The 106,791-nt window shown below is 61.8% G+C and carries 121 protein-coding genes and 2 tRNA genes (2 of these 123 only partly in view); 75 read left to right on the forward strand and 48 right to left on the reverse strand.

Features of this window, described 5'->3' with window-relative positions:
* A protein-coding gene (locus PHAMO_RS00755) for a methyl-accepting chemotaxis protein (protein WP_002725401.1) crosses the window boundary here: on the forward strand, positions 1 to 1,086 show its 3' portion. It extends 585 nt beyond the left edge of the window; 1,086 of the gene's 1,671 nt are visible here — the last part of the coding sequence; the start codon falls outside the window, past its left edge; it ends in the stop codon at positions 1,084 to 1,086.
* Positions 1,087 to 1,095: 9 nt separating this feature from the next.
* Here the strand turns inward: PHAMO_RS00755 and sodC are convergent, their stop codons facing one another.
* Entirely contained in the window at positions 1,096 to 1,626 is a 531-nt protein-coding gene (gene sodC, locus PHAMO_RS00760; RefSeq protein WP_002725403.1) for a superoxide dismutase family protein, read from the reverse strand.
* A 158-nt stretch (positions 1,627 to 1,784) separates the two neighbouring features.
* On the opposite strand from sodC, the gene PHAMO_RS00765 reads away from it, so the two are divergent.
* On the forward strand, positions 1,785 to 2,285 hold the full coding sequence (locus tag PHAMO_RS00765) for a rubrerythrin family protein (protein ID WP_002725405.1): 501 nt from the start codon (positions 1,785 to 1,787) through the stop codon (positions 2,283 to 2,285).
* A gap of 21 nt (positions 2,286 to 2,306) precedes the next feature.
* Here PHAMO_RS00765 and PHAMO_RS18230 read toward each other — a convergent pair whose 3' ends face one another.
* The 3 genes from PHAMO_RS18230 to PHAMO_RS00780 all read right to left on the reverse strand — a co-directional run bounded on the left by PHAMO_RS18230 (position 2,307) and on the right by PHAMO_RS00780 (position 4,806).
* Positions 2,307 to 3,212 carry a glycoside hydrolase family 25 protein gene (locus tag PHAMO_RS18230; RefSeq protein ID WP_002725407.1) on the reverse strand — a complete coding sequence of 302 codons (906 nt, stop codon included), beginning with the start codon at positions 3,210 to 3,212 and terminating at the stop codon, positions 2,307 to 2,309.
* Positions 3,213 to 3,356: 144 nt separating this feature from the next.
* Positions 3,357 to 4,127: a carbonic anhydrase gene (locus PHAMO_RS00775; protein WP_002725409.1), complete on the reverse strand. Its 771-nt coding sequence runs from the start codon at positions 4,125 to 4,127 to the stop codon at positions 3,357 to 3,359.
* A gap of 109 nt (positions 4,128 to 4,236) precedes the next feature.
* Complete coding sequence (locus PHAMO_RS00780) at positions 4,237 to 4,806, reverse strand: DedA family protein (protein ID WP_002725411.1); 570 nt, start codon at positions 4,804 to 4,806, stop codon at positions 4,237 to 4,239.
* Between the two features lie 135 nt (positions 4,807 to 4,941).
* Here PHAMO_RS00780 and PHAMO_RS00785 point away from each other — a divergent pair, with 135 nt between their 5' ends.
* Positions 4,942 to 5,703 carry a hypothetical protein gene (locus PHAMO_RS00785; protein WP_002725414.1) on the forward strand — a complete coding sequence of 254 codons (762 nt, stop codon included), beginning with the start codon at positions 4,942 to 4,944 and terminating at the stop codon, positions 5,701 to 5,703.
* 17 nt (positions 5,704 to 5,720) lie between these two features.
* Here PHAMO_RS00785 and PHAMO_RS00790 read toward each other — a convergent pair whose 3' ends face one another.
* The 3 genes from PHAMO_RS00790 to PHAMO_RS00800 all read right to left on the reverse strand — a co-directional run bounded on the left by PHAMO_RS00790 (position 5,721) and on the right by PHAMO_RS00800 (position 11,105).
* A complete protein-coding gene (locus tag PHAMO_RS00790) occupies positions 5,721 to 5,981 on the reverse strand; it encodes a hypothetical protein (protein WP_002725416.1) in 261 nt (86 codons plus the stop codon).
* A 210-nt stretch (positions 5,982 to 6,191) separates the two neighbouring features.
* The gene (locus tag PHAMO_RS00795; RefSeq protein WP_002725418.1) at positions 6,192 to 9,098 is read right to left on the reverse strand and encodes a coiled-coil domain-containing protein; all 2,907 of its coding nucleotides are present in this window, start codon (positions 9,096 to 9,098) and stop codon (positions 6,192 to 6,194) included.
* A gap of 84 nt (positions 9,099 to 9,182) precedes the next feature.
* Positions 9,183 to 11,105 carry an ATP-dependent helicase gene (locus tag PHAMO_RS00800; RefSeq protein ID WP_002725420.1) on the reverse strand — a complete coding sequence of 641 codons (1,923 nt, stop codon included), beginning with the start codon at positions 11,103 to 11,105 and terminating at the stop codon, positions 9,183 to 9,185.
* A gap of 297 nt (positions 11,106 to 11,402) precedes the next feature.
* Between PHAMO_RS00800 and rpsJ the strand changes: the two genes are divergently transcribed.
* The 29 genes from rpsJ to PHAMO_RS00945 all read left to right on the forward strand — a co-directional run bounded on the left by rpsJ (position 11,403) and on the right by PHAMO_RS00945 (position 27,677).
* A complete protein-coding gene (rpsJ, locus tag PHAMO_RS00805; protein ID WP_002725423.1) occupies positions 11,403 to 11,711 on the forward strand; it encodes a 30S ribosomal protein S10 in 309 nt (102 codons plus the stop codon).
* Between the two features lie 13 nt (positions 11,712 to 11,724).
* Complete coding sequence (gene rplC / locus PHAMO_RS00810) at positions 11,725 to 12,441, forward strand: 50S ribosomal protein L3 (protein WP_002725424.1); 717 nt, start codon at positions 11,725 to 11,727, stop codon at positions 12,439 to 12,441.
* Between the two features lie 12 nt (positions 12,442 to 12,453).
* Entirely contained in the window at positions 12,454 to 13,074 is a 621-nt protein-coding gene (gene rplD, locus PHAMO_RS00815) for a 50S ribosomal protein L4 (protein WP_002725426.1), read from the forward strand.
* Positions 13,071 to 13,379 carry a 50S ribosomal protein L23 gene (locus PHAMO_RS00820; RefSeq protein ID WP_002725429.1) on the forward strand — a complete coding sequence of 103 codons (309 nt, stop codon included), beginning with the start codon at positions 13,071 to 13,073 and terminating at the stop codon, positions 13,377 to 13,379. Before rplD ends, PHAMO_RS00820 begins: the two co-directional genes overlap by 4 nt.
* Before the next feature lie 4 nt (positions 13,380 to 13,383).
* A complete protein-coding gene (gene rplB, locus PHAMO_RS00825; protein ID WP_002725430.1) occupies positions 13,384 to 14,214 on the forward strand; it encodes a 50S ribosomal protein L2 in 831 nt (276 codons plus the stop codon).
* 11 nt (positions 14,215 to 14,225) lie between these two features.
* On the forward strand, positions 14,226 to 14,504 hold the full coding sequence (gene rpsS, locus PHAMO_RS00830; RefSeq protein ID WP_002725433.1) for a 30S ribosomal protein S19: 279 nt from the start codon (positions 14,226 to 14,228) through the stop codon (positions 14,502 to 14,504).
* 2 nt (positions 14,505 to 14,506) lie between these two features.
* On the forward strand, positions 14,507 to 14,893 hold the full coding sequence (rplV, locus tag PHAMO_RS00835) for a 50S ribosomal protein L22 (protein WP_002725434.1): 387 nt from the start codon (positions 14,507 to 14,509) through the stop codon (positions 14,891 to 14,893).
* Positions 14,894 to 14,897: 4 nt separating this feature from the next.
* Positions 14,898 to 15,581 (forward strand): 30S ribosomal protein S3, encoded by a 684-nt coding sequence (gene rpsC / locus PHAMO_RS00840; protein ID WP_002725436.1) that lies wholly within the window; start codon positions 14,898 to 14,900, stop codon positions 15,579 to 15,581.
* Positions 15,582 to 15,599: 18 nt separating this feature from the next.
* Complete coding sequence (gene rplP / locus PHAMO_RS00845) at positions 15,600 to 16,016, forward strand: 50S ribosomal protein L16 (RefSeq protein ID WP_002725437.1); 417 nt, start codon at positions 15,600 to 15,602, stop codon at positions 16,014 to 16,016.
* A gap of 3 nt (positions 16,017 to 16,019) precedes the next feature.
* Complete coding sequence (gene rpmC / locus PHAMO_RS00850; RefSeq protein ID WP_002725439.1) at positions 16,020 to 16,223, forward strand: 50S ribosomal protein L29; 204 nt, start codon at positions 16,020 to 16,022, stop codon at positions 16,221 to 16,223.
* A 16-nt stretch (positions 16,224 to 16,239) separates the two neighbouring features.
* Positions 16,240 to 16,479 (forward strand): 30S ribosomal protein S17, encoded by a 240-nt coding sequence (gene rpsQ / locus PHAMO_RS00855; protein WP_002725441.1) that lies wholly within the window; start codon positions 16,240 to 16,242, stop codon positions 16,477 to 16,479.
* Between the two features lie 33 nt (positions 16,480 to 16,512).
* Positions 16,513 to 16,881, forward strand: coding sequence for a 50S ribosomal protein L14 (gene rplN, locus PHAMO_RS00860; RefSeq protein WP_002725445.1), 369 nt, complete (start codon positions 16,513 to 16,515; stop codon positions 16,879 to 16,881).
* A gap of 1 nt (position 16,882) precedes the next feature.
* Positions 16,883 to 17,203 carry a 50S ribosomal protein L24 gene (gene rplX / locus PHAMO_RS00865; protein WP_002725446.1) on the forward strand — a complete coding sequence of 107 codons (321 nt, stop codon included), beginning with the start codon at positions 16,883 to 16,885 and terminating at the stop codon, positions 17,201 to 17,203.
* Positions 17,204 to 17,219: 16 nt separating this feature from the next.
* The gene (gene rplE / locus PHAMO_RS00870; protein WP_002725448.1) at positions 17,220 to 17,759 is read left to right on the forward strand and encodes a 50S ribosomal protein L5; all 540 of its coding nucleotides are present in this window, start codon (positions 17,220 to 17,222) and stop codon (positions 17,757 to 17,759) included.
* 14 nt (positions 17,760 to 17,773) lie between these two features.
* Positions 17,774 to 18,079 carry a 30S ribosomal protein S14 gene (rpsN, locus tag PHAMO_RS00875; protein ID WP_002725450.1) on the forward strand — a complete coding sequence of 102 codons (306 nt, stop codon included), beginning with the start codon at positions 17,774 to 17,776 and terminating at the stop codon, positions 18,077 to 18,079.
* Between the two features lie 13 nt (positions 18,080 to 18,092).
* Entirely contained in the window at positions 18,093 to 18,491 is a 399-nt protein-coding gene (rpsH, locus tag PHAMO_RS00880) for a 30S ribosomal protein S8 (RefSeq protein ID WP_002725452.1), read from the forward strand.
* A gap of 14 nt (positions 18,492 to 18,505) precedes the next feature.
* Positions 18,506 to 19,039: a 50S ribosomal protein L6 gene (gene rplF / locus PHAMO_RS00885; RefSeq protein ID WP_002725454.1), complete on the forward strand. Its 534-nt coding sequence runs from the start codon at positions 18,506 to 18,508 to the stop codon at positions 19,037 to 19,039.
* An 11-nt stretch (positions 19,040 to 19,050) separates the two neighbouring features.
* Complete coding sequence (gene rplR / locus PHAMO_RS00890) at positions 19,051 to 19,413, forward strand: 50S ribosomal protein L18 (protein ID WP_002725456.1); 363 nt, start codon at positions 19,051 to 19,053, stop codon at positions 19,411 to 19,413.
* Positions 19,414 to 19,425: 12 nt separating this feature from the next.
* Positions 19,426 to 20,052, forward strand: a complete 627-nt coding sequence (gene rpsE, locus PHAMO_RS00895) for a 30S ribosomal protein S5 (protein ID WP_002725458.1) — start codon at positions 19,426 to 19,428, stop codon at positions 20,050 to 20,052.
* A gap of 16 nt (positions 20,053 to 20,068) precedes the next feature.
* On the forward strand, positions 20,069 to 20,251 hold the full coding sequence (gene rpmD, locus PHAMO_RS00900; RefSeq protein WP_002725460.1) for a 50S ribosomal protein L30: 183 nt from the start codon (positions 20,069 to 20,071) through the stop codon (positions 20,249 to 20,251).
* A gap of 58 nt (positions 20,252 to 20,309) precedes the next feature.
* A complete protein-coding gene (gene rplO / locus PHAMO_RS00905; protein ID WP_002725462.1) occupies positions 20,310 to 20,798 on the forward strand; it encodes a 50S ribosomal protein L15 in 489 nt (162 codons plus the stop codon).
* Between the two features lie 195 nt (positions 20,799 to 20,993).
* Positions 20,994 to 22,337 (forward strand): preprotein translocase subunit SecY, encoded by a 1,344-nt coding sequence (gene secY / locus PHAMO_RS00910; RefSeq protein WP_002725463.1) that lies wholly within the window; start codon positions 20,994 to 20,996, stop codon positions 22,335 to 22,337.
* Between the two features lie 18 nt (positions 22,338 to 22,355).
* Positions 22,356 to 23,009, forward strand: coding sequence for an adenylate kinase (locus PHAMO_RS00915; protein WP_002725465.1), 654 nt, complete (start codon positions 22,356 to 22,358; stop codon positions 23,007 to 23,009).
* Between the two features lie 162 nt (positions 23,010 to 23,171).
* On the forward strand, positions 23,172 to 23,549 hold the full coding sequence (gene rpsM / locus PHAMO_RS00920; protein ID WP_002725467.1) for a 30S ribosomal protein S13: 378 nt from the start codon (positions 23,172 to 23,174) through the stop codon (positions 23,547 to 23,549).
* Between the two features lie 12 nt (positions 23,550 to 23,561).
* Positions 23,562 to 23,957, forward strand: a complete 396-nt coding sequence (rpsK, locus tag PHAMO_RS00925) for a 30S ribosomal protein S11 (protein WP_002725469.1) — start codon at positions 23,562 to 23,564, stop codon at positions 23,955 to 23,957.
* A gap of 113 nt (positions 23,958 to 24,070) precedes the next feature.
* A complete protein-coding gene (locus PHAMO_RS00930) occupies positions 24,071 to 25,087 on the forward strand; it encodes a DNA-directed RNA polymerase subunit alpha (RefSeq protein WP_002725471.1) in 1,017 nt (338 codons plus the stop codon).
* 177 nt (positions 25,088 to 25,264) lie between these two features.
* Positions 25,265 to 25,687, forward strand: coding sequence for a 50S ribosomal protein L17 (gene rplQ / locus PHAMO_RS00935; protein ID WP_002725473.1), 423 nt, complete (start codon positions 25,265 to 25,267; stop codon positions 25,685 to 25,687).
* Positions 25,688 to 26,418: 731 nt separating this feature from the next.
* Positions 26,419 to 26,646 carry a hypothetical protein gene (locus tag PHAMO_RS00940; RefSeq protein WP_002725475.1) on the forward strand — a complete coding sequence of 76 codons (228 nt, stop codon included), beginning with the start codon at positions 26,419 to 26,421 and terminating at the stop codon, positions 26,644 to 26,646.
* 536 nt (positions 26,647 to 27,182) lie between these two features.
* Positions 27,183 to 27,677 (forward strand): CarD family transcriptional regulator, encoded by a 495-nt coding sequence (locus PHAMO_RS00945; protein ID WP_002725476.1) that lies wholly within the window; start codon positions 27,183 to 27,185, stop codon positions 27,675 to 27,677.
* Between the two features lie 73 nt (positions 27,678 to 27,750).
* Here PHAMO_RS00945 and cysK read toward each other — a convergent pair whose 3' ends face one another.
* The 3 genes from cysK to PHAMO_RS00960 all read right to left on the reverse strand — a co-directional run bounded on the left by cysK (position 27,751) and on the right by PHAMO_RS00960 (position 30,785).
* Positions 27,751 to 28,719: a cysteine synthase A gene (gene cysK / locus PHAMO_RS00950; RefSeq protein ID WP_002725477.1), complete on the reverse strand. Its 969-nt coding sequence runs from the start codon at positions 28,717 to 28,719 to the stop codon at positions 27,751 to 27,753.
* A 207-nt stretch (positions 28,720 to 28,926) separates the two neighbouring features.
* Positions 28,927 to 30,114, reverse strand: coding sequence for a murein transglycosylase A (gene mltA / locus PHAMO_RS00955; protein ID WP_002725478.1), 1,188 nt, complete (start codon positions 30,112 to 30,114; stop codon positions 28,927 to 28,929).
* Positions 30,115 to 30,128: 14 nt separating this feature from the next.
* Positions 30,129 to 30,785: a Tim44/TimA family putative adaptor protein gene (locus PHAMO_RS00960; RefSeq protein WP_002725479.1), complete on the reverse strand. Its 657-nt coding sequence runs from the start codon at positions 30,783 to 30,785 to the stop codon at positions 30,129 to 30,131.
* Between the two features lie 124 nt (positions 30,786 to 30,909).
* Between PHAMO_RS00960 and PHAMO_RS00965 the strand changes: the two genes are divergently transcribed.
* The 7 genes from PHAMO_RS00965 (at position 30,910) to PHAMO_RS00995 (ending at position 36,295) form a co-directional block, all read left to right on the forward strand.
* Positions 30,910 to 31,398 carry an FxsA family protein gene (locus tag PHAMO_RS00965; protein WP_002725481.1) on the forward strand — a complete coding sequence of 163 codons (489 nt, stop codon included), beginning with the start codon at positions 30,910 to 30,912 and terminating at the stop codon, positions 31,396 to 31,398.
* Between the two features lie 3 nt (positions 31,399 to 31,401).
* On the forward strand, positions 31,402 to 32,223 hold the full coding sequence (locus PHAMO_RS00970; protein ID WP_002725483.1) for a uracil-DNA glycosylase: 822 nt from the start codon (positions 31,402 to 31,404) through the stop codon (positions 32,221 to 32,223).
* A gap of 91 nt (positions 32,224 to 32,314) precedes the next feature.
* Positions 32,315 to 33,004, forward strand: coding sequence for a cell division ATP-binding protein FtsE (gene ftsE / locus PHAMO_RS00975; protein ID WP_002725484.1), 690 nt, complete (start codon positions 32,315 to 32,317; stop codon positions 33,002 to 33,004).
* Positions 33,005 to 33,008: 4 nt separating this feature from the next.
* Complete coding sequence (locus PHAMO_RS00980) at positions 33,009 to 33,899, forward strand: cell division protein FtsX (protein WP_002725486.1); 891 nt, start codon at positions 33,009 to 33,011, stop codon at positions 33,897 to 33,899.
* Positions 33,896 to 34,528: a YdcF family protein gene (locus PHAMO_RS00985; protein ID WP_002725488.1), complete on the forward strand. Its 633-nt coding sequence runs from the start codon at positions 33,896 to 33,898 to the stop codon at positions 34,526 to 34,528. Before PHAMO_RS00980 ends, PHAMO_RS00985 begins: the two co-directional genes overlap by 4 nt.
* On the forward strand, positions 34,525 to 35,256 hold the full coding sequence (locus PHAMO_RS00990; protein ID WP_002725490.1) for a lysophospholipid acyltransferase family protein: 732 nt from the start codon (positions 34,525 to 34,527) through the stop codon (positions 35,254 to 35,256). Before PHAMO_RS00985 ends, PHAMO_RS00990 begins: the two co-directional genes overlap by 4 nt.
* Positions 35,257 to 35,413: 157 nt before the next feature.
* Positions 35,414 to 36,295 carry an S-methyl-5'-thioadenosine phosphorylase gene (locus PHAMO_RS00995; protein ID WP_002725492.1) on the forward strand — a complete coding sequence of 294 codons (882 nt, stop codon included), beginning with the start codon at positions 35,414 to 35,416 and terminating at the stop codon, positions 36,293 to 36,295.
* A 65-nt stretch (positions 36,296 to 36,360) separates the two neighbouring features.
* Here the strand turns inward: PHAMO_RS00995 and cobF are convergent, their stop codons facing one another.
* Positions 36,361 to 37,131 carry a precorrin-6A synthase (deacetylating) gene (cobF, locus tag PHAMO_RS01000; RefSeq protein ID WP_040566029.1) on the reverse strand — a complete coding sequence of 257 codons (771 nt, stop codon included), beginning with the start codon at positions 37,129 to 37,131 and terminating at the stop codon, positions 36,361 to 36,363.
* Positions 37,132 to 37,314: 183 nt separating this feature from the next.
* Here cobF and PHAMO_RS01005 point away from each other — a divergent pair, with 183 nt between their 5' ends.
* The 4 genes from PHAMO_RS01005 (at position 37,315) to PHAMO_RS01020 (ending at position 40,962) form a co-directional block, all read left to right on the forward strand.
* Positions 37,315 to 37,737 (forward strand): hypothetical protein, encoded by a 423-nt coding sequence (locus tag PHAMO_RS01005; protein ID WP_002725497.1) that lies wholly within the window; start codon positions 37,315 to 37,317, stop codon positions 37,735 to 37,737.
* Positions 37,734 to 38,915, forward strand: a complete 1,182-nt coding sequence (locus tag PHAMO_RS01010) for an FTR1 family iron permease (RefSeq protein ID WP_002725499.1) — start codon at positions 37,734 to 37,736, stop codon at positions 38,913 to 38,915. Before PHAMO_RS01005 ends, PHAMO_RS01010 begins: the two co-directional genes overlap by 4 nt.
* On the forward strand, positions 38,912 to 40,360 hold the full coding sequence (locus PHAMO_RS01015; RefSeq protein ID WP_002725501.1) for a 4Fe-4S binding protein: 1,449 nt from the start codon (positions 38,912 to 38,914) through the stop codon (positions 40,358 to 40,360). Before PHAMO_RS01010 ends, PHAMO_RS01015 begins: the two co-directional genes overlap by 4 nt.
* A 77-nt stretch (positions 40,361 to 40,437) precedes the next feature.
* Complete coding sequence (locus tag PHAMO_RS01020) at positions 40,438 to 40,962, forward strand: iron transporter (RefSeq protein ID WP_002725503.1); 525 nt, start codon at positions 40,438 to 40,440, stop codon at positions 40,960 to 40,962.
* A 132-nt stretch (positions 40,963 to 41,094) separates the two neighbouring features.
* Here PHAMO_RS01020 and PHAMO_RS01025 read toward each other — a convergent pair whose 3' ends face one another.
* Positions 41,095 to 42,024, reverse strand: coding sequence for a glycosyltransferase family 9 protein (locus PHAMO_RS01025; RefSeq protein WP_002725506.1), 930 nt, complete (start codon positions 42,022 to 42,024; stop codon positions 41,095 to 41,097).
* Entirely contained in the window at positions 42,021 to 43,217 is a 1,197-nt protein-coding gene (locus PHAMO_RS01030; RefSeq protein ID WP_002725508.1) for a glycosyltransferase family 4 protein, read from the reverse strand. The genes PHAMO_RS01025 and PHAMO_RS01030 overlap by 4 nt, the downstream gene beginning before the upstream one ends.
* 27 nt (positions 43,218 to 43,244) lie before the next feature.
* On the opposite strand from PHAMO_RS01030, the gene PHAMO_RS01035 reads away from it, so the two are divergent.
* Positions 43,245 to 44,027, forward strand: a complete 783-nt coding sequence (locus PHAMO_RS01035; RefSeq protein ID WP_002725510.1) for an alpha/beta hydrolase — start codon at positions 43,245 to 43,247, stop codon at positions 44,025 to 44,027.
* 93 nt (positions 44,028 to 44,120) lie between these two features.
* Positions 44,121 to 44,534: a hypothetical protein gene (locus PHAMO_RS01040; protein WP_002725511.1), complete on the forward strand. Its 414-nt coding sequence runs from the start codon at positions 44,121 to 44,123 to the stop codon at positions 44,532 to 44,534.
* Positions 44,535 to 44,546: 12 nt separating this feature from the next.
* Here PHAMO_RS01040 and PHAMO_RS01045 read toward each other — a convergent pair whose 3' ends face one another.
* Positions 44,547 to 44,744 (reverse strand): hypothetical protein, encoded by a 198-nt coding sequence (locus PHAMO_RS01045; protein ID WP_002725513.1) that lies wholly within the window; start codon positions 44,742 to 44,744, stop codon positions 44,547 to 44,549.
* A 162-nt stretch (positions 44,745 to 44,906) separates the two neighbouring features.
* Between PHAMO_RS01045 and PHAMO_RS01050 the strand changes: the two genes are divergently transcribed.
* Together PHAMO_RS01050 and PHAMO_RS01055 are read left to right on the forward strand one after the other, a co-directional pair.
* A tRNA-Arg gene (locus PHAMO_RS01050) sits at positions 44,907 to 44,983 on the forward strand.
* A 39-nt stretch (positions 44,984 to 45,022) separates the two neighbouring features.
* Positions 45,023 to 46,453, forward strand: coding sequence for a tyrosine-type recombinase/integrase (locus PHAMO_RS01055; RefSeq protein WP_235720762.1), 1,431 nt, complete (start codon positions 45,023 to 45,025; stop codon positions 46,451 to 46,453).
* A gap of 201 nt (positions 46,454 to 46,654) precedes the next feature.
* Here PHAMO_RS01055 and PHAMO_RS01060 read toward each other — a convergent pair whose 3' ends face one another.
* The 4 genes from PHAMO_RS01060 to PHAMO_RS01075 form a co-directional block, all read right to left on the reverse strand.
* A complete protein-coding gene (locus tag PHAMO_RS01060) occupies positions 46,655 to 47,095 on the reverse strand; it encodes a hypothetical protein (protein ID WP_002725516.1) in 441 nt (146 codons plus the stop codon).
* 324 nt (positions 47,096 to 47,419) lie between these two features.
* Positions 47,420 to 47,986: a tyrosine-type recombinase/integrase gene (locus PHAMO_RS01065; RefSeq protein WP_002725517.1), complete on the reverse strand. Its 567-nt coding sequence runs from the start codon at positions 47,984 to 47,986 to the stop codon at positions 47,420 to 47,422.
* Positions 47,987 to 48,115: 129 nt separating this feature from the next.
* Positions 48,116 to 48,436, reverse strand: a complete 321-nt coding sequence (locus tag PHAMO_RS01070; RefSeq protein ID WP_235720763.1) for a hypothetical protein — start codon at positions 48,434 to 48,436, stop codon at positions 48,116 to 48,118.
* A gap of 450 nt (positions 48,437 to 48,886) precedes the next feature.
* The gene (locus PHAMO_RS01075) at positions 48,887 to 49,777 is read right to left on the reverse strand and encodes an HNH endonuclease (RefSeq protein ID WP_040565998.1); all 891 of its coding nucleotides are present in this window, start codon (positions 49,775 to 49,777) and stop codon (positions 48,887 to 48,889) included.
* 388 nt (positions 49,778 to 50,165) lie between these two features.
* Between PHAMO_RS01075 and PHAMO_RS01080 the strand changes: the two genes are divergently transcribed.
* Positions 50,166 to 50,387, forward strand: coding sequence for a hypothetical protein (locus tag PHAMO_RS01080; RefSeq protein WP_155801438.1), 222 nt, complete (start codon positions 50,166 to 50,168; stop codon positions 50,385 to 50,387).
* Between the two features lie 344 nt (positions 50,388 to 50,731).
* Here PHAMO_RS01080 and PHAMO_RS01085 read toward each other — a convergent pair whose 3' ends face one another.
* Positions 50,732 to 50,911 carry a hypothetical protein gene (locus PHAMO_RS01085; protein ID WP_002725524.1) on the reverse strand — a complete coding sequence of 60 codons (180 nt, stop codon included), beginning with the start codon at positions 50,909 to 50,911 and terminating at the stop codon, positions 50,732 to 50,734.
* A 92-nt stretch (positions 50,912 to 51,003) separates the two neighbouring features.
* Between PHAMO_RS01085 and PHAMO_RS01090 the strand changes: the two genes are divergently transcribed.
* Both PHAMO_RS01090 and PHAMO_RS01095 read left to right on the forward strand, forming a co-directional pair.
* Positions 51,004 to 51,285: a DUF6626 family protein gene (locus PHAMO_RS01090; RefSeq protein WP_002725526.1), complete on the forward strand. Its 282-nt coding sequence runs from the start codon at positions 51,004 to 51,006 to the stop codon at positions 51,283 to 51,285.
* Between the two features lie 789 nt (positions 51,286 to 52,074).
* Positions 52,075 to 53,061, forward strand: a complete 987-nt coding sequence (locus PHAMO_RS01095; RefSeq protein WP_002725529.1) for a hypothetical protein — start codon at positions 52,075 to 52,077, stop codon at positions 53,059 to 53,061.
* Between the two features lie 145 nt (positions 53,062 to 53,206).
* On the opposite strand, the gene PHAMO_RS19675 is transcribed toward PHAMO_RS01095, so the two are convergent.
* Positions 53,207 to 53,473, reverse strand: a complete 267-nt coding sequence (locus PHAMO_RS19675; RefSeq protein WP_002725530.1) for a hypothetical protein — start codon at positions 53,471 to 53,473, stop codon at positions 53,207 to 53,209.
* Between the two features lie 151 nt (positions 53,474 to 53,624).
* Positions 53,625 to 53,700: transfer RNA gene (locus PHAMO_RS01105), tRNA-Lys, on the reverse strand.
* A gap of 197 nt (positions 53,701 to 53,897) precedes the next feature.
* Between PHAMO_RS01105 and PHAMO_RS01110 the strand changes: the two genes are divergently transcribed.
* The gene (locus PHAMO_RS01110) at positions 53,898 to 54,569 is read left to right on the forward strand and encodes a glutathione S-transferase family protein (RefSeq protein ID WP_040565999.1); all 672 of its coding nucleotides are present in this window, start codon (positions 53,898 to 53,900) and stop codon (positions 54,567 to 54,569) included.
* 46 nt (positions 54,570 to 54,615) lie between these two features.
* On the opposite strand, the gene PHAMO_RS01115 is transcribed toward PHAMO_RS01110, so the two are convergent.
* Complete coding sequence (locus PHAMO_RS01115; protein WP_002725533.1) at positions 54,616 to 55,572, reverse strand: lysylphosphatidylglycerol synthase transmembrane domain-containing protein; 957 nt, start codon at positions 55,570 to 55,572, stop codon at positions 54,616 to 54,618.
* A 168-nt stretch (positions 55,573 to 55,740) separates the two neighbouring features.
* Here PHAMO_RS01115 and PHAMO_RS01120 point away from each other — a divergent pair, with 168 nt between their 5' ends.
* Complete coding sequence (locus tag PHAMO_RS01120; protein ID WP_002725536.1) at positions 55,741 to 55,935, forward strand: hypothetical protein; 195 nt, start codon at positions 55,741 to 55,743, stop codon at positions 55,933 to 55,935.
* Between the two features lie 94 nt (positions 55,936 to 56,029).
* Here PHAMO_RS01120 and PHAMO_RS18800 read toward each other — a convergent pair whose 3' ends face one another.
* The 8 genes from PHAMO_RS18800 to PHAMO_RS18235 all read right to left on the reverse strand — a co-directional run bounded on the left by PHAMO_RS18800 (position 56,030) and on the right by PHAMO_RS18235 (position 60,936).
* Entirely contained in the window at positions 56,030 to 56,398 is a 369-nt protein-coding gene (locus PHAMO_RS18800; protein WP_081504426.1) for a cysteine-rich small domain-containing protein, read from the reverse strand.
* A 12-nt stretch (positions 56,399 to 56,410) separates the two neighbouring features.
* Positions 56,411 to 56,743 (reverse strand): cysteine-rich small domain-containing protein, encoded by a 333-nt coding sequence (locus PHAMO_RS01125; RefSeq protein ID WP_002725541.1) that lies wholly within the window; start codon positions 56,741 to 56,743, stop codon positions 56,411 to 56,413.
* Positions 56,744 to 56,771: 28 nt separating this feature from the next.
* Entirely contained in the window at positions 56,772 to 57,272 is a 501-nt protein-coding gene (gene tpx, locus PHAMO_RS01130) for a thiol peroxidase (protein WP_002725543.1), read from the reverse strand.
* Positions 57,273 to 57,347: 75 nt separating this feature from the next.
* The gene (locus tag PHAMO_RS01135) at positions 57,348 to 57,686 is read right to left on the reverse strand and encodes a hypothetical protein (RefSeq protein WP_002725545.1); all 339 of its coding nucleotides are present in this window, start codon (positions 57,684 to 57,686) and stop codon (positions 57,348 to 57,350) included.
* Between the two features lie 91 nt (positions 57,687 to 57,777).
* Positions 57,778 to 58,014 carry a DUF1178 family protein gene (locus PHAMO_RS01140; protein ID WP_002725547.1) on the reverse strand — a complete coding sequence of 79 codons (237 nt, stop codon included), beginning with the start codon at positions 58,012 to 58,014 and terminating at the stop codon, positions 57,778 to 57,780.
* Between the two features lie 31 nt (positions 58,015 to 58,045).
* Positions 58,046 to 59,110 carry a 5-oxoprolinase subunit C family protein gene (locus PHAMO_RS01145; RefSeq protein WP_002725549.1) on the reverse strand — a complete coding sequence of 355 codons (1,065 nt, stop codon included), beginning with the start codon at positions 59,108 to 59,110 and terminating at the stop codon, positions 58,046 to 58,048.
* Positions 59,107 to 59,832, reverse strand: coding sequence for a 5-oxoprolinase subunit PxpB (pxpB, locus tag PHAMO_RS01150; RefSeq protein WP_002725551.1), 726 nt, complete (start codon positions 59,830 to 59,832; stop codon positions 59,107 to 59,109). The genes PHAMO_RS01145 and pxpB overlap by 4 nt, the downstream gene beginning before the upstream one ends.
* A gap of 15 nt (positions 59,833 to 59,847) precedes the next feature.
* The gene (locus PHAMO_RS18235; RefSeq protein WP_002725554.1) at positions 59,848 to 60,936 is read right to left on the reverse strand and encodes a response regulator; all 1,089 of its coding nucleotides are present in this window, start codon (positions 60,934 to 60,936) and stop codon (positions 59,848 to 59,850) included.
* 328 nt (positions 60,937 to 61,264) lie between these two features.
* Here PHAMO_RS18235 and PHAMO_RS01160 point away from each other — a divergent pair, with 328 nt between their 5' ends.
* Positions 61,265 to 61,828 (forward strand): DUF2155 domain-containing protein, encoded by a 564-nt coding sequence (locus PHAMO_RS01160; RefSeq protein ID WP_002725555.1) that lies wholly within the window; start codon positions 61,265 to 61,267, stop codon positions 61,826 to 61,828.
* A 177-nt stretch (positions 61,829 to 62,005) separates the two neighbouring features.
* Positions 62,006 to 63,523, forward strand: a complete 1,518-nt coding sequence (locus PHAMO_RS01165; RefSeq protein WP_002725557.1) for an acetyl-CoA hydrolase/transferase family protein — start codon at positions 62,006 to 62,008, stop codon at positions 63,521 to 63,523.
* 90 nt (positions 63,524 to 63,613) lie between these two features.
* Here PHAMO_RS01165 and PHAMO_RS01170 read toward each other — a convergent pair whose 3' ends face one another.
* Positions 63,614 to 64,147, reverse strand: a complete 534-nt coding sequence (locus PHAMO_RS01170; protein WP_002725559.1) for a hypothetical protein — start codon at positions 64,145 to 64,147, stop codon at positions 63,614 to 63,616.
* Positions 64,148 to 64,194: 47 nt separating this feature from the next.
* Between PHAMO_RS01170 and PHAMO_RS01175 the strand changes: the two genes are divergently transcribed.
* Complete coding sequence (locus tag PHAMO_RS01175; protein ID WP_051002337.1) at positions 64,195 to 67,740, forward strand: hybrid sensor histidine kinase/response regulator; 3,546 nt, start codon at positions 64,195 to 64,197, stop codon at positions 67,738 to 67,740.
* A gap of 75 nt (positions 67,741 to 67,815) precedes the next feature.
* Positions 67,816 to 68,628, forward strand: coding sequence for a universal stress protein (locus PHAMO_RS01180; protein WP_002725563.1), 813 nt, complete (start codon positions 67,816 to 67,818; stop codon positions 68,626 to 68,628).
* Between the two features lie 30 nt (positions 68,629 to 68,658).
* Here PHAMO_RS01180 and PHAMO_RS01185 read toward each other — a convergent pair whose 3' ends face one another.
* The 5 genes from PHAMO_RS01185 to PHAMO_RS01200 all read right to left on the reverse strand — a co-directional run bounded on the left by PHAMO_RS01185 (position 68,659) and on the right by PHAMO_RS01200 (position 72,869).
* On the reverse strand, positions 68,659 to 69,075 hold the full coding sequence (locus PHAMO_RS01185) for a hypothetical protein (protein ID WP_002725565.1): 417 nt from the start codon (positions 69,073 to 69,075) through the stop codon (positions 68,659 to 68,661).
* A 71-nt stretch (positions 69,076 to 69,146) separates the two neighbouring features.
* The gene (locus tag PHAMO_RS19200; protein WP_002725567.1) at positions 69,147 to 69,302 is read right to left on the reverse strand and encodes a hypothetical protein; all 156 of its coding nucleotides are present in this window, start codon (positions 69,300 to 69,302) and stop codon (positions 69,147 to 69,149) included.
* A 62-nt stretch (positions 69,303 to 69,364) separates the two neighbouring features.
* Positions 69,365 to 71,872 (reverse strand): sensor domain-containing protein, encoded by a 2,508-nt coding sequence (locus PHAMO_RS01190; RefSeq protein WP_002725569.1) that lies wholly within the window; start codon positions 71,870 to 71,872, stop codon positions 69,365 to 69,367.
* Between the two features lie 8 nt (positions 71,873 to 71,880).
* A complete protein-coding gene (locus PHAMO_RS01195; RefSeq protein WP_002725571.1) occupies positions 71,881 to 72,501 on the reverse strand; it encodes a chemotaxis protein CheC in 621 nt (206 codons plus the stop codon).
* Positions 72,498 to 72,869: a response regulator gene (locus PHAMO_RS01200; RefSeq protein ID WP_002725572.1), complete on the reverse strand. Its 372-nt coding sequence runs from the start codon at positions 72,867 to 72,869 to the stop codon at positions 72,498 to 72,500. Before PHAMO_RS01200 ends, PHAMO_RS01195 begins: the two co-directional genes overlap by 4 nt.
* A gap of 587 nt (positions 72,870 to 73,456) precedes the next feature.
* Here PHAMO_RS01200 and pufB (PHAMO_RS01205) point away from each other — a divergent pair.
* The 4 genes from pufB (PHAMO_RS01205) to pufA (PHAMO_RS01220) all read left to right on the forward strand — a co-directional run bounded on the left by pufB (PHAMO_RS01205) (position 73,457) and on the right by pufA (PHAMO_RS01220) (position 74,968).
* Positions 73,457 to 73,600 (forward strand): light-harvesting antenna LH1, beta subunit, encoded by a 144-nt coding sequence (pufB, locus tag PHAMO_RS01205; RefSeq protein WP_002725576.1) that lies wholly within the window; start codon positions 73,457 to 73,459, stop codon positions 73,598 to 73,600.
* 30 nt (positions 73,601 to 73,630) lie between these two features.
* Positions 73,631 to 73,804 carry a light-harvesting antenna LH1, alpha subunit gene (pufA, locus tag PHAMO_RS01210; protein WP_002725578.1) on the forward strand — a complete coding sequence of 58 codons (174 nt, stop codon included), beginning with the start codon at positions 73,631 to 73,633 and terminating at the stop codon, positions 73,802 to 73,804.
* An 820-nt stretch (positions 73,805 to 74,624) separates the two neighbouring features.
* The gene (gene pufB, locus PHAMO_RS01215; RefSeq protein WP_002725582.1) at positions 74,625 to 74,765 is read left to right on the forward strand and encodes a light-harvesting antenna LH1, beta subunit; all 141 of its coding nucleotides are present in this window, start codon (positions 74,625 to 74,627) and stop codon (positions 74,763 to 74,765) included.
* A 29-nt stretch (positions 74,766 to 74,794) separates the two neighbouring features.
* Positions 74,795 to 74,968, forward strand: a complete 174-nt coding sequence (gene pufA, locus PHAMO_RS01220) for a light-harvesting antenna LH1, alpha subunit (protein ID WP_002725584.1) — start codon at positions 74,795 to 74,797, stop codon at positions 74,966 to 74,968.
* A gap of 309 nt (positions 74,969 to 75,277) precedes the next feature.
* Here the strand turns inward: pufA (PHAMO_RS01220) and PHAMO_RS01225 are convergent, their stop codons facing one another.
* Both PHAMO_RS01225 and PHAMO_RS01230 read right to left on the reverse strand, forming a co-directional pair.
* Positions 75,278 to 77,224 (reverse strand): YgiQ family radical SAM protein, encoded by a 1,947-nt coding sequence (locus tag PHAMO_RS01225; RefSeq protein ID WP_002725586.1) that lies wholly within the window; start codon positions 77,222 to 77,224, stop codon positions 75,278 to 75,280.
* 77 nt (positions 77,225 to 77,301) lie between these two features.
* The gene (locus tag PHAMO_RS01230; protein ID WP_002725589.1) at positions 77,302 to 79,089 is read right to left on the reverse strand and encodes a M3 family oligoendopeptidase; all 1,788 of its coding nucleotides are present in this window, start codon (positions 79,087 to 79,089) and stop codon (positions 77,302 to 77,304) included.
* Positions 79,090 to 79,156: 67 nt separating this feature from the next.
* Between PHAMO_RS01230 and PHAMO_RS01235 the strand changes: the two genes are divergently transcribed.
* The 4 genes from PHAMO_RS01235 (at position 79,157) to pufA (PHAMO_RS01250) (ending at position 82,988) form a co-directional block, all read left to right on the forward strand.
* The gene (locus PHAMO_RS01235; RefSeq protein ID WP_002725592.1) at positions 79,157 to 80,995 is read left to right on the forward strand and encodes an AMP-dependent synthetase/ligase; all 1,839 of its coding nucleotides are present in this window, start codon (positions 79,157 to 79,159) and stop codon (positions 80,993 to 80,995) included.
* 154 nt (positions 80,996 to 81,149) lie between these two features.
* Positions 81,150 to 82,451, forward strand: a complete 1,302-nt coding sequence (locus PHAMO_RS01240; protein WP_002725596.1) for an RsmB/NOP family class I SAM-dependent RNA methyltransferase — start codon at positions 81,150 to 81,152, stop codon at positions 82,449 to 82,451.
* 193 nt (positions 82,452 to 82,644) lie between these two features.
* Entirely contained in the window at positions 82,645 to 82,785 is a 141-nt protein-coding gene (gene pufB, locus PHAMO_RS01245) for a light-harvesting antenna LH1, beta subunit (protein ID WP_039853353.1), read from the forward strand.
* A 29-nt stretch (positions 82,786 to 82,814) separates the two neighbouring features.
* Positions 82,815 to 82,988 carry a light-harvesting antenna LH1, alpha subunit gene (gene pufA, locus PHAMO_RS01250; RefSeq protein WP_002725599.1) on the forward strand — a complete coding sequence of 58 codons (174 nt, stop codon included), beginning with the start codon at positions 82,815 to 82,817 and terminating at the stop codon, positions 82,986 to 82,988.
* A gap of 113 nt (positions 82,989 to 83,101) precedes the next feature.
* Here the strand turns inward: pufA (PHAMO_RS01250) and PHAMO_RS01255 are convergent, their stop codons facing one another.
* Genes PHAMO_RS01255 through PHAMO_RS01265 form a run of 3 tightly spaced genes read right to left on the reverse strand, consistent with a single transcriptional unit; the run spans position 83,102 to position 88,880 of the window.
* Positions 83,102 to 84,520, reverse strand: a complete 1,419-nt coding sequence (locus PHAMO_RS01255; protein ID WP_051002338.1) for an efflux transporter outer membrane subunit — start codon at positions 84,518 to 84,520, stop codon at positions 83,102 to 83,104.
* A 31-nt stretch (positions 84,521 to 84,551) separates the two neighbouring features.
* On the reverse strand, positions 84,552 to 87,692 hold the full coding sequence (locus PHAMO_RS01260) for an efflux RND transporter permease subunit (RefSeq protein ID WP_002725601.1): 3,141 nt from the start codon (positions 87,690 to 87,692) through the stop codon (positions 84,552 to 84,554).
* A 15-nt stretch (positions 87,693 to 87,707) separates the two neighbouring features.
* A complete protein-coding gene (locus tag PHAMO_RS01265; RefSeq protein ID WP_002725602.1) occupies positions 87,708 to 88,880 on the reverse strand; it encodes an efflux RND transporter periplasmic adaptor subunit in 1,173 nt (390 codons plus the stop codon).
* A 142-nt stretch (positions 88,881 to 89,022) separates the two neighbouring features.
* Between PHAMO_RS01265 and PHAMO_RS01270 the strand changes: the two genes are divergently transcribed.
* Positions 89,023 to 89,715: a TetR/AcrR family transcriptional regulator gene (locus tag PHAMO_RS01270; protein ID WP_002725603.1), complete on the forward strand. Its 693-nt coding sequence runs from the start codon at positions 89,023 to 89,025 to the stop codon at positions 89,713 to 89,715.
* Here the strand turns inward: PHAMO_RS01270 and PHAMO_RS01275 are convergent.
* From PHAMO_RS01275 to PHAMO_RS01285, 3 genes are all read right to left on the reverse strand, one after another.
* Positions 89,659 to 91,632 carry a methyl-accepting chemotaxis protein gene (locus tag PHAMO_RS01275; protein ID WP_002725604.1) on the reverse strand — a complete coding sequence of 658 codons (1,974 nt, stop codon included), beginning with the start codon at positions 91,630 to 91,632 and terminating at the stop codon, positions 89,659 to 89,661. The two genes, PHAMO_RS01270 and PHAMO_RS01275, sit on opposite strands and share 57 nt — an antisense overlap.
* A gap of 39 nt (positions 91,633 to 91,671) precedes the next feature.
* Positions 91,672 to 93,348: a methyl-accepting chemotaxis protein gene (locus PHAMO_RS01280; RefSeq protein ID WP_235720764.1), complete on the reverse strand. Its 1,677-nt coding sequence runs from the start codon at positions 93,346 to 93,348 to the stop codon at positions 91,672 to 91,674.
* A 69-nt stretch (positions 93,349 to 93,417) separates the two neighbouring features.
* Complete coding sequence (locus tag PHAMO_RS01285) at positions 93,418 to 94,407, reverse strand: mitochondrial fission ELM1 family protein (protein WP_002725606.1); 990 nt, start codon at positions 94,405 to 94,407, stop codon at positions 93,418 to 93,420.
* 153 nt (positions 94,408 to 94,560) lie between these two features.
* On the opposite strand from PHAMO_RS01285, the gene PHAMO_RS01290 reads away from it, so the two are divergent.
* Together PHAMO_RS01290 and radC are read left to right on the forward strand one after the other, a co-directional pair.
* Complete coding sequence (locus PHAMO_RS01290; RefSeq protein WP_002725607.1) at positions 94,561 to 95,106, forward strand: hypothetical protein; 546 nt, start codon at positions 94,561 to 94,563, stop codon at positions 95,104 to 95,106.
* 136 nt (positions 95,107 to 95,242) lie between these two features.
* A complete protein-coding gene (radC, locus tag PHAMO_RS01295; RefSeq protein WP_002725608.1) occupies positions 95,243 to 95,923 on the forward strand; it encodes a RadC family protein in 681 nt (226 codons plus the stop codon).
* Here the strand turns inward: radC and truA are convergent.
* Genes truA through def form a run of 3 tightly spaced genes read right to left on the reverse strand, consistent with a single transcriptional unit; the run spans position 95,918 to position 98,138 of the window.
* Entirely contained in the window at positions 95,918 to 96,709 is a 792-nt protein-coding gene (gene truA / locus PHAMO_RS01300; RefSeq protein ID WP_002725610.1) for a tRNA pseudouridine(38-40) synthase TruA, read from the reverse strand. The two genes, radC and truA, sit on opposite strands and share 6 nt — an antisense overlap.
* Complete coding sequence (gene fmt, locus PHAMO_RS01305) at positions 96,709 to 97,623, reverse strand: methionyl-tRNA formyltransferase (protein WP_002725612.1); 915 nt, start codon at positions 97,621 to 97,623, stop codon at positions 96,709 to 96,711. The genes truA and fmt overlap by 1 nt, the downstream gene beginning before the upstream one ends.
* On the reverse strand, positions 97,623 to 98,138 hold the full coding sequence (gene def, locus PHAMO_RS01310) for a peptide deformylase (protein ID WP_002725613.1): 516 nt from the start codon (positions 98,136 to 98,138) through the stop codon (positions 97,623 to 97,625). Before def ends, fmt begins: the two co-directional genes overlap by 1 nt.
* A 363-nt stretch (positions 98,139 to 98,501) precedes the next feature.
* Here def and PHAMO_RS01315 point away from each other — a divergent pair, with 363 nt between their 5' ends.
* From PHAMO_RS01315 to PHAMO_RS01325, 3 genes are read left to right on the forward strand one after another with little or no spacing between them, the layout of a single operon-like run.
* Positions 98,502 to 99,272 carry a 16S rRNA (uracil(1498)-N(3))-methyltransferase gene (locus PHAMO_RS01315; protein WP_002725614.1) on the forward strand — a complete coding sequence of 257 codons (771 nt, stop codon included), beginning with the start codon at positions 98,502 to 98,504 and terminating at the stop codon, positions 99,270 to 99,272.
* Between the two features lie 8 nt (positions 99,273 to 99,280).
* Positions 99,281 to 99,901 (forward strand): 7-carboxy-7-deazaguanine synthase, encoded by a 621-nt coding sequence (gene queE / locus PHAMO_RS01320; RefSeq protein WP_002725615.1) that lies wholly within the window; start codon positions 99,281 to 99,283, stop codon positions 99,899 to 99,901.
* Entirely contained in the window at positions 99,901 to 100,428 is a 528-nt protein-coding gene (locus tag PHAMO_RS01325; protein WP_002725616.1) for a 6-carboxytetrahydropterin synthase, read from the forward strand. Before queE ends, PHAMO_RS01325 begins: the two co-directional genes overlap by 1 nt.
* A gap of 85 nt (positions 100,429 to 100,513) precedes the next feature.
* On the opposite strand, the gene hpnI is transcribed toward PHAMO_RS01325, so the two are convergent.
* Positions 100,514 to 101,641 carry a bacteriohopanetetrol glucosamine biosynthesis glycosyltransferase HpnI gene (hpnI, locus tag PHAMO_RS01330; RefSeq protein ID WP_002725617.1) on the reverse strand — a complete coding sequence of 376 codons (1,128 nt, stop codon included), beginning with the start codon at positions 101,639 to 101,641 and terminating at the stop codon, positions 100,514 to 100,516.
* Between the two features lie 143 nt (positions 101,642 to 101,784).
* Here hpnI and hpnA point away from each other — a divergent pair, with 143 nt between their 5' ends.
* The 5 genes in view from hpnA to PHAMO_RS01355 are tightly spaced (at most 59 nt apart) and all read left to right on the forward strand, a layout consistent with a single transcriptional unit that may run on beyond the window.
* Entirely contained in the window at positions 101,785 to 102,780 is a 996-nt protein-coding gene (hpnA, locus tag PHAMO_RS01335) for a hopanoid-associated sugar epimerase (protein ID WP_002725620.1), read from the forward strand.
* Entirely contained in the window at positions 102,777 to 103,937 is a 1,161-nt protein-coding gene (locus tag PHAMO_RS01340) for a glycosyltransferase (RefSeq protein ID WP_002725622.1), read from the forward strand. Before hpnA ends, PHAMO_RS01340 begins: the two co-directional genes overlap by 4 nt.
* Entirely contained in the window at positions 103,934 to 104,785 is an 852-nt protein-coding gene (hpnD, locus tag PHAMO_RS01345; protein ID WP_002725624.1) for a presqualene diphosphate synthase HpnD, read from the forward strand. Before PHAMO_RS01340 ends, hpnD begins: the two co-directional genes overlap by 4 nt.
* A 59-nt stretch (positions 104,786 to 104,844) precedes the next feature.
* Positions 104,845 to 106,788: a squalene--hopene cyclase gene (gene shc, locus PHAMO_RS01350; protein WP_235720765.1), complete on the forward strand. Its 1,944-nt coding sequence runs from the start codon at positions 104,845 to 104,847 to the stop codon at positions 106,786 to 106,788.
* Positions 106,778 to 106,791: the 5' end (the start) of a phosphorylase family protein gene (locus tag PHAMO_RS01355; protein WP_155801444.1), read on the forward strand. The gene runs 706 nt beyond the window's last position; 14 of the gene's 720 nt are visible here — the first part of the coding sequence; it begins with the start codon at positions 106,778 to 106,780; its stop codon lies off the right edge, out of view. The genes shc and PHAMO_RS01355 overlap by 11 nt, the downstream gene beginning before the upstream one ends.

A 106,791-nucleotide genomic window follows, 5' to 3' on the forward strand; every position in this document is an offset into this window, starting at 1 on the left:
TTGCTGATTGCGCTGGGGGCGGTGCTTGTCGCCCGCAGCATTGTCCGCCCCTTGCGTCAGTTGGCCCATGGGATGGAGCGCGTCGTCGCCGGAGATCACACCATCGTCATCGGCCACGAAACCGACCGCAGCGAGATCGGACATTTTGCCCGTGCTCTGGCCTTGTTTCGCGATCGTCTCGTCGAGATGATGCGGCTGCGGGCTGAGAACGAACAGGCTGCTCGTGCCGCTCAGTCCGCCCGTCGTGAAGCCGTTCTAGGCGTCGCCGATGATCTCGAAACGGCGGTCGGTACGGTGATCGACCGGCTATCGACCCAGGCCGGGGAGATGGAGGCCACGGCCGAGGCTTTGGCCGTCACTGCGAAGCAAAGCGCCCGTCGTGCCGCCGATGTGGCTCAGGCCGCTGGCGATGCCTCGGTTTCGGTCGGGGCGGTGGCGGCGTCGGCCGAGCAACTTTCGGCCTCGATCGGCGAGATTGGCCGTCAGGTGACCCGCTCGACCGGCGTGTCGGGGCAAGCGGTGAGCGAGGCCCGCACCAGCAGCGAATTGGTTGCCGGTCTGTCCGGTTCGGTTGACCGGATTGACGCCGTGGTCAGCCTGATCAACGACATCGCGGCCCAGACCAATCTGCTGGCTTTGAACGCGACGATCGAGGCGGCGCGGGCAGGCGAGGCGGGCAAGGGCTTTGCCGTCGTCGCGGGCGAGGTCAAACAGCTTGCGACCCAGACCGCGCGTGCCACCGAGGAGATTTCTGGCCAGATCGCCGCGATCCAGGCCGAGGCCAGGGACGCAGCCATCTCGATTCGCACGATCTTGACGACGATCGATACGGTCAACGATATCGCGACGGCGATTGCCGCCGCCGTCGAGCAGCAGGGGGCCGCCGCCTCCGAAATCGCTCGTGCGGTTCAGGCCGCCTCGCAAAGCACCGAAACGGTAACGGCCAATGTGATTGCCCTGCGCAACGACGCTGACAAGACGGACGAGGCCGCCGCCGCATTGCGGGGCGGGGCCGGTCGTGTCAGCGCCGAGGCAACCGGGTTGCACGGAGCCGTTGGTGAATTGTTGGCTCGCGTTCGCGTTTAATCCTGGCCGCTATTGTGCGGCCGGCACTACGCCGCAGGCCAACCGCGCTCCGCCGCCGCCCAGCGGCAGGGGCTGGTCGGTATAACTGTCGCCGCCAGCATGGATCATCAGGGCATGACCGCGCAGGTCGGATAGTTTCAGATGCGGTGCCAGCAAAGGCGATCCGGCGGTGCCGTCGGCGGCGACGACAAGGGCGGGCAGATCGCCGCGATGGCCCGATTCGAACGGGCCACGGTGGGCTCCGGTTTTGTCGGGGTCGAAGTGTCCCCCTGCCGCCAGGGCTGGGACGCTCTTACCGTCCTGCTCCTTGGGAGCACAGGAAGGGAATTCGTGGACGTGGAAGCCGTGGGGGCCGGGCGGAAGTCCGGTCAATTTGGGGGCTAGCACCAGCCCGTCGGGGCCGTCGCTGACTTGGATCGATCCGACCGAGGTTCCGATCCCGGAGGAATCGACTCGGTTGAGTGGGATAGTCAAGCCGTCCGCCAGGGCGGAACCGGCGATCAGGCAGAGTCCGAAAGCAAGGGCTGCGGATGTATTCATGACGCGTCTCCCCGCGATGCCCGCCGATGCGGGCGGTTTACGACAGGTGTCAACTTCCCTCGCGGTTTTCAATCCGCATTTTCCCCAGGGTTGCTTTCGGGTAGGATACCGCTGTTTCTGCCGAAAGTATTAACCGGCTCATGTCAGGGGAGCACTCGATGACCACGAACGATAATCTAGCCGAAGCGTTTGCCGGGGAAAGTCAGGCTAATCGCAAGTATCTCGCCTATGGCGAAGCAGCGGCTAAGGACGGCTTCCCTCACGTGGCGAAGCTATTCCGGGCGGTTGCGGCGGCCGAGACCGTCCACGCTCTCGCTCATTTCCGCGCGATGGGCGGTGTCAATGCGACCGTCGAGAATTTGACGGCGGCTATCGAGGGCGAGAAGCACGAATTCGAAGAGATGTATCCCGGCTTCGTCGCCACGGCCGAAGCTGAAGGAGCCAAGGCAGCCACTCTGTCGCTGAAGAACGCTATGACGGTCGAGAAGGTCCATCATGGCCTGTTCCTCGACGCGCTGGCGGCGGTTTCGACGGGACACGATCTGGCTGACGCGAAGATTTCGGTTTGCGCTCTGTGCGGTCACACCGTAATCGGTGATGTGCCCGATCACTGTCCGGTGTGCAAAGCTCGCGCCGAGAAGTTCAACGAGATCGTCTGATCGTCGTTGCGGAGAGGGGAGTCAGCTGAGTCTGCCTCCTCGTCTCCAATAGCGCGTCAGTGTCGCGGAATCCGCCGCGAACAGGTTGCGGTCGCACCTGTCGATCCCGGCGACTTGGCGGGTCCGTGGCTTGAACGGCCCGCCGCCGGTGCCGTCTCCGGCATATTGCCACAACCGCCAGCCTCGACCGATCCAGGCGGTTGGTAGTTCCGGCTGGGCGCGGTAATCGGCCAGCCACAGGTCGCAGGCGGCCAGCATCGATCCAGGGCGGATCGCGCCGCCCAGGGTGCGTCCGCGTCCCCCCATCGCCTCGCCGTCGGCCCATGCGGGATGGACGTACAGCACCGGCAATCGTCCGGTGGACATCAGGATGGTGCGGACGAAATCCTCGGCGCGAACGATGTCCATCGAATTCGCCTGATTGCGTTCGTTCAGTTCCAGGTCGAGCGCCAGCAAGGTATCGGTGGAGGGCTGGGCCGCCGCGAGGAATGACCGGGCCTGTTCGGCACCGGGACGTTCGAACGTCCCGAAATGATAGGCTCCCCACAGCAAACCGGCGGCTTCGCAGGCGGCGCGGCGCTGGGCATAGGTCGGATCGACCCAATCGTAGCCCTCGCTGGCCTTGTGGATCACGCCCAGGATGTTGCTGCCGGTCCGCGCCTGGGTGATATCGCCGACCCGGTTGAAATGGCTGATGTCGATAATCGCGTCGAGGCCGATCCGCGATGGATCGTCCACCGTCGTCGGAACTGCCGGTTGCCGCCGTGAGGGCGGTATCAGCTGGACGTAGCCGTCCCCCGGTCTCGGTGCACCGGGCGTTGCGGCGGCGGATACCGGCTGTGGGCGACGGGCCAGCCGCGGCGGCGAGGTGCATCCCGCCATCGTGGCCGCCAAACCCATCATTGCTATCCGGCGAGAAACCGTCATGCCGCGCCGCCCTCCCTTCCCTGGTATCAGCCAGCGGGAAAGTCGGCGCTTCGGCTGCGCCTGGCAAGCCTAAAGCTCATGTCTTCCAGGAAGACCTCGGTCCCGTGACAAAAGAGGGCCGACGGAACCGAGGTCGGAAGAGGGCTATTTCGTCGGCTGCGTTTCGAGGATAAACCGGCGGTTGATTGGCTGCACAGGTCTGGCGTTGTTGGGGAATAACTTGGCAAAAGTATCGATCTGGGCCTGAGAGGCGGTGACCGGCTGCTTGAACACAACCCAATGAACGACTTCCGAGCAAGGCGGCGTCGTCAGCGAGCCTTCGTAGCGGAAATAGGCGCGTTTGGCCGGAAGGAGTGTGGCCGGGTCGAGGCGGATAGCCGGAACGTCCTTGGCCGCACCGGCTTCGGTCGGGGCCGCATCCCAAACCGCCTGGATCAGTGGGTTGGCCTTGCCCGGCACCAACGTCACGCCCAGCACCGCCAGCTTGCCGGATTCCACGCCCTTATGCACCAGATGGACTTCCAGCGGAGCTGGTTTCCCGTTGACTGTATGCTCGCTTGGGGTGTGGAAATGGTATTGAATTAAGTCGTAGCGTTCGCCCTCGAAGGTGATGAAATTGCCGGGGGCTTGATTGACCTGGATCGTATGACCGTTATTGACGAGGGTAAGGGGCTGTGGCCGATAGCTGATTTTGACCGGGGAAAGCCGGGCCGGCAGCGCGCCGTGGAGATCGACCGGCGACTGGTCCTTGCCCGCGCCGCAAGCCTCGAAATTCGGAGAAAGCTGGCCCCATTCGGCTGGGCCGCCATGGCCTTCATAGCTCCAATGCGGGGTCTGATCGTCAGCGATGGCACGGCCAGCGAACAGGCTGGCGGCAACGGCCAGAGCCGTCAGGGAAAGGCGGTTCAGAGACATGAGCCCTCCTGGAGGATAGTGTTCTCCCTGGCGGAAGGTCGTGCCTCCGCAAGGTTTGAGCTCTGAACCTTAGACTAAAAGGCATAATCTATCTATCTTTACGTGATTTTCAGTCCTTGGGTTGACGTTTGTGGAGATAGTGCCGCACCAGCCGATGCAGACCATAGAGCGCCAAGGCGATAGCAATGGCTCCCAAGATGCGGTGTTCCCAATATTGCAACCGGCCTATTATCGCCTCGACCGCATTGCCGCCGACATAGCCGAGTCCGGCACCCACCGCTGCCCATACCGCTGCCGCGATCAGGTTCAGGCCGGCGAAGCGAAGCGCTGGAATCGACGACAGGCCAATCGCAAACGGGCTAACAGAGCGCAGGCCGTAGAGAAAGCGGAACGACAATACGAACCACACGCCCCAACGGTCGAGTCTCTGGGACACCCGCTCGATTGCGGGAGCTTTGCCGGGATGGGCGTCTAGCCAACGACGACCGAAGCGTCGTCCGATCCAGAACCAGAGCTGGTCTCCGCAGAACGATCCGGCAAAGGCGCAGGCCATGACCAGATCGAGTCGCAATATTCCCTGATGCGCGGCAAAACCGCCCAAGACCAACACCGTCTCGCCTTCGAAGAAGGTTCCGAGCAGGATAGCGAGATAGCCCCATTGGCCGATCAGTTCTTCCATAAATCTCTCACCGTAAGTGCCTTGCGTTTGGGGACGCTATAGGTTGTGGCGCGTCCGTCGAGGAAAAAGAAGGTGCCCCGAGGAGCCTCCCGAGCAATGATACGGCTGCCTTCTATACCTCGCCGGGATACCATCATGAGGCCTCACGTCAAAATCGCTACCCCCTGTTACGGAGGGCTGGTCACTCAGCTTTATATGTTGTCAGTGGTCCGCCTCCTGCGCGAGGGGCCGGATCTCGGCTTTGACGTCAGCCTGTCGCTGTTGGGGGGCGATGCGCTGGTGTCGCGGGCGCGGGCAACCCTGGTGGCGGCGTTCATGGATGCTCCCGAGGCGACCCATCTGTTGTTCGTCGATGCCGACATTTCGTTCGAGCCGGATCAGGTCCGGCGGCTGCTGGACGCCGACAAGGATTTTTGTGGAGCGTTCTATCCGGTCAAGACGGTCGATTGGTCTCAACTGCCCCGGCGTTGCGTCGAAGGGGGCGAGCCGTTGCAGACGGCGGGACTGTCCTATGTCGGTACGTTATGCCAGGGCGAGGCGTTGCGGCAGGATGGCCGTTTCGCCACGGCGCTTTATGCGGGTGGCGGCTTTCAGATGGTGCGGCGGGGGGCGGTCGAGCGGATGTTCGCGGCCTATCCCGCGACCCGGTTCCGTTCGACCCACACTTATCCGGCTCCGGCGGTCGCCAGTCCGAATCTGTATGCTCTGTTCGAAAGCCTGATCGATCCGGTCAATGGCGCGTATATCAGCGAGGATTATGCTTTCTGCCGCCGTTGGCGCGACCTGGGCGGCGAGATCTGGCTCGATCTCGACAGCCGTTTGACCCATACCGGGCCGCAAAGCTTTGCGGGCGATTTTGCGGTTCGCGCCGCCGGAGGTTTACCGCTGGAGGCTTAGATGTCGGGCGATCCCGCTTAAACCGAACGCAGATGGGCGAGAAGGGCGCGAATCTGGTCAAGCCGTTCGACAATGGCGGCAATGCCCAGCGTTTCCTCGACTTGGGCGCGCTCGGCTATCAGGCGCAGGCGTTCGTCGCCATCGGCCTTGTGCCAAAGATGGTTCATCTGCTCCTCGTATGTGGCGAAGGCGTGCAGAGCTTCGTCGAGACGGCAATCGAGCGCATCCTTCTCGGCAAGCAGGGCGTCAACCGACGCCAGGATGTCGGGAGTGCTCATCGCGTGCTGCCGGTCACGGCGGAACAGAAGCGGTCAGTGACGGCGGACACTTTTCGCAGCGGTTCAGCGTGCATGCGTCTCCCTTTCGTCGGTTCGCCCGACCCGAATCGGGCCAGAGAAACGTACCGCTCGGAGCAAGAGACTTCCAACAAAAAGATGGCAGCCGCGTGGCATCTTCAATGTAAATGGAATGTAAACGTAGCTTTTCGGTTATTCCAAACGACCGAGGGCGCGGGCGAGGACCAGATACAATTTGCCAACTTCGGACGAGGTGAACGTCCCGGTCAGTACATCCATATGATCGGAGTTGCGCGCCTGATTGAGCAGAGCCTCGAATTCGGCCAGATAGCGGGTGGCGTATTCACGGAATTCGCCATCCTCCTCGAAACGCGAACGGATCGAGGCGATCTGATGGCGGTCGAGGTTCTTTAAGATCTTGCGGATGAAGATGCTTTGGTCGCCCGCATGGAAGTCACGCCATGACTTCTCATCGATATTGGCGTTGAAGATGCGGGCGATATCGACCGAGAGCGATTGCAGCTTCTCGACGATGAAGGCGGCGCTTTGCAGGAAGTTCTCGACCGAGGCCAGAGCGCGCTTTTCCTCAAGCTGTTGGGTTCGGATCTCGGCCAGCTTCGAGGCGCTGACCAATTGCTCGATCTGGCGTGAGAAGTCGGTGGAGAAGCTTTCCGCCTGCTGGGCCAGCCGGTCGCCGGTGATGCCGAGATCGTTCGATTTGGTTCGCACCATTTCGAAGGCCGCTTCCAGCTTGGCGCCGGTGCGGTCGGTGGTCTCCTGAAGTTCCTGGGCGTGGCGGCGTAGCCCGTCGCCGGAGGCACGAACCTGTCCGGTGATCCGCTCGGCGGCGGCGGTCAGTTCGCGAATGCCCGCACGCAGCATATCCCCGGCCGTGGTGACCTGGACCGCCGTCTTGTTCGAACCTTCCTCGAAATCACGGCTGATGGCGCGGAGCGCATCCCCGGCGGTTTGAGACTGGGAGAACACTTGCTGGGCCGCTTCGCTCAGTTCGACGGCGTTCTGTTGGACCGCGGCCCCGAAGGCGCGCAAGACCTCGGTTGAATCGTCGGCGACACGGGTCAGAGCCTGCCCCTGCACCCGCACGGCTTCGGCGACGCCGCTAACCGAGGCTTCGGCCTGATCGGCGGTCGCGACCACCTGCTCGGTCTGACGACGCAGGACGTCGCCCGCCACGCGCAGGCGCTGCCCCAGCGTTTCGCTGGTTTGCGACAGTTGTTCGGCGCGCTTTTCCAGTGTTTCCGCGACGGAAACGGTGTCGGCATTGGCGCGGCTGGCCGCGACTCCGACATCGCTGGAACGCTGGCGCAGATTCTCACCCACCGCTTCCAGTTCGACGCTGACGCGACTCGATATCCCCACCAGATCGTTGGTGTTCTGACGCAACGTGTCGGTGATGGTCTTGATCCGCCCCATGACCTGATCCGAGGTGGCAACCAGATGGCGAGCCTGCTGGTTAAGCGACGCTTCGGACAGCTTTGACTGGGTTGAGACCACGTTGGCGGCGTCGGCCAGTTCATCGGCCTGCTTGCGCAGCGATTGACGGATCGCTTCGGCCTGGGCGCTCGCACGCTCGGCTCCCTTGCCCAGATCTTCGATATGAAGGCGCAGGGTCTCGGAAATCTCGCGACCGCGTGCGGTCATCTGGTCCGAGGCGGCGACCAGGGCGCGGCTTTGGCCCTGGAACGACTCGCCCAGGTCGCGGATGCGGGTTATGCCGCGATCGACAGCGGCATCGACCTCGCTGCGGCGCTGGGCGAACACCTCGCCGATTCCGGCGATCTGGGTCGCGGCACTGTCGGCGACGCCTCGCACCGCTTCGGAATGGCGGGCCAGCACGTCCTCGATCTCGCGGAAGCGGGCCATCGCCTGATCCGAGGCCGAGACCAGTTCACGCGACTGAACGCCCAGCCCTTCCTCGACGATTCTGACCCGCGACAAAACCCGCTCGGTGATCTGGTCGAGTCCGGTAGCCTGTTGCTGCAACGAGGCGGAGATTCGTCCGGTCTGTTCCGCCAGTCGCTCCGCCGCCTGATCGAGATCGGTGTTCTGACGAGTGAACAGACCGCGCAGAGCGTCGATCCGCTCGGCCAGCGCGGTGGCGACTCCTTCGGTACGGTTGGCGGCGTTTTCTACCGTGTCGGCCAATTGCGTGGTCTGGCGCTCGAACATGCCGACCACCTGTTCGGCCCGGATTACGGCCGATTGCGATACCTGATCCAGCGCTTCGGCCTGCTGGCGGACCTGGCTTCCCGCTTCCTCGGCGCGGGTGACGGCGCGGGCCGATACCGTCTCGATCCCCTCGATCTGGTCGTGCAGCAGGTCGGCGAACTCGCGGACCTTCAGCGCCGCACCCTCGGTCGCGCCGGATAGATCGCGGGTCTGCGACCGCAACACCCCTTCGATCTCGCGGGCGCGCTGTGTCGCCGCTTCGGTGGCGTCGGACAAGCGGGCAACCTCGGCCTTCAACGCTTCGACGGCGTTGCGGGCTTCGCCTTCGACCCGTCCCGACAGGTTGCGCAGGGCGTCGATTTGGACGGTCAGGGTATCGCGGACCGCTTCGCCGCTCCGGGCGGCCTCAGCCGAAGCGTCGGTCAGCAGCCGCGCCTGAAGCTTCAGGGTGTCGGCGATTGTTCCGGTCCTGCGTTCGATCCCTTCGGATGGTGACGTCAACCGTTCGAACTGGTCGCGCAAGTCCAGGGTAAGGTCGTGCAATTCGCGGCCGCGATCGAGATAGGTTACCACCAGCCACAGGAAGGCGAGGGGGACAAAGGCGGCTCCGACGATGCCGCCGATTTCCTGCGGTTGCATGTCGAGCAGATTGGCAAACCCGATCGAATTGGCGGTGTAATAGGCGCAGACACCCAGCCAGGCGACCGAGATCGTCGTTGCCACCTGAGTCAGGGACAGAATACCCAAGCGCTGGGGTGAGGGGAGCAAGCCGACGGGGGGAGAGTCCGGTGCGGTAATTCTAGCCAGCCCCAGCGGAGGCGGAGACAGCGCAGGGACAGCGGCCACGTCCCGGTCGGCCGAAAGGTCGCGTGATTTAATATCGTCGCTGCCGATCGTGGTCTCGCCCATCGCTTGAAGCCCTGACTGTGATATCCCCGCCACCCGGCCCGCCCGGACGCTCGAACCCGAGAATGCATTGTTTAACTAGGAAAATCAAACGCGCCCGGTACGCGTGCCGCGTGGTTTTCCGCCGCCGGATTGACGAAGTTTCGGCGAAGGCTTGGCCTTGCCCCCGCCGGTTCCGCTCCTTTTGGTGGCGGTCTGGTGGAACGTTCCCTGGACCCGTCGCCTCGTCTCGTCATCGTTCCAGCGGATCTGTTCCGGGTCCAGACCAGAAAGCAATTCTCGCAGGAAAGGGGAGGGTAACGCTCGCTTCCGCCGTTCGGCGACGAAGCTGAGTACCAGCCAACGCCGCGCCCGTGTGACGGCGACATACATCAGCCGTCGTTCCTCCTCGATATCGGGAGCGGATTCGTGGGGAATCAGTTCGTCCTCGCAGCCCGCGACCACGACCGCCGCCCATTCCAGCCCCTTGGCGCCGTGAATAGTTGACAGCACGACGGCATCGCCGCCCGCTTCGGCCGCGCGCAGAGACCGCCGTTGTTCCTCGATCGAGGCGACGAACGGCTCGACTCCGCCAGTCTCGGCGGCAAGGTCCGCGGCGGCGTAGCACAGGTCGCGCCACTGTACTCCCTCCTCGCCCGGCGGCCGCGCGGTCGAGGATACCAGCCGCCCGACCTGACGGCACAAAGCGGGCCAGGGTGCGGTGTCGTCGATCTTGTCCGGGGCTTGCTCTAACAGCCGTTCGACCCGCTTGCCATGCCCCAGCAAGGCCCGTGCCTCAAGATCGCCGGGATTCGATATCAGCCGGATCAGCGCGGCGGTGAGACGCACCGGCGCCAGTTGCCAGAACTCGCCCGCACCACGGACCACGACTGGAACGCCCGCCTCGGCGAGGGCGATCTGTAGCCGCGAGCCGACGTGACCGGCGCGATACAGCACCGCCATCTCGTGCCAGGGAACGCCCTTGCCCGCCAGACCGCGCACGACGCGCAGGACATAGGCGGCTTCGTCCTCATCGTCTTCCAGTCCGGTGACGGTCACCGGCAGGCGCGAAGGATTTTGGGCAGCCAGACTTTTGGCGTGACGGTGGCGGTTGCTCCCGATCAGCGCCGAGGCAGCATCGACGATGGTGGCGGTCGAACGGTAATTGCGCGAAAGTCGGAAGAGGGCAGGGTCCGGCCATTTCGTCTCGAAGCCCAGGATGAAGGCCGGGTCGGCCGAACGCCAGGCGTAGAGGCACTGATCGTCGTCGCCGACCGCCCATAAATGCGCGCCTTGATCGCGCAGGAGGCGCAGCATCTTCTCCTGTGCCGGATTGATATCCTGGAACTCATCGATCAGCAGGTGATCGAAAAAACCGGCGATCCGGGAACGATAGTCGGGATCGGTCTCCATCCCTCGCACCAGCGCGACGATCAGGTCGCCGAAATCGAATCCGCCTTCGGCTGAAAGAACCTCCTGATAGCGGATATAAAGAGTGGCGGCTTCAATCAAATCGGGATCGCCTTTGGCCTTCGCTTCGGCCAGCGCCGCCGCCGGGTCCATCAGCCGGTCCTTGAACGCGCCGAACAGATCCTGCGGCCGCTTCGTTTCGTCGCTATGATAAAGGCGGTGGCGGGCGATCAGGCGACCGCAAGCCTGATCGTCGAAAATCCGTACCGGCGGACAGCCGGGCGGGGGAAAGCGGGTCAGCAGCCGCGAGGCCAGACTGTGCAGGGTACCGATCGGCAACCGTCTCAGGATCTCGCGGGGGATGTCGCCGCCATCGGCAATCCGGCGATGCAGTTCGGTGGCGGCGCGCACGGTGAAAGTCGAAACGAAAATCCGTGATGGAGGAGTTCCGTTTTCAACCAGATGACGATAGCGCCCGACCAGGGTGGTGGTTTTTCCGGTGCCGGGACCGGCAAGGACAAGAACGGATGCCGCCAGGGCTTCGGCAGCCAGACGTTGGTCGGGGTCGAGGGGAAGGGCGCGAGCCGACCCGGCCGCAGGCGCGGGGGAGGGGGAAGACATGCGCGGCACACTAGCCCGAAGGGGCCGTTGACGCCAAGATATGTTGCCATTCTTCCCAATCCATCGCATATCTCGATTTGCTCGAAAAACATCGCGTTCTCGTCGGTTTGGGTGCCACGCGACGCTTGCCTTAGGCGGACAAGCCCTGTATAAGGCTGGCCTTCGGCTTCGGCCTTTTCCGTAAGAGTCGCCCCCTGAGGTGGGAGCAGCTTACTGCGGGAGGCTCTTTGAACTGAACCTGCTTCACCGATCGGCGCCCCGATGGGGCGCCGATCTGATTTGACGGATGACTTGATCATGGAAAGCCAAAACATCCGCATCCGCCTCAAGGCGTTCGACCATCGCGTTCTCGATCAGAGCACCCGCGAAATCGTCAACACCGCCAAGAGAACCGGAGCGCAGGTGCGCGGACCGATCCCGCTCCCCAGCCGGATCGAGAAGTTCACCGTCAACCGTAGCCCGCATATCGACAAGAAATCGCGCGAACAGTTCGAAATTCGCACGCACAAGCGCCTGCTGGACATCGTCGATCCGACGCCGCAGACCGTTGATGCGTTGATGAAGCTCGACCTGGCCGCCGGTGTCGACGTCGAGATCAAGCTCTAAGGAACCAACAACGATGCGATCCGGTCTCATCGCCCAGAAGGTCGGCATGACGAGGATCTTCGCCGAGGACGGCACTCATCTGCCCGTCACCGTGCTGAAGGTCGACACCTGCCAGGTGGTCTCGACCCGCTCTGAGGAAACGGACGGCTATATTGCCGTTCAGCTCGGCGCCGGCACGGCCAAGGTGAAGAATGTGAGCAAGCCTGCTCGCGCCAACTTCGCCAAGGCCAAAGTCGAACCGAAGAAGAAGCTCGCCGAGTTCCGCGTTTCCGCGGAAAACCTCCTTGAGGTCGGCACCGAACTCTCGGCGGCGCATTTCATCGCCGGTCAGTTCGTTGACGTCACCGGCACCACGATCGGCAAAGGCTTTGCCGGCGTGATGAAGCGCTGGAACTTCCGCGGCCTGGAAGCAACCCACGGCGTTTCGGTCTCGCACCGTTCGCACGGTTCGACCGGTCAGCGCCAGGATCCGGGCAAGGTGTTCAAGGGCAAGAAGATGGCGGGCCATCTCGGCGACGTCCAGGTGACCACCCAGAACCTCAAGGTTGTCTCGACCGATACCGAGCGCGGCCTGATCCTGGTCAAGGGTTCGGTCCCCGGTCACGAGGGGTCGTGGGTGCTGATCCGCGACGCGGTGAAGCGCAAGCTTCCCGACGGCGTGCCGTTCCCGGCCGGCGTCAAAAGCGCCGCCGATGCCCCGTCCGCCCCGGTTGAAGCCGGCGAGAGTTGAGGAAGAACGGCGATGAAGACGAACGTAATCAGCCTCGAAAATCAGACGGTCGGTGAGATCGAACTGGCGGAAACCGTGTTCGGTCTGCCTGTCCGTACCGACATTCTGGCCCGCATGGTCAACTGGCAGTTGGCCAAGCGCCGCTCGGGCAATCACAAGACCAAGGGGATCAAAGAGATCTCCGGCACCACCAAGAAGCCGTTCGCTCAGAAGGGCGGCGGGCGTGCCCGTCAGGGTTCTCTGCGCAGCCCGCAGTTCCGCGGCGGCGCCACCATCTTCGGCCCGGTTGTGCGCTCCCACGCCCATGACCTGCCCAAGAAGGTGCGTAAGCTGGCGCTGAAGACCGCCCTGTCGGCCAAGGCCGGCGACGGCAAGCTGTTCGTGCTCGACGCCGCCAACGTCGCCACCCCCAAGACCCGCGAGCTGGCCGCCCGGCTGAATGCTCTGGGCTGGTCTTCGGTGCTGGTGATCGACGGGGCTGCCGTGGACGACAACTTCGCCCTGGCCAGCCGCAACATCCCCTATGTGGATGTGCTGCCGCAGGCGGGCGCCAACGTCTATGACATCCTCCGCCACGACACCCTGGTCCTGACCAAGGACGCGGTGGAAGCCCTGGAGGCCCGCCTGAAATGAGCAAGCCCGTCATCAGCAAGGAGCGGATGTTCGATCTGGTCCGTGCGCCTGTGATCACCGAAAAGGCGACCATGGGTTCCGAATTCCGCCAGGTGACCTTCAAGGTGCCTCTGGACGCGACCAAGCCCGAGATTCGGGCGGCGGTTGAAGGCATCTTCGGTGTCAAGGTCTCGGCCGTGAACACCCTGATCGCCAAGGGCAAGGTCAAGCGGTTCCGCGGCCGCGTCGGCGTGCGTAGCGACGTCAAAAAGGCGATCGTCACGCTGGCCGAGGGCCACTCCATCGACGTGACCACGGGAGTCTGACGCCATGGCACTGAAGACGTTCAAGCCGACGACTCCGGGCCGCCGCCAACTGGTCCTGGTCGATCGTTCCGATTTGTGGAAGGGCAAGCCCGAAAAGAGCCTGACCGAAGGTCTGCGTTCGAAGGGCGGCCGTAACAACACCGGTCGTATCACCGTCCGCTGGCGTGGCGGCGGGCACAAGCGCCGTTACCGCATCATCGACTTCAAGCGGACCAAGTTCGACGTGGCCGCGACGGTCGAGCGGCTCGAATACGATCCGAACCGCACCGCTTTCATTGCCTTGCTCTCCTATGCCGATGGCCAGAAGAGCTATATCATCGCCCCGCAGCGTCTCGCGGTCGGTGATCAGGTTGTGGCGGGCGAGAAGGTCGATATTAAGCCCGGCAACGCGATGCCGTTGAAGAATATCCCGGTCGGCACCATCGTTCACAATGTCGAGCTTAAGGCCGGCAAGGGTGGACAGTTGGCCCGCTCCGCCGGTACGTATGTTCAGCTCGTCGGCAAGGATCAGGGCTACGCCCAGCTCCGTTTGTCGTCCGGTGAGCTGCGCATGGTCCGGGGCGAATGCATCGCCACCATCGGCGCGGTGTCGAACCCCGACCAGCAGAACGTGTCGCTCGGCAAGGCTGGCCGCAACGTGTGGTTGGGACGTCGTCCCAGCGTTCGCGGTGTTGCCATGAACCCGATCGACCACCCGCACGGCGGCGGCGAAGGCCGCACCTCGGGCGGCCGCCACCCGGTTACTCCGTGGGGCAAGCCGACCAAGGGCAAGAAGACTCGCAGCAACAAGAAGACGGATCGGCTGATTATGCGCCGCCGTCATCAGAACCAGTAGGAGCGACGAGAATGGCTCGTTCCGTTTGGAAAGGCCCCTTCCTCGACGGCTATCTGCTGGGAAAGGCCGATAAGGCCCGCGCCAGCGGTCGCAACGAGGTGATCAAGATCTGGTCGCGTCGGTCGACCATCCTGCCGCAGTTCGTTGGATTGACTTTCGGCGTCTATAATGGCCAGAAGTTCATCCCGGTGCTGGTGACGGAGAACATGATCGGGCATAAGTTCGGTGAGTTCTCGCCGACCCGCACGTTCTACGGCCACGCCGTCGACAAGAAGGCGAAGAGGAAGTAGCCATGGGCAAGAAACCCGCAGATAGGGTTCTGGCGGAGACCGAGGCCAAGGCCTTCGCCGCCACGATCCGCACCAGCCCGCGCAAGCTGAACCTGGTGGCCGAGAGCATCCGCGGCCTGAAGGCCGATGTGGCGCTCAACGCCCTCTCCTTCTCGAAGCGGCGTGTCGCAGTGGAGGTCCGCAAGGTCCTCCAGTCTGCGATCGCCAATGCCGAGAACAATCACCAGCTCGACGTTGATCGGCTCTTCGTTGCCGAGGCCCACGTCGGCAAGGCGATGGTCATGAAGCGTTGGAAGGCGCGTGCCCGCGGCCGCGTCGGCCGGGTGGAGAAGCCGTTCAGCAATCTGACCGTCATTGTGCGCGAACGCGCCGAAGCGGCGGGGGAGTAACCAGATGGGTCAGAAAGTCAATCCGATCGGCCTGCGCGTCGGCATCAACCGCACCTGGGATTCCCGTTGGTTTGCGGACGAGACCTACGCCCGGCTGTTGCACGAGGATCTGAAGCTGCGCGCCTATCTCCGTGAGAAGCTGGCTCAGGCCGGCGTGTCGCGGGTGGTGATCGAGCGTCCGGCGAAGAAGGCCCGCATTACCATTCACACCGCCCGTCCGGGTGTGGTGATCGGTAAGAAGGGTGCCGATATCGAGGTGTTGCGCAAAGAACTGTCGCGGATGACCGGCAGCGAAGTGCATCTCAACATCGTCGAGATCCGCAAGCCCGAGCTGGACGCCCAGCTGGTGGCCGAAAGCATCGCTCAGCAGCTCGAGCGCCGCGTCGCTTTCCGTCGTGCCATGAAGCGCGCGGTTCAGTCGGCGATGCGTCTGGGCGCCCAGGGCATCCGGATCAACTGCTCCGGTCGTCTGGGCGGAGCGGAAATCGCCCGCATGGAATGGTACCGCGAGGGCCGGGTGCCGTTGCACACCCTGCGCGCCGAGGTCGATTACGGTGTTGCCACCGCGAAGACCACCTACGGCACCTGCGGCGTCAAGGTCTGGGTGTTCAAGGGTGAGATTCTCGCCCATGACCCGATGGCCCAGGACAAGCGGGCCGCGGGCGAAAACGCCCCGGCTTCGCGCTGATCTGAAGAGGGTTAGACGATGCTTTCGCCCAAGCGTACTAAATACCGCAAGGCTCACAAGGGCCGGATTAAGGGCCTGACCAAGGGTGGTTCGGCGCTGAATTTCGGTGCCTACGGCCTGAAGGCCCTGGAGCCCGAGCGGATCACCGCCCGTCAGATCGAAGCGGCCCGCCGCGCGCTGACCCGTCACATGAAGCGTCAGGGCCGGGTGTGGATCCGGATTTTCCCGGACCTGCCGGTCTCCAGCAAGCCCGCCGAAGTCCGCATGGGCTCGGGTAAGGGTGCGCCGGAATTCTGGGTGGCTCGCGTTGCTCCCGGTCGTATCCTGTTCGAAGTGGACGGGGTGCCCGAGGAAATCGCGCGTCACGGCTTTACCCTTGCGGCGGCCAAGCTGCCGATCAAGACTAAGTTCGTCAGCCGCATCGGAGGGATCTAAGCCATGGCCGACAAGGTTGCCGATCTGCGTCAGAAGACGTCCGATCAGCTCAAGGAGCTGGTCGTCGATCTGAAGAAGACGCAGTTCAATCTTCGCTTCCAGCGGGCTTCCGGCCAGTTGGAGAACACTGCCCAGGTGCGTGCCGTGCGTCGCGAGATCGCGACCATCAAGACGCTGCTTGGCGAACGCGCCCGTAGCGCGTCGTAAGAGGAGACCCATCGAAATGCCGAAGCGCATTCTTCAAGGGGTCGTGGTCAGCGACAAGATGGAAAAGACCGTGGTCGTCAGCGTCGAACGGCGCGTGATGCACCCGATCTACAAGAAGTTCATCCGACGCTCGAAGAAGTACCACGCCCACGACGAGAACAACGTCTTCAAGACCGGTGACAGCATCCGCATTCGCGAGTGCCGCCCGATTTCCAAGACCAAGTGCTGGGAAGTGATTGTCGAGCCGCAGGCTTGACGGTTGCGAATCAGGGAATAAGGAACCCGTGACATGATCCAGATGCAAACCAACCTGGACGTCGCCGATAATTCGGGAGCCCGCCGGGTGCAGTGCATCAAGGTGTTGGGCGGTTCGCACCGCACCATCGCCACGGTGGGCGACGTCATCGTCGTTTCCATCAAGGAGGCGATCCCGCGGGGTCGCGTGAAGAAGGGCGACGTGCACCGCGCCGTCATCGTGCGTACCGCTAAGGAAATCCGGCGGGCCGACGGTTCGGCGATCCGGTTCGACACCAATGCCGCCGTGCTGATCAACAAGCAGGGCGAGCCGATCGGGACCCGTATTTTCGGGCCGGTCACCCGTGAGCTTCGCGGCAAGAAGTTCATGAAGATCATCTCGCTGGCTCCGGAGGTGCTCTAAAATGGCCTCGCTCAATGTGAAGAAGGGTGACCAGGTCATCGTCCTCACCGGCAAGGACAAGGGCAAGAAAGGCGAAGTCATCGCCGCCCTGCCGAAGGATAACCGCGTCATCGTCTCCGGTATCAACCTGGTGAAGCGCCATCAGCGCCAGACTCCGTCCAATCCGGGCGGCATCGTCGAGAAGGAGGCCGCCATTCACGTCTCCAACGTCGCGCATGTCGATCCGAAGGACGGCAAGCCGACCCGCGTCGGTCACAAGGTCCTCGAGGACGGCCGTAAGGTGCGCATCGCGCGCCGGTCCGGCGAAGTCATCGACCGGTAAGGGAAGGACGAGACAGATGGCACGTTTGCGCAATCACTACGATACGGTCGTCCGCCCGGCCCTGCAGAAGGAGTTCTCTTACAAGAACCCGATGCAGGTGCCGAAGCTTGAGAAGATCGTCATCAACATGGGCGTCGGTGAGGCTGCCCAGGACGCCAAGAAGATCGAATCGGCCATCGCCGAATTGACCTTGATCGCCGGTCAGAAGCCGGTTGTGACCAAGGCCAAGACCTCTATCGCCCAGTTCAAGCTGCGCGAAGGTCAGGTGGTCGGTTGCAAGGTCACCTTGCGTGCTGAGCGGATGTACGAATTCCTCGACCGGTTGATCAACATCGCCCTGCCTCGCGTCCGCGATTTCCGCGGCGTCCCGGCCAAGAGCTTCGACGGGCGTGGCAATTATGCCCTCGGGTTGAAGGAACAGCTTGTCTTCCCGGAAATCAACTATGACCGGGTCGATACCATCCGGGGCATGGACATCATCTTCGTCACCACGGCCGATACCAATGAGGAGGCCAAGGCTCTCCTCAAAGGCTTCGACATGCCGTTCGTGGCCTGAGGGAGGTTTGGGTAATGTCTAAGGTCAGCTCTGTCGAGCGCAACAAGAAGCGCGAGCGGATGGCGAAGCAGTTCGCTAATCGCCGCGCGCGTCTGAAGGCGATCGCCACCGATCGCGAGACCAGCCCCGAGGAGCGCTTTGAGGCCTCCCTGAAGCTGGCGCAACTGCCCCGCAACTCGTCGAAGACTCGCGTGCGTCTGCGCTGCGAAGTCACCGGCCGTTCGCGCGGCAATTATCGCAAATTCAAACTGTGCCGGAACAAGCTGCGCGAGCTCGCCTCGCAGGGCCAGATTCCCGGCATGGTCAAGTCCAGCTGGTAAGGGAGGACTCGCCATGTCCATGTCCGATCCTCTCGGCGATATGCTCACCCGCATCCGTAACGGACAGCGTGCGCATAAGACCGCCGTCACTGCTCCTGCCTCCGCGTTGCGCTCCAACGTGCTCGAGGTCCTGGTTCGCGAGGGTTATATCCGCGGCTACAGCCGCGTCGACGTCCGCAAGGGTGTGTCCGAGCTTTCGATCGAACTGAAGTATCACGAGGGTCAGCCGGTGATCCGGGAGATCTCGCGCGTGTCCAAGCCGGGCCGTCGCGTGTATTCCAAGATCGCCGACCTTCGCCGCGTCGCCAACGGGCTGGGGATTTCGATCCTCTCGACCCCGAGCGGCGTGATGTCCGACGCTGAGGCTCGCGCCCAGAACGTCGGCGGCGAAGTCCTCTGCGAAGTGTTCTAACGGAGGCTCTCACAATGTCGCGAGTCGGCAAATATCCGGTCTCGGTGCCGTCGGGGGTCTCCGTCAAGATCACCGGCCCCAACCTGACCGTTTCGGGGAAGCTGGGTGAATCCCAGCTGGCCCTGCGGGACAATGTCGAGGTCACCCTCGACGGCAACCTCGTTTGGGTGAAGCCCAAGGACGAGTCCAAGCATGCGCGTATGATGTGGGGCACCACCCGTGCCCTCATCAACAACATGGTCAAGGGCGTCTCCGAAGGCTTTACCGTCAACCTCGAGATCAACGGCGTTGGTTACCGCGCCGCGGTCGAAGGGTCCGTGCTGAAGCTCCAACTCGGCTATTCGCATGACATCAATTATCCGATCCCGGCTGATGTCACCATGAAGTGCGAGAAGCCGACCGCCATCACGATCTCCGGCCGCGATAGCCAGCGCGTCGGTCAGATCGCGGCGGAAATCCGCGCGTTCCGTGGTCCCGAGCCCTATAAGGGCAAGGGTATCAAATATCAAACCGAGACCATCCTGCGTAAGGAAGGTAAGAAGAAGTAAGGGGCACCGCCATGATGACGCCGAAGGATCTTTTCGAGCGCCGCAAGCGGCGCGCCCGGCAGAGCCTCAAAGCGAAGAGCCACGGCCGCTTGCGGTTGTCGGTCTTCCGCTCTGGTCAGAACATTTACGCTCAGGTCATCGACGACCAGCAGGGTGTCACCCTTGCTGCCGCGTCGAGCCTGGACAAGACGTTGAAGGACTCGCTGAAGACCGGTGCCGACAAGCAGGCTGCTGCTGCCGTCGGCAAGTTGATCGCCGAGCGGGCTGTCGCGGCCGGCATCACCGAGGTGGTGTTCGACCGTGGCGGTTACATCTACCACGGTCGGGTCAAAGCCCTGGCCGACGCGGCTCGCGAAGGCGGCCTGTCTTTCTGAGGATGATGAGCAATGGCACGTACTCCCAATACTGACCGGCCCGAGCGAGGCCGCGGCGGCGAGCGCGGCGAGCGGGCTCCCCGCGGCCGTGGTGGCGAGCAGTCCCCGCGTGAGCGTGAGGAATCTGAATTCGTCGACAAGCTGGTTCATATCAACCGCGTTGCCAAGGTGGTCAAGGGTGGCCGTCGCTTCGCCTTCGCCGCTCTGGTGGTGGTTGGCGACGCCAAGGGCCGCGTCGGCTACGGATCGGGCAAGGCCCGTGAAGTGCCGGAAGCGATCCGTAAGGCCACCGAGCAGGCCAAGCGCAACATGATCAAGATCGCGCTGCGTGAGGGCCGTACCCTCCATCACGATTCATTCGGGCATTTCGGTGCCGGTCGTGTCGTGCTGCGTGCGGCTCCGGCCGGTACCGGCATCATCGCCGGTGGCCCGATGCGCGCCGTGTTCGAGACCATGGGCGTGCAGGACGTGGTGGCCAAGTGCCTGGGCACCTCGAACCCGCACAACATGATCAAGGCGACGTTCGCCGCTCTGACCGCGATGGCTTCGCCGCGTTCGGTCGCCGCCAAGCGCGGCAAGAAGGTCGGTGATATCATCGGCCGCCGCGACGGCACCGCCGCCGCCGTCACCGCTGCTTGAACGGGAGAGACGAACCATGGCCGCCAAGACCGTGAAAGTCACCCAGATCCACAGCCCGATCGGCCGTCCGGCCGATCAGCGGGCCACTCTGGTGGGCCTGGGCCTCAACAAGATGAACCGGACCAATGAACTGGAGGATACGCCCTCTGTTCGCGGCATGATCGCCAAGGTCCGCCATCTGGTGCGGGTGGAAGAATAGGATCTCCGGCGCCGGGCAGCCTTGTGCTGTCCGGCGATCCGGTCACGAGGAAAAGACAATGAAGCTGAACCAACTTCGCGACAATCCGGGCGCTCGCTACAAGGCGAAGCGCGTGGGCCGCGGTATCGGCTCGGGTAAAGGCAAGACCTCCGGCTCTGGTGTCAAAGGTCAGAGCTCCCGCACCGGCGTGGCCATCAATGGCTTCGAAGGCGGTCAGATGCCGATCTACCGGCGTCTGCCCAAGCGCGGGTTCAAGACCCCGTTCCGCCTCGAATTCGCCGAGGTCAATCTCGGCCGTCTTCAGGCGGCGATCGATGCCGGCCGTATCGACGCCACCAAGACGATCGACGCCGCCGCTCTTCAGGCTGCCGGCCTGATCGGTAAGATCCTGGACGGTGTTCGTGTGCTGGCCCGTGGCGAGCTGACCTCTAAGGTGACCCTCTCCGTCGTGGGGGCTTCGGCCGCCGCTCTCGCTGCCGTCGAAAAGGTCGGTGGCGTGGTGGAGATCTCGGCTCCGAAGGCTTCCGCAGCCGCCGTCGAGGCGTGATCCCGTTGGGCGGTTCCACCGCCCGATGGTAAGTCACCGCTTTTCGAACGCGCGTCTCGCGACACGCCCTCCGCACCCGCCTCCGTCCGCATGTCGCGGCGGGGGCGGACGGAATTTAAGGGGTGGTGGCCGGGACGTGGATGTCGTAAACGATTGCGACGATCGACTCCGTATCACTGGAACCGGGAGTAAGGCATGGCCTCCGCTGCCGAGCAGCTCGCCTCGAACTTGAACTTTGGCGTGTTCGCCAAGGCGACCGACCTCAAGAAAAGGATCTGGTTCACCCTGGCTGCCCTGGTGGTGTACCGCCTGGGAACCTGGATTCCTCTGCCTGGCGTCGATCCGCACGTATTAGGCGAGCTGTTCAAACAGAACGGCGGCGGCATCCTCGGCATGTTCGACATGCTGGCCGGTGGCGCTCTGCACCGCATGACCATTTTCGCGCTGAATATCATGCCGTACATCACGGCATCGATCATCATTCAGCTGATGACGTCGGTCATTCCCAGCCTGGAAGCCACCAAGAAAGAAGGCGAATCCGGGCGTAAGAAAATCAACCAGTACACCCGCTACCTGACGCTGGCGATCGCGACTGTCCAGGCCTATGGCATGGCTCTTGGTCTGGAAAGCATGAGCGGACCGGCCGGTTCGGCGGTGTACATGGATAGCCATCTGGTGTTCCGCTTCTCAGCGGTCTGCACCCTGGTCGGCGGAACCCTGTTCCTGATGTGGCTGGGCGAGCAGATCACCGCACGCGGTATCGGCCAGGGCACTTCGCTGATCATCATGGCCGGTATTGTTGCCGAATTGCCGGCGGCGATCGGCAGCACCCTGGAACTGGGGCGCACTGGCGCTCTGCCGGTTCTGGTCATCATCGGCATCCTGCTGATGTCGATCCTGGTGATTGCCTTCATCGTGTTCCTTGAGCGCGCCCAGCGTCGGATCATCGTTCAGTATCCGAAGCGTCAGGTCGGTAACAAGGTGTTCGGTGGCGATTCCTCTCATCTGCCTCTGAAGGTCAACACCTCGGGCGTTATTCCGCCGATCTTCGCCAGTTCTGTTCTGTTGATGCCTGCCACTGTCGCCCAGTTGAGCGCGCAGGGTGGACCGGAATGGCTGACGAGTGTCGCGGCCCTGATGGGGCATGGACAGCCGCTTTATGTCGGCATGTATGTCGCCCTGATCATGTTCTTCGCCTTCTTCTATACCTCGGTCGTGTTTAACCCGACTGAAACGGCGGACAACTTGAAGAAGTATGGCGGCTTCATCCCCGGCATCCGTCCCGGCAAGAACACCGCCGATTATCTCGATTACGTTCTGACCCGACTGACTGTGGTAGGAGCGATCTATCTGGCGGCGCTGTCGGTGTTGCCGGAGGTTCTGATCTCGAAATTCTCTCTGCCATTCTATTTCGGCGGCACCAGTCTGCTGATCGTGGTCTCGGTCACGATGGATACCGTGTCGCAGATTCAGTCTCATCTTCTGGCCCACCAGTATGAGGGGCTCATCAAGAAGTCCCGGCTGCGCGGTCGTCGCTAAGAAAAAAGGGGAGGCATGATGTATCTCGTTCTGCTCGGACCGCCAGGCGGCGGCAAGGGAACCCAGGCCAAGCGTCTTCAGGAGACCCATGGACTGGTCCAGCTCTCGACCGGCGACATGCTGCGCGCCGCCGTCGCCTCCGGCTCTGACGTTGGTCGCCGGGCCAAGGCGGTGATGGATGCCGGACAGCTGGTTTCAGACGAGATCGTCATTGCCATCATTGACGAGCGTCTGGATCAGCCCGATGTCGCCAAAGGGGCGATCTTCGACGGTTTTCCCCGCACCGTCGCCCAGGCCGAGGCGCTGGACGCGATGCTGGCTCGCAAGGGTAAAAAACTCGATCTGGCGATCGAAGTCCGCGTTCCCGACGAATTCATCGTCGAGCGGATCACCGGTCGCTATACTTGCGCCAAGTGTGGCGCGGGCTACCACGACACGTTCCAGAAGCCCAAGGTTGACGGTATCTGCGATTCTTGCGGCGGCACCGAATTCGTTCGTCGCCCCGATGATCGCGTCGAAACGGTGACCAAGCGTCTGGAAACCTACCACGCCCAGACCGCCCCGCTGCTTCCTTACTATGAGGGCAAGGGCACGTTGAAGGTGGTCGACGGTACTCGGGAGATCGTTGAGGTCACTCGGGCTCTGGAAGACATTCTGGGCGGGATCGGCTGACGCCGGTTCGTTCAGACGCGAGACGGTTGACTCTTGGCCGAATCGCCCTATAATCCCGCACCTTCGGTTTCCCCGGCCCGGGAGAAGCCTTGGGCTGCGTTTGTCGCTAACAGCTCCGGGTGTTCCCTGGCGCGGATTTATCTGGTGAAGGAGTAACCAGCTTTGGCTCGTATCGCTGGCGTCAATATTCCGACGAACAAGCGCGTCATGATCGCGTTGACCTACATTCACGGCATCGGCCGCACCAAGGCCAGGGAAATCACCCTTTCGCTGGGCATCCCCGAAGATCGGCGCGTCAATCAGCTCACCGACGACGAAGTGCTGAAGATCCGCGAACTGATCGATCACGACTTCCAGGTCGAAGGCGACCTGCGTCGTGCCGTGGCGATGAACATCAAACGTTTGATGGATCTTGGCTGCTACCGCGGCCTGCGCCATCGTCGTGGCCTTCCGGTCCACGGCCAGCGCACCCACACGAATGCCCGTACCCGCAAGGGTCCGGCGAAGCCGATTGCCGGCAAGAAGAAAGTGACGAAGTAAGGAATACCTCAGATGGCCAAGCCTGCTGCTGCCGCGCGTCCCCGCCGTCGCGAGCGCAAAAACATCACTTCGGGCGTTGCGCATGTCAACGCGACGTTCAACAACACGATGATCACGATCACCGACGCCCAGGGCAACACCATTTCGTGGTCGTCGGCCGGGATGCAGGGCTTCAAGGGCTCGCGCAAGTCGACTCCGTATGCCGCTCAGGTGGCCGCAGAAGATGCCGGCCGCAAGGCGTCCGAACATGGTATGCGGACCCTGGAAGTCGAGGTGAAGGGACCGGGTGCCGGTCGTGAATCCGCGCTGCGCGCGTTGCAGGCTGTTGGCTTCCAGATCACGTCGATCCGCGACGTCACGCCGATCCCGCACAACGGGTGCCGGCCGCGTAAGCGTCGCCGCGTCTGATCGGGTCTCCATCGGGACTTGGGCCGCCGCTCCTCTCTCCCCACTTGGGAGAGGAGTCGGCGGTTCGTCCGTTCCGGTTTCCCTTCCCCTGATCCCAGCATGAGGTCACGCCCGTGATTCAGAAAAACTGGCAGGAATTGATTAAGCCCGGCAAGCTCAATGTCGAGCCCGGCGCCGACCCGCAGCGGGTTGCCGTCGTTGTTGCCGAGCCGCTGGAGCGTGGCTTCGGCATGACGCTGGGCAACAGCCTGCGCCGGATATTGCTGTCCTCGTTGCAGGGGGCGGCGGTGACCGCCATCCAGATCGACGGCGTGCTGCACGAGTTCTCGTCCATCCCTGGTGTGCGGGAAGATGTCACCGACATCATCCTCAACATCAAGACGATGGGCCTGCGCATGCATGGCGAAGGCCCGAAGCGGATGCACCTCCGCGCCGTCGGCCCCGGCGAAGTGAAAGCCGGCATGATCGAAGTCGGTCACGACATCGAGATCATGGACCAGGATTTGGTGTTGTGCACCCTCGACGAGGGCGCTGTTCTTAACGTCGAATTCACCGTCGAGACCGGCAAGGGGTATGTGCCCGCGTCGCAGAACCGTCCCGAAGATTCGCCGATCGGCCTCATTCCGATCGATGCGATTTTCTCGCCGATTCGTCGCGTTGCCTACAAGGTCGAGAACACCCGCGTCGGACAGGTTACCGATTACGACAAGTTGTCGATGACGATCGAGACCAACGGCGCCGTCACCCCCGAGGATTCGGTGGCTCTTGCTGCCCGCATCCTCCAGGACCAATTGCAGCTGTTCATCAACTTCGAGGAACCGACCCAGGTCGTCGAAGAAGAGAAGCGCGATGAGCTTCCCTTCAACAAGAACCTGCTGCGGAAGGTCGATGAGCTTGAGTTGTCGGTTCGTTCGGCGAACTGCCTGAAGAACGACAACATCATTTACATCGGCGATCTGGTCCAGAAGACCGAGGCCGAGATGCTCCGTACTCCCAATTTCGGGCGCAAGTCGCTGAACGAAATTAAGGAAGTGCTGGCGCAAATGGGTCTGCATCTGGGTATGGAAATTCCGAACTGGCCGCCCGAGAACATCGAGGAACTGGCCAAGAAGTTGGAAGAGCCGTACTGATTGATTGATCGGCGCGAGTGAACCTGTCTTCGGGATAGGTCTGCTCGCGCCGTTTGTTGTGCCAATAGGGTCATCCCGACCCGCCCGTGCCGTACTCCTCGCCTTCTGGCGATGTGGCGGCAACGGTTCGACGATCGGTCTCGCCCGGCGAGGCCTAGGCGACGAGGAGAGTTTTTCATGCGTCATGGTATGTCCGGCCGTAAGCTGAACCGCGACAGTTCCGCCCGTAAGGCCCTGTTCGTCAGCCTGTCGAACGCCCTGCTGAAGCACGAGCAGATCAAGACCACCCTGCCCAAGGCCAAGGATCTCCGTCCCGTGGTCGAGCGTCTGATCACCCTGGGCAAGCGCGGCGATCTGCATGCACGCCGTCAGGCTTATGCCTTCCTGCGTGACGACAAGGTTGTGGCCAAGCTGTTCGCCGAGATCGGCCCGCGCTACAAGGCCCGCAACGGCGGCTACACCCGTGTTCTGAAGGCTGGCTTCCGCTACGGCGATTGCGCTCCGATGGCGATCATTGAGCTGGTTGATCGTAACCCGGCCGCCAAGGGTGCCGATTCCGGCCCGACTGCGGAGCGTGCCGAGGACGAGTCCGAAGACTAAGCACGATTGCTAACGCAGCCTCAGCTGCGTTGAGTTTTGCGCCACGGGGAGAAGCCAGTCAGCTTCTCCCCGTTTGCACGCTCCTCCTGGATTAAGCCGTTTCTGCCCCGTGGTGTTCCGCACCGGCGGGCGGAGTCGCATGGCTGTAACGATCCTTGACAAGGGGTGGAACCGGCGCGATACTCCTGACTGTAACAAGGAAGAAAGGACATCAGCGTCACGAAGTTAAGTGGTTGTTATCGGATCGAAGACTTCGCCAATATCGTGGGTTACCACGGGTGAGGAGGAGAAAATCGTAAAGGAAATGACTCCACAGGGTCATGTTTGAGGTGTCGAATAGTACGGCACCGGCCTTTGATACATCACATATACTAACCGTGTCGGCTGTTATGCCGAATTCCCAGAGCCACAAGGCTCTTTAAAATCAATCAGCCCCGCGCCGAGCTTTGTCTCCCGCGGGGCTTCGATTTTTGGTGGATGCTCGGGTGTCTTCGGCCGAAAGCAGGATCGATCCTGCGCCGCTGATCGGTTTTCCTGCCCGAAAATCTATCCGCCCTCTTTGAAGGCTGGAGGCAAGTCCTGCAATCTGTCGAAGGGGGAGGCGATTCCGGGCTAGGGCATGGGTCGGGCTTTACTTCACTGGGTGGCATGCCTCATATAGGCTTTGACTGGCCGGGGCCGGGCATCCCTAGCTCCTTCATCCGTGTCTGTCCAAATTGGTGAGATCAGGAATGTTCAAACGTAAGACGTTCGACGCACAGGTCGGCGACATGTTCGTCAAGTCCCAGGACAACAAGAAGATCGTATGGGTGGTTGAGAAAATTTTCGAGCATGTTGATGGTATTTTACATGCTCGTCTGTATAACAAGACCCATCCCAAGACGATGATTACCGTCTCCGCCTTGACCTTGGCCGATCCAGATTTCTTCTGCCGGGCACCGAACGGGATAGAAGACTAATCTGTTGAGGCGTGTGGTGCATCGGGCTTGGGGCGTCGTTTGGCCACACTCCTTCCCGGAGAAGGAGTGCGGAGCCGTGAAGCTGTTGCCGTTTCCGCATTCTGCCGATTTGTAACGACATCGCGTCGCTACAATGCTGATCCGAGTCTAGCGCAGCAAATAATACATCTTTGGGGTGTAAGGGGGTCGAGTTACTTCGCCTCTCCCTCCTCTCGTCCATGTCATAAGTCATGGGCGATTGGTCCTTAGTATGGAAGCCTTCGACCATGGCCGCATTTTACCGACATCCATATGTCGGTGCGGTATTTTTTTGTTCTTAACGGAAGTATCCCATGGTATAAAGGCAAGTCAGCCGAATTGTATCGGCAGATAGGTTGCCGAAAGGCCTTCCGAGCGGGAGTTCGCTCACCTAAATAAGCCGCGATATCGAGTCCAGCTCGCGTTTAATAGCGCGAGCGTATGGTATCGCGTTCCGGATGGAGCGCGAGGACGATGTCTTCGGCACCACTGGTCCTCATTCTAGGGAATCCGAAGAGATGACGGTCGTTTCTTTTGCCCAGGGCGATTATGTGGTTTATCCCACCCATGGTGTCGGTCAAGTTGTCGCCATCGAGACGCAAGAAATCGGTGGGATGAAACTACAGCTTTTTGTCATCACCTTTGATCGCGACCGCATGACCCTCCGCGTTCCGGTGACGAAAGCGCATAAGTCCGGTCTGCGCAAGTTGTCTCCCTGTTCCGTGATGGAGACGGCCCTGACGACACTGAAGGGCCGCGCCAAGGTTAAGCGGACGATGTGGAGCCGTCGCGCCCAGGAATACGAAGCCAAGATCAATTCCGGTGACCCGGTTTCGATTGCTGAAGTCGTGCGCGATCTGCACCGCAACGCCAATCAGCCCGATCAGTCTTATAGCGAGCGTCAAATTTACGAGGCCGCGCTTGAGCGTCTGGCGTCTGAGTTGGCGGCAGTCGAGCGGATCGATACGACCGCTGCCACCGCCCGTCTGGAAAGCCTGCTCGAAGCCGCCTGATCCGGTTGTTCGATCTCCCTGGGAAGAGCGTGGACGGGGTTCGTCCGCGCTCTTCCCGTTTTAGGGATGTGGATCAGGCCTGGTCGAACAGGGCGGTTGACAGATAGCGCTCGGCGAAGGACGGGATGATCGCAACGATCTGCTTGCCTTCGTTTTCAGGGCGGGCACCCAGTTCCAACGCGGCGGCCAGAGCGGCACCGGACGAAATGCCGACCGGAATCCCCTCGATCTTTGCGGCCTTGCGCGCCGTTGACAGAGCCGTTTCGTTGCCGATCTGAAGAATTTCATCCAGCACCGAGCGGTCGAGGATATCGGGGACGAAGCCCGGTCCGATCCCCTGAATCTTATGCGGTCCGGGGGCGCCGCCCGACAAAACAGGGCTATCCTCGGGTTCGACCGCGACGATCTGCACGCCCGGCTTGCGAGCCTTCAATACCCGTCCCACGCCAGTGATGGTGCCGCCAGTGCCGACGCCGGAAACCAGGATATCGATCTGGCCGTTGGTGTCGGCCCAGATTTCTTCGGCAGTGGTGCGGGAGTGGATCGCAGGATTGGCGGCGTTCTTGAACTGCTGCGGGATGATTGCCCCAGGAGTTGCCGCAGCCAGTTCCTCGGCCTGACGCACCGCGCCGGTCATGCCTTTCGACGCCGGGGTCAGCACGATTTCCGCGCCCAGCAATTGCAGCATCTTGCGTCGTTCCAGCGACATGCTTTCCGGCATGGTCAGGATCAGTTTGTAGCCCTTGGCGGCGGCGACGAAGGCGAGGGCAATGCCGGTATTTCCCGAGGTCGGTTCGATGATGGTGCCGCCGGGCTGCAATGCCCCCGAGGCTTCCGCTGCTTCGACCAGGGCAACGCCGATACGATCCTTGACCGAAGCCAGGGGGTTGAAGAATTCGAGTTTGCCGATGATGTCGGCTTTGACCCCGGCTTCGGCGGCTAGGCGCTTGAAGCGCACCAGCGGGGTAGCCCCGATCGTATCGATGATGCTGTCATAGATTTTGCCGCGGAAGGTTGCCGGGCTACCCTGCTCTGCGCTCATCTCGAAACTCCAGGAGAATAGTGTAAAAACGATTATATATACACTATCTCATTTCGATGGGCGGGAAAAGCGCTGCAAACACAATTTCACAGGCCGCAGGGCAGGCCGTTTCGCGATGAACTTCGATAACGCAAAACCAGCTGGCCCCGTGATGTTTTGGCATCAACGCGCCGAGCGACGGTTAGAAAACCACGAAGCCGATAGTGGCTAACGAGCCAGGGCCAGACGCGGCGTGCGGACTTGGGGGAGGAACAATACCAGACGTCCGGGGCTTTTCATCCGGCCCGCTTGGGCGAAGGCGGCGGCACCGCTGCCCCAGAACAAGTCGCCACGCACCGGCCCCTTGATCGCGGCCCCGGTATCCTGGGCCATCATCAGGCGGCGCAGAGGCTTGCCGTCGGGCGTGGTGGTATCGACCCACACCGGAGCGCCGAGCGGGATATGGCGCGGATCGATCGCCATCGAGCGCTCCGGTGTCAGCGCCACCCCCTCGGTTCCCAGTGGGCCATCGCCGGTATTGATGGCATAGAAGATATAGCGCGGGTTGCGGGCGAGCAGGTCGTTGGCTTGATCGGGGTGATCCTTCAGCCAGGCGCGAATCCCCGGCATTGACGAGTCGCCGGACAGCACACCCTCGTCGCGCATCACCTTGCCGATGCCGACAAATTTATGGCCATTGGTGCCGGCAACGCCGAGACGCAGGACGGAACCGTCCTCAAGGCGGACTCGGCCCGACCCCTGAATTTGCATTATCGCGAAATCGACCAAATCGTCGGTCCAGACCAGCACCGGCGCCCGTCCGTCCAGTCCGCCGTTTTCGATTTCCTTGCGGGAAGGGTAGGGCAGCAACCGACCGGCCTCGACCCGGCCGACGATCTGCTCGCCTTTCATCTCGGGGCGGAATCGGCCCAGATCGACACTGACGAGATCGCTGGGCTTACCCAGAACCGGGATGGAGAAGCGGCCTTTGCGCTGCTTTGATCCGGCGATCTCGGGTTCGAAATAGCCGGTGAACAGACCTTCGGTATTTCCGTCGGCGCTGACCTGCCAGGGTTGAAACAAGGTTTCGAACATTGCCCGTGCCGCGTCATCGTCGCCGGGAGCGATCCGGCGGGCGGCGGCGCAAGGGGCGTACCAGTCGGCAGCGGTTCCGGCAATGCCATCATGGCCGATCGAGCGGTCGGTCGGCAGACGCAGAATCCGGTCGCAGGTCCGCAGCAGCGCGGGCAGCACATCGGCGGCGCTGTCTTCGGACCAGCCGGGAAGTTCGTCATAGCCGATCGGCTGCAATCCCATCCGCGCCCCGGTGGACGGGGCTGCGGGTGGTTCCTGCGGTGCGAAGGGAGCGCAGGCCGAGACCAGGAGAAGCAGGACCAGCCCGCACAGCGCACGCATGATGGCCGACCTACCTATTCTTCCGGGGTGCGGGTGGCAACCAGCAGCCAGTTGGGATCGGCGGCGCGAGGATCGCGACGGAACGTCCATTCATCGGTGACGTTGACGATTCGGTCGGGGTTGCCCTCGATCACCTGTCCTTCGGCATTGCGCAGCAGGTTGACCTGTTCGCTGACGAAGCGAACGGTGATTTCGAGGAAAACACCACGGACGGCGGCGTCGATCGGTTCGACGGTGCGGATCGAGACCAGTTCAGTGGTCAGGCTCTCTCCCCGCGCGCTGTGAGCGTCGATCACGGACACGAAATTGGCGAACACCTCGGGCGAGAGGAGTTGGCGCAGGGTCTCGCGGTCACCGGCGGCAAAGGCGGTGACGACCATCGAGAACGCGGCGCGGGCACCGGCCAGGAAGGTATCGAGATCGAAAGACCGATCGATCGTCCGAATCTGTTCCAGCCCACGCGAGGTCGGTGTGCCGGGGGCCGGTTCCGATACGGACCGGCGAGCCGAGGCCAGATCGACGACGTTGTTGGCGGGTTCACCCGCTCCCCAACGTTCGGGTGGGTGTTCTGCTCCGGTACGGCGACCCAGTACGCTGCGCAGGCGCAGGACGAGGAAGGCGGCGACCATCGCGAAAAAAATGATATCGAGGTAATGGAATCCGTCGTTCATTGAGCGAGTCCGGGATAGGCTGGGGGTGATCCGCTGTTTCCGGCCCTTACGGGACGGGGGGATGCGGCGAAGTGCAACACCGGCTTAGTCCAAGACATAAGCCGTGAAGGGGGAAAGAGCAAGCATGGGTTGGATGCTGTTCGCGGGCGTAATCGCCCTGCCGGTCGCCGAGATCATGGTGTGGGTCAAAATGTCGGCGGTGATCGGCGCCGGCGCGACGATCCTGCTGTCTGTGCTGGCCGTGCTGATTGGCCTCTCGATTTTACGGCGGCAGGGATTGGCTGTGCTGTTCGATGCCCGCTCGCGGCTTGAGCAGGGGGAAATGCCGGTCGAGGCGGCGTTCGATGGACTCTGTCTGTCGGCGGCGGGCTTTCTGTTGGTTCTGCCCGGTTTCCTGACGGATATCCTGGCGGTGGCACTGCTACTTGCCCCGGTTCGGGCCGCGCTGTGGATCTGGATCGAGCGGAACTCATCGGTCGTCGTGTCCCAGACAGGGACGGGTCCGGGCCGTGGTGCCGGTCCCCGTAGCGGGCCGGTGATCATCGAGGGTGATTTCCACGAGGTCGATCCGAAGGCGCCGCCGGTGGACCGTCGCGTCGATCCGCAGGGGTAAGGGATGAGCCTTCTTGGCGAGGAAGCCGGCCCATCGGGTCGGCTTCATCCTTTCGATCTTTTGCGTTGGTATCTCGATGTCGGGGTCGATGAATGCATCGGGGAACTGGCGATCGACCGCTATAGCGTGCCGCCGCCGGTTCCGCGCCCGGTTGCCGCCGCCGTTCCGGCATCTCCGTCTTCGTCTTCGCCTCGTCGTGCCGTGGTGGGGCGGGAGGCGGATGGAGCCGGTGCGTCAGGCACCGCGACGCAGATTGCCGCCGCCTGCACCAGCCTGACCGAGTTGCATCGGGCGCTGGAGGCGTTCGAGGGGCTGCCGCTGAAACAGGCGGCGACCTCGACGGTGTTCGCCGATGGCTCGGCCCAGCCGCGCCTGATGTGCATCGGCGAAGCGCCGGGTCACGAAGAGGACCGCCAGGGCGTGCCCTTCATTGGCGCCAGTGGAAAACTGCTTGACCGGATGCTGAAATCGATCGGGTTGGACCGTTCCGAGGTCTATATCACCAACGTCGTTCCCTGGCGTCCTCCTGCCAACCGCAAGCCGACTCAGGATGAAGTGGCGGTGTGCCTGCCCTTTGTCATCCGTCATATCGAACTCGTCGATCCGCCATTGCTTTTGCTGTTGGGCGGGGCTGCCGCCTCGGCGCTGCTGGCGCGATCCGAGGGGATCAACCGGCTGCGGGGGCAGTGGTTCGAGGTCGGATCGCCCGGATTGCAACGTCCGGTGCCGACCCTGGCCACGTTTCATCCGGCGTACCTGCTGCGCACGCCCGAGGCCAAGCGCGAGGCGTGGCGTGATTTACTGCTTTTGAGCAAGAAGTTATAAGTCCTGACGCCAAGAGCGGGGCGGCGTGCGACACTCTGGACCATCGCCTGCTTACCGTGTCATCCTTTGGCCCGAACGGGAGAAAGACGCCGTGCGGCATCGCCCTCGTGGGGAGAATATCATTAGCTTCGACAGCGTGGGGCTGCGCTACGGCTTGGGGCCGGAAGTTTTGCGCGACGTTACTTTCGCCCTGCCGTCGGGTTCGTTCCATTTCCTGACCGGCCCCTCGGGCGCGGGTAAATCGTCATTGCTGCGCCTGATGTATCTGGGGCTGCGCCCGACGCGGGGGCGGGTCGTGCTGTTCGATCGCGACATCGCCACCACCCGGCGGTATGAATTGCCCGCCCTGCGGCGGCGTATCGGGGTGGTGTTCCAGGAATTCCGCCTGCTCGATCACCTGACGGCGCTTGATAATGTTGCGCTGCCGCTGCGTGTCCGCGGCGTGCGCGAGGCCGAGATTCGGAAGCATGTGCCGGAATTGCTGTCCTGGGTCGGCTTGGCCGACCAACTGGGGGCCAAGCCCTCGACCCTGTCGGGTGGGCAGAAGCAACGGGTGGCGATCGCACGGGCGGTGATCGGGCGGCCCGATCTGCTGTTGGCCGACGAACCGACCGGCAATGTCGATGACCGTATCGCGATGCGGCTGATGCATCTTTTCGAGGAGTTGAATAAGCTGGGAACCACTATCGTTGTCGCAACTCATAACGAATCGCTGGTTTCGCGCTTCTCTCATAACCCGCGCCTGCATCTGGAGCATGGCCAGGTGACCAGGGTGAATTGAGCCGATGTTCGGTCGTCATTCCGACCTTCCGCTGGCGGGCGATGCCACCAGCCGCTTTCTGCCCTGGCTGGTCGCGCTGATGGTGTTCCTGGCCACGATGGCGGTGACCGGGGCTTTCGCTGTCGAAGAAGTGATGAGCCGCTGGGATCATGATGTCTCGGGTACGGTGACAGTTCAGGTGCTGCCCGCCGGTGGCGAACGGGCCGAGGCCGCCACCGACGATCGGGTCCGTCAGGCGGTCGATCTGATGCGTATGGTGCCGGGGGTGCTGTCGGTCAAGGCGCTGGACAAGGCTCATACCCTTGCTTTGCTCGAACCGTGGCTGGGCGGAACCGAGGTTGTGCGCGACCTGCCGCTGCCGCGTCTGATCGACGTTAGTGTCGATCCCGATGCCCGCATCGACCTCGCCGAGATCTCCGAACGCCTGTCTACGGCCGTCCCCGGTGCCTCGCTCGACGATCACCGCGTCTGGCTGTCGCGTCTGGTCAATCTGTCGCGGACGATGGAATGGCTGGCGGTCGTGGTGGTCTGTCTGATTGGTCTGGTCACCTCGGCGACGGTGGTTTACGCCACCCGAACGGGAATGGCGGTTCATCACGATATTATCGAAGTCCTGCACCTGATCGGAGCTCATGACGATTACATCGCCCGCCAGTTTGCCGACCGCGCCTTCGTTCTTGGCCTCGGTGGTGGAATGTTCGGTCTGGCGATGGCGGTTCCGGCGTTGTCGGCGCTGGGTTGGGCGGCGCGGCGGCTGGAAGGTGGCTTTCTGCCCAGCATTGGCCTTCCCATTTTCGGTTATGCCGTGATCGCCCTGCTGCCGTTCCTGGCGGCGGGATTGGCGATGCTGACCGCTCGATTGACCGTCCATGGCACCTTGGCGCGGATGCCATGACGGCGGGGCGGATCATTCTGCGCGTCATTGGCGGGTCCGTCGCTCTGGCGGTGGCGGCGGTGGCGGCTTGGCTTGGCGGGTTGCTGTGGTTCGCGACAGCTCTGCCCGACAGCGTTGAAGATCCCAACACCGTTACCGATGCCATCGTGGTTCTGACTGGTGGAGCCGAGCGGGTGTCTGGCGGCCTGGCGCTGCTGGAAGCGGGCAAGGCGCGGATGTTGTTCGTGTCGGGGGTTCATCGCGGCGTCGATCTGGCTGATCTGCTGCGCCTGTCTCATCCCCTGGCGCCGCCGCCGTCTTGCGGAGGCCGCTGCATCGCTCTGGGCCACGCTGCCGACGATACCGTCGGCAATGCCGTCGAGACCGCCGCCTGGATGAAAGCGGGTGGGTTCAGTTCGTTGCGGCTGGTAACGGCGGCGTACCATATGCCGCGCTCGTTGCTGGAATTCCACCGTGCGATGCCGGGCCTGTCGATCGTTCCGCATCCGGTGTTCCCCGAAGCGTTCAAGCAGGATCAGTGGTGGCGCTGGCCCGGCACGATCCATCTGCTGACGATTGAATACAGCAAATATCTGGTGGCGATGGTCCGCCCCTTGTTCCCCTCCCTGATTCCGGAGAAGAAACTGTGATCGTTGTTCGGTCCGCCTTGTTTTTCGTCTATTTGTGCAGTTGGACGGTGATTCTATCGACCCTCTACATCCCGTTGCTGGTAATGCCACGGCATTGGACGGTGGTCGCGGCGCGGTTCTGGCTGTCGGGCGTAGAGGTGGGGCTGCGAGTTCTGGTAGGGCTTACCTGGGAATTGCGCGGAGCCGAGAACATTCCGGATGGCGCCATCATCGTCGCGTCGAAGCACCAATCGACCTTTGAAACTTTCGCATTTCGTCGTGTCTTTCCCGATCCCGCCTTCATTTTGAAGAAGGAATTGCTGTGGATACCTTTCTTCGGCTGGTATCTGTTCAAGTCCGGTGTCATCGCGATTGACCGTTCTGCTGGCACGCGGGCATTGAAAGAGATGGTAAAGGGAGCCTTCATTGCCTCGGCCAAGAAGCGCCAGATCGTGATCTTTCCCGAAGGCACCCGCGCGGCGCCGGGGGCGAAGCTGCCCTATCATTCCGGGGTGGCGATGCTATACGGGTCTCAAAATCTTCCGGTGGTGCCTGTCGCCTTGAATTCAGGGGTTTATTGGCCCCGTGGCGGCTTTCTAAAGCGGCCGGGAAAGATCGTCATCGAGGTTCTCCCCGTTATCCCGCCGGGGCTTGACCGCAAGACCTTCATGACTGTTCTGGAAAGTCGGATCGAGGAGGCAAGTGACCGCCTCGTTGTCGAGGCGCGGCACGCATTGGGGGAGAGTTAGGTCCTTAGCGGCATTCGACCCACAGGCACGGATAGTCTGTGGAACATGGTGCTGGCGGCTGTGGATGAATGCCGCCGGGGTATGTTGCATCCGAGGCGGTTTTGTCCTAACACCGCCTCGGGATTTCCTCGTATTCGGATACGGAAAGGGTGGTTACATGGCAGACGGTACTTCGACACCGGTACTCGGCATTATCGGCGGTAGCGGTGTTTACGATATTGACGGACTGACCAACAAGGAATGGCGCACGGTCGAAAGCCCGTTCGGCGCGCCCTCCGATCAGTTGCTGTTCGGCGATCTCGACGGGCAGAAGCTGGTGTTCCTGCCCCGTCACGGCCGTGGTCATCGCATCCCCCCCTCCGAACTGAACTTCCGCGCCAATATCGACGCGATGAAGCGGGCCGGTGTCACCGAAATCCTGTCGGTCTCGGCGGTGGGGTCGCTGAAAGAAGATCTGCCGCCCGGCACTTTCGTGATCGTCGATCAGTTCATCGATCGTACCTTCGCTCGTAACAAGAGCTTCTTCGGTACCGGTCTGGTCGCGCATGTCAGCATGGCGCATCCGACCTGCGAACGTCTCTCCGATCTTGTCGAGCAGGCGGCGGCGGAAGCCGGAATCGTCGCAGTGCGCGGCGGCACCTATCTGGTGATGGAAGGCCCACAATTCTCGACCAAGGCCGAAAGCGAATTGTATCGGCAGTGGGGCTGTGACGTCATCGGCATGACCAACATGCCCGAGGCCAAACTCGCTCGCGAAGCCGAGATCTGTTACGCCAGCGTCGCCATGGTCACCGATTACGATTGCTGGCATCCCGATCACGATGCTGTCACCGTCGATGCCATCGTCAAGGTGCTGCTTGAGAACGCCGACCGCGCCCGCCTGCTGGTCAAGACGGTGGCTCCGAAGGTCACGGGTCGGTCGGTTCCGTGCGCTAAGGGCTGCCATACCGCGCTCGACAACGCGATCATCACCCATGGCGAAGGCCGCGACGCATCCCTGGTCGCCTGCCTCGATGCGGTTGCCGGTCGGGTCCTGTAAGTTCGAGTGTTACTCCCCCTCTTTCCCTCGTCGTGATGGGAAAGAGGGGGGGNTTCGGCTCAGGTCTACTCGGGTCTGCGGCGGCGCACCAGATATGCGTCCATGATCCAGCCCTTGCGGGTGCGCTGCTCGGCGATGGCGGCGTCGATGCGGTCGGCGACGTCATCAAGACGCCCGGCGATCAGCACTTCGTCGGGGCCGCCGACATCGCCGCCCCAATAAATATCGACATCTCCCGATCCTTCCAGCCGTCGGAACGCGGAGCGCGAATCCAGCATCACCACCGCGTTGTTCAGCGTGGCCGGGTCTGACTCTTCGACCTGACGGCCGGTGGTGATTGTGATGCTCTCGCCGATTCGATTGAGCGGGATTTTGTGTCGCGCGGTCAGCATCTGAACGCTGGTAATACCGGGAATGACCTCGAAGGCGATATCGGTTCGCCCGCCGTCGATCAAATCGTGCAGGCTTTGCATCGTCCCGTCATACAGCGACGGATCGCCCCAGACTAAGAATCCTGCGATCTCACCATCCGCCATCTTGCCGTCGATCAGGGTTTCGATTTCCTCGGTCCGGCGGTGCCGCCAGACCTCGACCGCATCGGTGTAATCAGGTGAGGTGCGATCGCGCGTCGGGCTGCGCCCCGAGGCAATGCGATAGGGCAGGGTGCCGCGATGCTGATCGATGACCTCGCGGCGAAAGCGAATCAGCGAGTCTTTGCCATCTCCGTCTTTTTCCAGAAAGAAAAAGACGTCAACCCGTCGGATCGCCTTGATTGCCGCCAGAGTCAGGGCGTCGGGATCGCCCGGCCCAATGCCGATAAGAAGTATGGTTTTCATGGTCACGCCATTCTGCATGGCCGCTTGGGCGTTGTCAAAGCGGGGGAGGGGCAGCTCAAACCGCAGGACGGGAATGCGAATGAAAATCACAATATGTTGTCGGCCTGTTTATATGATGATTATAATGACTTTCATCTAGGGGGCCGTGTCGTCGGGTTCCCCGTCACGCAGGGGAATGTATCGATGAGCGCCGTGTCACGCTCCCTGAGGGGCTTGTTGCTCGTAGCGGGCTTGGTGGCCGCCGAACCGTCGCTGTCGCAGGCCGCCGACGGTCATTGGGCCGGAGTGGCGGAACAGGTCATCGCCGAGGTCGATCGCGCCGAGGCGGCGATGAAGGCGGGTAACTTCGACGCGGCCGAGGAAGCTGCTATCGCCAGCTATTTCGATTTCTTCGAGGGGCTGAACATGGAGATCGCCGAACGTCAGGCTTTGGGAGCCAGACGAGTCAGCGATGTGGAGGCTCTGTTCCATGATTTGCAGTCCCAGGCAGCCAAGCGCGCCGATCTGCACGGCGTCGCGGCGTCGCTCCGTAAGGCCCTGCGTGCCGATGCCAAGCAGTTGGATGCCGACAAAGTCGGTCCCGACGGACATCTGAAAGGAAAATGATGCGCCGCCTGTTTCTCGCCCTTGCGGTGATCGTCACGTTCGGCCTGTCCTGGTCGGCCCCCTCTCTTGCCGCGCAGCTGGACGTTGCCGCCGCGATTGCCGCGGTTCAGGCCAAGGGCGATTCCCTTGTCGCCGAATACGATCCGGCACAGAAAATGCCCACCATGCGGGGCTTTTCGTCCCTGTATTTCGAGCAGTTCGATGGCGATCTGGAAAATACGATTGGGGCCGCCGACAGCGCCCTGAAATCCCAGCTTGAAGCTGGATTCGCCCAGGTGATCGGACAGATTCGCAAGGGCGGAACCTCCGCCGAGGTGCAGGCGAGCTGGCAGTCTCTACGCGACGGTCTGGACAAGGTTCCCGAACGTATCGGCGGGGGCGGTGCCTTGGCGACGTTCATTCAATCCTTCCTGATCCTGGTCCGCGAAGGCTTCGAGGCGATGCTGGTGGTCACCGCGCTGCTCGCCTATCTGCGCCGCTCGGGCGCGGCCGAGAAGACGGTGGTGGTGTATCAAGGCGTCGGGTTGGCGGTGCTGGCCAGTCTGGGAATGGCCTGGGGCATGTCAACGCTGTTCTCGATGTCGGGAGCCGGGCGGGAAGCGATGGAGGGTGGCACCATGCTGCTGGCCTCCGCCGTTCTGTTTTATTGCTCGTACTGGCTGTTCGCCAAACGCGAAGCGGCTCGCTGGCAGAGTTACGTGCAGGGTCAGGTCGATCAGGCTCTGTCGGGCGGGCGGCTGTACGCGCTGGGCTTTGCCGCCTTCCTGGCCGTATTTCGCGAAGGGGCCGAGACAGTGTTGTTCTATCAGGCGTTGGCCGCTGGCGCGCCCGGCCAGATGCCTGCTTTGCTTGGCGGTCTGGCGCTGGCTGTCGTCGCCTTGGCCGCACTCTATGTCGCGATGCGGGTGTTGTCGATCCGGCTTCCATTGCGGCTGTTCTTCAGTGTCACCGCCGCGTTGCTCTATTACATGGCGATTTCGTTCGCCGGGAACGGCGTGGTCGAGATGCAGAACGGTCATGTCCTGTCGGTGACTCCGCTGGCGGGGTGGCCGAGTCTGAGCTGGCTGGGGTTCTATCCCACCGTCGAAGGCGTGCTGGCCCAGGCGATCCTGGTCGTTCCCCTGGTGCCCTGGCTGGTTTGGCGTGGCCTTGTTGCCCGTAAGGTCAACCCGGCATGACCATGACGACGAAGGCCGATGCTGGCTGTTCTCAGTCCTGCTCCTGCCCCCAGCCCGAGATCTCGGGTTGGGGGCGGCGGGCGGGATCGCGGATCGAGTCGGTCCTGGTCCCGTTGACCCGCTGGTTGCCTGTGCTGCACGGTTTGATGTTCGTCGCCTTTCTGGTGCTGATCGTCGGCCCGCTGTTCGCGCCGCCAGTCCCGCCCCAGACCAGCCTGTGGCGCGATCTGCCGTCTTTGTCGAACTATTTGCTGTGGGGATTGTGGTTCCCGCTGGTGTTCCTGTCGGTGATCGCTACGGGCCGGTCGTGGTGCGGTTTGTTCTGCCCGATGGGGGCGGCGGCAGAGTGGGGGAATCGTTTCGGCCCACAATGGGCGATCCCCGGCTGGCTGCGCTGGCAGGGAACTCCGGTGGTCAGCTTTCTGATCATCACCATCCTGGGCCAGACCGTCGGTGTGCGCGATCATCCCGAGGCGGTCGCCGAGATCTTTGGCGGGACGATGGTTGCCGCGATCCTGTGCGGCTTTCTGTTCGGTCGCCGCAAGCGCGCCTGGTGTCGTCATGCCTGCCCGATCGGCCTACTGCTTGGGGTGTTTTCGCGGCTGGGTGCGGTTCAGTTCTCTCCTCGTACCCTGCTGCCGGGCGGCGAGGGGTATTCCGAGAAAGGCGTCTGTCCGACGATGATCGATCTGGCGCGTAAGACTGAGTCGCGCCATTGCATCGAATGTTTCCGCTGCGTCACCCCAACCGCGCGCGGTGGCGTTCATCTTGAATTGCGTCGTCCTGGCCTCGAAATCGAGGCGATCCGACAGCATCATGCCAATCCGTGGGAGGTCTGGTTCCTGTTCATCGGTACCGGCGTCGCGCTCGGTGGCTTCCTGTGGCTGGTCCTGCCTCAATTCCAGGATTGGCGCCAGTCCCTGGGGGAACGTGCGGTCGATTTCGGCTGGTCGGGTTTGCTGGATAGCGGGCCGTGGTGGCTGATGAGTGTCCATCCTGGCCGTAACGAAGTGTTCCTGTGGCTCGATTTCGTGATGATCGTCGGCTTCATGGTGGGCTGTGCCGTGCTGACCGTCGCCGTGCTGGGCGGGCTGACCGCGCTGTCCGCACTCGTGGCGGCCCGTTGTGGCGGTGATGGTGGATTCCGGCGCGGCTTCGTCGAGTTGGGCTACCAATACGCTCCGGTGGCGATGGTCTCGCTGGTGGTTGGGCTGGGAGGAAAGCTGTTCGATTCTCTGACGGCGACCCCGATCGGTCCCGGAGGTGTTCAGGCCATCAAGGGCGCGTTGTTCGCTGCCGGTCTGGTGTGGAGCATTCGTTTGGGTGAACGCATCCTGGCCGCACAGGGGTTAGTCCCGGCGGGGCGTTCATTGGCTCTGCTGCCCGGTATCGTGGGCAGTCTGGCCGTGGGGGTGGGGTGGTGGCCAGCGATCTTCGGCCTGTGACTCAGGCTGAGCAAGGGGCGAATCACCCCTTTTGTTGAGATTAAGTCAGACTATCAATAACCGTGGAGTTGTCCGAAATGAACAAGCTGATTGCCAGCGGCGTCGCTTTGCTGCTGATGGGGGGAGTTGCCCTTGCCGCCGAGCGTCCGATTGGCCGCGCTATCGAACGCGACGGGATGCGGGTTGCGGCGGTCTATCTCCAGGGCGTGACGATGGAGCCGATGGATCATCATTCCGAAGGCGATATCCATCTTGAAGCCGACATCCATGCCATCAAGGGCAACAAGAACGGCTTTGCCGCCGGGGAATGGATTCCGAATCTGGGCATTTCGTATGTCGTGACCAAGCCCGATAACCCCGCTTATTCCGCCAAGGGTGATCTGATGGCGATGGTCGCCAATGACGGGCCGCATTACGGCGCGAACGTCAAGCTGGACGGCCCCGGCAAATATCACGTCGCCTTCCACATCACGCCGCCGAACGAGCATGGCCTCTATCGCCATACCGACAAGGAAACCGGCGTCAGCCCGTGGTGGACTGCGTTCGACCAGGAATGGGATTTCACCTTTGTCGGCAGCGTCGGCAAAAAGGGCGGATACTAAGGCTTCGAGTCGGTCGGGGGGGCGTCCGTCTCCCCGACCATGCTCTTCCTTATTATAGATCCCGATGATCAGATTTTATCGGAATCTGGCGGGGCCGTTGAGACACCCGCCCGGCGCATGAGGGGCGAGGTATTATACCGATAAGAGTCGGATCAGCGCCGCCGTTGTCTCGGCTTCGCCAAGATCGGCCAGATTCGGTCGGCGCAGGATCGTCACCCGGCCGCGCGGGGCGCACAGATCGGGATTCGAATCCGCCGAGAACAGCACCACCGATGGGCATCCGGCGGCAGCGATAAGGTGCATCGGCCCGGTATCGTTGCCAATCGCGGCGACGGCGGAGCGGCCTAGCCCCAGGATGTCGAGGAAGCCGGTTCGTCCAGACAGATCGACAGCTTTGGGGCAGGTGGCTCGGATTGTCGCAATTGCTTCCGCTTCGGCTTCGGTGCCGAGCAGAACCGGGATCAGTCCGCGTTTGGTCAGCCGTGCCGCGACCGCGCCGAATCGTTCGGCGGGCCAACGCTTGGCCGGGCGGTGGGCGGCTCCACCGGGGCAGATCAGCACGTATGGATCGCCAAGGCCGAAATCGGTAGTGGTTCCGGCGGCGACCCATGACAGATCCGGCGGCGGCACATCGGGAATCCCGGCCATTGCCAACTGCTCGCGCTGACGCTCGATTGTGTGCATCCGGTCGCGGTTGGGGTTGGCGTGCGGGTGCGAGCAGCCACGGGCGATGCCCGACCATTCGACGGTTCCGCCGATCAGGCGGAAATAGCTGGACGAGCGATCCGAGGTTTGAAGATCGTAAACCCGGTCGAAACCACCGCCCCGCAATCGCCGCCGCAGGGTCAGCAGGCGGCGGATCTGCCAGAACCGGGGCTTGTCGTCGATCCAGACTTCGTCGAACCACGGGCAGGCGCGGGCCAGTCCGACGAATGGGCGGGTGGTCAGCAGAGTGATCGACGCGGTGGGAAAACGGGCGCGGATCGCCGCGAACGGGCCCAGCGCCTGAACGAAGTCGCCCAGCGCTCCCAGCTTGATGACCAGGATGCGCCGGGGCGTCACGGCAGGCGTAGGGGAACTGGCTGGCTCAACACCTCGTCATAGACCGCCAAGGTGCGGGCGCACATGGTTTCCTTGGTGAATTTGGCACGAACATGGTCCATGGCGCGGCGGGCCATGCTGTCGCGCCCATCGGAATTCAGCGCCAGGAACCGGTCGAGTGCCTTGGCTAGGGCTTCGGCATCGCCGGGTGGGGTCAGCCACCCGGTTTGACCGGGCAGCACGGTTTCGGCGCTGGCACCGTGGTCGGTGGCGATCACCGCCCGGCCCATCGCCTGCCCCTCGACGGCGACCCGGCCGAACGCCTCGGGATCGGTCGAGGCCGACACCACCACGTCTGTCAGCATATAGGCCGCCGGCATGTCATTGCATTCCCCGGCAAGGTGAACAATGTCGCCCAGGCGGCGACGGTGGACCAAATCGACGAGATAATCGCGATAATCGGTGCGGCCCTGGTCCGAACCGACCAGCAGGCAGCGTAGATCGCGGCGATCGAGCAGGGCCATTGCTTCGATCAGCACCGCTTGACCTTTCCAGCGGGTCAGGCGTCCCGGTAGCATGATGACCTGATACCCGTCGGGCAGCCGCCATTTTTGCGCCAGTTGGATGATCCGCTCGGGGCTGACCCGCGCCGGGTCGAACCGGCTGAGATCGATGCCGCGCGGCACTACTCGAATACGCTCGGGATCGACCCCGTAGATGCGCCAGGCATGTTCGGCGATGAATTCGGAAATCGCGATCACCCGCTCGCCGCGAGTCATCACCGAATTGTATCGGTTCTTCAGCCCAAACCAGCCCAGATTATAGGTGCCGTGGAAGGTGGTGACGAAATGACGATTGGTTCGTCCCGCAGCCATCCAGGCGCTCCAGGCCGGTGCGCGCGAGCGAGCGTGGACGATATCAACACCGCGTTGCTCGATCAACTCAGACAACCGATCGGCGTTGCGTCGGATCGTCAACGGGTTCTTGCTGGCGAGCGGGAGGGTGATATGCTCTGCACCGACGCGGGACAGCTCGCGCGCCATTGGCCCGCCTTCCGAGGCGACGATGGCTGTCCACCCCGCTTCGGCAAGGGCGGCGGCAACATCAATGGTGCCACGTTCGACGCCGCCGGTGACCAGAGCGGGCAGCACCTGCAACACCACGGGCGGACGGGAGCCCGACAGGGGCGCGACAAAGGGGACTGCTTGGTCCATGGACATCCGGAAACGAGAGCAAAAGCCATGACGGCGATCAAGGACGGCGAGGTTGGTCTCACCGAGCGCGGGATATTATCACGCCCCGACGGCGCGACAATCTCCTACAGCAGGTTAGAAGGAAAAAACCCTGGCGTGGTCTTTCTCCACGGCTATCGCTCTGACATGAGCGGCGGGAAAGCTTTGGCGCTTGAGGATCTTTGCCGCGCTCGCGGACAGGCTTTCTTGCGCTTCGATGCGTTTGGTCATGGCGGTTCATCGGGAGATCTCCTTGACGGCACGATTGGTCGCTGGGCTGCCGATGCGGTGGCGGTGATCGAGGCGCTGGCGCCGGGGCCGCAGATTCTGGTCGGCTCCAGCCTAGGCGGATGGATCGCGACTCTGGCCGCGTTGGAGTTGCGCGCCCGTGTGGTCGGGCTGGTCGGGATCGCCGCCGCACTCGATTTTACCGAGGATTTGGTGTGGGCCGATCTCGATGTCGAGCAGCGGCGGACCTTGCTTGAAACCGGCGAGATCGCGCTTGGTGATGATAATAATGGAGCCGAGCCGCATTGGCGCTTCCGTCGCTCGTTGATCGATGACGGGCGTAATCACCTTTTGCTGCGTGACTTTATTAATCTGTATTGTCCGGTCAGGCTGATCCACGGTCAGCGCGATAGCGACGTGCCGTGGCGGACATCGTTGCATTTTGCCGAGATGCTGGCTTCGGATGCGGTTGAAGTCTGCCTGGTCAAGGACGGAGATCATCGTTTGTCGCGGCCTGAAGATTTGGAGCGGCTGTCTCGCACGGTCGAAGATCTGATCGTTTAATCTTGCTCTCAACCCAGTTAAAATCAGCTCGGGATCTATCACCTGTTTCGATGGGGTGTGGTTTTGTCTGTCGTTTCGTTGGATCGGGTGAGGATGCTCGGCATCCCGTTTTCTCTTGCGGCCATCGCTCTGGTTCTGTCGGCATGCTCGGTCGTCAGCCCTGAACACAGCCCGGATTCGCTAAGGGCCAATGCCGAGGTGATCAAAACGATCCACCTCGGCATGTCGCCTGCCGCGGCGTGTCCCCGATTGGCACGGATGATGTCGTGGTGCGCCACTGGCCCCAATTACCACTACCGATGCGCAATCGTTGACGATAACAGTCGTGCTGTTCTGACAGGCACGCTCGAAGCGGTGTTCCATGCCGAGATATTCCTCGTCACCGACTTTGTTCGTGACGAGGGCGGAACCACCGCGACGATTTACCAGCATAAGGGGATGATGATTCCGAACTTCCCTGAATTGGTCGAAACGCGTCTTAACGACCGGGAATGTCGTCCGGAATAAGCGCACGCACCTTTAGCGCGAGGCGGCCAACTCGAATTCGAGATCGGCAATGCGCTTGGCCAGGGCGGACTTGACCGAAGCGGCGGCCCAGGGCTTGAAAGATGCCTGCTCTTCTTTCAGACGCTGCAACAGGCGCAGCTTTTCGTCTTTCGACCGTTTGATCGGCTGTCGGTCTGAATGTTGACCTTCATGAGTGCGCCAACCGCTCATACTCTATACCTTTCGTTGGTATTGTTGGGCCGCGGACTATGCCCGGCCCCGTCTTGCTGCGCAAGCGTCAAACCATGACGGTGCATGTGGCGTTTTGTCCGATCGGGGCTTCCGTCCCCCCTTGCGATAATGCTATAACCCCCGCGCTCTAAAAGCGCTCGCGTCCCGGTAGCTCAGCAGGATAGAGCAACGGTTTCCTAAACCGTAGGTCAGGGGTTCGAATCCCTTCCGGGACGCCAAATTCTCCTTATATTTCAGTCAGTTAGCGTCAAGGTGAATTGCGAAATAGCAATTCACACTCATTTAACATATGCTATGCGGGAAATTTGCACAATTTTATACGCGCTTTAGTAGTGGATTGTGAAATGGCCCGTGCGAAAAAGACCGACTATGTCTACGCCGATGACAAGACCATCGCGCTCTATCAGCGCCCCGGCAGCAGCTTCTGGCAGGCGCGCATTCAGCATGTGAACGGCAAGTGCCAAGCTATCAGCACCCGGCAGACCGATTTGGACAAGGCGCTGGCCTGGGCGCGAGAGCATAAGATAATGGTCAAGGTGCTGACCGCGCGCGGTCAGGATCCCACGGCAGCAACGTTCAAGCGCGTGGCCGAGCGGTGGCTGAGTTCAATCGCCGAAGGCGATAATCCGCGAACAATCCACGACTACACGACCATCGTTCAGCGCTACCACATCCCCTATTTGGGCAAGTTCAAGATCACGGAGATTACCCAGCAGGTCTTGCGGGACTATGAGCAATGGCGCAAATCCTACTGGACAACGGGGCCGGGGTCTCAAGAAGCTCGCGAAACCATCGAGCGCAAGGACGGCAAGATCTATGTCCGGGCCAAGAAGATGGGGAGCCGGTCAAAAGCCTACAGCGAAGACACCGTTCTGCGGCAGATTTTCGCCTATGCGGTCGAACACGATCATCTGCCAGCTTCCCGCAGGCCGGTGATCGGAACCCCTCGCTCGAAATCCCGCAAGGTTGTCCTGGAAAACCGTTATCCCGCCTTTACCCAAGATCAGGTCGAAAAAATCCTGGCCTACTGTGCCGAAAGCACGCGCGCCAAGGTCAGGGAGGCAGAGACGGGGCTGTCATCCCAGCTTGATCTGGTCGATCAGGACCGCTTGGTCTTCAACGTCTTCGTTTATCTGATCCTCGGGACAGGCATGCGCCCTGGACGCGAACATTCCAAGCTGAAGTGGAAGCATTTACGCCATGAAACGGTCGATGGCGTGGACCACCTGATCGTGACCGTTCCACCCGGAACGAAAACAGGAAAGCGGGATGTGCGGTGCGATAATTTCGCCATGACAAAGCTTGTGGCGTTCCGAATGCACAGCACATTTCGGGGCGATGACGATTACATCCTGGCCGATCAGGAAACCGGGCAGGCGGTCAAATCGTTCAAGCGGCAGTTTTCAACCATGTGCCGGGTTCTCGGCTTTAAAGCCGACCAAGTCGGCAAGCCATTCGTTCCCTACAGCCTGCGCCACACCTACGCCACGCTGAAGCTCAATGCCGGGGTGGATATTCGGCTGATCGCCAACAACATGGGCAACTCGCCGGAAGTCGTTCATGCCCATTATGGCCACGATACCGCAGTCAGCCGTGCCAACGAGTTGTCCACCAAGCTCGATTGGATGGGCGTGGAAAATCCGCTGGAAAAACCTCGGAAACGCCCTCGACAGAAGGGTGAAGACTGATCTGCCTGTCGCCAATCGCGTTGTGGCGCATTCTGGCTGCGAGTTCGGCCCTGTCATGCGCCTATGTAGCGCGGCTGCCATCACGTGTATCCGGGGCGTTCTGGGGTGATGGGTTTGTCGGGTTTCCCGACAGGGCCAGCCGTGTGACACGATTGGCCAGTCACAGAAACAGCCCCGCAAGATCGCCGGGGCTGCTTCAGATCAGGGCTTGAGCTTCTTGCCGTAGCGGCCTTTGGCCGCTGCAAGCTGTTTGTCCAGTTCGCCCGCCAGCACCGCGTCACGGATCAGCGTCAAGGTGGGAACGAGATTGTCGGTCGCGCCGACCTGAACGGTGGACAATTTGGGCTTCAATTCCAGCCGCTTGTTGCCGTAGCGGATTTCCACCAAATACCCGCCCTTCTCGTCGCGCCAATACCAGGGGCGGAAACGCACCGGCATGTCCTTGAGGACTTTCGTGCCGGTTTCCGCATCCTCGACCCAGCTTTGCCGCCGCCGCTGGAACAATTCACCCTTCAGCATCGCTTCGGCCGCTTCGATCTGCCGGTTCAGCGCATCGACCATCTTGGCCCGCATGGCCGCTCCCGGCGTATTGGCTTGATACCGTGTCGCTTCAACGAGCTTCAGCTTCTCCAGGTTTCCCATTTCCGTCTCCATGACAACCATATAGAGAATTGTAGTGCCGCTGGAGATCGATCGCTACCTGTGGATGAACTGTCGCCGAACATACTTGAAGTATGTTGGCCCCCGGTCCGATCACTTACTTGCAAGTAAGCGCAGGGGCGAAAGCGCGGAGGCAGGTGGACGCTTTGGCGCTCTCCATGGCCGGGAACATACATCATGTATGTTCGGGACAGTCTGACGAGCGGCCTACAGCCCCTCGGGCCGGGCCTGCAAACGCCTGATTAGGCGATGAAAATTCGATTTCACATACATCATGTATGTGAGAAGGGCCTTGAGCGATGCGGCCTACAGCCCCTCGACCGCCGCCCGCATCATATGGTCGTTGACCTCGATATAGCGCTGGGTGGTGCTGAGGTTGCGATGACCGGCCAGTGTCATGATGACCTTCGGTGACACGCCCGAGTGGGCCAACCGGGTGATAAACCAGCGCCGCCCCGAATGGCTACTCGCTCCGTCAATTCCCGCGTCCGTGTAGATACGGCCGAAAAGCTGGCACAGGGTGTTGGGGGAGAATGCCGTGTCCTTCTGCGTCATCAAGAACGGCCTCCCGCGATCGCCATTCGTGTAACACGATTGGTAACGCTCGAATTCCCGGCGCAGCTTGCCGTTCACGAACACCGTCCGCGCCTCGGCCGTCTTGGTGGTTTCCGCCCGCAGGATGATTTGGTCCCGAATGCGCCCTTCCCCATCCAGCACATCGCCGATGGTCAGGGCCGCGATCTCACCGACGCGCATTCCGGCATAGAAGCTGAGCATCACGGCCATGCGGTTGCGGGCTGCGTGGCGCTGGGAGGCGACCAGGGCGAGAACCCGCTTCAGTTCCGCTTCGCTGAGCACCTTGGCCTGTTTCATCTCGAAACCTCATATAATAAGTCCCCGTGTGGAAATTATTATATTGTCGGTCGATGTGTGGCCGCATCCGAAGAAATTGGCCTTACGGAATAAGCGGTTAGCGCAGAATATAAAGAAAGTTGGATTTTCTTACATTCCGGCCCGGGCTGTTTCCCGCGCCTGCGCCAGCAGTTCGCCTTGCCGTTTACACGCAGTGTCATTCGCCTTGGCGACCTGTTCGCGTTTCTTCTGAAGTGTGGCCGCCTGTTTCATCCGCTTGGCCTGATCGGCCTTCGTGTCCGCTTGCCGCTTCAGGCTGTCGCTGTATGGTGTGGCCGTCGCCTCTTCGGCCATGAATTCTCGAAAACGCATCTCCTCGCTCCTGCTGGTCCGTGTCAGCAGGTATTTATCAACACCCTTGAGGTGGTATAGCTTTCCTATAGATGTGGCTATGACATCTTTGCGCTTCATCCCGGCCGTTTCGTGCGCGGCACTCACTCCCGACAGCGGACCTTGTCTTGATGTTCAGCACGGTGGGCTATGCCCCCCAAGACTCAATCTAGCGGAGACTAGGTAGAGGTTGCAGAACACGCTTCCTTCTGGAAATTAGGCTAAAAACTGTAGTCTTCTTCCGGCGGCGGGCCACCGGCAATCAAATGCCACGTCGAATCAAGGCGCTTATATAACTGTGCCTTCCCCCACCCGATAACGGCGCTGTGCTTTAGGGCGCAGGAGACGCAGAGGTTACCCCATCTTGGGTTCACAGAGGCTTCTGAAGGCCCATCGATCATATAGGTTTCGGAGGCCATTGGCCGGGAACAGACATCGCAGTTCTCGATAGGCCCGCACCAGACTGGTCCGGCCTTGCTTATGGGGGCAGCGGGGTCATAGGTTGCAAAGTGCGCTTGGGCAACAGCATGGTCAATTGGCATCAAAAATACCTTCCGGCTGCGCGAGAAACAGGGGTGAAACATAGACCTTGCGCGCCCCGAAATTGATCCTACTGATTCGCACAACGCCACACAGTTTCGCCCATCCCGATCTAAGCGTCGAATCCGCCGTTGACGTTGTGATCCATCGGGGTTGAATCTCGCAGATAAGAGTCCATTCAGTGAATCTCCGGTAAATAATGCATTTATCTGAAGCCCAAGCGGCCGGAAGATCATTATCGTTGTCGATCTCTACTGTTCGGAAATTCACTGGCTCAATGAAACAATATTGTCCAGCATCGAGGTGGGAAATATCATCATTCCCGCCAATCTGATGAGCGTACATGTCCTCGTCATTGAGTACATGACAATATTTAGCCATCACACGCCCTGCGTTGAATCCGAGGTCACGAAAACGTTGTGCGGCTCCGAAATCAAATTCGAACTGTGGTATAGGAATAGAATTTGCTACGGCATACATATCTAATCTTGGCACGTTGAGGTAAAGAATGTGGTGGAACCTGGGCTTCTGAACTCGGTTTTGGCCAAGGCAGCAATCTACCCAGGCATAATGCTCTCTGCGCATTGTCGTGAGTACATTGGGCGCAAATTTTATCGGCTGCTGATCGACTTCGGCGTGGCAATTCTTGCATAGCAAGATGATGTTTTCGCGATCATTGCGATCCGCCGGAGCACCGGGGGCGCTGCCGCGCGGCCCCTCATTAGAATAAGCCCAAATATGCGCGTCGTCTCCGATGCGCGCTTTCTCGGCAAATTCATTCTCACGGAAGACTTGTGTCTTGCATTTGTTGCAGCAGCCACCGGATTGCCCGATGATAAAGCGTCGATCGGGTTCCGAAAGCGCCGCACGTACCAAGCCCATTCAATATCCCTTTTTGCGCTACAGCTTGTGAAAGGATGGACGTTCCCGCTAGGAGGCTACCACAGCAGCAACGCCATTCACAACCAGAGGCAATCCAATTGCCACGACTTCACAGCGAACCGTTCCGTTTCGCCCTCCAACCCGTTGTCGGTTTTCCCGACAGAAATGGCGGTCCCCGCGATGACCATTCGTGTAACACGATCCGATCTGACCGGATGAGGCGCACCCACCACCTCCTGTGTTCGGTCCTTCCTGTATCCCACGGCCATATCCGTTCATTGTCCGGTATGTTGAAAACCTATCCAAGAAACTCCTCAAGAGCCCTTCGAGCCGTGTTGTTGGTGATTTCTATTTGGCCTAACCGATCTCTGTGATCTCTGGCGATCTCTTGATCGATTTCGCCGATCTCTTGATCGATTTCGCCGATCTCTCTGATTGGCTATTTAGGATGATTTACAATGTGGCGTTGCCAAGAAGCCACATTTCTCCCCCCACTGCCAAACTACCGGAGAACACCTATGATGTCCTGGCCGGTGAACTTCCCTGGGAAGCGCCTGACAGTGGGGGAGAGAAGACGTTACCCGTCGCCGTGTTAATTCGCTTCAGTTAAGGCGGCATCCGAATTCCTTACCTGTAGAAGCGTCCCTCCTGAGCTTTACGCTCAATGCGGTTATGCGATTGCAAGCGACTACGGCGACGCTTAACACTTGCGTCTGCGCCAAGTCCTATATCGAAGGCTTAATCCGTCGTGCATTCCGCACTCTCGCGCACAGACCGTAGTCTTAGTCAGACAGCGTGCTATTCTGCTGACTAATCCTTTCTGCGCTGGTTTAAAGTTTTCCCCTTGCATCTCGAAGTTGCCCTACTGTCGTTTCGAGCACTCTATCTTTTACGCGCCGCCTACTTCGTTGTGTGGATGCTATATGGGCCGTCACCGGCCATTGCTATTTATGCTCAGTTTTCGTCGGTCTGGAAATTTTTCTGAAAAATTTCTGCCTCCATGAGCGCCCGTCCCGGCTGCGCCCTGTTGGCCGTCGGTTTTCCCGACAGGATGATGCGGGTGAGGTAATCGGCCAAGCCGCCCCATTCAATCCGCTGCCCCTGGAAGCCGATCTCTACGGTTTTCGTCGTCATCGCAATTCTCCTTTCTGATCCGCGCTGTTCCGCAAGTGTATTTATGCCGAATGGCATAAATAGCTGCACAGGACACCAAGAAGGAGAACGAGATGGACATATACGAAGCTTACGGGGAATTGAAGGCCAACAGCTTGACGCGCGACCAATACGATTTCAGCCGGACATGGCTTGGCCGTGACCGCAGCTATCTTTCTAGCCTGAAGGCGCGCAAGCGCCCGGCCAGCCCGGAGACGATGATCCATTTGGCAACGGCATTGACCCGCGCCATGGTCGCGGCACGGGCCGAACGACAGATGGCGCAAGCGGAGGTGCTGGACAGGATCGGTGGAAGGGTTTGGGCGGGAATTTTCATGGCGGAAGAGGGCGTATAGCCCGCCGCCATTTTGTCCGTTGCGCGGGGGTGGCTGGCCCGCATAATCACGCGCTGGGCAAGCCTGGAAACCTCATCTTTTCCGCGCCTCCATTTCACAATCATTTCACAATAGGCCAATAAGCTTATAATGCGCTGATATTAAATACGAAAAAATAGCGCTACACTTTCCTAAACCGTAGGTCAGGGGTTCGAATCCCTTCCGGGACGCCATTTTCTTCTTATATTCCAAGTAATTAGCGGCCATATGAATTGCGAAATGGCAATTCATATGCTGTGTGTTGTGCATTTGCACAGCTTCTACCCGTTTTGGGTGTTGACCGTGAAGTGGCCTGTGCGAGAAAGACCGACCATCTCTACGCCGACGATAAGGCCATCGCGCTTTATCAGCGCCCCGGCAGCACCGGGAATATGCTGCCGAAACGGGCGGTTGTCTTCGAACAAAAGAAGAACTAACTTAGCCACGCCAACGCCACAGGTGCGCCCGCATTCTTCCTGAACCATAGCCGCGACTGTGTGGCTGCTGGTTCATACCGCCATCGTTTCGATGGCAGTACGGCGATGCTGACATGGTTCGATGGGAAGGGCGAAAAGCTTCAAAATATCCATCACATTAGTGATTGGGCGTTCATTGTTGTGAATGACTTATTTTAAGCAAATATACTTATATTTATTGGTTACATTCAAGCTCATCGTTAGGAAAATTGCCGTAGTTTGACGGCATTTGGGTATTTCGCCCACAGCCCGCTCCAATCGGAGCGGGCTTTTTTTGTTTTCAACGGAGACCAAAATGACGGAACGACGCGCGCATAATCCTTTGCCCACGGTCAAGCTGTCCCGATCCCAGTATGAAGCTGAGATGTGGAACCACTTGAAAGCCCGAGAAGGGATGGCGAATCGTATCTATACGGATGACAAAGGCATCCCGACCATGGGCGTTGGTGTCGCCCTGGCTGTTCAAGGGAAAGACGGAAAATTTGTTTTACGGAAGCCGGAGGCGATCGGTGCCGAGATCACGGGAGACAAGAATGCTCCGTATCGATTCAAACCGGAAGAATGGCAACTCCTTCAAAGTCTTACCGAAAAACTCAATGATTCGTCCTTAAGTGAAAGGCAGAAAGCCAAGGAAGCCAGAAAGTTGATCCCAGCATTTTCCTCAGGCAAGGACGCCCCCGAGAACAACAAATTCGGCTTCACCCTGTCGGAAGAGCGGATGAAGGCGCAAGCCTTCGACAAGCTGCCCGAATATCGCGAAGCCGCGCTGAAAACCGTCAAGCAGGAAGCCCTGAAGCGGGGCTGGAATGAACAGGATGCCAGCGCCTATGTGGAACAGTTGCGCAATTCCCGTCAGGAAGGTGCCTTGACCTCCATGCGCTACAATGGTGTCGCCGCGCCGAAGGCGTCGGGCGCTATGGTCGATGGCGATCGTGCCACCATGCGCAAGGAAATTCTGTATGGTTCCAACCCGCCCAGCAATGGTAACAGCCAAGTGGGTATCGCCAACCGGCGGCGCGACGAAGCCGACATGGCGACCGGCAACCCGGCGAGGTGGATGCCGGAAGAGCAGGTCAAATGGCGCAGGTACGAAGCAACCCCGCAGGCGCAGGAATACCGGCGGCAATTTCCCGATGCTTTCAAGGATCGTCCTGGCACTCCGGTGCCGTCTGTCCCTGCCTTGGGGCAGAGAAGCGATACTATTGTCGAGCGGATGAAAACCACGACGCCGACCGCACTGGAAAGGCCGAAGGTGGATTCCTCGGCATTCCCGGCTGCTTAGGAAGCGCCGAAACCAGGAGAACCGGGATGGTGGGACAAAGCCATGTCGTCCGCTAATGAGGTGGGGCTCGGTGCCATGGCCAGCGGGAGGCAGCCGGATCGAACCGCGCCGTTCGGATCGGGATTGCGTCAGGCTTAGGTTGATTTCATTCCGTTCCAGATCCCTCTCTGTTCGAGGGTCGTCTCCTCTCCTTTCTCGCCACTGCCCGCTTTGTAAGTGGGAACAGCGTGAGAATCCGAGTGTGAAGGCCCATCCTTGATGTTTCGGGCTTGGCTTTGGTGACGTTCGCTCGCTGGCGGATCGTCTTGACCTGGGCCACTCCCTCGGCGATATCGAGGCTTTCTTTCAACTGCGCGACCGGCATCAGGTCGGTCGAGCCGAACGGATGATCCGATACCCGGAGCGCGCCCATTTAAGGGTGGTCAATTATGCCCGGATGCGCCCTGCATCATCCGGTAATCCCCCCTTCTGAGGCTCCGCACATTTTCGGCACATATAAGGAAGTACGGTACAGTCCAGAAAGGAAAAAACCCCAAGAATCTATAGAGATTCTTGGGGTTTTTTGGTGGGCGCGCACGGACTCGAACCGTGGACCCGCTGATTAAGAGTCAGCTGCTCTACCAACTGAGCTACGCGCCCGAAGTGCCGTTCAATGTGAGCGGCGATCACCGGAGGCCCGGTTTATAGGGAACTCCGCGATCCGGCGCAAGCGAAAAAACACAGGGGTGGGGAGTTTTTTTGTTCCTGTTCAGGTGTGCGCATGGTGGAGGTGTCGTGCGGCGACAATGCGTCTCCCCCTCTGGTGGGACGTGGAAAAAAGCGTTAAAGAAGACGGCATGAGAACCCTGTATCATCACCCACTGTGCCCGTTCTCGCGTCTGGTTCGCGTTGTTCTCGGCGAGAAGAAGTTGGAGTTCGAGGCGCAGATCGAAAAATTCTGGGAAGCGCGTCCAGAATTCGTTGCTCTCAACCCCTCCAGCGAGGTTCCTGTCCTGGTTGAGGGCAACGGCACGGTTCTGGCCGATGCCGTGGCTATCGCCGAATATCTGAATGAGATTCATCGGGATCCGCCGCTGTTGCCAGCCGATCCCGTGCCACGCGCGGAGGCCCGTCGGCTCGTCGGTTGGTTCGGTCACAAGTTCTATAACGAGGTCACCGACAATCTGGTCGGGCAGAAAGTGTTTCGCCGTCTTGGCTCTCGTCAGTCCGAGCCGGATTCAAGCCGAATCCGTTTGGCCTTCTCGCTGATTCACGCTCATCTCGATTATATTGGCTGGTTGGCTGAACGCCGTGCCTGGTTGGCTGGGGCTGCGTTCTCGCTTGCCGACATCTCCGCCGCCGTCCAGCTCTCCTGTCTGGATTTTATCGGTGACGTGCCGTGGGAGGATCATCCCGCAGCCAAGGACTGGTACGCTCGTGTCAAATCGCGTCCCAGCTTCCGCCCGCTACTGGCCGACCATCTCCCCGGCATGCCTGCCCCGCGCCATTATGCGGACCTCGATTTCTAAAGATGGCTCTTCCGTTTGAGTGGAGCCATCTCTAGGTGGGGCATGCCTAATTTCCAGCAGCCAGTTCGTCTTGTTTCTGTTTGCGGATATCGGATAGCAGCCAGACCACCCCACCGGGCAGGGCGGTGACGGTCGAGACCAGTCCGAACAGCACAGACAGCACCAGGGCGGAGTGGGGTTCAACGCCGACATAGCCGAACGCGACGACCATCGCGGTTTCGCGCAACCCCCATCCAGCGATCGAGATGGGCAGGGTCATGATCAGGATCACCGGCGGCACCAGCACCAGACAGTCGATCAGCGAGACGTCGAGGCCCAGGCCGAGCGCCAGCGCATAAACCTGAAACGATAGATTGGCGTGGCCCAACATCGCGACTATGAGCGTTGCGCCGCCCCAGGCCGGGTGAAAGAACAGTCGGCGGGTATCGCCAGCCAGATGGATCAAACCGCGCACAATTCGCCAGTGGTGTAGCGATGAAGGCAGCCGATCCAACACCGAAAGCACGAGAATCCCGATCAACCCCAGTACCGAAAGTACCGGGAAGACCCAGCTTCCGGGGATGTTGGGTGTCCGCGACAGCAGCAGCGGCTGAGTTGCGGCGACCAGTAGAACCAGTGCCAGAACGGTGGCGGCGCGTTCCAGCATCACCGAATTGATGCTGGCGGCCAGAGACATGCCCGACCGCCGCGCCGTCCACATCCGTACGGCATCGCCACCGACGGCACCGGGCAGGATGATCGCGAAGAACACCCCGATATAATAGACGATGAAGGTCTGAGTGGTGGTGAATGTGGCTTTCAGCGCCCGCAGCACCAGCCACCAGCGGACGGCACCCAGCCAGACCTGAAGCAATCCAAGCGCCAAGGCGAGGAACAGCATCGCCGGGTCAAGGGTCCGAGCCTGTGTCCAGGCTGATGCCAGGTCGATCTTGCTAAAGACAAACCAGATCAATCCGACGGAAAAAGACCCCTTTAACAACCAGGGCAACCACCGCTTTACCATTGACATCATCACCGCATCAGACGCGAAAAGACGGCTTCTATATCACGAAATCATGTTGCGTAGATACCGCACCACAGTCCTGGTCACGGGGGTGAAACAGCAGTGGAAACGCTGCTCTGACGGCGATATCCTCCGGTCGTTACCTTATGAGGGGGATTGGTCTCGCCGATGGACGATAGTACCGCGAAAATGGTTGCCGAGGCTTATGATGAAACCTATTCGGAATCTCTGGCGCAGGGTCGTTCTACCGAAGTGGCGCATCGTGAGGGGGTGACCGCCGCGGCAATGTTCCTCGCTTCGATGACGGGGCTGGAGGATGCTGCCGCTATTGCCGAGGTCGAGGGATTGGGGCTTCGGCAATAATAAGGCGGAAGCGTCCATCCTCACGTCCGTCCCCCTTCTCTCTGGGAGAAGGGGGTGTTTTTTTGTCCTGGCCGTTCTTCAGGGCGGACGATCGTCAGTCCTTCGCGTTTTCGGACTCGCGTGGCCAGGGACGGGTCTGTTCGCCGCCGTCCCACAGCACCGGCTGGGCCAGCCATTTCTGAATGAAGGCCCAGGATTGAGTGTGCCCATCGTGGGGGAGGGTGCAGGCAGAGCAATCCTTTCGCCGCACCCCGTTCTTGCTGGTGAACGCCTTGTACGGTCCCGGACAGTCAAACGCACTGAGCGGGCAATAGCAGAAGAGACAGTTGAAGGCCCGCTTCACCCCCTGATGGCAGGGATAGAACGGGCAGTCGCTGTTGGTGAAGCCCTTGAAGGCTTCGTTACGTCCGTCCCCCTTCTCTCTGGGAGAAGGGGGTGTTTTTTTGTCCTGGCCGTTCTTCAGGGCGGACGATCGTCAGTCCTTCGCGTTTTCGGACTCGCGTGGCCAGGGACGGGTCTGTTCGCCGCCGTCCCACAGCACCGGCTGGGCCAGCCATTTCTGAATGAAGGCCCAGGATTGAGTGTGCCCATCGTGGGGGAGGGTGCAGGCAGAGCAATCCTTTCGCCGCACCCCGTTCTTGCTGGTGAACGCCTTGTACGGTCCCGGACAGTCAAACGCACTGAGCGGGCAATAGCAGAAGAGACAGTTGAAGGCCCGCTTCACCCCCTGATGGCAGGGATAGAACGGGCAGTCGCTGTTGGTGAAGCCCTTGAAGGCTTCGTTGGCGGTGCTGTCCTTTGGTTCCACGGGCACTTCTCCGCTGTCTTGTTTTGCTCTAGCCGCGTACCGCAGCCAGGGCTGCGGCATAGTCGGGTTCGTCGGCGATTTCGGCGACCAACTGGGTGTGGACGATCTGGCCGTCCTTAATCACCACCACAGCGCGGGCCAGCAACCCGGCCAGCGGGCCATCGACGATCCGCAAGCCGTAACGGTCGCCAAAGCCCTTGTCGCGCAGATCGGACAACGGCTTGACGCGCTCCAGCCCTTCGGCCCCGCAGAACCGGGCTTGGGCGAAGGGCAGGTCGGCCGAGATGCACAGCACCGCGACGGTTCCCAGTGTGTTCAGCTCCGCATTGAACCGCCGCACCGAGGCGGCGCACGTGGGCGTATCGACGCTAGGGAAGATGTTCAGCACGACCGTCTGGCCAGCAAAGGCGTTCAGGCCGACATCGGCAAGGTCGGTTCCAGTCAGGAGGAAATCCGGGGCGGGGGTTCCGGTCGCAGGCAGGTCGCCGACGGTGTGGATGGGGTTGCCCTGAAGGGTGATGGTCGCCATGAGGGTGTTTTCTCCGTAATGGATTCGGGAACCTCGACTGTGCCCGATCCCCTGCTTCGGAGCAACGAGGGAAGGTTACGCGATCCTGCGCCGCAATATCGACCACACGATCCAGGCCGTCACCGCCGGGGCGCACATCAGCATCAGCCGGTTGATCGCAACGGCGAACCCCCAGCGTTCGCCGGAGAGGAGAAAGGCTTGTTTGCACTCGAAGCGTTGCTGGAAGGTGCCTTCACAGACCCGCATCCGCTGCTGCATCGCCTTCGACGTATGGTTATCGACGATTTCGGGCGGCACAGTGCCGAAGAACAGCCAGCCCGACGCCACCAGCCAGATCACGCAGCCGATTGTTACCGCCCGATCGCCGGTACGGCGCAGTCGTTGCCTTTCGACATGGGGACTGGACTGAAACATTGTTATCGGGCCGATAGGGATAGGAGGGCGGAGGCTCAGTCTGACAGATAGCGGTTAAGAGGGGATGAAATCACCCCGGTCGCAATATCCGTCAGTGCTGGTTGGCGAAAGCGCAGCCACCGCAGCCTTGGGGCGGGCACATCGGCGCGGGATCGGCGGCTTTGGCCCGGCCGAGATTGGGGGCCATGATCGCCTTGGCGATGTCGGTGCCACCGCATTCGGGGCAGGCCAGCGATCCGGCGGCGGCGCGACTGTCATATTCGGCACCGTTGGAAAACCATTCCTCGAATTCATGACCGTGGGCGCAGCGCAGGCGGTAGAGAATCATCGTGGTCTATTCCTTGCTTGAAGCCGACTGGTTATATAGCTCCCGCCTCGGGCCGCGCAACCGGCTCATCGTCGCCGGTTACCACGCCTGAAATCAGCTCGGCCCTATAGAGCGCGGACAGGTCGATCCGACCGACTTCCGCGACCGGGGCAAGCGCATTAAGGCCGGTCAGTAGAGCGCGTTCCTGGTCGCGCCGGGCCGCTTCGGCCTGTTCGACCGTCACGGCCTGGAAGAAAAGACGGTCTCCCGGCGCGGCGCGACCAAGGCGGGGCAGATCGGCCGAGATCGCGGTGGCGATCTTGGCATAGCCGCCAGTGGTCTGATGATCGGCCAACAGCAGGATCGGCCCGCCGTCGCCGGAAACCTGAAGGCATCCGGCGACGATCCCGTCCGAAACGATATCAGCCCCGGCGCGATGGACCAGTTTCGGGCCTTCCAGCCGCATGCCCATTCGATCCGAGCGCATGCCGACCCGATAACAAGACGACAGCAGAGTGGCGAGTGAGGCTTCGGTGAACGCTTCGGCCTGCGGTCCAGGAATGACCCGGATCGGCCCGTCGCCGTAGGGCAGGGGGCGAGTCAGGGTGAGATCCGGTCCCGATCCGGCTTCGGCTCGGCGCAGCGGCAGCAGCCCAGGGCCGAGTGCCCGCCCTCCCAGCGGTCCCAGACCGGCGCCGAGATGGGTTGACAGGCTACCCAGCACCGGATCGATGGCGAATCCGCCTTCGACCGCCAGATAGGCGACCGCGCTGCCGATGATCGGGCCGATCTCAAGGAGGTCGCCCCGTCCAAGCCGCCACGAGCGGTCGGGCGACAGAGTGCGCTGCTCCCCTCTGGCTGTCGTCAGGGTCAATCGCGCCGGACCCGCGATTGCGATACGAACCGAGTCCGTCTCGATTCGGAGCAATGGCCCGGATAGGGTCAGTTCCAGACACCCTTCGTTCTGAGGGTTGCCGACCAGGGCGTTGGCAAGGCGCAATCCGATCCGGTCCATTGCTCCGGACACCGGAAGGCCCATCGCCCGCCACCCGGTTCGTCCCAGATCCTGGAGACTGGTGCGCGGTCCTGGCCGCAGCACGTCGAGGCTTGGACTCATGCCGTCTGGTCTGGTTCTGGAGAGGGGCGGACGGCCGCCAATGCGGCGAAGCAATCCGGCTCGACCGGCTCGAACCGAACCCTGTCTCCGGCCGAAAGCAGCACCGGCGGCGTGGCGGAGGGATCGAACAACGGCAGGGGGCAGCGTCCGAGCAGATGCCAGCCGCCGGGGCTGTCGCTCGGATACACTGCCGCCAGGGTGTCGGCGATCGCGACCGATCCGGCGGGAACACGAGTCCGGGGATCGCTGCGGCGCGGCAGGCGAAGGGCGGGGTCGAGCCCGGTCAGATAGGCGAAACCGGGCAGGAACCCCAGCATGCGGACGGTGTAATCGGGGGCGCAGTGACGGGCAATCACCGCATCGCAGGATAAGCCGGTTGCCGTCGCGACGGCCGTAAGGTCGGGGGCGAACTCCCCCCGATAGCAAACCGGCAATCGCCATCGTCGTGACGGGGGGGAAGAGGATCGGGCGATTTGGGCGTCGAGCGCCAGTAATGCGGCTTCCAGGACTGCGCGGCTGGTGACCAACGGATCGTAGACGATTTGGAGCGACCGGAAAGTCGGGACCGTCTCGACCAATCCGGTCAGTTCGCCCTGGTCGCGGGCACAAAGGACGGCGGCGTTCAAGGCGGTGACCCGGACGCCGACCTCCAGGCTCAGGTCGTCGCCATACTCGATATTAAAGGCGGTATCGCCCAGGCTGGTGATGCGGGGCGGGTGCACGTCTGTGTGCCCTTCCTATGTGTGCACCGCGTCCAGCAGCATGGTGCGGAACAGGCGGACGAGATGCTGGTCGAGATGATGGATCATCTGCTCGGTCATCAGGGTTAGGGCCTTTTCAGCCTCCATCGCGGGTTTGTAGACCCGGCGGTCAGTCAAGGCGCTGAACACGTCGGCGATTGAGGCCATTCTGGCGAGTTCGTTCAGTTCGCCTTTATGTAACCCGTGCGGATAGCCGGTGCCATCCAGCTTTTCGTGATGCTGGGCGGCAACGATCCGCACTGGCTTTGGGATGGCGTTGCCCGCGTCCAGATAGCGGAGGGTTTCGGTAACGTGTCCCTTCATCACTTCGAACTCGGGATCGGTCAGACGGCCCGGTTTGTTGAGGACTTCGTGGGGAATCGCCACCTTGCCGACATCATGCAGCAATCCGCCGCTGGCGAGCATCATCAAATCCTCGCGCGGCAGTCCCAGCGTGTGGCCGAACAGCGACAGCAGGGTCGCGACCCTCAGGCTGTGGGCATAGGAGTAATTGTCATGCTCCTTTACCCCGTCGAGAATATCCCGAACATCGTTGGTGCCAATTGCATCGACCAGGGGGGCGCAGGCATCTTTGACCGAAATGAACGGTACCGGCTCGCCTGCGGCAATCGACTCAGAAATGTCGTTGAAGATCTTGACCGTGCCCCTCAGCGCCAGACGGGACGGTTCCTCCAGATCATTCCATTGCGCTTCTACCTCTTGGTTGATCAGCGACGATATCGTTTGGATCAGATGGTTTCGGCCATAGGGTTTCGACAGGCAAGCTTTGGCGCCGCATTGCTCCAGCGTCTGGGCGATCTCTTCTTTATCGTGACGTGTGACGATCACCACGGCGACGTTGGCCAGAACCGGCTCCAGCCGCATCTGGTTGACGAGGGCAAAACCGCCATGGGGCGGAATCTCGTCGTCGATCAGGACGACCCGCGGCGGAGCGACACGGAGACCGTGCCATCCCCGTTCGGCATCGGGATATTGGTTGACCCGGTACATCGACATCAACACGTCGGCCACTTTCGCGCGGTTGGCGGCGTTGCCGTCGATAACGGAAATGAGCGGAACGTGCATTGGTGCAGACATGGGCCGAATTATGGGGTTAGACCAGACTAAAGTTATAGGCCGGTGCTGGGTGCGGAGCCTGAAGATAGACCTAACGTAGGCTCCGAAATAAGAATAAACTTACTCATATTGTAACTAATTAAGCCTTGTCTAATCGAAACGTCGGGGGGTCTCCGCGTAGGGGGAATTGCTCGATTCGGCGATCCTCCCCGGTTGCGTTGGCTCCGGTTTGTGGGGTTAAGAGTGGATCAGACTTCCCGTCGCCTGTTGTGCCGGTTACCTTGCGCCGTCCGTTCCTTCCTGGCAGGGGACGGGATAAGAAGGGGGAGATCGTCGTATGCCTACGACTATGGCTTTTTACCTGCGAGCGCTTGAACGGGCTTTTATCGATTTGCGCTTGCCGGTTTTGTGTGCAGTCGCGTTTTTTGCCGCGCCGTTGCCCGGTTTGACTCAATCCCTGGAGCCGGGAGCGTTCCCGGAACCGGCGGCGCAGGCTCCTGTCGTGCTGCGGCCGCCGCTCCAGCCGCCCGCGCCGGTCGCTCCCCCTGCTCCGGCGTTACCGCCTCCCCCGATTCATCTTGGTGCCGATCTGCCGTTCCAGATCGCGGTGCTTCAGGGGCTGGACAAGGTTAGCGCTCGGGTTATGACGATTGAGGCCCCGGTTGGCGAGCCGGTTCGTTTCGGGTCGCTTGAGATCATTGCCCGTGCCTGTAAGAAGCGTCCGCCCGAGGATCAGCCCGAAAGTGCGGCTTTTCTCGACATCTGGGAATTGCGGCCGGGCGAGCCGACGGCGGAGTTGTTCCGCGGCTGGATGTTCGCGTCCAGCCCGGCGCTGTCGGCGATGGAACATCCGGTTTACGATATCTGGGTGCTGGATTGCCGTGGGGCTCCGGGGCGCTGATTTTTATGGCGCAGCGCAACATAGTTTCTTCTCAGCCTGGGCGGCGAAATAAAATATCGATTTCTGGTGCGGACGCAAGCCCCTCGTGCGAATGTGCAACCTGCCTATTCGACATTGGTGGTAGCGGTGACGGGGGGGTAAAGATCCGTAATGGACATCTGTGTGGAGCCGCCGTGCATGTATAGAGATCGTATCCAGCTCAAGTCGCTGTGGGGCAAGGTGGTTGGTGCGGAAGAAGCCGCCATGCACATTCAGGACGGCATGACCGTCGGGATGAGTGGCTTTACCCGTTCCGGCGACGCCAAGGTTGTGCCCATGGCTCTGGCCGAACGAGCCACCGAGCAGCCGCTGAAGATCAGCCTGATGACGGGCGCCAGCCTGGGCAGCGACATTGATAAGACCCTGGCCGAGGCCCGTGTGCTGTCGCGTCGGCTTCCCTTCCAGGCCGATCCGGTGCTGCGCAAGGCGATCAACGCCGGCGAAGTGATGTTCGTCGATCAGCATCTGTCCGAAACCGTCGAAATGCTGCGGTCGCGCCAGTTGCCGAAGATCGACGTGGCTGTGATCGAGGCCGTGGCGATCACCGAGGATGGCGGGATCATTCCCACCAGCTCGATCGGCAATTCCGCCACCTTCGCAATTCTGGCGGAAAAGATCATCGTCGAGATCAACATCCATCAGAGCATGGATCTGGTCGGTCTCCACGACGTCTATATCCCGACCCGGCGTCCCCACCGCGAGCCGATCCCGCTGATGACTCCCAGCGACCGCATCGGCCTGCCCTATATTCCGGTCGATCCCTCGCGCATTGCCGCGATTGTGATTACCGAAAAGATGGACTCGTTCGCGACGATCACGCCGCCGGACGAGGAAACCAACGCCATCGCCGGGCATCTGGTTGAGTTCTTCCGCAACGAAGTGCGCAAGGGCCGTCTCTCGACCTCGCTCCAGCCGCTTCAGGCCGGTATCGGCTCGATCGCCAATGCCGTGTTGCATGGATTCATCGACAGCCCGTTCCACGATCTGACGATGTATTCCGAGGTGTTGCAGGATTCGACCTTCGAACTGCTCGACGCGGGCAAGATGACCTTTGCCTCGGGGTCGGCCCTGTCGCTGTCGGGCGACTGTGCGCGCAAATTCTTCGGTGACGTGAAGCGCTATAAGGACCGGCTGGTGCTGCGTCCGCAGGAAGTGTCGAACCATCCCGAGGTGATCCGTCGTCTCGGCCTGATCGGCATCAACACCGCGCTTGAGGCCGACATCTACGGCAACGTCAATTCGACCCACGTCAATGGCACCCACATGATGAACGGCATCGGCGGTTCGGGCGATTTCGCTCGTAACTGTTATTTGTCGGTGTTCGTCACCAAGTCGGTCGCGAAGGGCGGCAAACTGTCCTCGATCGTGCCGATGGTTACCCATGTCGATCATTGCGAACACGATGTCGATCTGATCGTGACCGAGCAGGGGCTGGCCGATCTGCGCGGGCTGGCTCCGCGTGAGCGCGCTTCGCTGATCATTGAGAACTGCATGCATCCGACCTATCGCGACCTTGCCCGCGATTATTACAAGCGGGCGGTCGGACGCGGTGGTCACACTCCGCATCTGATCGAGGAAGCCTTCTCCTGGCACCTCAACGCCCAGCGGACTGGCAGCATGCTGGTCACTCCGCCGAAGGCGGCGGCGGCCGAGTAAATTCGGTAGGCAATGCGGACGAAAAAAAGGGGCGCTCCCGCAAGGGGGCGCCCCTGTTTTTTACCCATATTCAGTGCTCGGATCGTCCTGTCAGCCCAGCGCGTTGTCGAGCAAATAGCGGGCGATGTCCGCCGGTTTGACCTTGATCTCGTTGATCTCGCGTCCGTTCTCCAAAGCGAAGCGAATGCGCATCGAATTTTCGACCGAACCGGGATTGACTTTGACGATCCCGGCCTCGCCCTTCAAACGGGGGTAATAGGCGGGATCGACCATCTTTTCCTTGCGCGCCATCCGTTCCAAAATCGCCGTTTCGGATACGGCTTCGGCGGGGCGGGCGGTTACCACCACCCAGTCGGAGGCCCCGGCCAGTCCTTGGTCCAGATGATCGGCGGGCGTGCCATCGGCGAGATAGCCCAGTTTATACAGATGCTTTCCGAGCCCGACATCTCCGCCCCAGGCTTGCAGACTTTTGCTTTTGGCGACGTAGGCTGTCCCCATTCCTCCCCCCTTGCGATCGGAGCGAACCCGATCCGGTTCGCCGGAAGCGAACTGGTAGCACGCGGTGGGGGGCTTCGGCAAAGCCTTGACGCCGCCGGGCTTTGCCCACGGTCCCGCCTCGGGCATGATGGGACGGGAAGAAAAGCGGAGGACGGGATCGGGTGCCGGGCGCGATGACGCAGAACGGGCCGGAAGGGACTCCGCCGCGACCGGGGCGGGCGGCCGGAGGCTGGCGATTCGGTATCCGCGCCAAGCTGTTGGTGGCGATTGGCATCGTCGGGGCGATGATCCTGTTCGGGGCCAGTCTGACCTGGTTCAGCTATACCGAGATCGAGCGGCTGTTGGCGGCGATGACCCGCACCAACCTGCCCAGCGTTTCGAACGCTCTGAAGCTGTCCGAGGCGACGGCGCGGCTGGCGGCGGCAGCGCCAGCGCTGGACGGGTCGATGTCGCAGTTCCAGCGTCAGAGTAATTTCGTCGCGCTACAACAGCAGACCGAGGCATTGCTCGGTCTGCTTGACGGTTTAGCTGGGGCGGCGACCGATCAGGGCCGGGTCGAGGAATTGCGCTCGATGATCGCCTCTTTTGCCGACAATGTGGTCGATCGCAATATCCTGGTCGATCGGCGGCTGCAATTGTCCGAGCGCGCCCGCGCCCGCGCCGAGGCGATTTCTCAACTGGATATCGAGGTTCGCGGTTCGGTCGAATGGCTGAATAACGACCAGTTGCTGGCGGCGGTGGTGCTGGCCTCGACCATCCTGCGCGAGACGGTGACCGCGCCCGACCTCGAAAAAGTCGGCGATTTGCGCCAATCCTATGACGAGCAGGTGCGCCGTCTGGCGTTGCTGTCCGACGAGATCGGTGTGGGGCCGGGGGCGGATCGAGCGCGGGCCTTGACCCGCCGGGTGCTGGCGCTGGGGACCGGGGCGGAAAACGTGTTCGAACTGCGCACGCTCCAGATGCTGACGATCGCCCGCCTGTCCGCCGCCAACGATGAAGGTCGCGATCTGGTGGCGCGGACGTCTTCGGCGGTGGGGCGGCTGGTCTCGGCCGCCGAGACCGATGCCGCCGACAACGAACGCCGCGCCGAGGCGGCGGTGCTGAACGGCCGTTACACTTTGCTGGCGGTGGCGATGCTGACCGTGATCGGTCCGTTGCTGTTCGTCTGGCTATATCTCGGGCGCAATCTGGTGGCACGGCTCACCGGGTTGGCCGAGTCGATGCATCGGATCGTGCAGGGCGACTTTCACACTCCGATCCTTGGCGGCGGTAAGGATGAAATCGCCGACATGGCCGCCGAGTTGGTGGTGTTCCGCGATGCGATGGCAAAGGTCAGCGATTCAACTCAGGCGCTGATGGAAAGCGAGAACCGGCTGCGCCGCATTCTCGACACCTCTCCGTTGGCGCTGGCGATTTCAACGGTTGCCGACCACCGGGTGATCCTGGTCAATCCGCGCTGGACCGAACTGTATCGGGTGCCCGATCTCCAGGCCATCGGTCTGGATGCCTCTAATGTCTATGCCGATCCGGGCAATCTGTGTCGTCTGGTCGAACTGGTTGGCCGCTACGGTTTCGTCACGGGTTTCGAATGCCGGATGCGGCCTCGTGACGGCCATGATTTTTGGGCGATGCTGTCGGCGGCCGAGATCGAGATGGATGGCGAGAAAGCTGTCATCGTCTCGTCGATCGATATCTCGCGCCACAAGGAAGAAGAAGCCGCCCTGGCCGAGGCCAAGCGGATGGCCGAGGAAGCAAATCAGGCCAAGTCGCTGTTTCTTGCGACCATGAGCCATGAAATCAGAACCCCGATGAACGGGGTCTTGACGATGGCCCGTCTGCTGGAAGATATGCCGCTGCCGCCCGAGCAGCATGAGATGTCGCGGGTGATCCGCGATTCCGCGACGTCGCTTCTGACCATCATCAACGACATCCTCGATTTCTCGAAGATCGAGGCCGGGCGTTTGCCGCTGGAGGTGATGGAGGTCTCGCCGGTCGATCAAATCGAGGGGGTGGCCGAATTGCTGGCTCCGCGTGCGCGGGAAAAGGGGATCAGCCTGATCACCCATGTCGATCCCGACCTTCCGGCCCGCGTGCTGGGCGATCAGGTGCGGTTGCGCCAGATTGTCACCAATCTGGCCGGGAATGCGATCAAGTTCACCGATAGCGGCTATGTCCGTCTTTCGGTCGAGACCTCCGACCTGCACGCCCGGCCGCTGGCTTTAACGCTGTCGGTCACCGATACCGGGATCGGTCTGGATGACGAGCAGAAGGCGCGATTGTTCGAGCCTTTCATGCAGGCCGACGCCACCATTTCCCGCCGCTATGGCGGAACTGGTCTGGGGCTGTCGATCTGTCGCCGTCTGGTCGAACTGATGGGGGGCGAGATTGCGGTCGAGACGCTTCAGGGGCGCGGCTCGACCTTCCGCGTTACCGTGCCGCTCGACGTAGCCGACCCGGCCCCCGAACCCGGTCCCGATTTGGCCGGAATCGCCGTTCTGGTGTTGGCCGAGGGGCCGGTGGCCGCCGATGGCTTGCGCCGTTATCTCGGCCATCTCGGCGCTCAGGTTGCGGTCGTGGTCACGACCGAGGGGGCGCTGGCGGCGGTGCGGGCGGCGGCACTGGCGGGGTGGAGCTACGATGTCATGCTGCTCGATGGCGGTCAGGATTACCGCCAGCGTCTGGGGTTGGCCGGAGCGCTGATGCAGATTGCCGCCGCCGAGGGGGGCACGCGAGTGGTGATGATGGAGGAGTCCGGCGGTCTGTCCGCCGCTCAGGCCCAAGCCGCCGGTCTGTTCGCGCTGTTGCCCAAGCCGGTACGTCGTCGCGCCTTGTGGCGAACGGTTGCCGCCGCTGCCGGACGCGGCTGTCTCGACGAGGAAGCCGCGGGCGGTGACAGCCTCGCCGAGGCGGAAGCCCTTTTTGAAGCTCCTTCCGTCGCCGAAGCTGCCGCTGCCGGGGCGCTGATCCTGATCGCCGAGGATAATCCGACCAATACGGTGGTGATCCGCCATCTGATGGAGCGGCTGGGTTATGCCTGCGAAATCGTCGCCAACGGAGCCGAGGCGTGGGAGCGGATGCGTATCCGCGATTTCGGCTTGCTGCTGACCGATTGCCACATGCCCGAGATGGACGGGTACGAGCTGACCCACCGGGTGCGCGAGGCCGAAATCGAGACTGGACGGCGAATGCCTATCGTTGCCCTCACCGCCGACGCCTTGTCAGGAACCGCGCGGCGTTGCCAGGATACCGGGATGGATGGATTCCTGGCCAAGCCGATCGATCTTGCCCAACTCGACACGACCCTGCGTCACCTTCTGCCCGCTGCCCAGCCGCTGCGCCGCCGTCGGTCTTCCGTCGTGCCTGTTGTCACGCCGCCATCCGAGGCCGAGCCGCCGGTGCTCGACCTTGAACCGATGCGCAGTTTGTTCGGATCGATTGGAGACGAGGCTCGCGAGATGTTGACGCTGTTCATCGACACGACCCGCCCGCAGGTTGACGCGATGGCGGATGCCCTGGCCGATGGCGATGCGGTGACGGCACGCGAAGCCGCTCACTCCGCCAAGGGCGCGGCGTATAGCGCCGGGGCGATCCGTTTCGCTCGGCACTGTACCGTGATCGAGGCGGCCTGTGCCGAGGCGGATCTCGCCGTCGCTGTCGCGGCCTTACCTCTTGCGCAGGCTGCTTTTGCCGAAACCGAGGGCACGGTGTCGGCGTTGTGATCGCTCCTGATTGACGGCAGCGAGGATGGCTTTCACTGTGAAATGACGAGAGAGGGAAAGAGGGGGGGGAGGGCAATGAAGGATATCCTGGTTCATCTCGACGACAGTGACCGCTGCCGCGTGCGTCTGGCCCTGGCGATCGGGTTGGCGCGGCGGTTCGGTGCCCGGCTGACCGGGTTGTTCGCCCGAGTCGACAGCTTTACTCCCGGCGTGGTGGCGCATCAGGCCAGCGACTTTCTGATCGCCGCCCGCGATGTCGTCCGCGCCGCATTCGAGGCGGCGGTCGCCGCTGCCGGAATCGATGGCCGATGGTGGCAACTCGCCCATGGCGAACCCGGCCATGTGCTGGGAGAGACAACATTCTGTGCTCGTTTTGCCGATCTGGTGGTGATGGGGCAGGCCGAGCCGAAATCGTCCCTGGTTCCCGACGATCTGGTCGAGCATGTCATCTTGAATTCCGGTCGGCCGGTGCTGGTGGTGCCGCACAGCGGAACTTTCGCCACCCTGGGCGAGCGTGTCGCGGTCGCCTGGAACGCCAGCCGCGAAGCGGCCCGTGCCTTGGCCGATTCCCTGCCGTTGTTGGCCGGGGCGATGTCGGTGACGGTTCTGTCGTTACGCGGTGGGCACGAGGATGTGCGGACCCTGCCCGAGGTGCCGCATGTCGATATTGTCGATCATCTTGCCATCTGGGGAATCAAGGCGAACTCGGAGCATCTGTCCGGCGAGCAGATCGGTAAGATGGATATGCTGCTGTCGCGGCTTTGCGATTTGGGGGCCGATCTGGTGGTGATGGGAGCCCAAAGCCCCGGCGCTCTGTCGCTGAAGCGCGGCAGTGGGACGCATTACGTCTTATCCCATATGACGGTGCCGGTCCTGATGGCGCATTAACGGGATTTACGCCGGGGCACAGGCTCCTCGTCAGCGCTCCTGGCGCTGGCGGATTTCGGTCTCGCATAGGAATAGCCAAGCAAGCCGCCGCATCCGGGTTGATTGCTGCGCGGCTTCGCGTCGTTCCTTTTCAGCGGGGTCGTCGGTTTCGTCGCGTGACAGGCGGTTCATCCGGCTTTCGATACCGCCGGTTTGTCGGGCGGATTCTTCTTCCAGCCGGGTCCGGCGGGCGGGTTGAGCCATCAGGTCGCTGCGTTCGGCGGCGATTGCGTCAAGCTGGCCACGCCAGAATGGACCGGGATACAGGGTTGCGGATAGTTGGGGCGGGCCTTGCTGCGGCTCACAGTGGTCGTTCAGGGCAACCTGGGACGGGGGCCATGTCGCCCACACCATCGCTGCCAGTCCCAGCACCAGCAACACAGCTATTTGGACGCGCGACCAGTTCATCGATTCCCCCTGCCGTTTCCGTGAGGATACGGCCAAGGATACGGCGTGACAATGCGGAGGAAGGCAGACGGTCAGGTGGCGGGGGACAACTCTTTGTCGTCATCGTTCTTTTCGGCGGCGCGCTCAATGCGGAGAGCGTACCGCCATGCGCTGAACAGGATGAATGCCCCGACCAGAGCCATGGAAACGATGGCAGCGACGGTGATGTCCTGGACCGACAGGGTCATGACGTCCTCATTAAATCCCAGTCCAGGATGATTACACGTTTTTTGCAGGTGCGAAAGGGCGGTCAGGTCAGCCAGTCGCGACGTTGACGGACCAGTGCGGCGAAATCGTCGGCGGGGATGGCGCGGCTGAAATAGAAGCCCTGCGCTTCATCGACGCCTCGGGCCAGTAGGAAGTCAAGCTGGCTGCGGTTTTCGACCCCCTCGACATTGACGCGGGTGCCGAGTGAGTGGCCGAGATCGACGATTGCCTTGACCACCGCCGCATTATCGGGGTGCTGGCCGATATCGATGACGAACGAGCGGTCGATTTTCAGCTTATCGACAGGGAAGCGCTTCAGATAATTGAGCGAGGAATAGCCGGTGCCGAAATCATCAATAGAAACCAGAACACCCATCCTTCGCAAGGATTGCAGAACTTCGATAGTGTTTTCGACGTTCTGCATCGCGATGCCCTCGGTGATTTCGAGCTGGAGATATTCGGGGGCGAATCCGGTTTGGTCCAGAATATCGGCAATCATCGCCAGCAAGGTCGGGCTGTGCTTGAACTGGACCGGAGACAGGTTGACTGCGATCTGCATCGGTCCCAGCCCCTGGCGCAGCCAGGTGCGGCCCTGAAGACAGGCGCGATGGAGAATCCAGCGGCCGAGCGGAGTGATGAGGTCGGTGCGCTCGATGATCGGGATGAAGTGGGCGGGCGGCACCCAGCCCAGGGTGGGATGACGCCAGCGCAGCAATGCTTCACAGCCGACGATCTCGCCGGTCTTGAGGTCGAGCAGCGGCTGGTAATGCAGTTCAAGCTGGTCAGTGCCAAGCGCCAGACGCATGTCGCGCTCAATCGCCTTGCGGGCCTGGACCTCGGCATCCATCGCGGCGACATAGAAATGATAGGCGTTGCGGCCTTGGGCCTTCGAATGAAACATCGCCAGATCGGCGTTCTTCAGCAACTGGTCAGCTGATTCGGCGTCATCGGGGTAAAGAGTGATGCCGATTGAGGTGCTGGTCAGAACCTCGTGATCTTCCAGCCCGAACGGTTCGGACAGGCTGGCGATGATGGTGTCGGCGACATGGCTGGCACCTTCGGCATCGGCCAGATTAGTCAAAATCACCGCGAACTCATCGCCGCCCAGTCGGGCAACGGTGTCTGTCTCGCGCAGACAGCGGGTCAGCCGCCGTGCCACTGCCGTCAATAATTGATCGCCGATATGGTGCCCCAGCGTATCGTTGACGTCCTTGAACTTGTCGAGGTCGAGGAACAGTAGCGCCAGCCGGGTCTTGGTGCGGCGTCCATGAGCCAGAGCCTGACGCAGCCGCTCCTGGAACAGGGCGCGGTTGGGCAGTTCGGTCAGCGAATCGTGATGGGCGAGGTGCTGGATGCGGGCGGCGCTCAACTTGCGTTCGGTGATGTCGCGCCCGACCACCACCAGCCCACGGCGGCCACCATCGGCGGTGAACAGCGGTACTTTCGTCATGTCGAACACGCGCGGCCCGCTGGACGAGGGCATCGAGAGTTCGAATGTCAGAGTACGGCCCTCGCGCCATGCCGTCTCGTCGGTCTCGCGGGTCGCCAGCAGGAAGTCGTGATGTTCCGGTGTCAGCCGCGACAGCTCACGGGCGCTGCGACCGACGTAATCCCGGCCGCGCAGTCCGACCATTTCGAGGCAGACCCGATTGGCGATCAGCCAGCGCCCGCTACCGTCTTTTAAGCAGACCAGATCGGGCAGGGCGTTGATGAGGGTGATCAGCCATTCCTTCTGCTGACGCAACTCCTCCTCGTTGGCTTTGCGGGCGGTGATGTCATGGCCGATCGCTATGAACAGATCCTGGCCGCCCAGTTGCATCGACGACAGCGACAATTCCAGGAACAGCCGCGCCCCGCCTTTCAGGACGCCGGTGACTTCGGTGCGGTGGTCGAGATAGGGAGCGGTAACAATCGTTCCGGTGGGACCAGCCAGTTCGGGGATCAGGGCGGCGATGTCGTGTCCAACGATCTCGGATGGCGAATAGCCGAAAATCCGCTCCGCAGCCGGGTTATAGGTGCCGATGCTGCCATCCTCGCCAAAGGTGATGATGGCGTCGGCGGTGTTGTTGACGATGGCGCGGTTGTGTAATTCCGACAGGCGGTAATTGTCGGCCAGAGCTTCCATCGTCCGCGCTTGGCGGCGCAACACCGTTTCGCGCGCGGCCATCGGGGTGATGTCGAACACCTGGATCAGACAACAGCGGCGGCCTTCGTCGTCGAGCGGGCGGATCACCACGATCTGGTGCATTGGCTCGGGGCGGTCGGGGTCGCCGGCGCGGCGTATCAGCGGGAACAGCGTCTTGTTCAGCGACGAAGACAGCAGCGCCGACAGACCTTCGTCCAGGGCCTGATCGATCGCCGGCCCGATCCGGGTCGTGGCGACGATTGGGAACAGATCGTCAAGCCTTGACCCGATCGCGTCTTCGGCCTGAACGCCCGACGCCCGCACCATCCAGGCGTTCCACAGGAGAATGCTGCGGTCGGAGGCGAGCAAAACCAGACCGATTTCGCCAGCATCGGACAGGGTTTGTAACAAAGGACTTACGGCCATCGGCTGATTTATCCCGCCATGACCCGTGCAACATAGGCGGAAACCGTTGCTGCGAAGCTGTGAGCCGAGACGATATCCATCACGAAGGCAAGATAGCCCCGCACGCCCTTTGCCGCGACCGAGAAATCAACCTGAAGGAACATCACCAGCTCGGATTCGACGTTCTTGCTGTCGAGGATGCTGGCGCCACGCCCGCAGACATAGGTCGGGAGAGAGCTTTCGATCGTCAGGCCCAACTGGTTGGCCAGACTGCCCAGGCAGGCGTTGAGGATGATGTTGCCGACCTCGATCAGCGCCTCCTGCTCCAGTTCGGTCAACTGGTCGAGCGGAACGGTGTCGGCCAGCATCGAGCGGACCAGATCAAGGCTTTTCCGTTCGGGGAAAATCAGCAGGATGTCGCCGGAGAAGCTGCTGTGGAATTCCTGGCGAACCGCCACCGACAACCCGCCGCCGGTGGCTTCGTCCAGCCGGATGGCACTCTGGTCGGGAGAGAGGAATTCAACGAAAGGCACTGACAGCGTTACTTCGTCCTCGACCAGCCGCGACAACGACGCGGCAGCTTGCCCCACGGCGATGTTCAGAATCTCCGTGACGGCATCGTGCTCGATCTCGCCAATGATGGACGTCATGATGGATCCTCTCGGCTGTCGAGGAAGTGGGCGAGGGCATCCTCACGTAATGGCTTTATCAAAAATCCCACTCCAATGCGATCAGCCTGTTCGCGGATGGGGTCTTGAATGTTGGCGGTTAACAGGCTGATGGCGGCCTGGGGGTAGTCTCTGCGCAGATATGTGGCTGCGGCCATGCCGCCGATGCCCGGCATATTAACATCCATCAAAACGAAATCGGGGGCGGCGGCGGCGGCGGCGGCGAGAGCCTCCTCGCCGCTGGCTGCTTCGACGATCCGCCAGTTTGGGCGCAAACGCATGATCGCCGCTCCGGTCATCATCCGCGCGACCCGGCTGTCGTCGACCAGCAGAATCGTCATGTCGGTCATACTATGATCTCTCCTCGCGGCCCCCAAGCTGCGCAATCTCCGCAGTGAGGACATCGTGATTCTATGATTGAGCCAGAGGCTCGCCGCAAGCGTAAAGTCCTTCTAAGTTGGGTGCCCGCGCCGACAGCTGGTCTTCCCGCCATTCTGGGGTAGGGTATAAAATCAAATTGACACCACCAGACGTCGATGCAACAGTACGTTCCGTTATCGAGGGGCGGTCAAGGGGAATGCCCAGGCGAACGGCAGATCGGCGATGCGTTAAGGTTAATTCCGTGTATCCCGATCTATTATCGTGTCTGCGGCACATGTTTCTTTTGACACACGCCCCGTGTCGTTGCGGATTTCAGCCGTAATGTGCTCTAAGGTCGGGCACATGAAACGGCGAAGCAGTGATGCGCGCCAACAATGGGACGTGGAGCGGCCTTAGCCGGTTCCGCCCCGGAGTGGGAGGCAGCGCTCCAGCGAAGGGTTAAATGTTGGCAGGCATAGTTTAGTCTGTTCAACTGAAGAGTTTGTCGTGGCGTGGTTTGCCATGACAGGCCCAGCCGCGCGGGACGTGCGCGGCAACCACTTTGGAGTGTAGACTCATGGCTGAGAAGAGAAGCTTGTCGGGCCTGACCGAAGAGGAAGCGGTCGAGTTCCATGACCAGTTCAAGACCACCTTCAGCGCGTTCCTGATCATCGCCGCCGTCGCGCACGTGCTGGTGTGGGTCTGGAAGCCCTGGTTCTGATTTAGACCAATTCATTAGGGGGATTTTCCTATGAGCAATCCGAAAGACGACTACAAGATTTGGCTGGTCCTCAATCCGTCGACCTGGCTGCCCGTGATTTGGGTTGTCGCCGTTGTCGTGGCGATCTCCGTTCACGCCGCCGTTCTGGCCGTTCCGGGCTTCAACTGGATCGCCCTGGGTGCCGCTAAGAGCGCCGTGAAGTAATTCACTCTTAACAGAGTGCTTTACTGAACGGTTGCGGACGGATCCTGAGCGTTTCGCTCGGTTCCGTCCGCAGCTATTTTAAGGGTGCGCTTGCACCATCGTCTGCCCCTGCCTTGGCGGATATCCACGATCTAGAGAATACGGGGCGCATTCAAGCTTTAAAGCTGAAGCAAGGCGCTCCAGCCGCCATTTAAGGCGGCGCCCAAGCGGGGCCAGTGCCCGGCCCCTCGGCGAGGCGCTTCATAAATGCCTAGAGCGTGATGCGGATCTAAGATCTGCCAGTCTCTGGTCTTTCAGGCACAATTTTCCTGTCTCTCTCCGTAGAATCCCGCTGTCGCGCGTCCGCGCGCTGGATGGTACCCGGCATTCGGTGCTGTCTCAGGCATGCCGTTGTCGATCGCTTGCGTTTGTCGTCCTTATATGATTCGCGAGCGCCTCGCCGGGCGTTGCTCTCTGGCCACAGGACCAATGCTCGCAAGAGTTAAGGCGGCTACTTTGATCCCGTAGGCGCTCCGAGTGCCTTGCGCAGTGATCTCTGGCACCATTACGGCGTGTTAAAATTCTCAGAGCATTGCTCCGCTCAGGTAGAATCAGCGCGATACGTTTGCGACGTAAGGGGATGCTTTCTGGAAGTTTTTACCCTTAATATAAGGTGTCCTTCCCGCGCCTTCGGTTTTCCTCCGCGAGGGAAGATCAAAGTTTTGCGTCAGGGCAAAATCGAATTGACAGAGAGGGGCGTCGGTGCAAGATTACAGTCCGTTAATGAGGCCTTGCAGCGACGAGTTCCGCCGCTGCCCCCCATTATCTTGGAGTTCAAAACATGGCTGAAAGAAGCTTGTCGGGTTTGACCGAAGAAGAAGCGGTTGAGGTCAATGACCAGTTCAAGACCACCTTCTCTGCGTTCCTGATCCTCGCCGCCGTCGCGCACGTGCTGGTGTGGGTTTGGAAGCCCTGGTTCTGATTTTCGACTTTTCTTAGGGGGATAATCCTATGAGCAATCCGAAAGACGACTACAAGATTTGGCTGGTCATCAATCCGTCGACCTGGCTGCCCGTGATTTGGGTTGTCGCCGTTGTCGTGGCGATCTCCGTTCACGCCGCCGTTCTGGCCGTTCCGGGCTTCAACTGGATCGCCCTGGGCGCTGCCAAGAGCGCCGTGAAGTAATTCACTCTTAACAGAGTGTTTTATTGAACGGGTTGCGGACGGGACTTGAGCGTAGCGCTCGGTCCCGTCCGTAGCTTTTTCAGGGGTCGCTTCGGCGGCTTCCTCCCTTCGTCAGTATGACGAAGCGCGGGTTATGCCCGTCCTCTGCGCTTGGCGCAGAAACCACCATCATACTTCGAAACAAGGTTGTCCGGTCTCTCCCGGCTGCTTTCGTGTGCAATGATGATTGCGGATGCGCCCACCCGGCGAGGGGCAATACAATCGGCCAGTTCACTGGCCGATTGTATTAAGGCGCGAAAGACACGAACCCTATCGCGAATCCGGTTTTTTTCCTCGCCCAGCCATTTTGCCTTTCGCCAGCGGCGGCGGGCGGCGTGGCGGTATGGCGGCGTGGCACGGTCTGGTTCCGCCTCTGGGCACCAGATGATGAGGGCCGGAACCGATCAGATCGGCTCGGCCCATCCGCATCAACGCCTCGCGCAGGATGGGGGCGTTTTCGGGATCGTGCCAACGCAGGAACGCTTTGTGCAGGCGGCGCTGGCGCAGTCCTTTGGCTGTGAAGACCGTTCCCTCGTCGCGCTGTACCGGGCGGAGCGGGTTGTGGCCGCTGTGATACATCGAGGTCGCCAGGGTCATCGGCGAGGGCAGGAAGGTTTGGACCTGATCGAGGCGGTAATCGTTGCGCTTTAGCCACAAGGCAAGGTTCAGCATGTCTTCGTCGGTGGTACCGGGGTGGGCGGCGATGAAATAGGGGATCAGTCGCAGCCGTTTTCCCGACCGCCGTGCCGAGGCTTCGAACATGGCACGGAAGCGTTCGAACACATCCAGCCCCGGCTTCATCATCAGTGACAGCGGCCCCGGTTCGGTGTGCTCGGGGGCGATTTTCAGGGTGCCGCCGACATGATGGCGGACCAGTTCATCAACATAGGCCGGGCTGTGCAGGGCGATGTCGTAGCGGACGCCCGAGGCGACCGAGACGGTATGGATTCCCGGCACGGCGCGGGCGGCGCGATAGAGCGCCACCAGCGGCGCGTGGTCGGTGACCAGCGAAGGGCAGGGGGCCGGGAACAGGCACGATAGCCGCCGACACTTAGCCTGAGCGCGAGGCTTGCCGCATCCCAGCCGCCACATGTTGGCGGTTGGGCCGCCGAGGTCGGAAATCGCGCCGGTGAATCCGGCGGTGCAGTCACGGATGGTGGCGATTTCGCGCAGTACCGATTCGGCCGACCTGTTCTGGACGATTCGGCCTTCGTGGGTCGTGATCGAACAGAAGGTACAACCGCCGAAGCAGCCCCGCACGATCGCGACCGAGAAACGGATCATCTCCCAGGCGGGAATGCGGCCCTGGCCGTGGCCGGGATGGGGAGCGCGGGCATAAGGAAGCTCGTGCACGGCGTCGAGATCTGGGGTGGCTAACGGCAGGGGCGGCGGGGCCAGCCACACATCTTTATCGCCGTGGCGCTGCACCAATGCGCGGGCGTTGAACGGGTTGGTTTCGGCATGCAGCACTCGGGTTGCATGGGCGTACAGCACTGGATCGTCGCGAAGTTGTTCGAACGAGGGCAACCGCACCACCGTTCGGTCGGAATCGGCGGCGGAAGGGGCCGGGGGATGAATCCCGTCCAGTCCGCTTTCATCGATCACGGTCCACCCATCGGGAACTGTGTCGCGCACGGTGGCCGTGCCGCGGATATCGCCCATCGCACGGAGAGACTCGCCTTGTGCGGCGCGGTGGGCGATATCGATTACCGCGCGTTCGCCATTACCAAACACCAGCAGATCGGCCTTGGCATCAAGCAGGATCGAGCGGCGCAGCTTCTCGGACCAGATGTCGAAATGAGCGACACGGCGCAGGGACGCTTCGATCCCGCCCAGTACGATGGGGACGTCACGAAATGCCTCACGGCAGCGCTGGGCATAGACGATCACGGCGCGGTCGGGCCGTTTGCCGCCTTCGCCGCCGGGGGTATAGGCGTCATCGGAGCGGATGCGACGGTCGGCAGTATAGCGGTTGACCATCGAATCCATGTTGCCCCCGGTGACGCCGAAGAACAGTCGGGGCCGTCCCAGCGCCGCGAAGGCGTTGGGTCCGCTCCAATCCGGTTGGGCGATGATTCCCACCCGGAAGCCTTCGGCTTCGAGAACCCGGCCGATCACCGCCATCCCAAAGCTGGGGTGATCGACATAGGCATCGCCGGTGACCAACACGACGTCGCAACGCTCCCACCCCAACCGATCCATCTCGGCGCGGGTCATTGGTAGATGGGGAGCCGGTTGGCGCGGCCTCGGCCGCGAGAACAGGGTGGGGGGAAGCGAAAGAGTCTCCACGCGCCTTACATCCGCTCCAGTTCGTCGATGAAGCCGATCACGACGTCCAGCCCTTGACGCCAGAAATCGGGATTAGCGGCGTCCAGCCCGAACGGGGCCAGCAGGTCGCCGTGGCGCAATGTGCCTCCCGCCCGCAGCATGTCGAGATAGCGGTCGGGGAAGCTGGGAACGGTTCCGCCGGCATGGGCGGAATAGAGCGAGTTCACCAGGCAATCGCCGAAAGCATAGGCGTAGACATAGAAGGGAGAGTGGATGAAGTGAGGAATGTAGGTCCAGTAATTCTTGTATTCCTCATCGAAGCGGAATGTCGGTCCCAGGCTGTCGGTCTGGACCTGCATCCACAATTCGCCGATCCGTTCCGGCGACAGCTCGCCCTGGCGACGTTCTTCGTGTACCAGCGATTCGAAATCGTAAAACGCGATCTGGCGCACGACAGTATTGAGCATGTCCTCGACCTTGCCGGCCAGCATGATCCGCCGCCGCCGGGGATCGATCTCGCGTTCCAGCAAGGCGCGAAAGGTCAGCATCTCGCCGAAGACCGAGGCCGTCTCGGCCAGGGTCAGCGGTGTGTCGGACATCAATCCGCCCTGACTACCGGCCAGGATCTGATGTACCCCGTGCCCCAATTCATGCGCCAGGGTCATCACGTCGCGGGTACGGCCCATGAAATTGACGAGAAGGTAGGGATGAACCGACGGCACGGTGGGATGGGCGAACGCGCCGGGCGATTTGCCGGGGCGTGTGGGGGCGTCGATCCAGTTATTGTCGAAGAAGCGGCGTCCCAAGGCTTCCATCTCGGGCGAGAACGCGCCATAGGCTCCCAACACGATGTCGCGGGCCTCGTCCCAGCTATAAAGCCGGTCGTCATCGTCGGGCAGGGGCGCGTTGCGGTCCCAGTAATCGAGCATCTCGACCCCGAACCATTTCGCTTTCAGCGCATAATAGCGGTGAGCTAATTCGCCGTAACAATCCTTGACCGCGGCGGCCAGGGCATCAACGACATGATCCTCGACCTGATTGGACAGGTTACGAAAGGATTGCGGGCGGGGATAATGCCGCCAGCGGTCGTCGATCTCCTTTTCCTTGGTCAGCGTGTTGGTGATCAGCGCGAACAGCGGCGCGTTCTCACCCAGCACCCGACCCAGCGACTTCGCCGCTTCCTTGCGCTTGGCTCCGTCAGTGTCGGATAGCAGGTTCAGCGCTTCGGCCGACGTCAGGTCGCGGCCGCCGATCGGAAAGCGCAGCCGCGCCATCGTCTCGTCGAACAGGCGGTGCCAGGCGGCGGTGCCGACGACATGCAGGTCGTGCAGCATCTTTTCCAGTTCGTCGGACAATTGATGTTCGCGAAAGACCCGGATGTCGCGCAGCCAGGGCGCATAGCGTTGCGCCTCGGGCGCGGCCAGCAGCCGCTCTAGAGTCGCATCGTCAAGCCGGTTGATCTCCAGCGTGAAAAACAGAGTGTGGCTGGAAATCTCGGTGACTCGTTCCTGCATGCCTTGATAAAAGCGACCGCGTTCTGGGTCGGAAACATCCGCCGCATACAAGAGTTGCGCATAGGACATAATCCGTCCCAAAATGTCACCGATTCGTTCATATTCGATCAGCGCGGCACCAAAAACGGCACCGTTCAATTCGTGTAGCGTACTGGAATAGTGTTTTTCGAATGTCTTTGCGGCTTCAAAAGCAGTGGCGATGTCGTCCTTTAGGCGTGACGATTCAGGACTCGGATACAGATCGGAGAGATCCCATTCGGGAAGTTGGTTGTTCGCAACTGCGGAAGCCTTATGAGTCATGCGCTGTCTCCTTGTGCCGGTCGCAAATATAGGTATCACTGTAGCAGGGGAACAGGGAGATCGTCGCATGGAGGATATTCGCGCCTGCAAAAGCTTGCCGGGATTGTTTTTCGGCTGGGCGGCACGGCTGGGGGAAAAGCCGTTTCTGGTGGCGCGGCGTGACGGGGAATGGCGAACGCAATCTTGGCGCGCCGTTGCAGACGAAGTGCTTGCTCTGTCCGCTGGACTGGAACGGTTGGGGGTTACCGCAGGCGACCGGGTGGCGCTGATCGGCGAGAACCGGCCCGAATGGGCCATCGCAGATTTGGCGATCATGGCGACCGGGGCGATTACCGTTCCGGCTTATACGACCAATACTGTCGCCGATCATCGTCATATCCTGGATAATTCAGGGGCAAAGCTGGCGATCGTTTCGACTCCGGCTTTGGCTCATCGGGTTCTGGCCGCGGCTGCCGAAGCCAGCGCCCGTCCGGGAGTGATCGTGATCGATCCTCCTTTCGCGGAACCGCCCGAGGGAATCGTCCGCCATAGTTGGGATGAGGTGATGGCCCTGGGCCGCGCCAGCGGAGCCGAGGCGCATGTGCGCGCCCGTGTTGCCGGTCTGCGCCGCGACCATACCGCCTGTATCATTCACACGTCGGGAACCGGCGGTGTGCCCAAAGGGGTCATGCTGTCGCACGGCGCGATCCTGCATAACTGTTATGGTGCCGCCGTTCTGGTCGATGACCTGAATGGTGGCGTCCATTGCGACGAGGTGTTCCTGTCGTTTCTGCCGTTGTCGCATGCGTATGAGCATACGGCCGGGCTGTTCCTGCCGATCTCGATCGGCGCGACCATCTACTACGCTGACAGTATCGAGCACCTGTCCGCCAACATGCTGGAGGTCCGCCCGACCATCATGACGGCGGTGCCGCGTCTGTATGACAGCATCCGTATCCGTATCCTGAAGGGGTTGGGCAAGGTCGGTCGGTTGCGCCAGACTCTGTTCCATGCCGCTCTTTCCCTCGGTGAGCGCCGGATTGCCCAGGGGGGGCGGCTGGGGCCGCTCGACAGTCTTGCGGATCGGGTGCTGGACCGGGTGGTGCGCGATAAAATCCGCGACCGTTTCGGTGGACGGTTGAAGGCGTTCGTTTCCGGGGGGGCACCGCTGCCGCCCGAAGTCGGCCGCTTTTTCCTGTCGCTTGGCGTTACCATTCTGCAAGGCTATGGGCAGACCGAGGCGGCTCCGGTGATCAGCGTCAATCGTCCTGGCCGGGTCCGGGTCGAATCGGTCGGCCCGGTGATCGAAGGGGTTGAGATCCGCATCGCCGCAGATGGCGAGATCCTGGTGCGCGGCGAAATGGTGATGCAGGGCTATTGGCAGGACCCGGCCTCGACCGCCGCCGCGATCGATCCCGATGGGTGGTTGCATACCGGCGATATCGGGGTAATCGATCCCGATGGCAATTTGCGCATTACCGATCGCAAGAAGGATATCATCGTCAATTCCGGCGGTGACAATGTTTCGCCGCAGCGGATCGAGTGTCTGCTGACTCTTCAGCCCGGCATCGCCCAGGCGATGGTGCATGGCGACCGTCGGCCGCATCTGGTGGCGCTGATCGTGCCCGACCCTGATCGGGTTCAGGCTTTGGGGGCTCCCGCGCGGGAGCGGGTGGTGATCGAGCATCCTCGCCTTAAGGCCGAGATCGCCCATGCTGTCGAGCAGGTCAACGCCCATTTGGCTCCGGTCGAGCGGATCCGTCGCTTCACCGTGCTGGCCGAGCCGTTCTCGGTCGAGAACGGGTTGTTGACGCCGACGATGAAAATCCGCCGCCATCTGATCCGCGAAAGTCACGCCGCGATTCTGGATGGGATGTACGAAGACCGCTCCGTGCGGGCATCGCGGCCGAAGGTTGAAGCGATGTAGACGGGGTGGTGCTTGCCAGTGTTGCATTTGCCGTGCCGGCTGCACTATGAGTCGGCTCCCGACCGTGCCGTGCGGGGGCGTCTGACTGTTCCGTCGGGCCGTGTCGGCTTGCGCGCCCCAGGGTCGCGTTCACTCCTTTTTCAGGTGCTTTACCATGACTCCCGCCGCCAGGCTTCAGGCTGCCATCGACGTTCTGTCCGCGATTGAGAAATCGGCCAAGCCCGCCGATTCCGTTGCCGCCTCTTATTATCGCGACCGCCGTTATATCGGTGCCAAGGATCGCCGTGCCGTTGCCGAAGTGGTGTGGCGGGTGCTGCGCCGTCGCGCCCGGCTCGATTGGTGGCTTCAGACCTTCGGGCATACGGAGATCGACGCCCGCAGCCGGGTTCTGGCCGACATGGCGCTTGAAGGCATCCAGCCCGACCCTGATTTGTTTCGCGGTCCGCATTCGGCTTGGGCGCCCGAGCCGGAAGAACGGCGCTTCATGGAGCGGATGTTGGAACTGAAATCACCGTTCCACCGCGACATGCCGCCGCATGTGCGTTCGGAATACCCGGAATGGATCGAGCCGCGTCTGACCGCTCTGTTCGGTGAGACGCTGGGCGAGGAAATGGGGGCGATGCGCGACGAAGCGCCGCTCGATCTGCGTGTCAACGCTTTGAAGGCAACGCGCGAGCAGGCGATCGCCGCCCTGGCCGCCGAGAAGATCCGGGCCGAACCGACGGCGCTCTCGCCGTTGGGGCTGCGGCTGGCGTCGAGACTGCCGCTGGTTCAGATCCAGGCATGGCGCGACGGGCTGATCGAGGTCCAGGATGAAGGGTCGCAACTGGTTGCACTGATCGTCGGGGCCAAGCCGGGGATGGCGGTAGTCGATTACTGCGCCGGAGCCGGGGGGAAGACGCTGGCGCTGGCCGCGGCGATGGCTAATAAGGGACGCCTCGTTGCTTGCGACGTCGCTAGTTGGCGGGTTGACCGCGCCGGTGATCGGTTGCGCCGCGCCGGAGTCCACAATGTCACCCGGCGGGTGATCGAGGGCGAGTCCGACAAATGGATCAAACGCTCGGCCGGAAGCTTCGATCGGGTTCTGGTCGATGCACCGTGCACCGGGACCGGAACTTGGCGGCGTAATCCCGATGCGAAGTGGCAGTTGGGCGAGTCCGACCTGCTCGAATTGATCGTTCGTCAACGCGACATCCTGACCAGCGCGGCGCGGCTGGTCCGTCCCGGCGGGCGGTTGATTCACGCCACCTGCTCGTTGATGACCGAGGAGAACGAGGCTCAGGTCGAGGCGTTCCTTGCCGCCCATCCCGATTATCGTCAGGTTCCGGTCGAAGAGGTGTGGGCCGAGACGATTGGAACTTCCTGTCCGGTGCCGGGGCCGCATTTGCGCCTGACTCCGTTGCGTCACCATACCGATGGCTTTTTCGCATCGGTGCTGGAGCGGGCGGCGGGTTAACCGCCGCTTCCCGCGCGGTGTGGGGGGAATGCGCTACGACGTAGGCACCATTTTTGCGGGATAAAGAGGAAAAGGTGTCGAGTCGAAAAATCGATTTGACTCCGGCAACCGTCAATGCAACATTACATTCCGTTAATGAGGCCCGGCAGCGGCGGACCCCGCTCGTTGCCCCCACCGTGATGGAGTTACATACATGGCTGAGAGAAGCTTGTCGGGTTTGACCGAACAGGAAGCCGCTGAATTCCACGGCCAGTTCCAGACCACTTTCCTGACCTTCCTCGTGTTCGCCGTTGCGGCGCACGTTCTGGTTTGGGCCTGGAAGCCCTGGTTCTGATCTAGCCTTTTCTTAGGGGGTTTTTTTCTATGAGCAATCCGAAAGACGACTACAAGATTTGGCTGGTCATCAACCCGTCGACCTGGCTGCCCGTGATTTGGGTTGTCGCCGTGGTCGTGGCGATCTCGGTGCACGCCGCCGTTCTGGCTGCTCCGGGCTTCAACTGGATCGCCCTGGGCGCTGCCAAGACCGCCACGAAGTAATCCTCACTTACGAGTGAGTTTACTCTGGTGATGCGGGCGGAACCTGAGCTTAGTGCTCGGTTCCGCCCGTTGTCTTTTGTGGGGTCTGCTTCGACCCCACCCCGTTGCCAGCGTTATGACACGCCTCCGCCGAGAACCTTGTACAAGGTGACGAGGTTCGACAGGCGCGAGACCTGGACCGAGATCAGGTCCTGTTCAGCGCCGTAAAGCGAGCGCTGGGAATCCAACACGGAAAGATAATTGTCGATGCCACGTTCATAGCGGGCACGCGACAGGCGATAGCTGTCGCGGGTGGCGGCAACCAGATCGGATTGCGATTTCATCTGCTCGGACAGGGTGCTCTTTGCCGTCAGAGCGTTCGAGACCTCGCTGAATGCGGTCTGGATCGACTTCTCGTACTGGGCGATGGCGATGTCGCGGCTGGCCTTGGCGCTGTCGAGGTTGGCGAAGTTCTTTCCGGCGTCGAAGATCGGCATGGTGATCTGGGGCGCGAACGCCCAGGCACCTGTTCCAGCGGCGAACAGGGTGTCCAGTGTCGTGCTGGTGGTGCCGAACGATCCCGTCAGCGACAGGGTGGGGAAGAACGCGGCGCGGGCCGCGCCGATATTGGCGTTGGCGGCTTTCAGGGCGTGCTCGGCCTGAGCAATGTCGGGACGGCGGAGCAGAACCTCGGAGGGCAGGCCGGTCGGCAGATCCTCGACAAAATGAATTCCGCCGAGATCTCCCGCCGTCGCCAGTTTCGTTTCGTCGATTGGAGCCCCGACCAACAGCGTGAGGGCGTTCTTGTCCTGCTCGACCTGACGCTGATAACGCGAGCGGTTGACGCGGGCGGTTTCAACCGCCGTCCGGGCCTGGGCAACGTCAAGCTGTGAGGAGACACCCTGTTGGAAGCTGCGTTCAATGAGTTCCAACGAGGCCTGACGGCTCCCCAGGGTCTCGTTGGTAAGATTGAGCAGGGCGCGGTCGCCGAACAGGGTCAGGGCCGCATTGGCGACTTCGGCGATCAGGGCGATGCGGGTCGAGGTTCGCGCCTCTTCGGTCGCCAGATATTTTTCGAGCGACTGTTCTTCCAGGCTGGATAGCCGTCCGAACAGATCCAGCTCAAACGACGTGATTCCCAGATTAGCGTTGAAACGGCGAGTGGTGCTCGCCGTCTTTGGGACTGACGAACTGATCGAACGCGGATTGCGCTGAATGGTTTCCGACGCTCCCGCATCGAGATGCGGGAACAGATCAGACTCGGAGACGCGGTAGGTTGCCCGTGCCACCTCGATGTTCAGCGCCGCGACCCGAAGGTCGCGGTTGTTTTCCAGTGCTTGCTCGATCAGGTGCTGAAGCGATGCGTCGGTGAAGAACTCTTTCCATGCCATGTCGCCCAGCAACGGCTTATCCGTTTTGGCCTGGGGGGCCGGGTCAGCTCCGGCTGGCCAGAGGGCGGGGACCGGCAAATCGGGCCGCAGGTAATCGGGAACCAGCGAGCAGCCCGAAAGCAGGGTAGCGGCGGCAAGAGCCGCGAGAAGCGGTCTGGTCATGACGGTGTTCCGACTAGGGAGAGAAAGAGACTCAGACATCGGTCGATCCTTCCGTGCCAGCGGGCGTCTCCCGCTTTTTGCCGAAGCGGCCGATGACGATGACGAAGAACAGCGGCACGAAATAGACCGCCAGGAAGGTTGCACTCAACATGCCGCCCATCACGCCGATGCCGATTGCGTTCTGAGCCCCCGACCCGGCGCCGTTGGCGATCGCCAGCGGTAGAACGCCAAGAATAAAGGCCAGAGAGGTCATCAGAATCGGGCGCAGCCGCTGTTGGGACGCCATGATCGCGGCGTCGGTCAGCGACATTCCCTTCTCATAGAGATCCTTCGCGAACTCGACAATCAAGATGGCGTTCTTAGCGGCAAGACCGATGGTGGTGAGCAGGCCGACCTGGAAATAAACATCGTCGGGACGTCCGGCCAGGGTCACCGCGCCAACCGCGCCCAACACGCCGAGCGGAACCACCAGCATCACAGCGAACGGGATCGACCAGCTTTCGTATAGCGCGGCGAGGCAGAGGAACACCACCAGCACCGAGATGCTGTACAACGCGGGAGCCTGCGACCCGGCCAGCCGTTCTTCGTAGGACAGGCCGGTCCATTGATAGCCGATACCGGGCGGAAGCTTGGTGGCCAGATCTTCCATGATCGCCATCGCCTCGCCCGAGCTGTGGCCCGGAGCAGGGGCACCCATGATTTCACGCGAGGGAACGCCATTATAGCGTTCGAGCTGTGGTGAACCGTAGGTCCATTGCGCCGAGGCGAAGGTCGAGAATGGCACCATATCGCCGGTGGCGTTGCGGACCTCCCAACGATTGACGTCTCCGGGCTGCATCCGGAACGGGGCATCGGCCTGGATATAGACCTTTTTGACCCGGCCTTTTTCGATGAAGTCGTTGACGTAGGCCGATCCCCAGGCCGCCGATAGGGTGGTATTGATCGTCGAGAGCGACAGGCCGAGCGCCGATGCCTTTTCCCGATCGACCGAAATCCGGTATTGGGGCGTGTCATCCAGCCCGTTGGGCCGGACTCCCACCAAGGCCGGGTTCTGCGAAGCCATGCCCAGCATCTGGTTGCGGGCCTGCATCAGCGCTTCGTGGCCGACTCCGGCCAGATCCTGCAACTGGAAGTCAAAACCGTTGGCGTTGCCCAGTTCGATCACCGCAGGCGGCGCGAAGGCAAACACCATTGCGTCCTTGATCTTGGACAGATTGACCATGGCGCGACCGGCGATGGCCTTTACCTTCTGGTTGGGAGCCTTGCGTTCGTCCCAATCCTTCAGCCGGATGAAGGCCATACCCGCATTTTGTCCGCGACCGGCGAAGTTGAAGCCAGCCAGGGTGAAGATGCTTTGGACCGTGTCTTTTTCTTGTTCACGGAAATAGGACTCGACCTTCGACATCGTTTCGGCGGTGCGTTCGCGTGTGGCCCCGGCCGGAGTCTGAACCTGGACGAACATCAGTCCCTGGTCTTCCTCGGGGAGGAAGGCGGAGGGAAGTGTGATGAACATCGCGGCCAGACCGGCCAGCAGCAGGGCGTAGACCAACAAAGACGGTATGGTCCGGCGGAGAACACCACGGACGCCGGTGATGTACATCGACCGGCTGCGGTCGAAATTGCGGTTGAACCAGCCGAAGAAGCCGCGGGAAGACAAGCCGTGGCCGCGCTCGACCGGCTTTAGGATCGTGGCGCACAAGGCCGGAGTCAGGATCAGGGCTACCAGCACCGACAGTCCCATTGCCGACACCAGGGTCAGCGAGAACTGGCGATAGATTGCACCAGTCGAGCCGGTAAAGAACGCCATCGGCACCAGAACCGCCGAAAGAACCAGGGCGATGCCGATCAATGCCCCGGTGATCTGATCCATCGATTTTCGTGTGGCTTCCTTGGGGGATAACCCCTCCTCGCTCATCACGCGCTCGACATTTTCGACGACGACGATGGCATCATCGACCAACAGGCCGATCGCCAACACCATCGCGAACATCGTCAGCGTGTTGATCGTGAATCCGCTGGCGGCGAGGATACCGAAAGTACCGAGCAACACCACCGGAACCGCGATGGTCGGGATCAGGGTCGCCCGGAAGTTCTGCAAGAACAGGAACATCACCAGGAAGACCAGGATGATCGCCTCGATCAGGGTCTTGACCACTTCCTCGATCGAGATGCGGACGAACGGCGTGGTGTCGTAAGGGTAGGTGACCTCCAGCCCTTCGGGCAGAACCTTCTTCAACTCCTCGAACTTTTTGCGCACTGCATCGACGGTTTCAAGCGCGTTGGCGCCGGTCGCCAGCTTGATCCCCATCGCGGCAGCGGGGTGGCCATTATACTTGGCCTGGATTTCATAATTTTCCGAGCCGACCTCAATCCGGGCCACGTCCTTCAGCCGGACCTGCGAGCCGTCCTTATTGACCCGCAACAGGATCGCGCCGAACTGGTCGGGGGTCTCCAGTCGGCTTTGGGCCATGATGGTGGCGTTGATCTGCTGTCCCGGTACCGCCGGATTGCCGCCAAGCTGGCCGACCGAGACTTCGGCGTTTTCGGCCTTGATCGCATTGACGACATCGGTGGTGGATAGGGCATAGCTGACCAGCTTGTCCGGGTTCAGCCAGATTCGCATCGCGTGCTGGGCACCGAACACGGTCACTTCGCCGACGCCGTTGACCCGGCTGATCGGGTCCTGAACCCGCGAGGTCAGCATGTCGGTCAGATCGACCTGGGGATAGCGGTCGTCCTTGGAATAGAACCCCGCGACCAGCAGGAAGTTCTTGGCGGCCTTCGCGACCTTGACGCCCTGGCTTTGGACTTCCTGCGGCAACAGCGGCATCGCCAGTTGCAGTTTGTTCTGCACCTGGACCTGGGCGATGTCGGGGTTGGCTTCGGGGTCGAAGGTCAGAGTGATCGAGACATTGCCCGCGGAATCGCTGGTCGATGACATGTAGCGAAGATGATCGAGGCCATTCATCTTCTGCTCGATCACCTGGGTGACGGTGTTTTCGACCGTCTGGGCCGCCGCCCCCGGATAATAGGCGGAGATCTGCACCGCCGGCGGGGCGATCCGCGGATATTGTTCAATCGGCAGCGACAGGATCGATAATCCGCCCGCCAACATGATGATGATGGCGATCACCCAGGCAAAGACGGGGCGATCGATGAAGAAGCGAGGCATGGGGGGACTCTCCGATCAGCGGGCAGCGGCGGGGGGAGCCGCAGGGGGCGCTTTGGCGGGAGCGACGCGGACTTCAGCACCGGGACGGATCTTCTGCAACCCTTCGGTCACGACCTGATCGCCAGAGGCCAGCCCCTGTTCGACGATCCAACTGTCGCCGACCGCCTGACCGACCGTGACTGGACGCGGCGCGACCTTGTTGTCGGCACCGACGACCCAGACCGAGGCGCTACCATCGGCGCTGCGTACCAGCGATTTCTGCGGGACCAGAATGCTCTGCTCCTTCACGCCCTGTTCGATGCGGGCGCGGACGAACAGGCCTGGATAAAGTTCGTGGCGCGGATTGGGGAACACAGCGCGGACTTGGACCGCGCCGGTGCTCTGATCGACGGTGACGTCGGAGAATTCGAGCCGACCGGGCAGGTCGTAGGGTTGAGATGTGCCGTCCAGGGTCAGGGTCACGGGTGCGGTTGCCGTTGCGGCATTGCCACCGGCTGCAATCGTCCGGCGCAAACGCAGCAACTCGGAACTCGACTGGCTGACATCGACGAAGATCGGGTCCAACTGGGTGATGGTGGACAGACTGGTGGTCTGGTTGGCGGTGACTAATGCACCTTCGGTGACGCTGGACTTGCCGATGCGGCCACTGATCGGAGCGAAGACCTTGGTGTAGCCCAGGCTGATCCGCGCCGTCTGTACCGCTGCTTCCGCGACCAGGATCTGGGCCTTGGCTTGGTCGAGACTGGCGATGGCGTCGTCGTAATCCTGACGCGACACCGCATTGATCCGCACCAAATCCTCATAGCGGGATGCCTTGGCTTCAACCGACTTCAAGGAGGCGCGGGCTTTGACGAGATCGGCTTGAGCGCTGTTGACGGCCGCTTGATAGGTCGCCGGATCGATTTGATAGAGCTGCTGCCCCGCTTTGACTTCGCTGCCTTCCTGGAACAGTCGCTTCAAGATGATGCCGTTGACCTGGGGTCGGACCTCGGCAACGCGGAAGGCTGTGGTCCGGCCGGGCAATTCAGTGGTCAGCGCCACCCGACCGGGCTCGACCGTGATGGCGGAAACCTCAACGGGACCGGAGGGGCGAGGGGCGTTCGACTGCTTTTTGTCGTCGCAACCGGCTGTCATCAACACGGCAAAAGCGAGAACAGCCAGGGATGGAAATCTGGGGGGGAAGGGCATTGTCGGAATCCTTGACTTCGGCGACGCCAATCGGAGAAGGAATGGACGCCGCTGATTATGCAGTGTACCGTACCGTACAGTTTAGTCTCGATCAAGGCGCTTTCGTCGGGATATACCTAGGGACAGGAGAGACAGGCCAACCATGACACAGGCAAAGCCGCAGGGACGGGGGTTAGCCCGCCGTCAAGCCATGCTGGATGCCGCCAGGGAGCTGTTTCTCGAAAAAGGATTTGAGTGCACTAGCCTGACCGATATCTTAAAGCGTTCCAAGGGATCTCGCAGCACCCTTTACGAGCAGTTTGGCAGCAAGGCGGGCTTGCTCCGCGCCATGGTCGAGGAGGTCACCTCGACCGTCTGGCAGTTGCTGGGCGACGATAGCGGCCCGTGCACCTTCTGCGAAGCCGGGCTGATCGAACTGGGGCGGCGCTTTGTCTATTCCGCGTTGGCCCCGGAGACCATCGCGGTCTATCGAATTATCGTCGCCGAGGGGCATCGGGTACCGGAGATCGCCGAGTTTTTCTTCAATACCGGCCCCCGCACGCTTGAACATCGTTTGGCCGAACGGTTCCGCGCCGCCCTGTCCGTGCGCGAAAATGTTGGCTCGCCCGAAGAGATCGCCCAAATTTATCTAGGGGCCGTTCTGGGCGATCTGCATGTCCGCCAAGTTCTAGGGTTGGTGCCGCATTGGAGCGACGAGCAAATCGATTCTCACGTTCGCATCGCGGTGGGGATTTTTCTCGATGGGGTCGGCCGTCCTCCCAGTCGCGTTGAAACGATCTCAGATCGCCCGGATTCCCCCAAGGAAATTATCGACCTCGGATCGCAGCTTGGCTGAAACCTGTCCCAGTTCCAGGGCAACCGAATGCATCCGGTTGGCAAGATCGCCGGTTTGTCCCGCCGCGCGCGACACCTCGATGATGCCCCGGCTGACTTCGGCGTTGCCTTCGGCGGCTTCTTGGACGTTGCGGGCGATTTCCTGAGTCGCGGCGGTCTGCTCTTCGACTGCCGAGGCGATCGAGGTGACGACGCCATCGACCTGCCCGACCACATCGCGAACGCGCATGATCGAATCGGCGGCTTCGTGGGTATTGTTCTGGACCCCGGCGATCTGGCTTTGGATCTCGGCGGTGGCGCGCGCGGTCTGGGTTGACAGGGCCTTGACCTCGCCCGCGACGACGGCGAAGCCTTTGCCCGCTTCGCCGGCGCGGGCCGCCTCGATTGTCGCGTTCAAGGCCAACAGGTTGGTCTGTCCGGCAATGTCCTCGATCATTTGGACGATCTCGCCGATACGGTCAGCGGCCTGTTGCAGATCGTCAACCCGGCGGGTTGCTTCGGCAGTGTGTTCAACCGCCATTTGCGAGATGCGGGTGGTGTCCTGGACCCGGCGGCTGATCTCCGAGGTTGACGCGCCCAATTCCTCGGTTGCCGAGGCAACCGTCTGGACATTGGCGGCGGATTCCTCGGCGGCGTGGGCGACCGAAGCGCTCTGATCGCCGGTCAGGCTGGCGGCGGCATTCAGTTCGGTCGAAGCGCTGGCGACCTGATCGACCACGGTGGAGACCCCGATCATCACCTGGGTAACCGCTTGGTCAAACCGACTGGTCAATTGGTCGCGGCGCTGGGCACGGTCGAGTTCGCGCTGGCGCGTCTGTTCGGCATCGCGCTGGAGCTTCTCGGTTTCGGTTAACTCGCGGCGAAAGACTTCGAGGGAGCGGGCCATGTCGCCGATTTCATCGCGACGGGTTTGATGGGCGATGGAAAGATCGCGGGCTCCCTCTGCCATCTTGCGCATCGCGTCTGTGATGGCGAGCAGCGGCACGGTGATCGAGCGGCCGACCGAGCGCGTGACCATCAGGAAGACCACAGCCAGCGCAAGACTGAAGACCCAGGTGAATGTTGTGGCCCTGTCGGTGGTGACGGCGACGCTTTGCAGCGCTTCGTCGCGTTCCTTGCCGGCGCGCTCTCCCAATTGGTCAAAGCGGTCGCCGAAGCTGGCGTAACTCTCGCTGAGTGCCTTGCGAGCCGCCTCGGCTTCCTGATCGAGCGCACCGTAAGCGGTTATAGTGGTGAGGTAATTCTCGGCATCCTGCCGCAGGGTGGCGCGTTGACTCTCGTTTAGGCCGCTGCGGTCGAGCGTGGCGAGGAAGGCGCGTTGCGACGTCGCGACCTTCTCAAGATATTCTCCGCGATGGCGCAGCAGGAAGTCCTTCTCGCTTCGGCGCATCATCAGCAGATGGACCATCAGAGTCGGTTCGGAGCTGGTGGCGGCAAGGCTTTTCTCGATAGCGTGAGCGGCGCTGCGGAGATCCTTCTCCAGTCCCTTCTCCTCGCTCAGTCCCTGTTTGATCAGATTGTTGGATACCGTTTGCAAGGCGATGCGATAGCGTTCGAGTCCGGTGCTGATCGCCTCAAGATCGGAGCGGAAGATCTCTGCATGGGGTTCGGTCGCCATTCGTTTGGTTAGATCCACCGCCTGGTTCGCCGTTGACAGGGCGATTTCGGCGTATTTGGGATCTTTGCGCAGCAGAAAATCCTTTTCCGCGCGTCGCATTTCCAACGCGATGATCCGCAGGTCGCGGCTTTGGCTGAACAGAAGATTATGCGCCTCGGCTTCATTCCGCTCGGTAGAGACGATTTCTTCAGACCAAGTCTGGGTCAAGAGAAGGAGAAGCAGAGCGGATAAGCCCATGACAGCCAGGGTTGAAACCCGAGCGGCGAGGGATTGTGAAGGATTGATTTTTCGCGGCAGCATGAGGCTGTCTCCTGTCGAGACCTAGAGTCTGTAAACTATTTACTCTTTACATCTTATTTCAGCGAGGAATCGTTCCACCTCTCCTTCCAAGGAGCGGCTATGGTTTTTTAGGCTTTCGGCAATGGAAAATACGTCCTTTGCCATTCGTCCGGTCTCGGCGGCGGCTTGGGCAACTGTGGAGACGCAGGTCGAAACGTCGCGGACGCCAAGGCTGGCCGCTTCGACATTGCGGGCGATTTCGCTGGTGACTGTCCCCTGCTCCTCGACTGCTCCGGCGATCGCGGTCGAGAATGAATCGATTCGGGTGATGGTTTCTGCGATCGCATGGATGGCTTCGACAGTGGCGCGGGTTCCGTCCTGCACCGCCGAAATCTGCTGGGTGATGTCGTTGGTTGCCTGGGCGGTTTGACCGGCCAGAGTCTTGACTTCGTGGGCGACGACGGCAAAGCCTTTGCCTGCCTCTCCGGCCCGTGCGCTTTCTATCGTCGCATTCAACGCCAACATGTTGGTTTGACTGGCAATACCGTTGATCAGGCTGATGACTTCGCCGATCCGGTTGGTTGCGGAGGACAGTCCTTCGACCCTGCGGTTTGTTTCGGCGGCTTCGGAGACTGCTTCGCGGGCAATAGCGGTCGATTGCTCGACTTGGCGGGCGATCTCGCGGATTGAGGTGGATAGTTCGATCCCCGCCGCCGATACCGTCTCGACATTGGCCAAGGCGGTGTCGCTGGCCAAGGCCAGTGCGGCTCCCTGTTTTCCGGTCCGGTCGGCGTTCGCGGCGAGATTGTCGGCGGCGCGGTGCAGATGGTCGGTCAAGGTGCCGATCTCGGCAACGACGCCATGAACCCGTTTCTCCATGTCGTCGGCCAGCGCTGTCATTTCGGCGTGACGCACTTCGCGTGCTCGTTCCTCTTGGGTGTCCTGTTCGTGGTTCAGTCGTTCGTTTTCGGCGGCATTGGTGCGGAAGATCTCCAGGGTGCGAGCCATGTCGCCGATATCGTCCGGACGGTCGATGAACGGCAAGGATTGGCCGAGTTTTCCCTGAGCGATATCCCGCATCGATGCGGTGATCGTCCGTAGGGGACTTACAATCGTTCTATAGGCCAGCAGCAATCCCAGCCCGAGACCCACCGTGCCGCATCCGATCAAGATCAGCAGGGTCCAGGTCTTGACCGCGTTGGCCGAGGCGAAGAACTGCGCAACCGGCATTCCGACATATAAAATTCCGATCACCGATCCAGATGCATCGCGAATCGGGTCGTAACCAGTGATGTAAGGAACCCCGAGGATATCGACGATGCCACGATAAGGCTGATTTCGTTCGATAACGGATTCGTGGGCTGCGTTGCGTGCCAGTTGGGTTCCAACCGCGCGGCTGCCATCGGACTTGCGGACGTTGGTTGCGATGCGTGTGTCGCCCATGAAGACGGTTGCAGTACCGCCAACCTGGGCGACGATGGAATCGACCAGGGCGAAATTGTCGTTCAAGGTGACGTTACCGGCCAGCAGGCGGCCATCGGCGATGCGGATTTCGCTTCCCTGAGTCCTCAAATCCTTCCATGCGACCCGCATGTTGCGGTCGATGGCGCTATAGGCGTCTTGTTCGGCATTGCGGTTGAGGACCATAAGCGTCGCCACACCGACCGAAATCCCGATCAGGACAGTGTTAAGCAGGATCACCAGGCCGACCCGTAACGATATCGTCAAACGTGGCACGACACCCCCCACCTCCATAAAGGTTCTGGGTATCATATGACCTTGGTTATGTCGTTTCCAAGGGGGGCTTCATGCGCAGGGGGGCGTCTGAAGCCCCAGAATCCGGTTTAGAGCGGCGGCGATGTCGCCGGCCGCGTCGAGGCGCGGACGGTCCCAGGGCGACAGGTCGGTGATGGCATCAAGCGGTCGCGCCAATCTCCGTTCGTAGAGCAGGCGGTGTAGTCGTTCGTGCTTGGGCGCAACCCAGCCCGGCGGCGACCAGATGAAGACCGGAGCCGGACTGGCGCACGCTTCGCAGCACATGCTGACCGAATCGCCGGTAACCACAATCGCGTCGGCTAAAGCGAGGAAGCCGAAATAAGGATTGTCGCCCGGCTGGCCGTAAAGGTGCAGCCAGTGCGGCTCGGGCAGTTGTGTCGCCAAGGCCTGGGATTGGGCTGCGCCGGTGCGGCGACTGGTGGTCAGCAAGACCGATCCGTGCGCCGTTGCGGCCAGATCGGCGACTCGACGCCCTAAATCCGTGGCCATCTCGACCGAAAAAGGACGTTGCCGGGTTGCGCCGCCGACGATCACCGCGATCCGGGGATGGGGCAGGGTGGCGAATGCGGTCTCCCACCGTTTGGCTTCGGCGGCCAGTCGGGCCGGGCCGACCCGGTGGGGGGCTCCGACGATTTCAATGACATTGGCGGCGGGGTGGGGGCGGTCGTGCGCGGGGATGGCGATCAGGTCGAAATCGTCGCGTCCGGGAGCGCCTGGGTCCATGATCTGGGCTAAAATCGCGCCCGATTGCCGCTTGATCCAGCGCGCCACCGGGGCGGTGCGGCGTCCGGCCGCGATGACCAGCCGGGGCCAGGGAGGCATCAGCGTCGAGCGCGAGTCCGGTAGGATGCCGATCAGTCCGGCCCCTCGCAGCAGGTTGGGCAACTTGGCCCATCGGTTATAGCGGATTGTCTTGATGGCGAAGGGGAGGCCGAGGGACTCGGCAACGCCCAGCGCCTGGCTAACATTGCCGGCGCGGTCGTCGGCGAGAACCCATACCGGAACCGACTCGTCCCGCATCCCTTGTTTGCTCCGGTATCGTCGGCGGGCAGCTACTTTGACGAATCGGGCGAGCTTTGCAAGTGGTTCCTGTGCGCTCGTAATGAATGACTCGACTGGTCGGGTAAAGGTTGGTATATTTTAGTCGTTCAATTTCGCATGGAGCCCCCCGCCATGTTCGCAGACAACACACTGACACCAAAAGAAGCCGTCAGGCTCTGTGCCCTCGGTACCCTTGCGTCCCGGCCAATGCGCTATAGCGAACTGGCCGGTGCCGTCCGTCATTTCACCAGCCGTATGATGGGCCCGTCACTTGAGTTGATGGGAACCTCCATTGAGCTGCTCCGTTACGAAGGGCTGGTCGAGGCGCGTGAAGGCGCCGGGATGGAGGACGACGCTCCTCTTGAGATCACCCGAGGCGGACAGCGCGAGCTGCATTCCCTGTTGACGGCCCGGTTGCGGCTGGGCAGCGACCTCTCGAAGCTGGTCGTCGCCTTGAAGATCCGCTTTCTTGATCTGCTTGAACCGGCCGAGCGTCGGACTCAGGTCGATCTGTTGATCGAAGCGGTCGAGACCGAACTGGCCCGTCTGATCGATCTGCGCGGCAGCAGCGTTGATGAATGCGGTGCCGACAGTGCTCTTGTCGCTTGGCTCGACCACGACATTGCCCAGCTTGAGGACCGTCAGTCTTGGCTGGAAGCGTTCCTCGCCAAGCTGTGATCCTTTCGCCACCGGGGCTTTATTTCCCCCGGTGGCGGGGTTCTTATTCCTTCCATCCGTATTGGTCCCATGTCCGGCGCTTCCCTTGGCCCGGTCCGTTTGGCATCCTGCATTCCAGCAAAGGATGAGCGAGCGGATGGACGAACACGGTTTTGATCGTAAAGGACACCGGGAACGGTTGCGGTGGCGCTTCCATGAAGCGCCGGAAGCTCTGCCCGATTACGAATTATTGGAGATGCTGCTGAGCATCGCCATTCCTCAAAAAGACATCAAGCCTCTGGCTAAGACGCTGATTAAGCGCTTCGGCAGCTTCGCGGACGTCCTGACCGCCTCGGCCGACGATCTGAAATCGGTCGATGGGATCGGTGACGTCGCCGCGACGGCCTTGAAAGTCGTTCGTGAATCCGCGATCCGTCTTGCCCGTGCTCCGATTGTCAACAGCGTCGTGATCAGTAGTTGGGATTCGCTGCTCGATTACTGTCATACCGCGATGGCGACCTTGCCGCTGGAACAGTTCCGCCTGCTGTTCCTCGACCGCAAGAACGTGCTGATCGCCGATGAGCTGCAACAGACCGGAACGGTCGATCACACGCCGCTTTATCCGCGCGAGGTGGTCCGGCGCGCCTTGGCGCTGCATGCCAGCGCCCTGATCATGGTGCACAACCACCCAAGCGGCGACCCGAAGCCATCGAAGGCCGATATCGAGATGACTCGTGTGGTCCGGGAAGCGCTGGGCGCGGTCGGTATTGCGCTGCACGATCATCTGGTGGTCGGGCGCAAGGGACATGCCAGCTTCAAGGCGATGGGGTTGTTATAAGGCGGGCGGTGGAGTTCCCTGTGGCTTTGCCGTCCATCCCGGTGGCTGGGGATAGACAACCCCGGTCAAAATCAGTCCGGTGGCGGGGCAGGTCGGTCCGGCCTTGGCACGATCGTGGGCGCCTAGGATGCGGGTAACGTCGTCCGGGGTCCATTTGCCGTCGCCGACCAGCTTCAGGGTGCCGACCATGTTGCGGACCTGATGATGGAGGAATGAGCGGGCTTCGGCGACGATGTGAATCTCATCGCCGATCCGGGTGACGTCGAGGCGGTCCAGGGTCTTGTTCGGGCTTTTTGCCTGACAGCATCCGGCGCGGAAGCTGGTGAAATCATGGTGCCCGAGCAGTCGGGTTGCCGCTTCCGCCATTCTTTCGGCATCAAGCGACGCAGCGACCCACCACACGCGGTGGCGGTCGAGCGCCGGAGCCGAACGCCGGTTGAGGATACGGTACAGATATGACCGCCCAATCGCCGAGAAGCGGGCGTGAAAACCGTCCTCTGCTTCTTCGGCGGCCAGGATCGCGATCGCATTCGGCTTCAGGTGGAAATTGATCGCGTCGCGAACGGTCTCACCGGAATAGGAGCGGGGCAGATCGAGATGAGCCACCTGTCCGGTGGCGTGAACCCCGGCATCGGTGCGTCCGGCGGCATAAAGGGTGACCTCTTCGCCGCACAGTTTGGCGGCAGCAGCCTCAATCGCGCCCTGAACCGATGTACCGTGGTCCTGGCGTTGCCACCCATTATAGGACGAGCCGTCATACTCGACCAGCAAGCGATAGCGCGGCATCAGCCCAAAACGGTCCCAACGGTGACGGGATGGCCGCGCAGCATCTCTATCGCTTCCATCGGTGCTTTTCCGGGGCGTTGCACCCGGAGCGGACGCAGGCTGTCGGTACCGCAGGCGATCCGCAGGCCGTCGTCAAGGACGGTGCCGGGCTGGCCCTGGCCGGTCTCGACCGTGGCGTTCAGAACCTTGATCCGCTCGCCGCCGAGGTCGAACCACACGCCGGGCCAGGGATTGAGCGCGCGCACTTGGCGCTCGATCTGGCGGGCAGGCAGGGTCCAGTCGATCCGGGCCTCGTCGCGGGTCAATTTGGCAGCATAGATCGTACCTTCCTCGGGCTGGGGACGGGCGGTCAGGGTTCCATCGCCCAGCTTCTCCAGCGCCGTGACGATCAATCCGGCGCCTTGCTCGGCCAGACGGTCGTGCAGCCAGGGTGCGGTGACGTCGGGTGGCAGCGGCAGGGAGCGAAGCAGGAGGATCGGTCCGGTATCAAGCCCGGCTTCCATCTGCATGATGGTGACGCCGCTTTCGACATCGCCAGCCAGGATGGCGCGTTGGATCGGCGCGGCCCCTCGCCAGCGTGGCAGCAGTGAGGCGTGGACGTTCAGGCAACCATGGCGCGGTGCGTCGAGCACGGCTTGGGGCAGGATCAGGCCATAAGCCGCGACAATAGCGGCGTCGGCGTTCAGCGCGGCGAACGCGGCCTGCTCCTCGGGCGAGCGCAGGGTCAGCGGGGTGCGAACCGCAAGCCCGCGCGTGGCGGCGAAAGCGTGAACCGGCGAAGGCTGTTCCTTGTGCCCGCGTCCGGCAGGGCGGGGGGGCTGGGAATAGACCGCGACGATCTCGTGGCCAGCCGACAGCAGCGAATCAAGGATCGCCACGGCGAAATCGGGCGTCCCCATGAATACCAGTTTCATCAGACTTCGGCCTCTTTGCGCAGCTTCGCCACCTTGCGCAAAATCATGTGGCGCTTGAGCGATGACAGATAGTCGATGAACAAAATCCCGTCGAGATGATCGATTTCATGCTGGATCACGGTGGCAAGCAATCCGTCGGCGTCGATCTCGATTTTCGCGAAGGTCTCATCGTGATAGCGCACCCGAACCTGACGAGGGCGGACCACCTTGGCGTAATTCTCGGGGACCGACAGGCACCCTTCCTCATAGACGTTTTCTTCCTCCGAAGCCCAGATGATCTCGGGATTGATCATGCGAATCGGCTGACGATCCGCTTCGGTCTTGCCGATATCGATCACGACGATCCGATCCGACACCCCGACCTGGGGCGCGGCAAGGCCGATCCCCGGAGCCTTGTACATCGTTTCGAGCATGTCGTTCATCAGGGTAATAACCCGTTCGTCGACCGTCTCGACCCGCCGGGCCTTTTGTTTAAGGATCGGATCGGGGGCGGTGAAGATGGGCAGAAGGGCCATGGGGAGAGGTCTTTCGAGAAAAGCATGCCAGCTTCGGACATAAGCCCGCACGGCTCCAGCGTCAAGCGTGGTCGTTCAGAGACGAACGGGTACTGGTGACTGAGGCTATGAACTGAAGCGAAGCGACTGGCGCATTGAGCGCCCGCGCGGTCGTCCGCGCGAAAGCCAAGCGAACGGAGTGAGTGCCGGCGCCTGAGGCTCTGAACTGAAGCGAAGCGACTGGCGCATTGAGCGCCCGCGCGGTCGTCCGCGCGAAAGCCAAGCGAACGGAGTGAGTGCCGGCGCCTGAGGCTATGAACTGAAGCGAAGCGACTGAGGGACATTAGTTGCCGCGAGAGGGCGCTTCGTCGTAGAACGGCGTTTATGACCGATATTCCCCCCCGTCCCCGCCTGCGTTTGTTCGTCGAGGTTCCATTGTCCGCCGGTGTTGCGGTGGCGTTGGAACGCGAACAGACTCATTATCTGTCCTCCGTGATGCGCGCCGAACCGGGCGAGACTGTGCTGCTGTTCAATGGCACCGACGGCGAATGGCTGGCCCGTATCGACCGGCTGGGCCGGTCTGGTGGGATTTTGATCCCCGAGCAGATGGTTCGCCCTCAATCGGCCGAGCCTGAACCCCGGTTCGATCCGTGGCTGCTGGCGGCACCGTTGAAGCGTGACCGCACCGATCTGGTGGCGGAAAAAGTCGCGGAGTTGGGAGCAACGCTGTTCTGGCCGGTCTTTACCCGCCGCACCGTTGCTCATCGGGTTAATGGCGATCGGCTGCGCGCCCGGATGATCGAGGCGGCGGAGCAATGTGAGCGTTTGACCCTGCCGCTTTTGAACGAAGCGGCTCCGCTGGAACGGATTCTGGCGGGCTGGCCAGAGGGGCGGACCCTGCTGTTCCTTGACGAGACGGGCGGCGGTGAACCGCTGGCCGGTCTGGCCGCGGGCTGGGTTGAAGGGCCGGTGGCGCTGCTGATCGGGCCGGAAGGCGGCTTTGCGCCCGAGGAGCGGGCGTTATTGGTGTCGCGCCTCTTTGTCCGTCCGGTCGGGCTGGGGCCGCGCATTCTACGGGCCGAGACCGCGACGATTGCCGCGCTGGCTCTGTGGCAGGCCCTGGCCGGCGACGGGGCCAGGCCGCCACGCGGCTGAGGCGGAACATGACCTATATTGTACGAGAAATCTTCGCCTCGCTTCAGGGCGAAGGAGTCCAATCCGGGCGGGTCGCGGTATTCCTGCGCTTTGCCGGGTGTAATCTGTGGAGCGGGCGCGAAGCCGACCGTATCACGGCCCGCTGCCGCTTTTGCGATACCGATTTCGTCGGTGGAGAGCGCTACGGAGACGCCGAGTCGCTCGCCGATGCGGTTGCCGCGGCGTGGCCGGCCCAAGATGGCGTGAACCGGCTGGCGATCGTCACCGGCGGCGAGCCGGGGTTACAGTTGGACGACGCCCTGATCGCGGCCCTGCATCGCCGTGGCTTCGCGGTGGCAGTCGAGACCAACGGAACGCTCCCGCTGCCATCGGGGCTGGATTGGGTCTGCGTCAGCCCCAAAGCCGGAACCGATCTCGTGGTGACCCGTGGTGACGAACTGAAGCTGGTCTATCCCCAGGTCGGAGCCGCGCCCGAGGATTTCGAGCATCTGGACTTCACCCACTTCCTGCTTCAGCCGATGGACGGCCCGGAGCGGGCGGCCAACACCGACGCCGCGTTGCGTCATTGCCTGTCCCGTCCGCGCTGGCGGCTGGGGCTGCAACTTCACAAGAGTCTGGGGCTTCGCTGATGTCCGTGTTTCATATCCGCCGCCGCATCGAGATCGATGCCGGTCACCGCATCGCCACGCACGGCTCGAAATGCCGCAACCTGCACGGCCATCGCTATGGGATCGAGGCTGAATGCGCCGCCGATGCATTGCATGACGGTGGCGAGCAAACCGACATGGCGCTCGATTTCGCCTTCCTCAAGGACGAGATGATGAGCCGCATCGATGCTTTTTGCGATCACGGCCTGATCGTCGCGTTGAGCGATGCCGCACTGCTCGACCTGTTCGCGCCGAACGGTGCCGACCCGGTGGTGTGGCGGGCCAGATTGGCTCAAACCGTGGCACGCGACGGTGCCGCTCTGACTTCGGATACCCGTCTCGGCTCGAAGATTTACGTCGTACCGTTCCACCCCACCGCCGAGGCGTTGGCCCGCCATTGGTTCGAGGTTCTGGCGGCTCCGGTGGTCGAACGCTCGGGCGGTGCGGCCCGGCTGGTGGCGCTCCGTGTGTGGGAAACGCCGAATTGTATGGCCGAATACGCCCCCTGACCTGGGGTGGCCCGCGTTTCTCTCGTGGCCCAGACGGTAGAGGCCGCGATGCGACATCTACCGTCCGTTGCTCTGAACGTGGTTATTAATCGGCCTGCTTCATCCGAAGTCCGTCGCCGGTGACAAGGACGCGGCCATCCCACTGCACCTTGCGCCCGAGCGGGGTCCGCAGCCAGATCGCGAAATTGACCAGTTCGCGCAGCGGAACCAGCAGCGGTTCAGCCGGGGGCAGGTCGAAGCGTTCTCGCAGCAGATGATGCAGCCGGATACGCAGCGCGATGTGCAGCACGATCACCGGCAACGCCATCCACAGCGGCCAACCGAACAGGACCAATAGCAGCATCGGCCCAAGCGGGCTCATGAAGATCGACAGGAAATGTTCCATCGGTCGGATGGCGCGGATTGCCCGGTTCCAACGCAATTCGTGTGACATCAGGGCCGAGAAGCTCGGTTCGGCCACCACGGTTGCAACCGTCGATGATGAAAGCTCAACCCGGTAGCCGTTGCGGTGCAGTTCGTACCCGAACACGAAATCCTGGGCCACCGCGTCGGCCATCGCCTCGAACCCGCCGATATCGGTCAGCGCTTTGCGGGTGACGGCGATCGCGGCGCCATAACAGATGTCCATGTCGCGTCGGGCCAGATCGACCAGCACCGAGGGAATGAACCAGTCACAGTGAAACAGCGCGCCGACCCGCGACGCCAGATTAGGTTCGGGGCTGCCGGTATACAGCGCCGTGACCCCGCCGGTGGCCGGATTGGCGAGCGGCTGGATGAATTTGGCCAGAAAATCAGGTCGGATCAGCACGTCGCTGTCGATCATCGCCAGGATATCGTATTTGGCCGCCGGATACATATTGGCCAGATTGGCGTTCTTCGGATTTGACCCGGCGCGACGGCTATTGATGACCAAGGTGGTGTCGAGGTTAGGAAACTCGGCCTGAATCCGTTCGATCACCGCCCGCGCCGGATCGTCTTCCGCATGCAGGCCGAACACGACCTGAAGCGTCGGATAATCCTGAGAACAGATCGACCGCAGACACTCTTCCAGCCGTGGAGTTTGTCCATGGGCGGGGACCATCACCGTGACAGGCGGTTTCCAGTCGGTGGCGGCTGCCGGGGGCAGGGCGCGACCGACATAGCGGAACGCCAGACCGAGATAGGCAAACCCTCCAGCGGCCAGCGCGCCGCCGATCAGACTTGATGCCAGCATTTTAGCTCAAAATTCCCTTATTACGATCAGGCGAATTCCACGGCAGCTTCAAAGAAACTGTGGCGGATGCCAACACAAAAGATGTAACTAACCACCCGAACGCCCGGGCGGAACATCGCTCGGGCGCGATGGATTGTATGCGCATGAATAGTATCTGTCTTGTCACCGGGGCAACCGGTTTTGTCGGCTCGGCCATCGTCCGGGCCTTGCTCGCGCGCGGTCAGGCCGTGCGGGTGCTGGCCCGTTCTGGTTCGGATCGCCGTAATCTTGCCGGTCTTGACATTGAACTCGCCGAGGGAAGTCTGGAGGATGCCGCCTCGCTTCGGCGGGCCGTCTCCGGCTGCGACCGGCTGTATCATGCCGCTGCCGATTACCGTCTGTGGGTTCCCGACGAGGCGGCGATGATGCGCGCCAACGTCGATGGCACGCGGGAACTGATGCGGGCCGCCTTGGCCGAGGGTGTCGAGCGGATCGTTTATACCAGTTCGGTCGCGACTCTGGGTCATGCTCCCGGCGGCGTTTCTGACGAGACGACGCCCAGCACGATTGCCGACATGGTTGGTCCCTACAAGCGCTCGAAATTCCTGGCCGAGGCCGAGGTGCGCCGGATGGCTGCCGAAGAGGCGTTGCCGGTGGTGATCGTCAATCCCTCGACTCCGATCGGGCCGGGCGATGTCAAGCCGACGCCGACCGGGCGGATGATCGTCGAGGCGGCGTCCGGGCGGATGCCCGCCTATGTCGATACCGGCCTTAATCTGGTCCATGTCGAGGATGTGGCCGAAGGTCATCTGCTGGCGATGGAGAGTGGTCGTATCGGCGAGCGCTATATCCTGGGTGGCGACGATTTGCCGCTGGCCGAGATTCTGGCCCGAATCGCCCGGCTGACCGGGCGGCGGCCGCCGTCGGTGCGCCTGCCGCGTCTGCCGTTGTTTCCGCTGGCGGTGGCCGCCGAAGCTTGGTCCCGCCTCGCTGGAGGCGAGCCGTTCGTGACCGTTGACGGTCTGCGCATGGCGCGCTGGCGGATGTTTTTCTCTTCGGCCAAGGCCGAAGCCGAATTGGGCTACCGTCATCGCTCGGCCGATCTGGCTCTGGCGGATGCCGTGGCTTGGTTCCGTTCCAACGGTCAGGTGCGTTCATGAGTCTCACGACAATTGCCGGTTTGGCCGGGCTGGGTGCCTGGGGCTGGTTGTTGACCCTGCGCGGTGGGTTCTGGCGGGTAGAACCGCCCGTTACGGTGCCCGAGCCAGATGGCTGGCCCGAGGTGGTGGCGGTGATCCCCGCCCGCGATGAGGTCGAGTGTATCGGTTCGACCGTGACAACTCTGCTGTCGCAGGATTATCCCGGCACGTTGTCGGTGGTGGTGGTGGACGATCACAGCAGCGACGGTACCGCCGACCTGGCCCGTGCCGCCGCCCGTGCGATTGGTGCCGCCGACCGGCTGACCGTTGTGGCCGCGCCCGATCTGCCGCCGGGTTGGGCGGGAAAGATGTGGGCGCAGAATCATGGTATCGCGACCGCACGGGCGCGTCACCCCGGCCTCGACTTGCTGCTGTTGACCGATGCCGACATCGAGCACGCGCCGTTCGAACTGCGTCGTCAGGTGGCGCGTCTGATTGCCGCCCGGCTCGATATGGCCTCGCTGATGGTACGCCTTCCCACCGATGGGTTCTGGGAACGGGCGGTGATCCCGGCCTTTGTATTCTTCTTTCGGATGCTTTACCCCTTCGCGTGGGTGTCGGATGCATCGCGCACGACCGCGGCGGCAGCCGGCGGCTATGTTCTGATCCGGCCCCAGGCGTTGGACGATATTGGCGGTGTCGCCGCGATCCGCAATGCTCTGATCGACGATTGCACCCTGGCGGCGGCGGTCAAGCGCGCCGGGCGGCGCATCCATCTCGACCTGTCGCGTGAAACGGCCAGTTCGCGCCGCTATAGCGGTCCGTCCGGACTGTGGAAGATGATTTCCCGTTCGGCCTATTCTCAGTTGAACCATTCGCCGTTGTTGCTGGCGGGGACGGTCCTGGCGATGCTTCTGGTGTTTGTCGCGCCGCCGCTGCTGGTCCTGTCAGGTGGTCCCGCCGCTTTGTTCGGTCTGATCGCCTGGGGGGCGATGAGCATCGCTTATGCGCCGATGGTTCGCACCTATGGTCTGCCATCCGCGTGGTCGGTGGCTCTGCCGCTGGTGGCGTTGTTCTATCTGGGTGCCACGATCGATTCAGCGGTTCAGTACTGGCGGGGACGGGGCGGTGCTTGGAAAGGGCGGGTTCAGGATCACCGGACGGGAGCAGAGTCATGATCGCGGTCGATCCCGCCCTCTACGAACAGATGGCGGCCAAGGTCAAGGCCTCGGGCTCATCGTTCTATTGGGGGATGCGGCTGTTGGAACTGCCGCGCCGCTTTGGCATGTACGCCGTCTATGCGTTCTGTCGCGAGGTTGACGACATCGCCGACGAGCCGGGCGATCCGGTCGAGAAACGCTGCCAACTCGAATGGTGGCGTGTCGAGATCGGTCGGCTTTATGCCGGTCAGCCGGTGACCCACCCGATTCTGGTGGCGCTGGCCGGTCCGGTGGCGGAATACAACCTACCGCAGGAGGACTTCCTGGCGGTGATCGATGGTTGCGAGATGGATATCGGCACCGCGATGGTCCGTCCGACGATGGCCGCTCTTGAGCTGTATTGCGACCGCGTTGCTTCGGCGGTGGGGCGGCTGTCTGTGCGGGTGTTTGGTGAAGACCGCCCCCAGGGTCAGGCTGTCGCCAACGCAACCGGCATGGCCCTGCAATTGACCAACATTCTGCGCGATGTCGCAGTCGATGCCGAGATCGGTCGGCTTTATTTGCCCGACGAGGTGCTGACCGCGCACGGTATCGACAGCCATGATCCGCGTGAGGTTCTGGCCCATCCGGCCCTGGGAGCGGTGTGCCGCGATATCGCCATAATTGCAGTGCAGCAATTTAATGATTCCGATCGGGCGATGGCCGAATGTTCGCGCCGGACGATGCGTCCGGCGACTTTGATGAAGGAAATGTATCGTGGGATTTACCGTCGTCTGGAGGCCGAAGGCTTCCAGCCTCGTCTTCCCCCGGTCCGTTTGCCTGCCGGAGTCAAACTCTGGTGTGTGCTGCGCCACGGGCTGGTCTGACAGACCGCACCGGAGTGCCCCGTTTCTGTTTTATGAGGTCCGACGTGTTTGCGAGTGAAGTGAAACCGCGATCCAACGACTCCACCATTGCCGCCGACCGGCTGGAAGATGCGGTGCGTGGCTCTGCCGCCGCCTTGATGTCCAGCCAGAAGGAAGATGGTCATTGGGTGTTCAAGCTGGAGGCCGATGCCACCATTCCGTCCGAGTTTGTCCTCTATCTGCATTATCTCGATGAGCGGGACCCGCCTCTTGAACGCCGCATCGGTGTTTATCTGCGCGACATCCAGGACAAGACGCATGGTGGCTGGCCGCTGTTCCACGGTGGCGAATTCAATATCAGCGCCTCGGTTAAAGCCTATTTCGCCCTGAAGGCGATCGGCGACGATATCAATGCCCCGCACATGAAGCGGGCGCGCGAGGCGATTCTGGCTCATGGCGGTGCCGCCACCAGCAATGTCTTCACCCGGACCCTGCTGGCCCTGTTCGGTCAGATTCCGTGGAAAGGCGTGCCGGTGATGCCGGTCGAGATCATGCTGCTGCCGCGCTGGTTCCCGTTCCATCTCGATCGGGTCAGCTATTGGTCGCGCACGGTGATCGCGCCGCTGATCGTGCTGATGAGCCTGCGTCCCCAGGCGCGTAACCCGCTGAAGATCGGTATTCCCGAGTTGTTCACCACGCCGCCCGAGCAGGTGACCAACTGGTATATCGACAAGCCGCGTTCGCACTGGGCCTATGTTTTCCGTGGCCTCGACCGTGTGCTGCATCAGGTTCAGCCTTATTTCCCGCAGGGCCTGCGCCGTCTTGCGGTCGAGAGGGCGGTCGCCTTCGTCGATGAGCGCCTCAATGGCGAAGACGGACTGGGCGCGATCTTCCCGGCGATGGTCAATGCCGTTCTGATGTACGACCTGCTGGGCGTGCCGAAGGACGATCCCCGTGTCGTGACTGCCAAGAAATCGATCCGCAATCTGGTGGTTGAGGAGGGCGACCGCGCCTGGGTTCAGCCCTGCGTGTCGCCGGTGTGGGACACGGCGCTGGCGACCCATGCCCTGCTCGAGGCTGGTGGGCCGGAGGCTGAACAGTCAGTCCGGCGCGCCGCCGATTGGCTGGTCGAGCGTCAGGTCACCGATTTTGTGGGTGACTGGGCGGTGCGCCGTCCCGGTCTGGCTCCTGGCGGCTGGGCGTTCCAGTACGCCAACCCGCATTATCCCGATGTTGACGATACCGCCGTGGTGATGGCGGCACTCGACCGGATCGACCCGCAACGCTATGCCGATTCCATCGAAAAGGGTGCGGTGTGGCTGCGTGGGATGCAGAGCGAGGACGGTGGTTGGGGTGCATTCGACGCCGAGAACACCGCTCATTACCTTAACCACATTCCCTTCGCCGACCACGGTGCTCTGCTCGATCCGCCGACCGCCGACGTCTCGGCGCGTTGTGTCTCGGTGCTGTCGGTGCTGGGCGAACGCCAGAGCGATCCGGTGGCAAAGGAAGGTGTGGCCTATCTGCTGAAGGAACAGGAGCCAAATGGCTCGTGGTTCGGCCGCTGGGGCACCAATTTCGTTTATGGCACCTGGTCGGCCCTGACGGCATTGAACGCCGCCGGGGTAGAGCACGACCATCCCGCGATCCGCAAGGGAGTCGAATGGCTTCTGTCGAAGCAGCGCGAGGACGGCGGCTGGGGTGAGGACGGTCGTTCCTATTGGGATGGCGAGCCGCATGGCGAGGCCAGCGTCAGCACTCCGTCTCAGACCGCTTGGGCTTTGCTCGGTCTGATGGCGGTGGGCGAGGCCAAAAATCCGGCGGTGGCGCGTGGCATTGCGTATCTCGTCAACACCCGCACCAAAGAAGGGTTGTGGGACGAGGAGCATTACACGGCGGTTGGTTTCCCCCGTGTGTTTTACCTGCGCTATCACGGCTACCGGCAGTTCTTCCCGGTATGGGCGTTGGCGCGCTATCGTAACCTGACCACCGGCAATGCCGGGCCGGTACTGCATGCCCTCTGAGGC

Origin of the sequence: Magnetospirillum molischianum DSM 120, assembly GCF_000294655.1 — a bacterium.
Classification (GTDB): domain Bacteria; phylum Pseudomonadota; class Alphaproteobacteria; order Rhodospirillales; family Magnetospirillaceae; genus Phaeospirillum; species Phaeospirillum molischianum.

What these genes read in the sequence shown, in the direction of transcription:
- hpnD (WP_002725624.1), top strand. Translation starts at nt 103,934, where the DNA reads ATGATCGCGGTCGATCCCGCCCTCTACGAACAGATGGCGGCCAAGGTC.
- PHAMO_RS01085 (WP_002725524.1), bottom strand. Translation starts at nt 50,911, where the DNA reads ATGACGACGAAAACCGTAGAGATCGGCTTCCAGGGGCAGCGGATTGAA.
- PHAMO_RS01120 (WP_002725536.1), top strand. Translation starts at nt 55,741, where the DNA reads ATGGACGATAGTACCGCGAAAATGGTTGCCGAGGCTTATGATGAAACC.
- PHAMO_RS01195 (WP_002725571.1), bottom strand. Translation starts at nt 72,501, where the DNA reads ATGACGTCCATCATTGGCGAGATCGAGCACGATGCCGTCACGGAGATT.
- rplE (WP_002725448.1), top strand. Translation starts at nt 17,220, where the DNA reads ATGGCACGTTTGCGCAATCACTACGATACGGTCGTCCGCCCGGCCCTG.
- PHAMO_RS01240 (WP_002725596.1), top strand. Translation starts at nt 81,150, where the DNA reads ATGACTCCCGCCGCCAGGCTTCAGGCTGCCATCGACGTTCTGTCCGCG.
- PHAMO_RS00985 (WP_002725488.1), top strand. Translation starts at nt 33,896, where the DNA reads ATGACGGCGGGGCGGATCATTCTGCGCGTCATTGGCGGGTCCGTCGCT.
- rpsH (WP_002725452.1), top strand. Translation starts at nt 18,093, where the DNA reads ATGTCCATGTCCGATCCTCTCGGCGATATGCTCACCCGCATCCGTAAC.
- PHAMO_RS01190 (WP_002725569.1), bottom strand. Translation starts at nt 71,872, where the DNA reads ATGGCCGTAAGTCCTTTGTTACAAACCCTGTCCGATGCTGGCGAAATC.
- PHAMO_RS01040 (WP_002725511.1), top strand. Translation starts at nt 44,121, where the DNA reads ATGCTCGGCATCCCGTTTTCTCTTGCGGCCATCGCTCTGGTTCTGTCG.
- rpsC (WP_002725436.1), top strand. Translation starts at nt 14,898, where the DNA reads ATGGGTCAGAAAGTCAATCCGATCGGCCTGCGCGTCGGCATCAACCGC.
- PHAMO_RS01045 (WP_002725513.1), bottom strand. Translation starts at nt 44,744, where the DNA reads ATGAGCGGTTGGCGCACTCATGAAGGTCAACATTCAGACCGACAGCCG.
- rpmC (WP_002725439.1), top strand. Translation starts at nt 16,020, where the DNA reads ATGGCCGACAAGGTTGCCGATCTGCGTCAGAAGACGTCCGATCAGCTC.
- fmt (WP_002725612.1), bottom strand. Translation starts at nt 97,623, where the DNA reads ATGAAACTGGTATTCATGGGGACGCCCGATTTCGCCGTGGCGATCCTT.
- PHAMO_RS01145 (WP_002725549.1), bottom strand. Translation starts at nt 59,110, where the DNA reads ATGAGTCCAAGCCTCGACGTGCTGCGGCCAGGACCGCGCACCAGTCTC.
- PHAMO_RS19200 (WP_002725567.1), bottom strand. Translation starts at nt 69,302, where the DNA reads ATGACCCTGTCGGTCCAGGACATCACCGTCGCTGCCATCGTTTCCATG.
- PHAMO_RS01030 (WP_002725508.1), bottom strand. Translation starts at nt 43,217, where the DNA reads ATGGACCAAGCAGTCCCCTTTGTCGCGCCCCTGTCGGGCTCCCGTCCG.
- PHAMO_RS01315 (WP_002725614.1), top strand. Translation starts at nt 98,502, where the DNA reads ATGACCGATATTCCCCCCCGTCCCCGCCTGCGTTTGTTCGTCGAGGTT.
- PHAMO_RS01095 (WP_002725529.1), top strand. Translation starts at nt 52,075, where the DNA reads ATGACGGAACGACGCGCGCATAATCCTTTGCCCACGGTCAAGCTGTCC.
- PHAMO_RS01185 (WP_002725565.1), bottom strand. Translation starts at nt 69,075, where the DNA reads ATGAACTGGTCGCGCGTCCAAATAGCTGTGTTGCTGGTGCTGGGACTG.
- PHAMO_RS01015 (WP_002725501.1), top strand. Translation starts at nt 38,912, where the DNA reads ATGACCATGACGACGAAGGCCGATGCTGGCTGTTCTCAGTCCTGCTCC.
- PHAMO_RS00970 (WP_002725483.1), top strand. Translation starts at nt 31,402, where the DNA reads ATGAGCCTTCTTGGCGAGGAAGCCGGCCCATCGGGTCGGCTTCATCCT.
- PHAMO_RS01035 (WP_002725510.1), top strand. Translation starts at nt 43,245, where the DNA reads ATGACGGCGATCAAGGACGGCGAGGTTGGTCTCACCGAGCGCGGGATA.
- PHAMO_RS01175 (WP_051002337.1), top strand. Translation starts at nt 64,195, where the DNA reads ATGACGCAGAACGGGCCGGAAGGGACTCCGCCGCGACCGGGGCGGGCG.
- PHAMO_RS01090 (WP_002725526.1), top strand. Translation starts at nt 51,004, where the DNA reads ATGGACATATACGAAGCTTACGGGGAATTGAAGGCCAACAGCTTGACG.
- PHAMO_RS01020 (WP_002725503.1), top strand. Translation starts at nt 40,438, where the DNA reads ATGAACAAGCTGATTGCCAGCGGCGTCGCTTTGCTGCTGATGGGGGGA.
- PHAMO_RS01135 (WP_002725545.1), bottom strand. Translation starts at nt 57,686, where the DNA reads ATGTTTCAGTCCAGTCCCCATGTCGAAAGGCAACGACTGCGCCGTACC.
- PHAMO_RS00980 (WP_002725486.1), top strand. Translation starts at nt 33,009, where the DNA reads ATGTTCGGTCGTCATTCCGACCTTCCGCTGGCGGGCGATGCCACCAGC.
- secY (WP_002725463.1), top strand. Translation starts at nt 20,994, where the DNA reads ATGGCCTCCGCTGCCGAGCAGCTCGCCTCGAACTTGAACTTTGGCGTG.
- PHAMO_RS18230 (WP_002725407.1), bottom strand. Translation starts at nt 3,212, where the DNA reads ATGACGGTTTCTCGCCGGATAGCAATGATGGGTTTGGCGGCCACGATG.
- PHAMO_RS01275 (WP_002725604.1), bottom strand. Translation starts at nt 91,632, where the DNA reads ATGCTGCCGCGAAAAATCAATCCTTCACAATCCCTCGCCGCTCGGGTT.
- def (WP_002725613.1), bottom strand. Translation starts at nt 98,138, where the DNA reads ATGGCCCTTCTGCCCATCTTCACCGCCCCCGATCCGATCCTTAAACAA.
- rpsN (WP_002725450.1), top strand. Translation starts at nt 17,774, where the DNA reads ATGTCTAAGGTCAGCTCTGTCGAGCGCAACAAGAAGCGCGAGCGGATG.
- rplQ (WP_002725473.1), top strand. Translation starts at nt 25,265, where the DNA reads ATGCGTCATGGTATGTCCGGCCGTAAGCTGAACCGCGACAGTTCCGCC.
- PHAMO_RS01225 (WP_002725586.1), bottom strand. Translation starts at nt 77,224, where the DNA reads ATGACCCGCGCCGAGATGGATCGGTTGGGGTGGGAGCGTTGCGACGTC.
- PHAMO_RS01165 (WP_002725557.1), top strand. Translation starts at nt 62,006, where the DNA reads ATGTATAGAGATCGTATCCAGCTCAAGTCGCTGTGGGGCAAGGTGGTT.
- PHAMO_RS18235 (WP_002725554.1), bottom strand. Translation starts at nt 60,936, where the DNA reads ATGCACGTTCCGCTCATTTCCGTTATCGACGGCAACGCCGCCAACCGC.
- rpmD (WP_002725460.1), top strand. Translation starts at nt 20,069, where the DNA reads ATGGCCGCCAAGACCGTGAAAGTCACCCAGATCCACAGCCCGATCGGC.
- PHAMO_RS01180 (WP_002725563.1), top strand. Translation starts at nt 67,816, where the DNA reads ATGAAGGATATCCTGGTTCATCTCGACGACAGTGACCGCTGCCGCGTG.
- hpnA (WP_002725620.1), top strand. Translation starts at nt 101,785, where the DNA reads ATGAATAGTATCTGTCTTGTCACCGGGGCAACCGGTTTTGTCGGCTCG.
- rplO (WP_002725462.1), top strand. Translation starts at nt 20,310, where the DNA reads ATGAAGCTGAACCAACTTCGCGACAATCCGGGCGCTCGCTACAAGGCG.
- rplN (WP_002725445.1), top strand. Translation starts at nt 16,513, where the DNA reads ATGATCCAGATGCAAACCAACCTGGACGTCGCCGATAATTCGGGAGCC.
- PHAMO_RS01290 (WP_002725607.1), top strand. Translation starts at nt 94,561, where the DNA reads ATGTTCGCAGACAACACACTGACACCAAAAGAAGCCGTCAGGCTCTGT.
- PHAMO_RS00915 (WP_002725465.1), top strand. Translation starts at nt 22,356, where the DNA reads ATGTATCTCGTTCTGCTCGGACCGCCAGGCGGCGGCAAGGGAACCCAG.
- PHAMO_RS19675 (WP_002725530.1), bottom strand. Translation starts at nt 53,473, where the DNA reads ATGGGCGCGCTCCGGGTATCGGATCATCCGTTCGGCTCGACCGACCTG.
- pufB (WP_039853353.1), top strand. Translation starts at nt 82,645, where the DNA reads ATGGCTGAGAGAAGCTTGTCGGGTTTGACCGAACAGGAAGCCGCTGAA.
- rpsQ (WP_002725441.1), top strand. Translation starts at nt 16,240, where the DNA reads ATGCCGAAGCGCATTCTTCAAGGGGTCGTGGTCAGCGACAAGATGGAA.
- PHAMO_RS00775 (WP_002725409.1), bottom strand. Translation starts at nt 4,127, where the DNA reads ATGTCTCTGAACCGCCTTTCCCTGACGGCTCTGGCCGTTGCCGCCAGC.
- cobF (WP_040566029.1), bottom strand. Translation starts at nt 37,131, where the DNA reads ATGAAAACCATACTTCTTATCGGCATTGGGCCGGGCGATCCCGACGCC.
- PHAMO_RS01235 (WP_002725592.1), top strand. Translation starts at nt 79,157, where the DNA reads ATGGAGGATATTCGCGCCTGCAAAAGCTTGCCGGGATTGTTTTTCGGC.
- PHAMO_RS01065 (WP_002725517.1), bottom strand. Translation starts at nt 47,986, where the DNA reads ATGAAACAGGCCAAGGTGCTCAGCGAAGCGGAACTGAAGCGGGTTCTC.
- rplP (WP_002725437.1), top strand. Translation starts at nt 15,600, where the DNA reads ATGCTTTCGCCCAAGCGTACTAAATACCGCAAGGCTCACAAGGGCCGG.
- PHAMO_RS01010 (WP_002725499.1), top strand. Translation starts at nt 37,734, where the DNA reads ATGATGCGCCGCCTGTTTCTCGCCCTTGCGGTGATCGTCACGTTCGGC.
- PHAMO_RS01270 (WP_002725603.1), top strand. Translation starts at nt 89,023, where the DNA reads ATGACACAGGCAAAGCCGCAGGGACGGGGGTTAGCCCGCCGTCAAGCC.
- PHAMO_RS01325 (WP_002725616.1), top strand. Translation starts at nt 99,901, where the DNA reads ATGTCCGTGTTTCATATCCGCCGCCGCATCGAGATCGATGCCGGTCAC.
- PHAMO_RS01285 (WP_002725606.1), bottom strand. Translation starts at nt 94,407, where the DNA reads ATGCGGGACGAGTCGGTTCCGGTATGGGTTCTCGCCGACGACCGCGCC.
- rplR (WP_002725456.1), top strand. Translation starts at nt 19,051, where the DNA reads ATGATGACGCCGAAGGATCTTTTCGAGCGCCGCAAGCGGCGCGCCCGG.
- PHAMO_RS01075 (WP_040565998.1), bottom strand. Translation starts at nt 49,777, where the DNA reads ATGGGCTTGGTACGTGCGGCGCTTTCGGAACCCGATCGACGCTTTATC.
- rplV (WP_002725434.1), top strand. Translation starts at nt 14,507, where the DNA reads ATGGGCAAGAAACCCGCAGATAGGGTTCTGGCGGAGACCGAGGCCAAG.
- rplX (WP_002725446.1), top strand. Translation starts at nt 16,883, where the DNA reads ATGGCCTCGCTCAATGTGAAGAAGGGTGACCAGGTCATCGTCCTCACC.
- pufB (WP_002725576.1), top strand. Translation starts at nt 73,457, where the DNA reads ATGGCTGAGAAGAGAAGCTTGTCGGGCCTGACCGAAGAGGAAGCGGTC.
- sodC (WP_002725403.1), bottom strand. Translation starts at nt 1,626, where the DNA reads ATGAATACATCCGCAGCCCTTGCTTTCGGACTCTGCCTGATCGCCGGT.
- PHAMO_RS01160 (WP_002725555.1), top strand. Translation starts at nt 61,265, where the DNA reads ATGCCTACGACTATGGCTTTTTACCTGCGAGCGCTTGAACGGGCTTTT.
- PHAMO_RS00960 (WP_002725479.1), bottom strand. Translation starts at nt 30,785, where the DNA reads ATGAACGACGGATTCCATTACCTCGATATCATTTTTTTCGCGATGGTC.
- PHAMO_RS00995 (WP_002725492.1), top strand. Translation starts at nt 35,414, where the DNA reads ATGGCAGACGGTACTTCGACACCGGTACTCGGCATTATCGGCGGTAGC.
- pufA (WP_002725578.1), top strand. Translation starts at nt 73,631, where the DNA reads ATGAGCAATCCGAAAGACGACTACAAGATTTGGCTGGTCCTCAATCCG.
- pufA (WP_002725599.1), top strand. Translation starts at nt 82,815, where the DNA reads ATGAGCAATCCGAAAGACGACTACAAGATTTGGCTGGTCATCAACCCG.
- PHAMO_RS01115 (WP_002725533.1), bottom strand. Translation starts at nt 55,572, where the DNA reads ATGGTAAAGCGGTGGTTGCCCTGGTTGTTAAAGGGGTCTTTTTCCGTC.
- rplB (WP_002725430.1), top strand. Translation starts at nt 13,384, where the DNA reads ATGGCACTGAAGACGTTCAAGCCGACGACTCCGGGCCGCCGCCAACTG.
- rpsK (WP_002725469.1), top strand. Translation starts at nt 23,562, where the DNA reads ATGGCCAAGCCTGCTGCTGCCGCGCGTCCCCGCCGTCGCGAGCGCAAA.
- PHAMO_RS01140 (WP_002725547.1), bottom strand. Translation starts at nt 58,014, where the DNA reads ATGATTCTCTACCGCCTGCGCTGCGCCCACGGTCATGAATTCGAGGAA.
- radC (WP_002725608.1), top strand. Translation starts at nt 95,243, where the DNA reads ATGGACGAACACGGTTTTGATCGTAAAGGACACCGGGAACGGTTGCGG.
- rpsS (WP_002725433.1), top strand. Translation starts at nt 14,226, where the DNA reads ATGGCTCGTTCCGTTTGGAAAGGCCCCTTCCTCGACGGCTATCTGCTG.
- rpsE (WP_002725458.1), top strand. Translation starts at nt 19,426, where the DNA reads ATGGCACGTACTCCCAATACTGACCGGCCCGAGCGAGGCCGCGGCGGC.
- rplD (WP_002725426.1), top strand. Translation starts at nt 12,454, where the DNA reads ATGAAGACGAACGTAATCAGCCTCGAAAATCAGACGGTCGGTGAGATC.
- PHAMO_RS01005 (WP_002725497.1), top strand. Translation starts at nt 37,315, where the DNA reads ATGAGCGCCGTGTCACGCTCCCTGAGGGGCTTGTTGCTCGTAGCGGGC.
- PHAMO_RS01260 (WP_002725601.1), bottom strand. Translation starts at nt 87,692, where the DNA reads ATGCCTCGCTTCTTCATCGATCGCCCCGTCTTTGCCTGGGTGATCGCC.
- PHAMO_RS00785 (WP_002725414.1), top strand. Translation starts at nt 4,942, where the DNA reads ATGAGGCCTCACGTCAAAATCGCTACCCCCTGTTACGGAGGGCTGGTC.
- truA (WP_002725610.1), bottom strand. Translation starts at nt 96,709, where the DNA reads ATGCCGCGCTATCGCTTGCTGGTCGAGTATGACGGCTCGTCCTATAAT.
- PHAMO_RS01230 (WP_002725589.1), bottom strand. Translation starts at nt 79,089, where the DNA reads ATGACTCATAAGGCTTCCGCAGTTGCGAACAACCAACTTCCCGAATGG.
- PHAMO_RS01060 (WP_002725516.1), bottom strand. Translation starts at nt 47,095, where the DNA reads ATGGGAAACCTGGAGAAGCTGAAGCTCGTTGAAGCGACACGGTATCAA.
- rplF (WP_002725454.1), top strand. Translation starts at nt 18,506, where the DNA reads ATGTCGCGAGTCGGCAAATATCCGGTCTCGGTGCCGTCGGGGGTCTCC.
- rplC (WP_002725424.1), top strand. Translation starts at nt 11,725, where the DNA reads ATGCGATCCGGTCTCATCGCCCAGAAGGTCGGCATGACGAGGATCTTC.
- PHAMO_RS01255 (WP_051002338.1), bottom strand. Translation starts at nt 84,520, where the DNA reads ATGACCAGACCGCTTCTCGCGGCTCTTGCCGCCGCTACCCTGCTTTCG.
- PHAMO_RS00790 (WP_002725416.1), bottom strand. Translation starts at nt 5,981, where the DNA reads ATGAGCACTCCCGACATCCTGGCGTCGGTTGACGCCCTGCTTGCCGAG.
- PHAMO_RS00965 (WP_002725481.1), top strand. Translation starts at nt 30,910, where the DNA reads ATGGGTTGGATGCTGTTCGCGGGCGTAATCGCCCTGCCGGTCGCCGAG.
- PHAMO_RS00820 (WP_002725429.1), top strand. Translation starts at nt 13,071, where the DNA reads ATGAGCAAGCCCGTCATCAGCAAGGAGCGGATGTTCGATCTGGTCCGT.
- hpnI (WP_002725617.1), bottom strand. Translation starts at nt 101,641, where the DNA reads ATGCTGGCATCAAGTCTGATCGGCGGCGCGCTGGCCGCTGGAGGGTTT.
- PHAMO_RS00940 (WP_002725475.1), top strand. Translation starts at nt 26,419, where the DNA reads ATGTTCAAACGTAAGACGTTCGACGCACAGGTCGGCGACATGTTCGTC.
- PHAMO_RS00780 (WP_002725411.1), bottom strand. Translation starts at nt 4,806, where the DNA reads ATGGAAGAACTGATCGGCCAATGGGGCTATCTCGCTATCCTGCTCGGA.
- PHAMO_RS00765 (WP_002725405.1), top strand. Translation starts at nt 1,785, where the DNA reads ATGACCACGAACGATAATCTAGCCGAAGCGTTTGCCGGGGAAAGTCAG.
- mltA (WP_002725478.1), bottom strand. Translation starts at nt 30,114, where the DNA reads ATGCGTGCGCTGTGCGGGCTGGTCCTGCTTCTCCTGGTCTCGGCCTGC.
- tpx (WP_002725543.1), bottom strand. Translation starts at nt 57,272, where the DNA reads ATGGCGACCATCACCCTTCAGGGCAACCCCATCCACACCGTCGGCGAC.
- PHAMO_RS00800 (WP_002725420.1), bottom strand. Translation starts at nt 11,105, where the DNA reads ATGTCTTCCCCCTCCCCCGCGCCTGCGGCCGGGTCGGCTCGCGCCCTT.
- PHAMO_RS01170 (WP_002725559.1), bottom strand. Translation starts at nt 64,147, where the DNA reads ATGCCCGAGGCGGGACCGTGGGCAAAGCCCGGCGGCGTCAAGGCTTTG.
- PHAMO_RS00945 (WP_002725476.1), top strand. Translation starts at nt 27,183, where the DNA reads ATGACGGTCGTTTCTTTTGCCCAGGGCGATTATGTGGTTTATCCCACC.
- PHAMO_RS01200 (WP_002725572.1), bottom strand. Translation starts at nt 72,869, where the DNA reads ATGACCGACATGACGATTCTGCTGGTCGACGACAGCCGGGTCGCGCGG.
- PHAMO_RS01340 (WP_002725622.1), top strand. Translation starts at nt 102,777, where the DNA reads ATGAGTCTCACGACAATTGCCGGTTTGGCCGGGCTGGGTGCCTGGGGC.
- queE (WP_002725615.1), top strand. Translation starts at nt 99,281, where the DNA reads ATGACCTATATTGTACGAGAAATCTTCGCCTCGCTTCAGGGCGAAGGA.
- cysK (WP_002725477.1), bottom strand. Translation starts at nt 28,719, where the DNA reads ATGAGCGCAGAGCAGGGTAGCCCGGCAACCTTCCGCGGCAAAATCTAT.
- PHAMO_RS01265 (WP_002725602.1), bottom strand. Translation starts at nt 88,880, where the DNA reads ATGCCCTTCCCCCCCAGATTTCCATCCCTGGCTGTTCTCGCTTTTGCC.
- pufB (WP_002725582.1), top strand. Translation starts at nt 74,625, where the DNA reads ATGGCTGAAAGAAGCTTGTCGGGTTTGACCGAAGAAGAAGCGGTTGAG.
- pufA (WP_002725584.1), top strand. Translation starts at nt 74,795, where the DNA reads ATGAGCAATCCGAAAGACGACTACAAGATTTGGCTGGTCATCAATCCG.
- PHAMO_RS00795 (WP_002725418.1), bottom strand. Translation starts at nt 9,098, where the DNA reads ATGGGCGAGACCACGATCGGCAGCGACGATATTAAATCACGCGACCTT.
- PHAMO_RS01070 (WP_235720763.1), bottom strand. Translation starts at nt 48,436, where the DNA reads ATGAAGCGCAAAGATGTCATAGCCACATCTATAGGAAAGCTATACCAC.
- PHAMO_RS01110 (WP_040565999.1), top strand. Translation starts at nt 53,898, where the DNA reads ATGAGAACCCTGTATCATCACCCACTGTGCCCGTTCTCGCGTCTGGTT.
- rpsJ (WP_002725423.1), top strand. Translation starts at nt 11,403, where the DNA reads ATGGAAAGCCAAAACATCCGCATCCGCCTCAAGGCGTTCGACCATCGC.